General features: G+C 40.3%; 96 protein-coding genes, 2 other RNA genes and 1 pseudogene (1 of these 99 only partly in view). 54 read left to right on the forward strand and 45 right to left on the reverse strand.

Features of this window, described 5'->3' with window-relative positions; translation table 11 throughout:
* Positions 1-544, reverse strand: partial view of a DMT family transporter gene (locus tag N5852_RS10515; RefSeq protein ID WP_262097747.1) — the 5' portion only. 344 nt of this gene lie to the left of the window's left edge; the window shows 544 of its 888 coding nt (coding positions 1-544); the start codon lies at positions 542-544; its stop codon lies off the left edge, out of view.
* Positions 545-785: 241 nt separating this feature from the next.
* Between N5852_RS10515 and N5852_RS10520 the strand changes: the two genes are divergently transcribed.
* The 8 genes from N5852_RS10520 (at position 786) to N5852_RS10555 (ending at position 7231) form a co-directional block, all read left to right on the forward strand.
* Entirely contained in the window at positions 786-1658 is an 873-nt protein-coding gene (locus N5852_RS10520; RefSeq protein WP_262097748.1) for a LysR substrate-binding domain-containing protein, read from the forward strand.
* 60 nt (positions 1659-1718) lie between these two features.
* Entirely contained in the window at positions 1719-2531 is an 813-nt protein-coding gene (locus N5852_RS10525) for a riboflavin biosynthesis intermediates N-glycosidase (protein ID WP_262097749.1), read from the forward strand.
* 44 nt (positions 2532-2575) lie between these two features.
* Positions 2576-2964, forward strand: a transfer-messenger RNA (tmRNA) gene (gene ssrA, locus N5852_RS10530).
* A 314-nt stretch (positions 2965-3278) separates the two neighbouring features.
* Positions 3279-3848 carry an SspB family protein gene (locus N5852_RS10535; RefSeq protein ID WP_262097750.1) on the forward strand — a complete coding sequence of 190 codons (570 nt, stop codon included), beginning with the start codon at positions 3279-3281 and terminating at the stop codon, positions 3846-3848.
* A 64-nt stretch (positions 3849-3912) separates the two neighbouring features.
* Entirely contained in the window at positions 3913-4104 is a 192-nt protein-coding gene (locus N5852_RS10540; protein WP_262097751.1) for a DUF4169 family protein, read from the forward strand.
* A gap of 41 nt (positions 4105-4145) precedes the next feature.
* Complete coding sequence (locus N5852_RS10545) at positions 4146-4451, forward strand: ribbon-helix-helix domain-containing protein (protein ID WP_262097752.1); 306 nt, start codon at positions 4146-4148, stop codon at positions 4449-4451.
* Positions 4452-4617: 166 nt separating this feature from the next.
* Positions 4618-5724 carry a serine/threonine protein kinase gene (locus N5852_RS10550; protein ID WP_262097753.1) on the forward strand — a complete coding sequence of 369 codons (1107 nt, stop codon included), beginning with the start codon at positions 4618-4620 and terminating at the stop codon, positions 5722-5724.
* Between the two features lie 277 nt (positions 5725-6001).
* Positions 6002-7231, forward strand: a complete 1230-nt coding sequence (locus N5852_RS10555; RefSeq protein WP_262097754.1) for a cytochrome b/b6 domain-containing protein — start codon at positions 6002-6004, stop codon at positions 7229-7231.
* Between the two features lie 132 nt (positions 7232-7363).
* On the opposite strand, the gene N5852_RS10560 is transcribed toward N5852_RS10555, so the two are convergent.
* On the reverse strand, positions 7364-8356 hold the full coding sequence (locus N5852_RS10560; protein ID WP_262097755.1) for a hypothetical protein: 993 nt from the start codon (positions 8354-8356) through the stop codon (positions 7364-7366).
* Between the two features lie 330 nt (positions 8357-8686).
* The gene (locus tag N5852_RS10565; protein ID WP_262097756.1) at positions 8687-9871 is read right to left on the reverse strand and encodes a PA0069 family radical SAM protein; all 1185 of its coding nucleotides are present in this window, start codon (positions 9869-9871) and stop codon (positions 8687-8689) included.
* A 300-nt stretch (positions 9872-10171) separates the two neighbouring features.
* Here N5852_RS10565 and N5852_RS10570 point away from each other — a divergent pair, with 300 nt between their 5' ends.
* Both N5852_RS10570 and N5852_RS10575 read left to right on the forward strand, forming a co-directional pair.
* A complete protein-coding gene (locus N5852_RS10570) occupies positions 10172-11035 on the forward strand; it encodes a siderophore-interacting protein (protein ID WP_262097757.1) in 864 nt (287 codons plus the stop codon).
* Positions 11036-11109: 74 nt separating this feature from the next.
* Positions 11110-11868 (forward strand): siderophore-interacting protein, encoded by a 759-nt coding sequence (locus tag N5852_RS10575; protein WP_262097758.1) that lies wholly within the window; start codon positions 11110-11112, stop codon positions 11866-11868.
* Positions 11869-11976: 108 nt separating this feature from the next.
* Here the strand turns inward: N5852_RS10575 and N5852_RS10580 are convergent, their stop codons facing one another.
* Positions 11977-12690 carry a L,D-transpeptidase gene (locus N5852_RS10580; protein WP_262097759.1) on the reverse strand — a complete coding sequence of 238 codons (714 nt, stop codon included), beginning with the start codon at positions 12688-12690 and terminating at the stop codon, positions 11977-11979.
* A 689-nt stretch (positions 12691-13379) separates the two neighbouring features.
* On the opposite strand from N5852_RS10580, the gene N5852_RS10585 reads away from it, so the two are divergent.
* From N5852_RS10585 to ftsZ, 4 genes are all read left to right on the forward strand, one after another.
* Positions 13380-14300: a D-alanine--D-alanine ligase gene (locus N5852_RS10585; protein WP_262097760.1), complete on the forward strand. Its 921-nt coding sequence runs from the start codon at positions 13380-13382 to the stop codon at positions 14298-14300.
* Entirely contained in the window at positions 14267-15196 is a 930-nt protein-coding gene (locus tag N5852_RS10590; protein ID WP_262097761.1) for a cell division protein FtsQ/DivIB, read from the forward strand. The genes N5852_RS10585 and N5852_RS10590 overlap by 34 nt, the downstream gene beginning before the upstream one ends.
* A complete protein-coding gene (ftsA, locus tag N5852_RS10595) occupies positions 15193-16521 on the forward strand; it encodes a cell division protein FtsA (RefSeq protein WP_262097762.1) in 1329 nt (442 codons plus the stop codon). Before N5852_RS10590 ends, ftsA begins: the two co-directional genes overlap by 4 nt.
* Before the next feature lie 150 nt (positions 16522-16671).
* Positions 16672-18528 (forward strand): cell division protein FtsZ, encoded by a 1857-nt coding sequence (ftsZ, locus tag N5852_RS10600; RefSeq protein ID WP_262097763.1) that lies wholly within the window; start codon positions 16672-16674, stop codon positions 18526-18528.
* Positions 18529-18873: 345 nt separating this feature from the next.
* On the opposite strand, the gene N5852_RS10605 is transcribed toward ftsZ, so the two are convergent.
* Positions 18874-20517 carry an autotransporter outer membrane beta-barrel domain-containing protein gene (locus N5852_RS10605; RefSeq protein ID WP_262097764.1) on the reverse strand — a complete coding sequence of 548 codons (1644 nt, stop codon included), beginning with the start codon at positions 20515-20517 and terminating at the stop codon, positions 18874-18876.
* Between the two features lie 438 nt (positions 20518-20955).
* Here N5852_RS10605 and N5852_RS10610 point away from each other — a divergent pair, with 438 nt between their 5' ends.
* The 5 genes from N5852_RS10610 (at position 20956) to N5852_RS10630 (ending at position 25327) form a co-directional block, all read left to right on the forward strand.
* Positions 20956-22020 (forward strand): siroheme synthase domain-containing protein, encoded by a 1065-nt coding sequence (locus N5852_RS10610; RefSeq protein ID WP_262097765.1) that lies wholly within the window; start codon positions 20956-20958, stop codon positions 22018-22020.
* Positions 22021-22062: 42 nt separating this feature from the next.
* Entirely contained in the window at positions 22063-22356 is a 294-nt protein-coding gene (locus N5852_RS10615; protein ID WP_262078322.1) for a DUF2849 domain-containing protein, read from the forward strand.
* A 78-nt stretch (positions 22357-22434) separates the two neighbouring features.
* Positions 22435-24105 (forward strand): nitrite/sulfite reductase, encoded by a 1671-nt coding sequence (locus N5852_RS10620; protein ID WP_262097766.1) that lies wholly within the window; start codon positions 22435-22437, stop codon positions 24103-24105.
* Position 24106: 1 nt separating this feature from the next.
* Positions 24107-24640: a DUF934 domain-containing protein gene (locus N5852_RS10625; RefSeq protein WP_262097767.1), complete on the forward strand. Its 534-nt coding sequence runs from the start codon at positions 24107-24109 to the stop codon at positions 24638-24640.
* A 171-nt stretch (positions 24641-24811) separates the two neighbouring features.
* Positions 24812-25327: a GNAT family N-acetyltransferase gene (locus N5852_RS10630; RefSeq protein WP_262097768.1), complete on the forward strand. Its 516-nt coding sequence runs from the start codon at positions 24812-24814 to the stop codon at positions 25325-25327.
* A 71-nt stretch (positions 25328-25398) separates the two neighbouring features.
* Here the strand turns inward: N5852_RS10630 and N5852_RS10635 are convergent, their stop codons facing one another.
* From N5852_RS10635 to N5852_RS10645, 3 genes are all read right to left on the reverse strand, one after another.
* A complete protein-coding gene (locus N5852_RS10635; protein ID WP_262097769.1) occupies positions 25399-26397 on the reverse strand; it encodes a cation diffusion facilitator family transporter in 999 nt (332 codons plus the stop codon).
* 101 nt (positions 26398-26498) lie between these two features.
* Complete coding sequence (locus N5852_RS10640) at positions 26499-26720, reverse strand: hypothetical protein (protein WP_262097770.1); 222 nt, start codon at positions 26718-26720, stop codon at positions 26499-26501.
* A gap of 538 nt (positions 26721-27258) precedes the next feature.
* The gene (locus N5852_RS10645; RefSeq protein ID WP_262097771.1) at positions 27259-27987 is read right to left on the reverse strand and encodes an NAD-dependent deacylase; all 729 of its coding nucleotides are present in this window, start codon (positions 27985-27987) and stop codon (positions 27259-27261) included.
* A gap of 87 nt (positions 27988-28074) precedes the next feature.
* Between N5852_RS10645 and N5852_RS10650 the strand changes: the two genes are divergently transcribed.
* Together N5852_RS10650 and N5852_RS10655 are read left to right on the forward strand one after the other, a co-directional pair.
* Positions 28075-30531 (forward strand): hypothetical protein, encoded by a 2457-nt coding sequence (locus N5852_RS10650; RefSeq protein ID WP_262097772.1) that lies wholly within the window; start codon positions 28075-28077, stop codon positions 30529-30531.
* 385 nt (positions 30532-30916) lie between these two features.
* Positions 30917-31366 (forward strand): DUF805 domain-containing protein, encoded by a 450-nt coding sequence (locus tag N5852_RS10655; protein WP_262097773.1) that lies wholly within the window; start codon positions 30917-30919, stop codon positions 31364-31366.
* A 208-nt stretch (positions 31367-31574) separates the two neighbouring features.
* Here the strand turns inward: N5852_RS10655 and N5852_RS10660 are convergent, their stop codons facing one another.
* Positions 31575-33989 carry a membrane-bound PQQ-dependent dehydrogenase, glucose/quinate/shikimate family gene (locus tag N5852_RS10660; protein WP_262097774.1) on the reverse strand — a complete coding sequence of 805 codons (2415 nt, stop codon included), beginning with the start codon at positions 33987-33989 and terminating at the stop codon, positions 31575-31577.
* Positions 33990-34836: 847 nt separating this feature from the next.
* On the opposite strand from N5852_RS10660, the gene N5852_RS14745 reads away from it, so the two are divergent.
* Complete coding sequence (locus tag N5852_RS14745; RefSeq protein ID WP_410004211.1) at positions 34837-35286, forward strand: DUF805 domain-containing protein; 450 nt, start codon at positions 34837-34839, stop codon at positions 35284-35286.
* 234 nt (positions 35287-35520) lie between these two features.
* Here N5852_RS14745 and dapD read toward each other — a convergent pair whose 3' ends face one another.
* Entirely contained in the window at positions 35521-36375 is an 855-nt protein-coding gene (gene dapD / locus N5852_RS10665; RefSeq protein WP_262097775.1) for a 2,3,4,5-tetrahydropyridine-2,6-dicarboxylate N-succinyltransferase, read from the reverse strand.
* Between the two features lie 143 nt (positions 36376-36518).
* Here dapD and N5852_RS10670 point away from each other — a divergent pair, with 143 nt between their 5' ends.
* Positions 36519-37370 (forward strand): LOG family protein, encoded by an 852-nt coding sequence (locus tag N5852_RS10670; protein ID WP_262097776.1) that lies wholly within the window; start codon positions 36519-36521, stop codon positions 37368-37370.
* 101 nt (positions 37371-37471) lie between these two features.
* On the opposite strand, the gene N5852_RS10675 is transcribed toward N5852_RS10670, so the two are convergent.
* The 3 genes from N5852_RS10675 to ptsP all read right to left on the reverse strand — a co-directional run bounded on the left by N5852_RS10675 (position 37472) and on the right by ptsP (position 42849).
* The gene (locus N5852_RS10675) at positions 37472-39244 is read right to left on the reverse strand and encodes a PTS fructose transporter subunit IIC (RefSeq protein ID WP_262097777.1); all 1773 of its coding nucleotides are present in this window, start codon (positions 39242-39244) and stop codon (positions 37472-37474) included.
* Between the two features lie 126 nt (positions 39245-39370).
* Positions 39371-40303, reverse strand: a complete 933-nt coding sequence (locus tag N5852_RS10680) for a 1-phosphofructokinase family hexose kinase (RefSeq protein ID WP_262097778.1) — start codon at positions 40301-40303, stop codon at positions 39371-39373.
* Positions 40303-42849: a phosphoenolpyruvate--protein phosphotransferase gene (gene ptsP / locus N5852_RS10685; protein WP_262097779.1), complete on the reverse strand. Its 2547-nt coding sequence runs from the start codon at positions 42847-42849 to the stop codon at positions 40303-40305. The genes N5852_RS10680 and ptsP overlap by 1 nt, the downstream gene beginning before the upstream one ends.
* Before the next feature lie 214 nt (positions 42850-43063).
* Between ptsP and N5852_RS10690 the strand changes: the two genes are divergently transcribed.
* Together N5852_RS10690 and N5852_RS10695 are read left to right on the forward strand one after the other, a co-directional pair.
* A complete protein-coding gene (locus N5852_RS10690; protein ID WP_262097780.1) occupies positions 43064-44059 on the forward strand; it encodes a LacI family DNA-binding transcriptional regulator in 996 nt (331 codons plus the stop codon).
* A 43-nt stretch (positions 44060-44102) separates the two neighbouring features.
* Complete coding sequence (locus tag N5852_RS10695; RefSeq protein WP_262097781.1) at positions 44103-45416, forward strand: alpha/beta hydrolase family protein; 1314 nt, start codon at positions 44103-44105, stop codon at positions 45414-45416.
* Positions 45417-45511: 95 nt separating this feature from the next.
* Here N5852_RS10695 and N5852_RS10700 read toward each other — a convergent pair whose 3' ends face one another.
* Complete coding sequence (locus N5852_RS10700; RefSeq protein WP_262097782.1) at positions 45512-46855, reverse strand: methylmalonyl-CoA mutase family protein; 1344 nt, start codon at positions 46853-46855, stop codon at positions 45512-45514.
* Positions 46856-47399: 544 nt separating this feature from the next.
* Between N5852_RS10700 and N5852_RS10705 the strand changes: the two genes are divergently transcribed.
* Complete coding sequence (locus tag N5852_RS10705) at positions 47400-48608, forward strand: CynX/NimT family MFS transporter (protein WP_262097783.1); 1209 nt, start codon at positions 47400-47402, stop codon at positions 48606-48608.
* A 131-nt stretch (positions 48609-48739) separates the two neighbouring features.
* Here N5852_RS10705 and N5852_RS10710 read toward each other — a convergent pair whose 3' ends face one another.
* From N5852_RS10710 to N5852_RS10720, 3 genes are all read right to left on the reverse strand, one after another.
* Positions 48740-49735 (reverse strand): SPFH domain-containing protein, encoded by a 996-nt coding sequence (locus tag N5852_RS10710; protein WP_262097784.1) that lies wholly within the window; start codon positions 49733-49735, stop codon positions 48740-48742.
* A gap of 104 nt (positions 49736-49839) precedes the next feature.
* A complete protein-coding gene (locus N5852_RS10715) occupies positions 49840-51084 on the reverse strand; it encodes a hypothetical protein (protein ID WP_262097785.1) in 1245 nt (414 codons plus the stop codon).
* Between the two features lie 351 nt (positions 51085-51435).
* Entirely contained in the window at positions 51436-52332 is an 897-nt protein-coding gene (locus tag N5852_RS10720; protein ID WP_315973220.1) for an alpha/beta hydrolase, read from the reverse strand.
* A 393-nt stretch (positions 52333-52725) separates the two neighbouring features.
* Between N5852_RS10720 and N5852_RS10725 the strand changes: the two genes are divergently transcribed.
* The 7 genes from N5852_RS10725 (at position 52726) to N5852_RS10755 (ending at position 58507) form a co-directional block, all read left to right on the forward strand.
* Positions 52726-53661 (forward strand): Lnb N-terminal periplasmic domain-containing protein, encoded by a 936-nt coding sequence (locus N5852_RS10725; RefSeq protein WP_262097786.1) that lies wholly within the window; start codon positions 52726-52728, stop codon positions 53659-53661.
* A gap of 188 nt (positions 53662-53849) precedes the next feature.
* Positions 53850-54821, forward strand: a complete 972-nt coding sequence (locus N5852_RS10730) for an Lnb N-terminal periplasmic domain-containing protein (protein WP_262097787.1) — start codon at positions 53850-53852, stop codon at positions 54819-54821.
* Between the two features lie 252 nt (positions 54822-55073).
* The gene (rpmH, locus tag N5852_RS10735; protein WP_005864709.1) at positions 55074-55208 is read left to right on the forward strand and encodes a 50S ribosomal protein L34; all 135 of its coding nucleotides are present in this window, start codon (positions 55074-55076) and stop codon (positions 55206-55208) included.
* 21 nt (positions 55209-55229) lie between these two features.
* The gene (gene rnpA, locus N5852_RS10740) at positions 55230-55631 is read left to right on the forward strand and encodes a ribonuclease P protein component (protein WP_262097788.1); all 402 of its coding nucleotides are present in this window, start codon (positions 55230-55232) and stop codon (positions 55629-55631) included.
* Positions 55621-57534, forward strand: coding sequence for a membrane protein insertase YidC (yidC, locus tag N5852_RS10745; protein WP_262097789.1), 1914 nt, complete (start codon positions 55621-55623; stop codon positions 57532-57534). Before rnpA ends, yidC begins: the two co-directional genes overlap by 11 nt.
* A gap of 5 nt (positions 57535-57539) precedes the next feature.
* The gene (yihA, locus tag N5852_RS10750) at positions 57540-58190 is read left to right on the forward strand and encodes a ribosome biogenesis GTP-binding protein YihA/YsxC (RefSeq protein ID WP_410004262.1); all 651 of its coding nucleotides are present in this window, start codon (positions 57540-57542) and stop codon (positions 58188-58190) included.
* An 11-nt stretch (positions 58191-58201) separates the two neighbouring features.
* Positions 58202-58507, forward strand: coding sequence for an Rdx family protein (locus N5852_RS10755; protein ID WP_262097790.1), 306 nt, complete (start codon positions 58202-58204; stop codon positions 58505-58507).
* A 516-nt stretch (positions 58508-59023) separates the two neighbouring features.
* On the opposite strand, the gene irrA is transcribed toward N5852_RS10755, so the two are convergent.
* Positions 59024-59455, reverse strand: a complete 432-nt coding sequence (gene irrA, locus N5852_RS10760) for an iron response transcriptional regulator IrrA (RefSeq protein WP_262097791.1) — start codon at positions 59453-59455, stop codon at positions 59024-59026.
* A 437-nt stretch (positions 59456-59892) separates the two neighbouring features.
* On the opposite strand from irrA, the gene fabA reads away from it, so the two are divergent.
* From fabA to N5852_RS10795, 7 genes are all read left to right on the forward strand, one after another.
* Positions 59893-60405, forward strand: a complete 513-nt coding sequence (gene fabA / locus N5852_RS10765) for a 3-hydroxyacyl-[acyl-carrier-protein] dehydratase FabA (RefSeq protein WP_262097792.1) — start codon at positions 59893-59895, stop codon at positions 60403-60405.
* Positions 60406-60712: 307 nt separating this feature from the next.
* Complete coding sequence (fabB, locus tag N5852_RS10770; RefSeq protein ID WP_262097793.1) at positions 60713-61933, forward strand: beta-ketoacyl-ACP synthase I; 1221 nt, start codon at positions 60713-60715, stop codon at positions 61931-61933.
* Positions 61934-62045: 112 nt separating this feature from the next.
* Positions 62046-62864, forward strand: coding sequence for an enoyl-ACP reductase FabI (gene fabI / locus N5852_RS10775; protein WP_262097794.1), 819 nt, complete (start codon positions 62046-62048; stop codon positions 62862-62864).
* A gap of 330 nt (positions 62865-63194) precedes the next feature.
* Positions 63195-63743, forward strand: a complete 549-nt coding sequence (gene petA, locus N5852_RS10780) for a ubiquinol-cytochrome c reductase iron-sulfur subunit (protein ID WP_262097795.1) — start codon at positions 63195-63197, stop codon at positions 63741-63743.
* A gap of 3 nt (positions 63744-63746) precedes the next feature.
* Positions 63747-65009 carry a cytochrome b gene (locus tag N5852_RS10785; protein ID WP_262097796.1) on the forward strand — a complete coding sequence of 421 codons (1263 nt, stop codon included), beginning with the start codon at positions 63747-63749 and terminating at the stop codon, positions 65007-65009.
* Complete coding sequence (locus N5852_RS10790) at positions 65003-65860, forward strand: cytochrome c1 (RefSeq protein WP_262097797.1); 858 nt, start codon at positions 65003-65005, stop codon at positions 65858-65860. The genes N5852_RS10785 and N5852_RS10790 overlap by 7 nt, the downstream gene beginning before the upstream one ends.
* Positions 65861-65986: 126 nt before the next feature.
* A complete protein-coding gene (locus tag N5852_RS10795) occupies positions 65987-66556 on the forward strand; it encodes an adenine phosphoribosyltransferase (RefSeq protein ID WP_262097798.1) in 570 nt (189 codons plus the stop codon).
* 205 nt (positions 66557-66761) lie between these two features.
* On the opposite strand, the gene N5852_RS10800 is transcribed toward N5852_RS10795, so the two are convergent.
* From N5852_RS10800 to N5852_RS10815, 4 genes are all read right to left on the reverse strand, one after another.
* Positions 66762-68063 (reverse strand): aminotransferase class V-fold PLP-dependent enzyme, encoded by a 1302-nt coding sequence (locus tag N5852_RS10800; RefSeq protein WP_262097799.1) that lies wholly within the window; start codon positions 68061-68063, stop codon positions 66762-66764.
* A gap of 157 nt (positions 68064-68220) precedes the next feature.
* Positions 68221-69324, reverse strand: a complete 1104-nt coding sequence (ychF, locus tag N5852_RS10805; RefSeq protein WP_262097800.1) for a redox-regulated ATPase YchF — start codon at positions 69322-69324, stop codon at positions 68221-68223.
* A 104-nt stretch (positions 69325-69428) separates the two neighbouring features.
* The gene (gene fghA / locus N5852_RS10810; RefSeq protein WP_262097801.1) at positions 69429-70271 is read right to left on the reverse strand and encodes an S-formylglutathione hydrolase; all 843 of its coding nucleotides are present in this window, start codon (positions 70269-70271) and stop codon (positions 69429-69431) included.
* A gap of 36 nt (positions 70272-70307) precedes the next feature.
* Positions 70308-71420 (reverse strand): S-(hydroxymethyl)glutathione dehydrogenase/class III alcohol dehydrogenase, encoded by a 1113-nt coding sequence (locus tag N5852_RS10815; RefSeq protein ID WP_262097802.1) that lies wholly within the window; start codon positions 71418-71420, stop codon positions 70308-70310.
* Between the two features lie 572 nt (positions 71421-71992).
* On the opposite strand from N5852_RS10815, the gene N5852_RS10820 reads away from it, so the two are divergent.
* Both N5852_RS10820 and N5852_RS10825 read left to right on the forward strand, forming a co-directional pair.
* A complete protein-coding gene (locus N5852_RS10820; protein ID WP_262097803.1) occupies positions 71993-73279 on the forward strand; it encodes an ActS/PrrB/RegB family redox-sensitive histidine kinase in 1287 nt (428 codons plus the stop codon).
* Between the two features lie 253 nt (positions 73280-73532).
* Positions 73533-74093, forward strand: a complete 561-nt coding sequence (locus tag N5852_RS10825) for an ActR/PrrA/RegA family redox response regulator transcription factor (RefSeq protein ID WP_262099747.1) — start codon at positions 73533-73535, stop codon at positions 74091-74093.
* Between the two features lie 364 nt (positions 74094-74457).
* Here N5852_RS10825 and N5852_RS14750 read toward each other — a convergent pair whose 3' ends face one another.
* The 8 genes and pseudogenes from N5852_RS14750 to N5852_RS10860 form a co-directional block, all read right to left on the reverse strand.
* A complete protein-coding gene (locus tag N5852_RS14750) occupies positions 74458-74556 on the reverse strand; it encodes a porin (RefSeq protein ID WP_410004263.1) in 99 nt (32 codons plus the stop codon).
* A gap of 122 nt (positions 74557-74678) precedes the next feature.
* Positions 74679-75659 (reverse strand): biotin synthase BioB, encoded by a 981-nt coding sequence (bioB, locus tag N5852_RS10830; protein ID WP_262097804.1) that lies wholly within the window; start codon positions 75657-75659, stop codon positions 74679-74681.
* A complete protein-coding gene (locus N5852_RS10835; RefSeq protein ID WP_262097805.1) occupies positions 75656-76210 on the reverse strand; it encodes a biotin transporter BioY in 555 nt (184 codons plus the stop codon). Before N5852_RS10835 ends, bioB begins: the two co-directional genes overlap by 4 nt.
* A 182-nt stretch (positions 76211-76392) precedes the next feature.
* The gene (locus tag N5852_RS10840; RefSeq protein ID WP_262097806.1) at positions 76393-77142 is read right to left on the reverse strand and encodes a carbonic anhydrase; all 750 of its coding nucleotides are present in this window, start codon (positions 77140-77142) and stop codon (positions 76393-76395) included.
* Between the two features lie 843 nt (positions 77143-77985).
* Positions 77986-79638, reverse strand: a complete 1653-nt coding sequence (locus N5852_RS10845) for an electron transfer flavoprotein-ubiquinone oxidoreductase (protein WP_262097807.1) — start codon at positions 79636-79638, stop codon at positions 77986-77988.
* A 207-nt stretch (positions 79639-79845) separates the two neighbouring features.
* Entirely contained in the window at positions 79846-80832 is a 987-nt protein-coding gene (locus N5852_RS10850) for a TraB/GumN family protein (protein WP_262097808.1), read from the reverse strand.
* A gap of 15 nt (positions 80833-80847) precedes the next feature.
* Positions 80848-81621 (reverse strand): annotated as a pseudogene (gene tam / locus N5852_RS10855) (trans-aconitate 2-methyltransferase).
* A 44-nt stretch (positions 81622-81665) separates the two neighbouring features.
* Positions 81666-83210 carry an ArnT family glycosyltransferase gene (locus N5852_RS10860; RefSeq protein WP_262097809.1) on the reverse strand — a complete coding sequence of 515 codons (1545 nt, stop codon included), beginning with the start codon at positions 83208-83210 and terminating at the stop codon, positions 81666-81668.
* Between the two features lie 409 nt (positions 83211-83619).
* On the opposite strand from N5852_RS10860, the gene N5852_RS10865 reads away from it, so the two are divergent.
* Positions 83620-84399, forward strand: coding sequence for an acetoin reductase (locus tag N5852_RS10865; RefSeq protein ID WP_262097810.1), 780 nt, complete (start codon positions 83620-83622; stop codon positions 84397-84399).
* Between the two features lie 383 nt (positions 84400-84782).
* The gene (locus tag N5852_RS10870; protein ID WP_182417530.1) at positions 84783-84992 is read left to right on the forward strand and encodes a cold-shock protein; all 210 of its coding nucleotides are present in this window, start codon (positions 84783-84785) and stop codon (positions 84990-84992) included.
* A gap of 112 nt (positions 84993-85104) precedes the next feature.
* Here N5852_RS10870 and N5852_RS10875 read toward each other — a convergent pair whose 3' ends face one another.
* Entirely contained in the window at positions 85105-85242 is a 138-nt protein-coding gene (locus tag N5852_RS10875) for a hypothetical protein (protein ID WP_262097811.1), read from the reverse strand.
* Between the two features lie 175 nt (positions 85243-85417).
* Between N5852_RS10875 and N5852_RS10880 the strand changes: the two genes are divergently transcribed.
* The 3 genes from N5852_RS10880 (at position 85418) to N5852_RS10890 (ending at position 87653) form a co-directional block, all read left to right on the forward strand.
* Entirely contained in the window at positions 85418-85999 is a 582-nt protein-coding gene (locus N5852_RS10880; RefSeq protein ID WP_262097812.1) for a DUF2975 domain-containing protein, read from the forward strand.
* Between the two features lie 2 nt (positions 86000-86001).
* Entirely contained in the window at positions 86002-86214 is a 213-nt protein-coding gene (locus tag N5852_RS10885) for a helix-turn-helix domain-containing protein (RefSeq protein ID WP_262097813.1), read from the forward strand.
* A gap of 119 nt (positions 86215-86333) precedes the next feature.
* Positions 86334-87653, forward strand: a complete 1320-nt coding sequence (locus tag N5852_RS10890) for an NAD(P)/FAD-dependent oxidoreductase (protein ID WP_262097814.1) — start codon at positions 86334-86336, stop codon at positions 87651-87653.
* 69 nt (positions 87654-87722) lie between these two features.
* Here the strand turns inward: N5852_RS10890 and N5852_RS10895 are convergent, their stop codons facing one another.
* Genes N5852_RS10895 through N5852_RS10905 form a run of 3 tightly spaced genes read right to left on the reverse strand, consistent with a single transcriptional unit; the run spans position 87723 to position 90640 of the window.
* Positions 87723-88499 carry an ABC transporter ATP-binding protein gene (locus tag N5852_RS10895; RefSeq protein WP_262097815.1) on the reverse strand — a complete coding sequence of 259 codons (777 nt, stop codon included), beginning with the start codon at positions 88497-88499 and terminating at the stop codon, positions 87723-87725.
* The gene (locus tag N5852_RS10900) at positions 88500-89507 is read right to left on the reverse strand and encodes a FecCD family ABC transporter permease (RefSeq protein WP_262097816.1); all 1008 of its coding nucleotides are present in this window, start codon (positions 89505-89507) and stop codon (positions 88500-88502) included. It lies immediately after the preceding gene.
* Between the two features lie 53 nt (positions 89508-89560).
* Positions 89561-90640, reverse strand: a complete 1080-nt coding sequence (locus N5852_RS10905; RefSeq protein ID WP_262097817.1) for an ABC transporter substrate-binding protein — start codon at positions 90638-90640, stop codon at positions 89561-89563.
* A gap of 68 nt (positions 90641-90708) precedes the next feature.
* Here N5852_RS10905 and modA point away from each other — a divergent pair, with 68 nt between their 5' ends.
* Both modA and N5852_RS10915 read left to right on the forward strand, forming a co-directional pair.
* A complete protein-coding gene (gene modA, locus N5852_RS10910; RefSeq protein ID WP_262097818.1) occupies positions 90709-91452 on the forward strand; it encodes a molybdate ABC transporter substrate-binding protein in 744 nt (247 codons plus the stop codon).
* 97 nt (positions 91453-91549) lie between these two features.
* Positions 91550-92101, forward strand: a complete 552-nt coding sequence (locus N5852_RS10915) for a hypothetical protein (protein ID WP_262097819.1) — start codon at positions 91550-91552, stop codon at positions 92099-92101.
* Between the two features lie 672 nt (positions 92102-92773).
* On the opposite strand, the gene rpoD is transcribed toward N5852_RS10915, so the two are convergent.
* The 3 genes from rpoD to N5852_RS10930 form a co-directional block, all read right to left on the reverse strand.
* Positions 92774-94786 (reverse strand): RNA polymerase sigma factor RpoD, encoded by a 2013-nt coding sequence (rpoD, locus tag N5852_RS10920; RefSeq protein WP_262099748.1) that lies wholly within the window; start codon positions 94784-94786, stop codon positions 92774-92776.
* 456 nt (positions 94787-95242) lie between these two features.
* Positions 95243-97165 carry a DNA primase gene (gene dnaG / locus N5852_RS10925; protein WP_262097820.1) on the reverse strand — a complete coding sequence of 641 codons (1923 nt, stop codon included), beginning with the start codon at positions 97163-97165 and terminating at the stop codon, positions 95243-95245.
* 282 nt (positions 97166-97447) lie between these two features.
* Entirely contained in the window at positions 97448-98146 is a 699-nt protein-coding gene (locus N5852_RS10930; protein ID WP_262097821.1) for a fumarylacetoacetate hydrolase family protein, read from the reverse strand.
* A 359-nt stretch (positions 98147-98505) separates the two neighbouring features.
* Between N5852_RS10930 and N5852_RS10935 the strand changes: the two genes are divergently transcribed.
* Both N5852_RS10935 and N5852_RS10940 read left to right on the forward strand, forming a co-directional pair.
* Positions 98506-99774, forward strand: coding sequence for a mechanosensitive ion channel family protein (locus N5852_RS10935; protein WP_262099749.1), 1269 nt, complete (start codon positions 98506-98508; stop codon positions 99772-99774).
* A 222-nt stretch (positions 99775-99996) separates the two neighbouring features.
* Positions 99997-101454 (forward strand): SEL1-like repeat protein, encoded by a 1458-nt coding sequence (locus N5852_RS10940; protein WP_262097822.1) that lies wholly within the window; start codon positions 99997-99999, stop codon positions 101452-101454.
* Between the two features lie 298 nt (positions 101455-101752).
* On the opposite strand, the gene rnpB is transcribed toward N5852_RS10940, so the two are convergent.
* The 3 genes from rnpB to ligA form a co-directional block, all read right to left on the reverse strand.
* An RNA gene (rnpB, locus tag N5852_RS10945) (RNase P RNA component class A) lies at positions 101753-102143 on the reverse strand.
* A gap of 101 nt (positions 102144-102244) precedes the next feature.
* Complete coding sequence (locus N5852_RS10950) at positions 102245-103156, reverse strand: DMT family transporter (protein WP_262097823.1); 912 nt, start codon at positions 103154-103156, stop codon at positions 102245-102247.
* A gap of 372 nt (positions 103157-103528) precedes the next feature.
* A complete protein-coding gene (gene ligA / locus N5852_RS10955; RefSeq protein ID WP_262097824.1) occupies positions 103529-105691 on the reverse strand; it encodes an NAD-dependent DNA ligase LigA in 2163 nt (720 codons plus the stop codon).
* Positions 105692-105958: 267 nt separating this feature from the next.
* Between ligA and ivy the strand changes: the two genes are divergently transcribed.
* Positions 105959-106411, forward strand: a complete 453-nt coding sequence (gene ivy / locus N5852_RS10960; RefSeq protein ID WP_262097825.1) for an Ivy family C-type lysozyme inhibitor — start codon at positions 105959-105961, stop codon at positions 106409-106411.
* Between the two features lie 210 nt (positions 106412-106621).
* Here the strand turns inward: ivy and recN are convergent, their stop codons facing one another.
* The 3 genes from recN to lpxC form a co-directional block, all read right to left on the reverse strand.
* Positions 106622-108292, reverse strand: coding sequence for a DNA repair protein RecN (gene recN / locus N5852_RS10965; protein ID WP_262097826.1), 1671 nt, complete (start codon positions 108290-108292; stop codon positions 106622-106624).
* A gap of 3 nt (positions 108293-108295) precedes the next feature.
* Positions 108296-109180 carry an outer membrane protein assembly factor BamD gene (locus tag N5852_RS10970; protein WP_410004264.1) on the reverse strand — a complete coding sequence of 295 codons (885 nt, stop codon included), beginning with the start codon at positions 109178-109180 and terminating at the stop codon, positions 108296-108298.
* 423 nt (positions 109181-109603) lie between these two features.
* Entirely contained in the window at positions 109604-110470 is an 867-nt protein-coding gene (gene lpxC, locus N5852_RS10975) for a UDP-3-O-acyl-N-acetylglucosamine deacetylase (RefSeq protein ID WP_262097828.1), read from the reverse strand.
* Between the two features lie 742 nt (positions 110471-111212).
* Here lpxC and N5852_RS10980 point away from each other — a divergent pair.
* The gene (locus N5852_RS10980) at positions 111213-111551 is read left to right on the forward strand and encodes a zinc ribbon domain-containing protein YjdM (RefSeq protein WP_262097829.1); all 339 of its coding nucleotides are present in this window, start codon (positions 111213-111215) and stop codon (positions 111549-111551) included.
* Between the two features lie 891 nt (positions 111552-112442).
* Entirely contained in the window at positions 112443-112823 is a 381-nt protein-coding gene (locus N5852_RS10985) for a DUF1090 domain-containing protein (protein ID WP_262097830.1), read from the forward strand.
* A 103-nt stretch (positions 112824-112926) separates the two neighbouring features.
* On the opposite strand, the gene N5852_RS10990 is transcribed toward N5852_RS10985, so the two are convergent.
* Positions 112927-113379, reverse strand: coding sequence for a hypothetical protein (locus tag N5852_RS10990; protein ID WP_262097831.1), 453 nt, complete (start codon positions 113377-113379; stop codon positions 112927-112929).
* Positions 113380-113636: 257 nt separating this feature from the next.
* Positions 113637-115094 carry an alkaline phosphatase gene (locus N5852_RS10995; RefSeq protein ID WP_262097832.1) on the reverse strand — a complete coding sequence of 486 codons (1458 nt, stop codon included), beginning with the start codon at positions 115092-115094 and terminating at the stop codon, positions 113637-113639.
* Positions 115095-115343 lie beyond the last annotated feature (249 nt).

Raw genomic sequence — 115343 nt, forward strand, 5'->3', positions numbered from 1 at the left:
TCGCAGGCAAATTAAGCGGAGTTAAATATTTTTTAGCATAGACAAATGATATGCCGACACTAAGCGACCCTAAAATCATCCAAAAGACGCCTTTCAAATCAACCTCTCCTTTTAACGACCAAGGCTGGGCAATAAGAACAACGCCAATAAAGCCGAAAAATACACCTAGGCATTTTAACGCCGTGATTTTTTCTGCTTTTAAAAATAAAAAAGCACAAATAAAGGTAAAAATGGGAATAGCGCCACTTAAAAGCCCTGCCATACTTGAGGGTAAAAGTGCAGTTCCAGCCGCATAAGCATAATAATAAAGGCTGGTTGCCAAAAAAGACATAACAATAAAATGGTGAAGATAAAAAATATGATGCAATTTTATTGAACGGGTTATAAGCGCAAATATAAAAACGGGAATAAATCCAAAAACGCAGCGCATAAAAACAATTTGCTGCGGATTAATATATTGAGCCGACCATTTGACAAAAATAAAATTTGTTCCCCAAATAATCGCTATAAACACAAAGCCTAAAAGAGCTTGCTTGTTCATCATCTTACTGCCTTTGACCACCCAGCACCATCGAAAATAACAAACCAGCCCAATTTACAATTAAAGGCAATGGCAATAAATTGCACTTCACATCATCCTGACCAAACAAACAAGGAGATATATTTTCTATTGTCATATTATTACCCTTTTGATAAAAATCATTTTATCTCAAGTATTAATTAGATAATCAAAGCCTAACAAATCATATTAACTCCTATCGACTGTAGATTTTCTATTGGATAGCATGAAAATTCCATCTCTTAACGGTCTTCGTGCCTTTGAAGTATCGGCGCGTCATCTCAATTTTCGGCTCGCAGCTGAAGAATTATCGGTAACTCAAGGTGCTGTTGCCCAAAAAGTGCGTGCACTTGAACAGGAAATCGGTATTAATCTATTTGATCGCTTGCCGCGTGGGCTTGCACTAACAAGTGCCGGCATCGTTTATGCCGAAAAAATGCATGCTATTTTTTCGCAAATTAGCCAAGCAACCCAAGATATTAAGCCCCAGCCTATGCAGCTAACAATAAGCGTCACACCGACATTTGCATCTAAATGGCTATTGCCGCGCCTGCCAGATTTTACAAAAGCCTATTGTGATATTGATCTTAATATTCTTGCAACTGATAGACTATCCAACCTTGCAACGGATAGCGTAGATATCGCCTTTCGTTATGGTGCGCCACCCTTTGGCAAAGAGCTAAATGCAGTAAAGTTTCTCGATCAAACCTTGGTGGCAGTTGTAAGCCCTCTTTTATTGAACAATATAGGCAATCCCCAAGTGAAGGATAATTTTATGCAATATCAATTATTGCATGATATTCATGACGGATGGCCACAATTTATTGAAAAATTTTTTGACAGTCCGCGCCCAGATATAAGGCGTCATCTGCATTTTAGCCAAACATCGCTTGCAATAGACGCAGCCCTTGCGGGACAAGGCATCGCTTTAATTAGCTTTGGTTTTGTAAAAAAAGATTTGGAAGCGGGTCGCCTTGTTTTTGCTTTTCCATATCAAATGCAAATGGACAAGGCCTTTTATATCTTATACCTCAAACATAGTGCAAAAAGATCTTTAATCGAAAAAGTAAAGCATTGGCTGCTTGTTCAATCAGACTAATAATTTTCTAGTTTTTTCAGACGTTGTATTAACAAACATTAACATGGAGGAGAATAATCTATGTCGCATTTTACGAAGATGCCGCCATGGTTGGCAAATAAAAATTTGCCTTTTGAGCAAACGACCAGCATATCAATAGTAAATGCATTTCGTGGCTGGTTAAACTCCTTACCCATTGATCAAAAAGATAGCTACCAAAAGCATTTTTGCCCACCAATACCCTTGCGCAATATTTACCAGCAAGACAACTGGCATAATGATGAGGATTATCTCACTCACAATGACTATAAAATATTTGATTGGCAAAAATTTCGTAAATCGAATTTAACACTCAAAAGCCTAGGTGAGAGCCCTAAAAAGCAAAAATTCTTGTTCTTTTGGGGACATCGACCAGCGGCTCATTCAATCATAACCAAATCTTGTTTTAGCCAATGGTGGGTCGAAGATTTCAAGATTGGTAATGAGGTTTTTTGCTGTATGGAACAGTATATGATGGCGTCAAAGGCAAGGCTTTTTGGCGATGAAGCTATGCGACAATTAATTATGGCAAATAAGGATCCCAAATCAATTAAAGCATTGGGTCGCGGCGTGCGCGGTTTTGATGAAACTATTTGGGATAAGTTCAAATATTCAATTGTAAGCAATGGCAATTATTATAAATTTTTGCAAAATAGCTCTTTAATGGATTTCATCCTTTCGACCAGTAATCGCATCTTAGTAGAAGCAAGCCCTTATGACAAAGTTTGGGGTATTGGACTTCAAGAAAGTGATGAAAATATTGAAAATCCTAAATTTTGGCAAGGTGAAAACCTGCTCGGATTTGCTTTAACGCAAATACGCGATGATTTGGCAGTCGTCGCCCAGAACTCTTAATAATCGCAGCATAGATTTAATGCTAAAAAAATTATTTCGTCTTTGGTCTTTTCTTTGCCTAAATTTTCTCTTATATAGAGTTTGCCTCTTTATGGGGATATGGTGATAAATGGACTTTGTAATAAACCTATTGGACCCGGGGGCGGTACCCGGCGCCTCCACCATAAATCGGACAATTGAACTTTTTAGTATTTGATACGTGTTCATCTTTGTCCGCTTTATGATGGGGGCGAAATAGGATCGACAAGGGCGTAAAGATTGATCTTTCACTCGGCATTGTACCACCGTTATCGGGCTAATATAGTAGTTGCAAATGACAATTACGCGGAGGCACGTCTCGCTGCTTAATGCAGTGCGATAGCTTCAAATTAAGTCTTACGCCGTCGCAGGTGTAAGCGGGGTTCGGAGGCACCTGGCAACAGAAGCCTTCACTTTAAAATCCTCCATTATAATAATTTTGTGCTTTACAATCCAACATGTATATTTGCTGAAATTACCATGCACTTGACTTAAGGTTTAATTCTTATTGTTGATATTGGCCTTTTGTGGTGTTTTATTAAAAAAATCCATAAGTGCGTTATGGTTCTTGGCAGCTCGTTTTACAAGTAAGCTTTTCTTGTTGAAAGATCAGTTTTCTTTGGCTAATAAAAACGTGCGCTAAGATAATTTGTCGCTTTAAAAAGATTTTTAATTATGCAATGTTCTGTCTATATAATTGGCAGAAAAGTTTTGAAAGAAGAGTCGCAAATGGCAACAGATCGTATCCATTATGAAGTGCTTGTACAGGATGCATTGCGCAATGTTATCCGCAACGTACTGACCGAAGTGGCAAAATCTGGCTTGCCAGGTGAGCACCATTTTTTCATTACATTCTTAACCAATTTGCCTGGAGTTGAAATTTCAAAACGCTTAAAAGAACGCTACCCAGAGCAGATGACAATTGTTTTGCAAAATCAATTTTGGGATTTAAAGGTTGATGATAAGGAATTTAGCGTCACCTTATCATTTGGCGATGTGCCAGAATATTTAAAAATACCATTTGTTGCCGTACAAGGTTTTTATGATCCTGCAGCAGCATTTGAAGCTTCATTTGACCTTCCTGAAATGGTGATTTCTAGCCTTGATGATGATGAAGAAGAAATATTAATCGAAAAAGACGATGGGGAAGCTGTTCCAGTTATCACCATTATGGCACAAGAAAAGCCAACAGATGAAGGCACTAAAAAAGTACAAAAAAGCGAAAGCCGTGACGCAGGTGATGGTAAAGAAAAAGCATCTGCGGATGTTGTATCGCTTGATGCTTTTCGCAAGAAGTAAAAAATTTGGTCGTTAGATAAATTTAATTTTTCTGCTATTTAACATATAATTTGGAAATATCTTTATGGGTGATATTGTTAATTTGCGCCTTTTTAAAAAACAAAAAGAGCGTAAAAACAAAGAACAAATAGCAGATCAAAATCGCCAAATTCATGGGCGAACCAAAGTTGAAAAAATATTTGATAAACGCAATCAAGATCAGTCGGAAAAGTTTTTAGATAGAAATCACTTGCAACCCGATGATAAAAAAGTCTGAAATATTTTAAATAGGCGTTTATTTTATCGGGATTGGTTATAATGCCCAATATTAGCAAAACGGATAACCAAGAAAACAATGATCTGATTGCAACCTTTACGGGTCTTATCAATTGGCAAAATGCCAGTTTACGCAAAATATCAGTTAATTTGGCTGGCCATTCAACCAGCTTTTCATTGGAAAAGCCATTTTTAGACATTTTGCAAAATGAAGCACAATCATGCCAATTGCCTTTTGCGCAATTGGTGCGCTTGATTGATGATCAAAGGCCAACCAATATAAACCTATCATCGGCTTTACGCTTAGCTGCTTTGGCAATTGCGGCTCGAAATATGAAGCAAATTTAATTTTTTTGATTTTGTTTGAATGAATTTCTACTTATAAAAGCTATATTGACCTATATTATTTTCATTGTTTGCATTATAAGGCATCATCTTGTCCTGTTTTATTAAATAGTGCCAGTGATAAAAATGCCGCAATTTGATGAGTCATTTGGTTGTTTGTTGAGTAGTTATGGAAGATTTTGAAGATAGTACCACCCCAATTAATCCGCTTAAAGATGCAAGTGCACTTAATGATTTCAATGTGACAGCTGTTTTAAAGCGTGACGTTTTCTCCGAAACGCGGGTTGGCTATTTTACCGGTGATCCTGAAACGCGTATAGTGCGCCGTATTGTTACAGCCTCGCCGTGGTGGTCACGCCCCTTGGCATGGATTTTAGCTAAACGCGAAATTAGGGCATTGCATAATATACGCGGTCTTACTGGTGTACCACAGCTTATTGCTATCGATAAGCATGGGCTTTTCCGCTCTTGGAGTGAAGGTACACCCTTGCATCTCGCACGTCCCGACACAAAGCATTTTTATAAAACTGGTCATAAAATATTACGCGATTTACGCCGTATCGGTGTTACTCATAATGACCTTGCCAAACCGCAAAACTGGCTGATGACACCTGAAGGCGATGCATCCTTAATTGATTTTCAATTGGCAAGCTTTCATAAGCGGCGCGGTGCGTTTTATCGTTATTTGGCCTATGAAGATTTTCGCCACCTTATTAAGCAAAAGCGCAGCTTTGCACCAGATTTAATGACACCTACCGAATGGCGCATTTTGCGTAAACGGTCATGGCCTTCAGCCCTTTGGTTGGCAACGGGTAAAAAAGTCTATAATTTTGTGACAAAGGGCCTATTTAACTGGTCTGATGGTGAGGGTACGGGCGATCGCTTGCAATCGCAAGGGCCAGAAATTCGCGCCGTTTTAGCAGATAATCCTGATATTAAAGATGTGGCAATTTCGGTCTATTCATTGCCTGCAAAGGGCGTTGGTCTTTATGTCTTCGCCGAAACCGATAATCTTGATGAAAAGCAAATCCGCAATCTTTTAAGAGGACAAAAGGTTGAGGCGGTGCAGCCAGTTGCAACGCTACCGCGCAGTGAAACCGGTGAAATTCGTGATGATATATTGCGGTTAATTGCGATGAATGAATTGGGAGAATTGGATGACATGCTTATTCGTGAGCCGCAATTACGTGATATTATTCAACCGATTTTAGATGAGCGTAAAAACTTTACGGATCGCCGCGTCTATGAGTTTGAAAAAGAACGCAGTGAAAGCTAGATTTTTATAGTCTATCCCGAATATTTTACAAAAAAGCGTTATAAAAGGCTGCCGTTTGTGAATAACAGCGGCACGGCGCCAATTATTAAGACAAGCCTCTTTATTGTACATTTAATTGCTGACTATTGTCGTTTTTTTTAGAAATAATATAAGCTATGTTGACATATTGTTCACAAAAAACGCACTTATTATTCGTTTGAAATAGGGTATATCCTAATTTTAATAACCACAATCAATCTGTGGCTTCTTAAAATTGCATCTATAGGATATTTTGACCATGTCAAATCACTCGCAAACTAAGCTTTTAGGTTATAGCACTGGCGCTATGATATTGCATTGGCTTATCGCTGCGCTTATTTTGTTGAATATTGCGGGTGGTTTCTTAATGGTACGTCTTGGTGGTATTTCAGATAGTACTCGCTTTTATGTTTTCCAATGGCATAAAACCCTAGGTCTTCTAGTATTATTTTTAACCCTTGCTCGTATTGCATGGCGTTTGATGAATAAGCCGCCCAAAAAAGGCCCAATGTTAAAAGTTGAAGCATTAGCAGCAAGTGCAGTTAGTATTTTTTTCTATGGGCTAATGCTTGCAGTGCCGCTTTTGGGCTGGGTCGTTGTTTCTACAACCACCGTACGCATTCCTACCTTTCTATTTTTAAGCCCATCTTTGCCTTGGCCAAACCTGCCATTTCTACGGGATGAAGCTTTTTCCCACCTTGCATTAAATGCACATATGGTGCTTGCCTATGCCTTTGTTCTTTTGTTGTTTTTGCATGTTGCTGGCGCGGTAAAGCATTCCCTTATTGACCGTCAAGCGGAGTTTTCACGTATGTTGCCCACCAAGCGTCTTGCACATTTAAAGGCTAAAGCATTGAGCTGGCCTGTTATGCTATTAGTAGTTATTGTGCCTGCATTAATTGGCGTTATCATTGCACAACGTCAAACCATTAGCCAGTTAGAAAGTCGAAACGCCACTTCAAACACGACGCCTATCGCCTCACCATCAAATGCTGGCAACTGGGTTATCAATATGGATAAGTCAACACTTGGCTATAGTCTTGATTTTTCTGGCGCAGCAAAACAAGGTAAGGTTGGCAACTGGCATGCTGATGTAACATTTGCACCCGACCAGCTGGAAAATGCCAAGGCCGAAATCGTTCTTGTTGCAAGCTCAATTAGTTATGAAGATTCTTTTGTATCGGGTAGCATTGCTGATCCAGATGGGCTTGATCCATCACAATATCCCGAAATTCGCGTTTCTCTTGATAAATTTAGTGCCAATGGTGAAAATTTTATTGGCAAAGGTAATATTACTATTCGTGGCGTAAGCCAGCCAATAGAAGTACCATTTAGCTTTACCAATGATAATGGCATTGCTAAAGTTTCAGGAAGTGCCAAGATTGAACGCTTATTATTTGGTATTGGTGCGCAAAATGATGGAGATGGCTCTTGGCTAGGTAAAGTGATTAATGTTAATTTTTCGCTGGAAGCCGAAGAAAAGAAATAATGTAAAATTTTAGAATTGAAAAATACTTGCCCTTCATTTTATGAGGGGCATTTTTTTTAAACATAAATAAATACAATTATTTATAAATAAAATCACTTATAAATAATTGTGAATAAAACTTATAAAAAGCCATCACTCTTTAGGGTCCCAACGCGGATTATATGGCTTATTAAGCAATGCGCAAACAATTTGGCCAAGTGTCATTTTAAAATGACGTTTAGCTGCACTTGCTCCGCTATCATAGCGGTTGCTATCTTCGACAAATGATTTAAACTCGTTTTTTTGCTTGGCAAGATGATAAACCATCATCCTCCCTAAATCATAAGCAAGTTTTGCTTTAGTAGAATGGTTATAGGCCATTCCATTCCAAAATTTGTGAATAGTTCGATAATCCCAATAGGCAAGATGCTCCTCATAAAGCTCAACTAGATATTCAGCAGGCGGCGCATTTTTTGCAATAACCCGCTCAACATTAACTGCAAGACCTTCATCTAGCCAGAGCGGCAATTCAAGATGGGCCAAATAATAATGGGTTAGCTCATGAATAATAGTTGGTTCTACTAAAGTTAGCTGGGTTTCATTGGTGACAAAATGCGGCAAAACTGAATTGATAAAAACGCCCGAACTTAAAATTATTTGGCTTTTAACTGTATTGTATTTGCCAGTGTAATCATAATATTGCTCGCCCTCATCTATCATGATTGCCAGCATATCACCAGATGATGCAGCTAGGCCTGGCAAGGCTTTTAAAACGCGCTCACGCCCACTTTTCAAAAAATCCATAGTTAGCTTGATGATACGCTCATCTTGATTGGAAATTAAAAAAATATTATCACCTTGATAAAGCTTATAACCTGCTCCCAAGCTATCACGCAAATGCAGCAACCAAAACTTTGCTAAAACTTGATTAAAAATAGCAGTCTCATCTTCCTTAAAAAATTTGCGCAAAGCATCAACGCCCCACTCAATAAGGATAGGATATTGGCCACGAAAATTTAATAGTCTCGTTTTATCGAATTTGACATTTTCATTTACTTGAAGAAAATCTGGAGCAATATCATCTACTACGCATAACTCTGAAGTTTCCATTTGCTTTATTGAAAACAGTTTTTTTAAAAAGTTCATTGCCTACCCCAATATAACATGCACTTTAAACTAGTCTTTTGCTAAAAATATATTTATCTGAAATACAAATATATTTATCATCCTAGTTTTAATATTGCACTTTTAAAAAAGATACAACAAGGTTGACCAAACACCGATTTAGAGCGCTTTTCCGAAAAGTGTGAAGCGGTTTTCGGACAAAAAACGCGGTGTAAACAATGGATTGGAGCGCCGATCTGATCCAATCAGATCGAAATGCGCTCTAATGTCAGCCTCACGAATAGAATATTTTACTATTTACTATAAAATTTGATCAATGTTCTATCGCATGACACAAAGAACACTTAATTTCTAAAATAGCGATAATTGAATGGGTGATTTTATCGGCGGTTCAAAATTTTCAAATGAAAGAGCCATACGACGCTTGCCAATTTCTAACCTTTGACATGCCATAGCAAAACGGCGAGCAACCAGTTCGGCAAAGGGGCCTGTGCCGCGCATGCGGCTTTGCCAATCGGCATCATAATCCTTGCCTCCACGCATAGAGCGTAAAATTGAAATAATTTTACGATAATGGTTGGGATATTCTCGCAATAACCAATCTTTAAACAAAGGGGCAACCTCATAAGGCAGACGCAGCATGACAAAATCAGCATCATGAACCCCCGCTTCCTTTGCAACCTCTAATATATTTTCAATCTCATGATCATTTAAACCGGGAATAACTGGCGCAACTAATGTGGAAACCGGTATATTGGCTTGATGTAATTGCCTTATTGTTTCAAGCCGGCGTTTTGGCGTTGCAGCTCTTGGTTCCATTGCTCGTGAAAGCCTACTATCCAATGTGGTAAGTGAAATGCAAACTCGCACTAACCGTTTTTGTGCCATTTCACTTAAAATATCAACATCACGCAAAATCAAAGCTGATTTAGTCACAATACTTACCGGATGATTTGCCCTATTTAAAACGGTCAAAATTTCTCGCATAATCGCCCATTTTTTTTCAATCGGCTGATAGGGGTCGGTATTGGTACCAATAGCAATAATTTTCGGTTTATAGCCAGCTTTTGATAATTCCTTTTCTAGCAATTTTGCTGCATCAGGTTTTGCAAAAAGCTGTGTTTCAAAATCCACCCCTGCTGATAAGCCCATATAAGAATGGCTGGGACGGGCAAAACAATAAATGCAACCATGCTCACAGCCACGATAAGGATTAATAGAACGGTCAAATCCAAGATCGGGCGAATTATTGCTTGTAATAATATTGCGTGCTTTTTCAACTTGAACTGTTGTTTTAAGCGGTGCTATTTCTTCATCATTTTGCCAGCCATCATCAAAGCAACAAACTGATTTATCCTCAAAGCGTCCTGCAGGGTTGAGCCCTGCCCCACGCCCTTTAATACGCTTTGCTTGAAGCCGCATATGGCTATCTTCAATAATATCATTGGCGTGGGCTTGGCGACCATCGCCAAAGGCAGCCTTATCAGCCTTTGCAAGATTATCAACAAGATTGTGATTAATCCGAATTTTTAACATTGTACCACTGCCAAAAACTTGCTGAAATGCCCTAACGCAAATAAGCAACCATTTTTCATTGAAAAAGCTTAATTAACAAATGGCTGTGCTTAGCCATGATAAAAAATCAAACGGTAAGTTAAGCCATACATCCATTCACTGACGTTATTACATTATCAAAATTCATAGAACATATCAAGAACATTATCGTAAAAATTTATTACCAATATTTAATTTGAGTATTTTTATCATGTTTTATTTGTCATAGTGAAACATTGCCATTATACCAATGCTGAAAACAATATTTTGGGTAGGTGCAAAATGGCAAATATGGACACAAAAGACAGCTCACAAAATGCAAGTCAAACTGCAAAAATGTCAGGACACAGGATCATTCGCAATAGCATGACAATTACAACAATTACCAAACCGTTTACTTCGGTGATACGTGTAAGCGGCATCGTTAAAGATCCAGACCAAGATCAATGGTTACAAGCCAATAATGCTGTACGAATTGAAATGGATGCCATTGGTAGTGCAAAGCCGATCACCCGCGTTTATACCATTCGCAACTATTGTGCTGTAACCAATATTGCAGAAATCGATTTTGTGGTTCATCACGGCCAAAGCTTAGCTATGGACTGGTTGAGTCATCAAAAAATGGGGGACACGATTTATCTTATGGGACCAAAGCAGCATTATATGCCTGATTATCAAAATGGCCAAGACAATGTATTTTTTGCCGATGATACGGCAATTCCTGCTTTATTTTCTATTTTTAAAAATTGGCCACAAGGTATAAAAGCCACAGCTTATATTGATTGCGCCCATAAATCCGCGATAGACGAATTACCAAAGATTGCAGGGGTAGGTTATAAAACCTTCATTCGCCCAGATGATTGTGCCGCTGGCACATCTGGTTTTTTAGTCAATGAAGCACTTTCGATTAACCCAACAACCAAGGCCAATCTTTGGATTGCCTGCGAGCGTGAAGAAGCGCGACAAATACGCGACCACTTTTTAAGTGGTGGGCAAGTGGCGAAAGCCGACATAAAGGCAATTGGCTATTGGAAGCGCGGCATTACATCAAGCATTGTTGATGAAAAGCGCATGGCTCATTATATGAACCTTACCGCCCAAGGCAAAGGCGTTGAACAATTTGATGAGTTTGATGTAAAAATTTAAGAGACAATTGCATTATTGTGCAGCTATAATGGCTTTAAAATCAAGCAAATATAACGACATTTTTAGGATAAGTCATGACCCAAGAAAATGATACAGCACCGCATATTGAGCGTGTACGCCACGAAACCAAACGCCGCATATTAAAAGTAGAAAAGATTGAAGATGTAACCCCCTTGATGCGACGCGTGTTCGTCGGCGGTGATGATCTTGCCGGTTTTGTTTCTGCCGCTCCCGATGATCATATCAAACTATTTTTTGGTGAAAGTGAACTAACTCTGCAAAGCCGCGAATATACACCGCGTTTTTATGACGAACAAGCCAACCTATTGGCAATTGATTTTGTGTTGCACGATGCTGGCCCCGCAAGTACTTTTGCATTAAATGCAAAACAGGGTGATGAGCTTGTCATTGGTGGCCCACGTGGATCAGCCTTAATTAGCGGCAATATTAATGCTTGGCTATTAATTGGCGATGAAACTGCTTTACCAGCCATTGGCAGACGGGTAGAAGAAGCGCCTGAAGGCACTGACATGACCGTTGTTGCAACAGTTGCAAATGAACAGGAAGTGCAAAAATTTAATACAAAAGCCAATGTGACTTATCATTGGGTTTACCGCTCTGTTGAGCTTGCTGATGAACCTAAATTCCTTCTTGAAAAGGTTAAGGAACTAAGTTTACAAGAGCGGACATTTATCTGGATTGCAGCTGAAGGAAAGGTAACACGCCACTTGCGCATGTTCTTTAATACCGAACGACATGTACCACTAAACTGGATTAAAGCTGCGGGTTATTGGGTAAAAGGCTTTGCCAATTCTAAAGAAAAATTTGATTAAGCTACTTTAACACAACAATATAAAAGCAGTTTATTAAACACACTAAAACAAAAAGGGCAGGAAAAAGAAAATCTCTTTCCTGCCCTTTAATTATGCAGTTTTTATATCTTAACGTACGATAACTTTTGCCCCGGTACGCACACGGGCAAAAAGATCAATTACATCTGGATTTGCCATACGGATGCAACCAGCTGACACTGATTTACCAATGCTTGATGGTTGAGTTGTACCGTGAATGCGATAATAGGTATCAACGTTATTTTGGTAAAGATAAAGCGCGCGCGCTCCAAGTGGATTGCTTGGTCCGCCATCAACACCATTTTCAAACTTCTTATAGCGTTCTGGTGCACGGGCAATCATATCCTTGGTTGGAATCCAACGTGGCCATTTACGTTTTACTTTAAGGTCTGCTTCACCTTGGAAGCCCAGCCCTGCGGCACCTACACTCACACCATAGCGAATAGCTTTGCCATTACCTGCAATAAAATATAGATAGTGGTTGGCTGGCTCAACAATAATTGTGCCCGGCGCTTCGCGTGATGGATAAGCAACAACCGTACGTTGGAACTTTTCAGGGATAACACCATTAGGGATTGGCTTTACCTTAAACGGCTCATCTCTATCAGGGCCATAACGCTCATCAAGTGGCTTATTCCCTTCAATAAAACTTTGTGGTTTGATAGTTGCTTTAGTTGTTTGCTGCCCATCAATTGGCGTTGTACCAGTTGTTGTACACGCGCCCAAACCAACTGCTAACACACCTAAAAAAAACGTGCGAGAAATCGCCGACCTGATTGGTCGTAAACCAATGCTATTATGCATTTTTTTATTCCTTGATAAAAAGTCAATCCATACGCAAAACATTTATTCGTAAATGTGCATAAAGCAGCTTTGACAAAAGATAAAGACCAAAAAACCATATTTATCACTATTTGTAACAAATATTAATAAAACTCCAATTTTTAGATAAATTCTAATTTTACGATTATGCTTTTTAGTAAATTAATGCTTTTCAGTTGTTACGCAAATAACCCAAATGGCATATAATCTTAAAAAATTTAGAGTTACTTATCTCTCTTTTATTACCTACATATTAGAATTTACTCATTAAATTTTAACAAAAGCAGATGGGTTATAGATATTATAAAAAATTATATAAAACCTAATTTAGTAAAATTAAAAGCTATCGCTTTAAGTCAACTGATTTGCGACGTTTTCGTTCATACTTAGCGAGGATTTTTTAATTCGCTTATAAAAGATACTGCTAGATAACAATTTCCTAAAAAATTACAAAAAAAATTTATAAAAAAATTTTGAGTCTTTTCAGAAGCATGAGTCACAAAAGCCGGTCTTTGCCATGATTTACAACATTAGGGGGACTTGTTTTTACTGCGCCAGTCTGATTCTTATATTAACCATAATTACATATTTGATTCGTATCATGAATCTCTTGGTAATTGATGATTCAAAATTGTAATTTTTGCTGTGCATAATCTGTAGGGGATTTCAAGGTGAACAACAAACATGTTGCTGTGCTTATGGGTGGTTTTTCATCTGAGAGACCAGTTAGCCTGTCATCAGGCAATGCTTGTGCCGATGCACTTGAAGCCCTTGGTTTTCAAGTGACACGCCTTGATGTTGATACCAATGTTGCTGATCGCCTTGCCCAGCTACGCCCTGATATTGCTTTTAATGCGCTGCATGGTCCTTTTGGTGAAGATGGCACAATTCAAGGCATTTTAGAGTTTTTGCGTATTCCTTACACCCATTCTGGCGTACTCGCCTCGGCTCTTGCTATGGATAAAGCGCGCGCTAAAATAATTGCTAGCGCGGCTGGCGTTAAGGTTGCCCCGTCTCGGGTTATGGATCGCCATGATATCGGCAATGTTCACCCTATTAATCCACCCTATGTGGTTAAGCCGGTTAAAGAAGGTTCAAGCTTTGGCGTCGTTATCGTCTTGGAAGGCCAAAATACACCGCCAGCATCATTAGGTGCCGCAGATTGGCCTTATGGAGATGAGGTCATCGTTGAGCAATATATTCCCGGCCGCGAATTTACATGCGGTGTTTTAGGCGAACGCGTACTTGATGTGTGCGAAATTGTGCCTAACGCTAGCTATAAATTCTATGATTATGATGCAAAATATGCACAAGGTGGATCAATTCACGTCTGCCCTGCGGAAATTTCATCAAATATTTACCAAAATATACAAAGAATGTCCTTACTAGCCCATCAAGCAATTGGTTGTCGTGGGGTAAGTCGTTCCGATTTTCGTTTTGATGAAAAAACAGGTGATCTCATCTGGCTTGAAGTCAATACCCAACCTGGTATGACTCCAACCTCCCTAGTTCCTGATATGGCTAAAGTTTCCGGTCTCACTTTTGGAGACTTGGTGCAATGGATAGTGGAGGATGCGTCGTGCATGCGCTAAATAGCAATTTCAAGCAGAACTTGAAAACAACACTTAAAAACCGCGCAATTAAGGTGTCGCGGCGTTTAAAAGGTGTTGTCTTGCGTTTTACTTCTGGACATATTGCTATAGCACGCCATAGCGGCTCTTTTGCCGTTTTAGCCTTATTAAGTACCACCATTATTTATGGCACCTATGCTGGCAACCACACCGATGATGCAGTAAAGCTTGCTACATCATCGCTTGGCTTTGCCGTTGAAAAAGTTGACGTTAAAGGAAACTATTTCACCTCTGAAATTGATGTTCTTGGCGCAATTGGACTAGATGGCGATACTTCAATCATCGGTTATGATGTTGATAAAGTGCGCGATGAGTTAAAGGCATTACCTTGGGTAAAGTCCGTGACTGTGCAAAAAATCTATCCAGATCGTCTTAACGTCATGGTAAGCGAACATCAACCGCTGGCTCTTTGGCAGCATAATGGTGAAGTTGATATTGTTGATAAGGATGGTAATGTCATTATTCCTTATCGCCCTGGATTTAGCCGTCGCTTACCGTTGATTGTTGGTAATGGCGCCCAAAATAATGCACAAGATTTTCTTAATGCGATGGATGAATTTCCAAGCATTAAAGAAAGAGTTCGCGCTTATATTCGCATCGGCGATCGCCGCTGGGATATTGTGCTCGATAATGGTGTGCGGGTTAAATTGCCCGAAAATAATTTTGATAAGCGGCTTACGCAAATGCTTGAAATGGATAAAAAGGACGGACTTTTGTCACGTGATATATTAAGTGTTGATTTACGCCTTGATGACCGCGTAACAGTTGCCTTGACCGATGATGCATTAAAGCGGCGCGCTGAAACAGTTAAAGAGTTAGAAAAGCGTGAAAAAGCACGCAAAGCGGGGCGAGCATGAGTTTTATAGCCCATTTAAACGGTACACCATCACGTAAAACCCGTCTTTTAACGGTGCTAGATGTTGGCTCAAGTAAAATTGTTTGCATTATTGCTCGTTTGCGCCCATTGGGACAAACAGAATATCTCCATGGCCGCACCCACAGCATGGAAGTGCTTGGCTTTGGTATTCAGCGCTCACAGGGTATAAAGGCGGGCATTATTGTTGATATGTCCAAGGCAGAGACAGCCATTCGTTTAGCTGTTGACAGTGCGGAGCGCATGGCTGGCCTTATTGTAGATTCAGTCATTGTCAATTTTTCTGCCGGTAAGCTAAAAAGCACACAAGTTCATTCGAAAATCAAGATTAACGGTGATAAGGTTGATATGCGCGATGTGCGCCGCGTTCTTTCTGAATGTTCAAGATCCGCTTTTGATCTTGACCGCTATATTGTCCATTCACTCCCTGGTAATTTCAATCTCGATGGTGAAACGGGTATTTCTGATCCGCGCGATATGATGGGACATGAACTTGGCGCAGAAATGCACGTTGTAACGGCTGAAAGTGCGCCATTGCGCAATTTAGAGCATTGCATCAATCGTGCTCATTTAAGCGTTGAGACAGTTGTAGCAACTCCTTATGCAAGCGGTCTTTCTGTTCTTGTTGGCGACGAACCCCGTCTTGGTACAGCATGTGTTGATATTGGTGCGGGCACAACAACCATTTCGATTTTTTCCGAAGGGCGCTTTGTTTATACCGATATGATGCCAATTGGCGCCAACCATATAACACTTGATATTGCTCGCGGCTTCACCATTCCGCTTGATGAAGCTGAACGTATCAAGGTAATGCACGGTTCGGCCTTGTCAGTCAGCGCCGATGATCGCCATATGATTTCAATGCCTTCAATGGGGGATGATAATGGCCAAGATAGTGGTCTTGCGGGCCAATATCCTCGTGCGTTGCTCTCGCGTATTATTCGCGCCCGTGTTGAAGAAATCCTTGAAATGACAAGGGATAAGCTTACGAGATCTGGCTTTGGCAGCCTTATTGGTAAGCGTATTATTTTGACGGGTGGTGGCTCGCAGCTTCCAGGTATTGCAGAAGTTGGCCGCCATATTTTGAAAAGTCATTTACGCATCGGTAGGCCACTTGGTATTTCTGGGCTTCCGGATATGGCAAGAGGTGCAGCATTTTCTTCAGCGGTTGGGTTGCTTATTTATCCGCAAATTAGCGGTTTAGAAGAATATAAAGTGCACGGATCATCGGCCAATGTGAATAGCAATAGCGGACATTTTTCCCGCGTTGGCCATTGGTTGCGCGGGGGACTGCGCAAAGGTTCTTAATTAATTAACTCGTAAGTTTGTATCTTTAATTCAAGCTTATTAGTTTTAGATCATGGGATATGAAATTTGGTTTTGGAATGCCTTTTTCATATCTAGAAATAGTCAGTTTACCGCATTGGGCTTGCGGTTTAAGGTGAGAAGGAATAAATTATGTCAATTACTTTACAAAGACCAGAAATTGTCGAGTTAAAGCCAAAAATTACGGTTTTTGGTGTAGGTGGTGGTGGCGGTAACGCCGTTAACAATATGATCAATGCTGGCCTTGAAGGCGTTGAATTTGTTGTGGCCAATACCGATGCACAGGCACTTGCTATGTCACGGGCCGAAAAAGTTGTTCAACTTGGTGCTTCAGTCACTGAAGGTCTTGGTGCTGGTGCACGTCCAGAAGTTGGGCAGTCAGCTGCAGAAGAATCTCTTGACGAAATTCTTGATCACCTTAATTCTTCCCACATGGTATTTGTGACCGCTGGTATGGGCGGCGGTACGGGTACAGGCGCGGCTCCAATTATTGCTCGCGCTGCTCGTGAAAAGGGTCTTTTGACTGTTGGTGTGGTAACCAAGCCTTTTTCTTTTGAAGGTCAACGCCGCATGAAGACAGCCGAAGCTGGCATTGAAGAATTGCAAAAAAGCGTTGATACGCTTATCGTTATTCCAAATCAAAATCTTTTCCGCATTGCTAATGAAAAAACAACCTTTGCTGATGCTTTTGCAATGGCAGATCAGGTTCTTTATTCAGGTGTTGCCTCGATTACCGATTTGATGATCCGCAAGGGTCTTATCAATCTAGACTTTGCTGATGTGCGCTCTGTCATGCATGATATGGGCAAGGCAATGATGGGCACAGGTGAAGCATCAGGTGAAGGCCGCGCATTAAAAGCTGCTGAAGCTGCTATTGCTAATCCATTGCTTGATGAAACATCAATGCGCGGTGCACGTGGTCTACTTGTTTCTGTTTCAGGTGGTAGCGATCTCACCTTGTTTGAAGTTGATGAAGCTGTTAACCGCATTAAGGAAGAAGTGGACGCTGACGCAAACATCATCTTCGGTGCCATTAATGACGAAGCGCTTGAAGGTATCATCCGCGTTTCTGTTGTAGCAACCGGTATTGACCGCGCTGCACTTGAAGCTGGCTTGACAATTGAAAACTCCACTTCGGTACATGCTGTAAAAAAGCTTGAAGCGGCAGCTCCGGTCGTGACCCGACCTGTTCAGCCGCAAACAGAATCTTTTCGTGAGGTCATCGAAGCTTTAGAAGAAGAAATGGCAGCACCTATGGAAGAGCCATTTCGCCCACAAAGCCAAATTTTTGCAAGCGCACAACCAGCTGCCCCAAACCGTGTGGTAGGTCAGCCTAATATTGCTAAGCAACCTGTACGCTCTGCCGCTCCGCTGCAGCCAATGGGACAAACAGCAGCAACGCCACCAAGCGTTGATACTGTTGCACCAACACGCAGTGCTGCGCCTGCAAGCCAAAACTTTAGCCAATCATTGGCTCCACAGCAAGGCAATATGCAGGGTCAACAACGTAGCGCGGCACCACAGCAGCAGCGTATGCAAGGCCAACAGACTCAACAACAGCCAATGCAGCAGGCTTCATCGCGCATTCCTGAAATTGAGGCATTTCCACCATCTTTGCGGATTAATGCAGACCAAAAAAGCAAAGGCAACAGCGAAGGTAATACACCTCGCAGCTTATGGCAGCGTTTAAAGCAGGGTTTTATTCATCGCGATGAGGAAGAGCCAAGTGCACGCTTAGAACCTGCGGTAAATATAGCCGCAAAGCAAAATGTACCACAGCGTTCTAGTGGCCAAAATGCTCAGCAAAATCAAATGGGCCAACGACCAAACATGGGTGACAATCGTCAAGTTCCTAATCAGGATCAGGCAATTTATACACCACGCCGCCCAAATGAAGCGCAGATGCGTCCACAACAACAACGTGCTGAAGCGCCAAGCGAAGATGAACAGTTGGAAATTCCTGCATTCCTGCGTCGTCAGGCTAACTAATGGCATATGTCGGCTTTTATAACTCTTTTGAAAGCCGACATATATCATAAAACGCATGCAACTGATCTTTTGATCCTTACGAGAAAATGCGGATTGATAACTCACATGCTTTTGTCTTTCGCAACAATGAGCGAATAAGAAAAGCAGCCAGCCCAAATTCCTTCTCATTAACCCACTGATTTTTTCAGTGGGTTTTTTTATGCCTTTTAAAAAGGTAATATTTTATCTACTTAATGATATATTTTAAATATAAACGATCCACTAGATTTCAAGCTAAATAAAAGCCCGTAAAGGATAGAACTATACGGGCTTCAATATAAATATATTCGATTTTAAAATATTCAATTATACATATGACAACTGAACATTCTCTTGCACATAGACGGTTTCATTATACGAATTATGAAATTCATTATAAACTAAACCTGTTTGGGCATCGGTGTACTTATCTGTGGCTTTAGTCCAAAGATTATCAAAAGCAACAGTGTCATTGGCATCACCATTGATAAATAATTTATCATTATCATAGCCATTAAAATCCAATGATGAATGGATATTTAACTGGTTAGCGGTACCGCCAGTAAGATTGATTTTATTAATAGCAGTTTCGTCAGCTGAAGTGAAAATGCTATTTAATTCAAAAACACTACCCCATTTATCGAGATTAAGACTCATATCGATGTGAGAATCTGGATTTTGATCATTGTGATTATTAATTAGATTTGTAAGCCATGAAATCTGATTCAAACTATATTTATGATTAATATTTACATCAATATTTTCAAGACTTGCCCAGCCAAAACTTGGACTAGATACAAAATTACTTACCCAATTTTGATATCGACCTGCAAAATCCCAACTATAATCAGCTTTTAACGAAAGTGTATCGTAACCTTCACCACCATCAAGCACGAGGCTATCTGGGAAAATGTAACCATAAATTTCGATAAAATCATTTCCGGCGCCACCATAAATGTAGTTATTCGCGTTGGGGCCTGAGGTTAAGTTACCATTGATTGATAAGCGATCATCACCATCACCAAGATCAATAATGTTATCCGCATATTGTGCATTCATAAAACCAACACGAACAGTATCATTGCCAGCGCCAGTATTAATCATATTGGTGCCTTTATCGGCATTAATTCCCCAGTTAATATTTATAACGTCGTTGCCATCACCAGTTTGAATAAGGTTTTTTGAGAAGCTAACAAGGTCACGATCAATATTAATTGTCGTTGTACCTTCAGTTACGATGGAATTATAACCACTATAATGTGACCACATATTACCAATATGGATGTTATGGACACCTTCACCAAGTTCAATACTATTTTCAGAATCACTCCACATGGCATTTTTGATCCAAATGTTCGTGTCGCCTGATACTGTACTTAGTCTATTGGTGGTGCTATAATAAGCAATATAGTTACTGCCAATGACAATGTCATGCTTACCAATGCCCAAATCGATTGTATTAACGCCATACCAATCACGGGCAAAAATGTCGTTTTGGAAATTTAAGTATTTGTCACCATTGCCTAAAGAAATGCTATTTGTACCATATTTGAATGCATGCATTGCCCAAATATTTAAATAATCTGTACCCGCACCTGTTGTTATGGTGTTCAAGCCGGAATCAGCGGATCGAACATATCCCAGATTTAAAGTGCGTTTATCACTGCTTACGCCGTCAAACACGATTTCATTTTTACTATACGACCCAGCACAGGAATCAACCCCACCCATAATGCTGAGTACCTTATTGCCATTACCACCCTTAATGGTGTTTTGGCCGTATCCCCACATGCTTTGACCGATCCATACGGTATCATTACCGTGACCAAGTTCAATCGTGTTCTGTGAGCGCCAACCGGCTTTAACCTCACCTTTAATATTTACATAATCATCGTTATTAGTGCCAAATATATAATTTGAACCTGAATTAACCACCATTGATGGTTTTGTTATACTTACGCCTCTTGCCATTATAACACCCCTAAAGATTAAAACTTAAATCAAATATAACTAGACAAATGACACTTATATTAAATAAATTTACAAATTCAATAAATTTTTTTTAAAAATTAACAATTATTACTTTATTTACATTACATTAAATTTTAATAATGTTATATATTAAGTATTATTTTATAATAATAAATGCAAATATATTTATTTAAAACTACTAACACTATCATTTTTATAATAAACTCTCATTAAATTAACACAAAAAATTATTTCTCAAAAAAGTGCTTTTAATGCAAAATTAATGCGAATAATTCTAAAAAATCGCACCGCTTGTCTCTTACCCAAAAGCAGAAATTACCCGATACTAAGGAAAATATCGAAATACTGATTTTTTACCAGATAAGTTCACCAAACTTATCCAACCCAAAGAAATAGGCTACATGTGTGGGGTTTATGATGAGCATTGACGCGCAAAAACTTGCAACCTTCCCAGCTTTTTTTAAAGTTGCAGGGCAAAAAATTGTCATTATCGGTAATGGCGCTGAAGCTTATGCTAAACTGCGCCTCATGCGTGAAACTTCAGCTGCATTGCTATTGATTGCTGATGCACCCGAAGATGATCTTTTAGATTTTATCAAGCAATATAGCCTTGAAGATAATAATTTCGTTTGGCTTGCTGAAAAATTTGCTCCTGAGCATCTGCATGGCGCAGTGCTAATTTTTGCCGCCAATGGTGATGTGGGTCAAGATAGAATTATTGCAGATCATGCGCGCCAGTTAAAAATTGCCGTCAATGTGGTAGATCGCCCAGATATGTGCGATTTTTTCACCCCTGCCCTTGTCAATCGTGCACCAATATCGGTGGCTATTGGTTCAGAAGGCGCAAGCCCAGTGCTTGCACAAATGATCCGAGCCCAGATAGACGCTTTATTAAATCCGCAAATTGGTAAGGTAGCGGCCCTTGCAGCAAAACTTAGGACACTTGTTGATAATTCCATTGCCAAAGGTTTGACACGGCGTAATTTTTGGTTTCGTTTTTTTAATGGAAAAATTGTTGAGGAATTGGAACGCAATAATCCAGCAGCTGCCGAACGCGAGGCATTTGATCTTATCCACGCCTTCAAAGCAAATAAAGGGCGTTTATATTTATTAAATGCACAAGATCTTGACGCTGACCAAATCACGTTGCACAGCCAACGTGTATTATTAATGGCCGATGGTATCGTTTATGATCATAGCATTGATAAGGATCTATTGACCATTGGCCGGCGCGATGCACAGCGGTTTGTCGCGCCCAAAAATACCCTTGACCAATTAGAGAGCACAAAGCTTCTTATCAGCTTAATTGAAAGCGGCAAGCAAATTGTGCGCCTTTATGGTGATAGAGCACAAATGCTCAGGGATATAGCTTTGATGGAAAATAACCAGCAAGATTTTGCTGTTTTACCATCGCTTTCGGATGCGGCATTTCAACATAATTACGCAAATATTAGCAACCAATATGCACCAAAAGCTGCATAACAAGCGCGATATAGGCATTATTGTTTTAAAGGGTGGAGTAAAATGGCAGCAAAAATTTTAACAGCCAATAAATTAGGTGATGGGCGTGTTGTCTGGTACAGCAAAAATGGGCAATGGAGCGAGGACGCAAATAATGCTTTGCTAGCTGTTACACCCGAAGAGACAAGCATTTTAGAAGATGCGCAAAAATTGGGGCTTGCCACTAACATCGTTATTGATGCCAATTTGATCGATGTCGATGAAAAGGATGCCCACCTGCGCCCAATCCGCCTGCGTGAGCGTATTAGGCAAAATGGTCCAACTATTGCTTATGGCGCAGCGCCGCTTAATCCATAAGCTTTTTAATTCTGCCTTAAAATTCAAGTTTTACCGCAATTTAAATATCAAATCCTAAATTGCAAAGAGGATAAACCCATGTATCGTTATGATGAATTTGACCGCGCTTTTGTCAAAACTCGTGTTAGCGAATTTTCAGATCAGGTGCAGCGCCGCTTAAGCGGCGAAATCACCGAAGAGCAATTTAGGCCTTTGCGGTTGATGAATGGTGTTTACTTGCAATTGCATGCCTATATGCTGCGTGTTGCTATTCCCTATGGAACATTGTCACCCCGCCAATTGCGCAAATTAGCATCGATTGCGCGCCGCTTTGATAAAGGCTATGGTCATTTTACCACAAGACAAAACATCCAATTCAATTGGCCCAAACTATCAGATATTCCGCTTATTCTTGCGGAATTAGCCGAAGTCGAAATGCATGCTATTCAAACATCAGGCAATTGCATTAGAAATGTGACATCAGATCACTTTGCTGGTGCAGCTGGTGATGAAGTTGCCGATCCCCGCCCTTATGCAGAAATTTTGCGGCAATGGTCGTCCTTGCACCCAGAATTTAGCTATTTGCCGCGTAAATTTAAGTTTGCTGTCGTTGGCGCACAAATTGACCGCGCAGCTATTCAGGTCCATGATATCGGCCTTTGGCTTAAACGCAATGACAAGGGGCAACTTGGTTTTGCCTTTTATGTGGGTGGCGGCCAAGGCCGCACGCCAATGGTTGCCAAACTTATTAAGGATTTTGTACCTGAAGAAGATTTGCTAACCTATGCGACAGCGGCAATTCGTGTTTATAATTTACATGGGCGACGCGATAATAAATATAAAGCCCGCATAAAAATCCTTGTTCATGAAATGGGCGTTGAACAATATGCCACCGAAGTGGAAGCAGAATTTGAGCAAATTAAAAATAGTGAATTGAAGTTGCCGCAAAGCGATATTGACGCGATTAACAGCTATTTTGCTGCACCAGATCTTGCGCCGCGTCCAGAGGGACGTAATTTACTTAAAAAAATGCGCCAATTGGATAATGCTTTTGATATTTGGGTAAAAAACAACGTCACCGCCCATAAAAATGAAGATTATGGTATTGTTAGCATTTCCTTAAAGCCCGTTGGCGGTATACCCGGCGATGCCACTGCCGAAGATATGGAATTGGTTGCCGATCTTGCTGAGCTTTATTCTGACAAGGAATTGCGCGTTACCTATCGGCAAAACTTGGTGTTACCCCATGTCGCATTAGCAGATTTGCGTGCCGTATATGATGCACTTCACCGCCGCAATCTTGCCAATGCCAATATTGGCCTTGTAACCGATATGATTGCTTGCCCGGGCCTTGATTATTGCGCACTTGCCAATGCTCGTTCCATACCTGTTGCCCAAGCTATTTCCACGCGCCTTGGTGATAATGCGCGCCAACAAAATATTGGCGAATTAAACCTAAATATTTCGGGTTGCATCAATGCATGCGGCCATCACCATATTGGGCATATTGGCATTTTAGGTGTTGAGAAAAAGGGCGAGGAACTCTACCAGCTCACTCTTGGCGGTTGCGATGGCAACCATACATCGCTTGGCGATATAACTGGCCGTGGCTTTGAGCCTGACCGAATTGTCGATGCTGTTGAGACGGTGGTTAATACCTATCTTGATTTGCGCGAAAACAAGGATGAACGTTTTATCGACACCTATCGCCGTCTTGGCATGGAGCCGTTTAAACAAGCGCTTTATCCACCAGTTGAAAAGGCGGCTTAACATGGCGCAAGATAATGTTAAATTATGGGATCGTGCCGGCTTTCGTGAAGATCCCTTTATACGTGCTGAAACGCTAGACGAAGCTGGTAACCACCGCGCAATTTTGCCCTTTGCCTATTGGCTGCAATTTAGAGAAGAAAATGGTGATGCAAGTGCATTGAAAGGAACGGGTGTTTTTGTTGCAGCTAGCGATGATATTGATGCACTAACACCATTTTTTGAAGAAATTGCAGTAATTGCTCTTGATTTGCCAGCCTACACAGATGGGCGCGCTTATTCTAAGGCAGCACGCTTAAAAAATCGCGGTTTTAAAGGCGAGATAAGAGCCGTCGGCGATGTACTTATTGACCAAGTATCCAATCTCTTACGCTCCGGCTTTGATAGCCTTGAAGTTACCCATGCTTTAACAAAAGAGCGGTTGGAAAAAGATGAGCTGATCAAATATCCTGGTTTTTACCAACCCTCAAGCGGCGTTGAGCGATTAGAAACGCAAACCTTAAGGGCAGGAACACGCCGTCTTTGGCGCAACATTTAAAACAGTTTTTTTTAAAAATTTAACATCTCAACGACATTATTTAACAGCTTGTGCATTTGAAAACTTCAATGAACAAGCTGTTTTTTGCTGTATGGAAATAATAAATTTTGCTTGGCTTAACTTTGGCAATATGATCTCCCTTTAGCTGACGAATTATAGAGAGTTTAGAAAATGGTAAACCCAACGACTATAGAAATAAGAGCCGAAAGCCTAGGCGATAGCGATCATATTCGCCAAGTAACACAAGCCGCCTTTAAAAATAATGAGCATAGCAACGGCACCGAAGGCGCAATTATTGATGCGTTACGCGACGCAAACCAACTTATACTTTCCCTTGTTGCATTAAGTGGTGATCAAATAGTCGGGCATATTGCATTTTCACCCATAAGAATTAATGGTCATGATTTAGGCTGGTATGGACTTGGTCCAGTAGCAGTAGAACCATCAAGACATCGGCAAGGCATAGGCACAGCCCTAATAAATGAAGGGCTGGCCCAGCTTAAAGCATTGGGCGGCAAGGGATGCGTAGTTGCAGGTGATCCACAATACTATCAACGTTTTGGCTTTCAACCATGTAAGACTTTAAGCTATGAAGGATTGCCTGCAGAATATTTTATGCAATTAACGCTTAGTGGTGATACACCTACAGGTCGCGTTGACTATCACGATAGCTTTAACGCTTCTTAAAATACTGCAATTAATATAACCCTTAAACTATGCAGAAAACCGATATGGATTTTCTGCATAATAGACAAAAATTATACCGCCCAATCTTCAAGACCTGTGAAACTTACAGTTAACCAGCGGTCAGGACCAGCCTCGCCAATCGCCTCGCTAATTTCTTCACGGATTGTATCAAGTTTGGCAATTGTATCAATTTGCCAATCTTGTGGCACAATAATATGGATTTCAATCATCATTGAACGACCAACCTTGGCAACATAGGTTTGGGCACTAACAAAATTATGGCGTAAAACAATTTCATCAACACTATTTGTAATATGAGCATCAAGGCTGCGCGGTGTAATTAAGAAAACTTCCTTTAAAGCTTTGAGAACCACGCGCAACGGCATTGGCGCCATTGCCAAACAAATAAGCGCAAGGATCACAGGATCAATATAAGGAATAAGCCAAATATAGCTTGTTTCTTTAATGGCAAAGGCAAACAAAAAAGCAATTAAGATTGCAAGGCTTAAGCAGCCAGAAATAATCCAACCTTTAATATCCATTGCGATAAATTCTGACTGTATTTCTTTGTTGCGTTGCGCTTCATAAAAAGCAAGGCCAAAACAAACAATCACCGCAATTAAAGCATAAAGAATTGCATAATCAAAAGATGGCACCTGCCCACCATTCCAAATGGAATTAATAGCTTCAAACAAGCCATACAATACCGCAATTGACAAAGATATACCGTTAATCGCCAACACCATAGGCTCTAAATGCCAAAAACCAAATTGAAAACGCTCCGCTAATTGGCGACTGCGCTTACTAAGGCGTAAACTATCTAAATGGATTAAGCGTACCACAAGCAAAGCAGCTAGGCTAAAAAAACAATCAACACTTGAATAGACGCCATCAAAAATAATAGATGAGGAATTGGTAATAATTCCCATAATAACGCCAAAAAGTGCCACCCCTAATGTGACAAAAACTGAAAGTTTAAGAAGTTTTTGCTCAGCTAGTTGATTTAAGGAGGATTGCTCTAAAGGGTCTATACTATCGTTTTGCGGCACGAATGGCTCGTTAGTTGACATTTTAACTTTTCACCTAGGATTGAGAATAGATAAGTTAACAATTCTAACGAATTTTTGCAAAACTGTGAAGTCATAGCCAAAACGACGACGAAAGCAGATGATTAAACTTCCAGATTTTGTACCGACTGCACAAAAAAATAATCAACAAAATAGCTTTCAATATCACGATAATAAAGCGAGTTTTTCTTGGATTTTTTATGAAAATAATCTTGCCATGGAAAAGCGGCAATTCGAGCCGCCAAATCGGCTTTTGCAATACCACCTATTGTAAAATAATCTTCCATAAAAGAGACGAGTTGATCTTGGTCAAAATATTCTTCCAATGGTACAACACGCAGCTCATCCTTGATAATAAAATCCCAGTAGCTTTCTAAAAAAAGGCTTCAAAAGACTTACGCGAAATTGTAACATTGACATCAGGTGGATAGTGTTTTGTAACCATTAGGTGAAGTGCGATGATAATGGCAAATACCCAAGCTATTTCGCAAAATGCCAAGTTATAACTGCCGATTAAGCCATGAAAATAAAAAATAATGGCTAGTGAAATCGACAAAAGCAACGGGATCATAATCAAAATCATTGTTAGTTTATCAATGACAATTTGAGGTAAATATTTAATAAGAATATCATCAAGAAAGCTATTAAGTAACACCATATAAAAATAGCAAGTAATTATCAAAAATATCATAAATTCAAAACTGAAAACAGGAAACCCATTGCTATAAATATAGCCTTTAAAGAGCCAGTAGGACATGGTGACTATGAGCATCCATATAATACGATGAACCATAAATTATCCTTTTATTGCCCTTTATTTTTAACGAAAGCAAAATGGAAAAAACGCGATAGAATACCATTTGGTTAAAGACGCGATAGCATTTTTGCAACAAAATCGGGCACGGTCACACTTGCCTTACCTGCAAGGCGATGATCAAAAAAACTCGATATATCATTACCACAATCTAGGTTTATCTCATAGGTTTTTGCCCCATTTTCCAATGCCATGCAAACAAAGCCAGCAGCAGGATAAACCTGCCCCGATGTTCCAATCGCTGCAAATATATCGCAATGACTTAAGGCCAGCTCAATTTTTTCCATGTGGTAAGGCATTTCGCCAAACCAAACAATATCAGGACGCAAACTTCCAATAGTGCCGCAGCTAGGGCATTGGCTTTGTTCGTCCATATCACCTTGCCACGGATTTTGACTGTGGCATGCGGCACAAAGAGCAGAATTTAACTGCCCATGCATATGCAATATTTTTATGGATCCTGCTGCCTCATGTAGTGAATCTACATTTTGCGTAACCAATAAAAATTCGCTAGGCCACTTTTCTTCCAATTCAGCAAGCGCAAAATGTGCTGCATTTGGCTTTGCAAGTTTTGCATCCTGTCGTCTTTTATTGTAAAAATCATAAACAAGTTGTGGATCATGGGCAAAACCTTGCGGCGTTGCCACCTTTTCAACGGAATAGTTATTCCATGTACCGCCACTATCGCGGAAAGTAGGTATTCCCGACTCGGCCGAGATTCCAGCACCAGTTAAAATTAAAATAGCAGGTGCACTTTGTATTTTGGACGAGCGATACATATCTATAAGTCACTTTTTTAAGCAATTGAAATGATGATTTAATGCAGATAAACATATAACGCATTAAATTTGACAGGAGTATGATTATTGGCAATGGATGCAGAAGCGCAAAGCAAATTGCAAGAACGAGTTGAAGAAGCTGATAATCTTTTGGCATTGCATAATCGTGCACGAAAAACAAAACAATGGGCAGCAGCCAATTTTGAACTCGGCTCGGCTTTAGCAGCGCTTGCGGCCAGTGAAGATGATCGTTTGGCATTTAGCAATTACAAAAAAGCCATAGAGACCTTTGAGCCTTCGCTTAAATTTTATGCGGAAAATGCTGAATTTAAAAGTGAATATCAAGAAGCCGTTTTGGTTCTTGCCCGTACCATTGGTGCTTATGCTCAGCGCGAAGGTGGTGATAATAGCCGCCTCATGCTGGAAAGAGCCAAAAAGCTTTTACTGCAACTCATTGATGAGCGTTCCCTCGATACTGATCAATTTGATAAAGCACAAATATTAGTAGAGCTTGGTAAATTATACCGCATTTCTGCCGATCTTGCGCTTGGGGACAATAAGCATGAGTTTTTAAAGTTAGCAATTGCTGTCTTTAAACAAGCGGCCCAAATTTTTCAAGCCAAAGAAAAATTTGAAAATTGGGCAGATGCAGTATTGGGCGAAGCAATTGCATGGCGTGAAATTTCAACCTTGAATATTGAAGACCCACTAAAAGCCTTGTTACATTCAGTTGAGATGCTAAAAACCGTTTTGAATTATTATACACCTGCAAGCCATCCATTAGAGTGGTTTTTTGGGCATTTTGAATTTGGTCGAGCTTTTTTCCGCATTGCACTCCTCAATGAAAATGAACAACGTCACAACGCTGCAAGCGCCGCAGTTGATGCCATGCGCATTGCTTTGCAAACTGCTTCTAGTGAGATTGCACCTCAACTTATCTTACGGTTACGCATAGAGCTTGCTTTAGCCCTTTCTACCTATGCCCAAACTTTAGACGGGCAACAAGCAATTTCAAGCACATTGGAAGCCATATTGCTTTATAAAGAGCTGATTAGCCAGTTTCAGCAAAGCGATGATATTTATGGTCTTGCTGTGATGCAAAGCAACCTTGGCAAAGAGCATATGAACCTTGCCCAAATTTTTTACAAAATTGGCAATGAAGAAGAATGCCAAAATCATTATCAACTTGCCGCAGATATATTACGACAAAGCAATACACCAACTTTAGCACAGTACCACAATAGTCAATGGCTTTCTAATCAGATTGAGCTTGCTAAAATACTTTACAATTTTGGTAATCACTTAGGTGGCAAAAGGCAAAGTGACACGCATCTTGAAGCGGTTGAAATTTATCGCAATGTTCTAAAAAGTTTGGATAATGACCGCTCTCCAACAACATGGCGGTTAAAAATAGAGCTCTCTCTTGCGCTTTCTCACTATATTCATAGTTTTGAGCCTGACAATGCCCTTATTATATTGGAAGAAACTACTGCGCTTTATAAGCAGGCAATTGACGAACAAAGAGAAATTTGTGAAAGTTTCGGTGCTTTTGTTATTGAGGCGACACTTGGCAAGGATTTACTGGCATTGGCCACTTGCAATGGTGGAAAAAGCGGTCAAAACTACCGTTTTCAGGCCATTGACGTTTTACGCCAATGCATTTCACCGGCACTAGAAGCCAATAATCATGAACAATGGTTGTCTGTTCTCGTCGATCTTGGCATGGCATTTTATGCAGCCGCCAATAATGACGATACGGTAAAGCGCTTTGCTTTATATGAAGAAGCAATTGAAATTTTTAGGCAAATACTGCAAAAAATTGATAGTGATGATGCACCTGAATTTAAAGCAAAACTTCAAAACTGCATAGCATTATCGCTTGCCAATATTGGTGAAAATGACCAAAGCGAAGTTGGCTTGCAAAGGTTAAAAGAGGCTGAACTTTCCTTTAGGCTTGCCTTGCAATCAGCAGAAAAGCGCGAAAGCGAAATTGAGCTTATGCGTCTTGAAAGCAATATTGCCAATTTATTTTACACTTTAGCTCGTCGCAGTGAAGGTGAAGAAGCCAAGTCCTATATTCATTATGCTGCTCAGACGATAAAAAAGGCCATCTCTCGTATCCGTAAAGACATATTACCTAATGAATGGCTTACCAGCCAATCTAATTATGGCCTAATCCTTAAGCATATGGTTGAAAATAATTATAGCGACGATCTTAATGCCGATTATGCCCGTTCAGTAGCCGCTTTTGAAGAAGCTCTCACTGCCAGCACAATAACCGATTCAGAAGTTGAATATATAGTCCACTTACAAAATCTTGTAGCAACCTTGCTTAGCTGGAGCCAGCATTGCGAAGGAAATGAACGTCTCATTGCATTAGAGCGCGCTTTTGCACTTTTGGCTGAAGTTGAAGAGTGGGCAGAAAATCATGATCAAGCAGAAATTTTTGAAGAGGCACAACAAAGCCGCGCGCAATTAGCACTGGTTATAAAAGACAGCAAACCTAAAAAATTTTTAAAACGCCTCTTTCCATTTATTGGCTGAGATATACTGCAAAAGGCAATCATATCGCTAATAATATAGCCACATAATTTTGGCTGCTTTTTTCGACAGCCAAAATTATGATGGATGAGCATTCGTTTATTTTTATTTACAACCTCTAATGCACCCAATTCAATTACATTCAATAGACAATATTTCGCGCCATTAGACAATTAACTTATTCGTTAATAAAGATTTATTTGGCTTATAAAATACTAATACCTGCAAGCCTATAGATATCAAACCTGCCCCTCTCCAACCTTTATCCGTTAATATTTTTAGAATATTTAAAAGTTTTAATTTATTATTTATAATATCAATTTCATATTGAAATAATATAATTTATCGGTAATAAAGCTAAATATATATTTGCAATTAGGAGGGCTCAATGGATTTTAAAACTGCTATTTATACTTGCTTACGACCAAAATACGCAAATTTCAGCGATCGTGCATCAATATCAGAATTTTGGTGGTTTGTATTGTTTTATATAACAAGTATTATTGGCATTGGGAGTATTGGTCTTTTAATTGCAGTAAGTTTAGATTCAATGGGCTTATATGGATCAGCTTATCATGTGTTCGTGATTGCACCGATAATACTATGGGTCCTTTTTCTTATAATTCCCATAATTGCCGTCAATGTACGACGGTTTCACGACATTGATATGACTGGCTGGTGGTTTTTGCTTTTTTATTTATTACAATGCATTCCACTTATAAACTTAATAGCCTTTGTTGTTAATATTGTACTATTTTGTAAGCCTGGAAGTGAAGGTCCAAACCGTTTTGGCAATAGTCCATTTGCCATAGATGATTATCAAGAGACATTTAAATAAGCACAATTTGAAACGATCAACATCTACTTCAACTTGCTAGCTAATTGCAAAAGTTTAATCACAATAACAGTCTCAATGTAAATTTATTATTATTTTATATAATAGCAATATAAAAAACGTCTGTTTAGTTTTGCGCAACAGAATTTTAAAAGGGCGCATTTAAAAATGCGCCCTTTTGCTTTTTGACCGTTTATAGTCGAATTATAAACTAATTTTTCTCTTTCAAACGATAGGCAATAATGTAATCGCCGCGGTCTGGCTGACCGCGTGCACCACTCGCGGTTAAAACAATATATTGTTTACCTGTTTTAGGTGAAATATATGTCATTGGCGTTGATTGCCCACCTACTGGCAGCCGAGACTTCCATATTTCTGCGCCCGTGGCACTATTAAATGCCCTTAAATAATAATCTTGGGTGCCGCTATAGAAGATAAGGTTACCTGCCGTTGCAAGCGGCCCACCAAGGCTTGGCAAACCAGCCTTAATTGGCAAACCAATTTTTAATCCCATAGGACCAGAGTCTTCCGTTGTACCAAGTGGCACTTGCCAAACAATTTTACGACTTGCAAGATCAACCGCAGTTAAAGTGCCAAAAGGTGGTGTATTACAAGGAACCCCCAAAGCCGAGAGAAAATAGTTGGTTGTTACGCCAAAGGGCGTACCTTTTTGCGGACTATAACCAATATGGCCATCACCAGCTTTCATGCCATCACTCGTTTCATCATGGGGAATTAATTGTGGTGCCATGGCAAGACGAATATCATTAATAATTAAATAGCCTTTACTTTCGTCAATTGAGACACTTCCCCAATTCATACCACCAAGATTAGAGGGATATTGAATTGTTGTTTGTACTGATGGCGGGGTAAAATCGCCTTGATAATTCATCTTTTTAAAGTCAATACGGCACAAAAGCTGATCAAACATCGTCATGCCCCACATATCGCTTTCCTTAAATTCGGGATAACGAATTTGTGGCATACCAACTGAGTAAGGCTGAGTGGGCGACACATAATCACCAGCAGCAACACCTGTTTGGGGTACGTTTTTTTCTTGCACCTCTGCAATGGGTGTACCATCGCGCCGATCAAGCATAAAAATTTCACCGCGTTTGGTGACTTGAATAATAGCAGGGATGCGGTTGCCTTTTTCATCTGGCACATCATAAAGTGCAGGCTGGGCTGGAATATCATAATCCCATAAATCATGATGGGTGGTTTGGAATTTCCACTTTTCTTTGCCTGTATGATAATCAACCGCAACGATTGAAGAATTATATTCATCAGCTGCCTTGGTACGTTTTCCACCCCAATAGTCAGGCGTCTCGTTACCAGTTGGCAAATAAACAAGGCCTAATTTTTCATCATAGGCTGGCGTTGTCCAAACATTTGGTGTACCCCTTGTATAAGTTTCACCTTGTGGTGGCTCTTTGGTAATTGCAGGATTACCCAAATCCCACGCCCAGATTAACGAACCATCTTCGGCGCTAAAAGCGCGCACAACACCCGATGGCTCACCAAGCGACATATTATCCCAAACCCAACCGGCAATAATGATCATACCATTTTCAATTACAGTGGGGCCTGAAGTTTGCATGTAATAACCTGGATCAACCTCGCCCATACCTTGGCGCAAATCAACTTCGCCATTCTTGCCAAAAGAAGAGCATTTAGCGCCGGTTTTAGCGTCAATGGCGATAAGGCGCGTGTTGATGGTACCAAGGATAATGCGTTGGCGACAATCTGTATTGCGCGCAATTATAGTATTTTCATCTGCTCCAATACTATTGGTTTGCGGCGCTAATGTAATAGTATTCTTATCAAGATCAGCATAGGCCAGTGAGCGACAACGCTGCCAAAGTGGCGAGGTCGCCTTGGGATCAAATGACCAACGTTTTTCGCCACTATCTACGTCAAGTGCCGAAACAATATCATGTGGTGAACAAGCATAAACAGTATCACCAATTTGCAATGGTGTATTTTGATCTTCCGCTTGTCCCTTTGCTATATCACCGGTTTGAAATGTCCATGCAACTTCCAAGTCTTTTACATTATCTTGGTTAATTTGGTTGAAAGGCGCAAAACGCCGCCCTTCTCCATTACGTGCATAATGGGTCCAATCACCTGTACCACTCATCGCAAGTGCAGCCTTCCCACTTGCTGCCTGTGGATCATTGACCAAGTAATGGACTTTAAACAAATTGAGAAAAATAAAAGCTGAAAAAACGCCAATAACCGCGCCAATAGGCCAAAAAATTCTGCGTAAACGACAGGCGCTCGACCACTGCCTTGCTAAAGGAAAGAAGATAAAGACAAGACAGGTCATCACCAATAAAGTGAAACTTCTTGGGAAGAACCCCCAAAAATTTGTACCCTTTTCCCATAAAGCCCAAATAATAGTGCCTGCCATAAGAATAAGATAAAGCCAAGCACCAAATATGTTAACGCGCCACAATAAAAATGCAGCGATGAGGCTCACTAATCCAGCGATAATATAATAGGGACTGCCAGCATTTATTGCCAAATAACCGCCCATTATTGCAAGATAAAGGCCCATGATAGCCATAACAAATGCAATTATTCTTAATAAAAATGTTCCAAATCGAGAATTTTTATGATTCATCGCAACCTCCAGCAAAGACAAGGTAACGATATAGATTAATAAGAAAGCATCAAATCACTTTTATTTTAGAACAAATAATATATATTTAAATTATACATATTTATGAGAAAATAGAATAACTCTACTTTTTTAAATTTACCTTATTAATTTTTTGACAATATCTTTGCGCTGTTGATGGCCCATAATTCTTTAATAATATGGCGCAGCACGAATGCAAAAGCAATTATCTTCAACTGTGATAAAAACCCAAATACTTATCTGTGTAAGTTCAGGCAAGTTTTGCATAAAAAACGCGTAAATCTCACCTTTTATCTTTTGTGAGAATATTACATGACAATAATATATCACGTTTATCCTGAACTATTAAATCAAGAAGTTGACCAATATAAGTTCCCCCAAATTTTGATCTCAACTATTATATTCAAAATTTTTACGAATTTTAAATTAATCGGCAAATATTTAAAACCACATGGAAATATGATTAATATCGCTCCTATATATATCACGAAGACCTCATCATAGATGGCAAAGCTTTTAAATGAGAAGATATAAATCCTATCGACCCAATATTTTATAATAATTCGGTTTACTTGCAATATGCCAATATTCTTAATGGCTGCATGCCGAGAGGGAGCGCTGTTGGCTTTACGTTTTTTCAGACGGTAATGATAGCGAACTTTTCTTTAACGCAAACAAACAATATGTTGTTTCATTTAACCACTATACGTAAATTCTAATTTGCGCTAACGAGTACAAGACTTAATATAACAAATAAATTTTTTACATTGATATTCTTCACATCATGAACAATAAATCAAAAATATAATGAAGAAAATAGGCAAGTATAATGGAATTTAAAACGGCAATTTACACGTGTTTGCGATTAAAATATGCAGATTTCAACAGTCGGGCATCGCGATCTGAATATTGGTGGTTTACACTGTTTAACCTTATTAGTCTGGCCGTGATGGTTATAATTAGCGCTATTCTAGCATCATTGATTAGCTCATCAGAACCAGACTCAACACGTTATATAACATTTCTACCGTCTGTATGGTTTATATGGTTTTTGGCAATTATTATACCAAGCCTTGCAGTCAGTGTTAGGCGACTTCATGATGTTAATAGATCTGGCTGGTGGATTTTATTCTATTTCACCTTCCAAATGCTGCCACTTATCGGGGTTGTTTTTACGATTATCTACTTAATTTTGCTTTGCAAGCCAGGCCATGCAGCCCCAAACCGATTTGGCAATAATCCCTATGCAATTACATATTATCAAAACACATTTCAATAGATTAGGGTCAGGACCTAGTAATTTAAAGACAACAATTAGATTGCTATGCTGTTAAACGCAATCATAACTCAACTCACTTTTTAACCTTGTTAAAAATTTTAAATCCATCCATGCATGAGCATAGATGGATTTAAATATATGGTAAAACTAGCTAATACCGCAAAAACAAAATTATAATTTTGCGCATCAAACTGTTTTACTACTTGTCGGCCTTAATGTTTTTTGCCCTATAACTTAATCGCGCAACAAATCGTTGATTGATGTTTTAGAACGGGTTTTTTCATCAACACGTTTAACAATGACCGCACAATAAAGGCTTGGCACTGGTTTACCATCGCCAAGATCTTTACCAGGTAGGCTACCCGAAACAACAACCGAATAAGGTGGCACTTCACCATAGAAAATTTCACCTGTTGCGCGATCAACAATTTTGGTAGACTTGCCGATATAAACGCCCATACCAAGAACCGCACCCTCACGGATAATACAGCCTTCAACCACTTCAGAGCGCGCACCAATAAAGCAATTATCTTCAATAATTGTTGGACCTGCCTGCAATGGCTCCAATACACCGCCGATACCGACACCGCCAGAAAGATGCACATTTTTACCAATTTGCGCGCATGAACCAACAGTTGCCCAAGTATCAACCATTGTCCCTTCGCCAACATGAGCGCCAAGATTGACAAAAGATGGCATTAAAATAACATTAGGTGCGATATAAGCAGAATGACGTACGATCGCATTAGGAACAGCGCGGAAGGCTGCTTGTTTAAATTGTTCTTCGCCCCAACCATGAAATTTTGATGGCACCTTATCCCACCATGATGAACCATCAGGGCCACCTGAAATAAGTTCCATAGGGTTTAACCGGAAAGAAAGTAAAACAGCCTTTTTTGCCCATTGATTAACATGCCATTCGCCATTATCACGGCGTTCTGCCACACGTAACTCGCCTTTATCCAAAAGGTTAAGCACATGCTCGACGCTATCGCGCACTTCACCTTTTGTATCGGTTGAAATAGAATCGCGTGCATCAAAGGCTTGCTCAATAAGTGCTTCCAACGCATGATAATTTGCTTGCGTCATAAAAATCTCCATTACTGATGTTAAAAAACTTTAAACCCATTAAGCATATTATTTGCAAAACGTACAGGCAGCAACCACCGGCAATACCTATTGATACGATAAAATATTAATTAAACCTAAAAATAATAATGAAAGGACACGCAATGCTTCCTGAAGAAAAAGAGGGTTGGACCCCGTTTCCCCATTCAGACGACGATGCCGCAGTTATCCATAAGGTTCCCATTACACCGCAAACACAATCACCCGCTTATCGTCTTGCCTATACGGATGAAGACTTTTTAATGCGCCGCGAAATGCGATCCGTGCGCTTAGGCCTTGAAATGATGAAGCCTGAAATAACTTTAAGTGAGCGCGGCATTCGCTCAACGGTTGTGCTTTTTGGGGGGGCGCGTATTCCAGCACCCGGTCAAGATGCTTGGGCGGCTAAAAACGACATACAGCGGAAAAATCTTGAACTTGCCTCTCGCTATTATGATGAAGCCCGGCATTTTGCTCGGCTTTGCTCGCAATATTCAGCCACTACTTACCACCGCGAATTTGTCATTGTGACCGGTGGCGGACCGGGTGTGATGGAAGCGGGCAATCGCGGTGCCGATGATGTAGGCGCACCTAGCATTGGCCTAAACATTGTTTTACCGCATGAGCAGGCACCAAATCCCTATGTAACGCCTGATCTTTGTTTTAATTTCCATTATTTTGCCATTCGCAAAATGCATTTTTTGATTCGTGCCAAGGCTTTGACAATTTTTCCAGGCGGCTTTGGAACTCTAGACGAATTATTTGAAACCTTAACTCTTATACAAACGGGGCGCATGGAACGCGTACCTGTCATCTTATTTGGCAAAGAGTTTTGGCAAAAATCCATCAATGTTGAATTTTTAGCCGATCAAGGAACGATTTCGCCGGATGATTTGGATCTCTTAACCTATGTGGACACCGCGCAAGAAGGCTGGGAAAAAATCCGCAATTTTTATGATTTAAAAAGCCCAGTTTAAACAATGATAATAATTTACATTCAAATCACAATATTGAAAAAGGCTTTGCTATAAAACGAGCAAAGCCTTTATTTTCAAATCTTTGTTTGCAAGGCAAAATTTTAAGCATTGGCTGCGGTTTTTATGCTACTCTTAATGGGTCTCATAAACAAACCGAGACACATAATGGATACAGCACTCCCACCTATTAAAGCAGCAAAATAACCAAAATAATTTGTAACCACATTGGGAATAAGCACAAGTAGAATACCGCCATGAGGAGCGCTCAAACTTGTGCCTAAACCATAAGCAAGTGCACCAGCGAATGCAGAACCTACCATAAGGGATGGTATAACCCGAAACGGATCGCGAGCAGCAGTCGGTATTGCGGCCTCACTGATAAAGACCAACCCTAAAATAAAAGTTGCAACTCGTGAATTTTGCTCTTCATCGGTAAAACGATTTGGAAAGATAAATGATGCACAAGCTAATGCTATTGGTGGCGTCATACCTGCAATCATTGCCGCAGCTATAGGCCCACCAATCCCTTGAGCTATTAAAGCAACCGACGACGCATAAGCCGCTTTATTAACTGGACCACCAAAATCAAACGCCATCATAGCACCAATAATAAGTCCTACCAGTGCAGCATTGGCTCCACCTAAACTTTTCAGCCAAGCTTCAAGGCCATGATTAATTTGTGCAACTGGATCACCCGCTACATAGATCATGAATAGGGCGACAAAGGCGGTTGCTATCGGCGGGATAATTAAAACTGGCATTAATCCAGATAGACTACGCGGCAATTTAATAAATTTGATCATTGCCAATACGAAATAGCCTGCTAAAAATCCTGCAATAATTCCTCCTAAAAAGCCCGCGCCAATTTCTTGAGCGAAAAGACCGCCAATTAGTCCAGGTGCAAGACCTGGTCTATCAGCAATAGAAAAGGCTATATAGCCGGCAAGAATAGGAACCATGAGAGCAAAGGCTTTTTTCGCACCAATATTAAAAATTGTATGAGCAAAACTAGTACTTTCTTTATCAACACCAATACCGCCAATAGCAAAGGCAAATGCTATAAGTAACCCACCTGCCACCACAAAAGGCAACATGAAAGAAACACCTGTCATCAAATGCTTATAAACACCTGCACCTTTAGCATTTTGTTGCGCAGTTTCTTCTTTTGCAGCCTGATTGGATTGAAGCTTAGCATTGTTAGCAGCTTCCTTAATATAATCTGTTCCCTTATTAATGGCTACTTTTGTACCACTTGCATAGACACGTTTGCCAGCAAAGCGCGAACGATCAACCTCTCGATCAGCTGCAATAATAACAAGATCAGCATCTTTAATTTCATCTGCCGTCAAGGGAGTACCAGCACCAACAGAGCCTTGTGTTTCAACTCGGATATTAATACCAAGCTCTTTACCACTATCAAGCAAAGCATCGGCTGCCATAAAAGTATGGGCAATACCAGTTGGACACGAGGTGATGGCTACAATATTTTTTATTCCACCAAGATTGTCTTTGCCTGCACTATCAGTCTCTTTGTTATTTGATTTTTCAGTTTTTGGAGCGCCTTTGCCATTAGAAAACCGCGCTAATATTGCCGATGCATCATTTAGGACATCATCAAGTTCAATATTATAAACATCCCCGCCATTAAAACGTGCGGCATAGCCACTATTATCAAGCGATCCAACGGTATCGCTTACAACCAGCAAAATGTCATCTTTGTCACGTGCAACGGGAATACGCAAAGCCTGTCCATTAGGACTGATCGATATCTCGACCTCCAATTTTGCTGCAAGCGCGGCAGCTGATAAAGCTTCCCGCGCCAAGACATCAAGGACCTGATTGCCCTGTTCTTCAATTACTATAAAGAGTTTCATCTTATTCCTCCCGCCATTTTAACGGCAGTTAATATTCTTGATGACGGAGCGTGGTCAGATTAGATGCGAAAAATATTGCAATACAGTACCAATATTCTTGCTTCTCCATATTTAATCCCACACCTTTTACAAAATTCGACAAATAACCTCGCGCGAAAACTGCGAAATCACCGAGCGTTCAGGTAAATCAGCGCCTGTAAGCATTAATTTTCCTGCGGCGAAAGCTGTAGCAAGACGCGCAGTTGCTTCTAAATCAGCATGCTCGACTAAACTTGCAACAATACCCGCCACCATAGCGTCACCTGCACCTACGGTACTTGCTATATTTTCTATTTTGATTGATGCGTGAATTGCTCCATGGCGTGAAATAAATAAGGCACCTTCGCTGCCCATAGATATTACAACCAAACTAACACCACTTTGCTGTAATTTAAATCCTTCAGCCAAAATTTCGTCAATGCTAGTTAACTTATGTCCAGCCCATTCACTCAATTCAGCAATATTTGGCTTTACAACCATTGGTAAATATGGAGCTGACAAAACAGCATTGAGAGCCGCGCCTGAACAATCAACAATACTAAAATGATGACGAGCATGCTGTGCCGCGACAAGGTCTGCATAAATATCTTGCGGACAGCTTGGCGGCAAACTACCCGCTAGCACAAGATAACCAGTATTTTCTTCATGAAGTTTTGTATTAAGCTGATTTAACTCGAGCTTACCGGGAGCAAGTCCAGGCAAATTAATATCGGTTGTTTCATTTGGCGTTAAAATTTTGACATTGGTGCGTGTTGCACCTTTAAGCCTAATAAACCGGTCATCTACATGACGTGCCGCGAAAAATTTTTCAAAAATCGTGAGATTTTCATCGCCTAAAAATCCTGTAGCAGCAACTGGAATGCTATAAGCACCAAGACATGCAGCAACATTAATGCCTTTGCCACCTGCATCAAAGCGCACTGAAGTTGCGCGATGAACATTGCCAATTGTTAGATCATCGAGATAAACGGTTTCATCGATTGCTGGATTTAAGGTAAGGGTCGTTATGGAACTGGTCATTATTTATTATCCTGCACAGTTTTTTTATCTAATGCGCGCACTTCTTTTGCGGTTTTAAGTTGAAGAGCATTTTGAGCGCGTTGGCGCATTTGCGTTAGGCTTTCTGTTCGAAAACGTGCTTTAACCGCAGGAATATCGCGCGGTGTCATCGAAAGTTCGGTAACGCCAAGTCCTGCTAGCAAGGTTGCCCCATAAGCATCGCCTGCAATACCGCCACATACTCCCACCCAACGATCATATTTTTTTGCGCCCTTAACCGTAAGATCAATCATGCGTAAAACCGATGGATGCAAACTATCTGCCGAGGCTGCAAGATCAGGATTTTGCCGATCCACTGCCAATGTATATTGGGTAAGATCATTTGTCCCAATGGAAAAGAAATCTACATGCTCGGCAAGAACATCTGCCATAATAGCTGCAGCTGGAACTTCAATCATAATACCAAGAGGCACACTTGGCGCACCAATAGATTGACGAATTTCTTCCGCTCGTTCTTTTAAAGCCAAAACTTCATCAAGCGACATAATCATTGGAAACATTATGGATAAATTGCCACCATCCTTAGCTGCACGATATAAAGCGCGCAGTTGCGGATAAAGAAGATCTGGCCGCCGCAATAATAAGCGTGCGCCGCGCACACCTAAAAACGGATTTTCTTCATGGGGTAAATCAAGATGCGCCACCTGCTTATCGCCGCCAATATCCAGCGCACGGACAATAAGTGGCTTATCGCCTAATGCATTAAGCATTGCGCGATAGGTTGCATATTGCTCATCCTCATCAGGAGTATCGCCGCGCTCTAAAAATAGAAATTCTGTTCGCATAAGTCCAACGCCTTCGGCGCCTTGCGAAAGAGCAAGTGGTACTTGCTCAGGTTGATTAATATTTGCAGCAATATCAATTGTATAATCATCAAGCGTTGTCGCTGGAAGTCCCCGCTCGGCCTTTTGCTTTTCTTGCTCTTTTGCAATTTTTTCAATTTCAGCTTTTGCGGCATTTTGATCAACATTATCAGGATCAAACCAAACACCGCCCCCATTGCCATCGATAATTGCAAATTGCCCATCTCGTACATCAAGCAGCGAGGGACCAGCTGCTACAACAGCAGGCAAGCCAAGCGTACGTGCAAGAATGGCGGTGTGAGACGTTGGGCCACCTAAGGCTGTTGCTATTGCAATGACACGGCCGGGGACAAGCCCTGCAGTATCTGACGGCGACAAATCATCAGCAATGATAATCACGCCACCCTCTGGAAGATCACTTAATGAGCCAGAGGCAAGAGCTGGATCGATTTGCCCAAGCACACGGCGACCAACGTCCAACAAATCAGCTGAACGCGCGGCAAGCAATGGATTGCTAGAGGACTTCAGGCGTTCGGCCGTTTCATGGATAGCCTTTGACCAAGACCAAGCAACGCCATGCCCCTCAACCATATGGCGGCACGTTGCAGCAATAAGGCTTTCATCATCAAGCAATTCACTTTGTGCTGAAAATATTGCGGCATCACTGGCACCCAAACGCCTTGTTACATCATCAACCAGCGCTTTCATTTGAGCGCGCGTAGTTTCAATAGCATGTTGAAGGATTGGACCGCCTTGCGCCAAGCTTACTGGAATATCTGCAACTTCGACATTTTGGCTACTTACTTTATAAACCGCACCTATTGCTAAGCCAGGACTAGCGCTAACACCAATTATCGGAGTTTTTCCTGATGGCGGCAACCAATTGGTCATCGCCTGTTCAGCTTTTTTAAGTGCTGCTTTTTCTGCAGCTTGCTTTTCTGAGGCGGTTAAACCTTTTACCGCCTTGATAAAAGTTTGCAAATCTTGGCGTGCATTATCTGCTCCATCATCATCAGCTGCTGAAAAAACAACTATATCACCAGCCTTGGCATTAAGTTCAAGCAAGGATACCAAGCTTTTAACATCTGAAATGACATTGCCATTACGTACCTGCAATTTTGTTTTAGTTGCTTTTGCCGCATCAATCCAAACAGATGCTGGCCGCGCATGAAGGCCGTTTGGGTAATCAACCAACCATTCTTCACAAATGGCAAAATCTTTAGCTGGAGCAAGATTTGCGCCAGCATCATCTTGCGCGCTATCATTACCGTCAAAAACGACCTCAACAACATCATGCTTATCATTGGTTTTGATAAGCTTTTCTAAAACAAACGGCTTTCGCAACAATCTTGTCAATTGACGCAATGTGTTGAGGTGACCTTCCCCTTTAGCCGCGATGCCAAAAATAAGATAGGCCACCTCACCATTTCCCCAGTCAACCCCCTTGGGTACTTGCAAAACTGCAACTGCATCCTCTTTAACTAGCTCTTTATCCTCAACCATGCCATGAGGAATGGCAACACCTGAACCTAACCAAGTATTAGCAACGCCTTCACGTCCCAACATAGAGTTTACATAGCCCACATCTACGGCACCAGCATCAATTAATAATTTGCCAACAGCTTCAATCGCCGACTTTTTGTCAATGACATCGCTACCAAGCTGGATGAGTTTTTCTTTTGAGGAAGTGCTATTTAAAGCCATTGCATAATCCTAAATTAAAACTTAAGGTGCATTGAGTGAAAACGTTTTCTTACTTAATGTCAAGTCGATTATATTTCATGAAATAAAAAATGGATAAATTGCAAATTAATAAACATATTATTCAAAAATCCTTAGAATAGCCTTATATAGAAGATCCTATTTAAGGCCTTGCTACTTTCACTAGAAATTTTAATATAAACATGACGGAATACCAGTGGTAAAATTTTCCTGTAAAACAATTAGTATCAAAGATGTTGCTAAAGCTGCTGGCGTTTCAACGGCAACCGTTTCACGTACCCTTGCCAATGGTAAAGTTAGTGATGATATGCGCGAAAAGGTTGAAAGTGCCATTTTAAAAACTGGCTATCGGCCTAATTTGGCAGCACGGCGCTTACGTTCGCAACAAAACAAAACTATTGGATTAATTGTTGCTGATATTCGCAATCCCTTTTTTACCAATATTGCCCGCCTCATTGAAACGGCAGTAGAAAAGGAAGGTTTTCGTATTATTTTATGCAATACCGATGAAAATACCGAACGTGAACAACAACATTTATCGCAAATGATCGAAGAAAGGGTCGCAGGTGTTATTCTTGCTTCAACACCTGAAGGCCTTAATAATCTTGATAATTGGCCTGCTTCTATTCCCTTAGTCTTGATTGATCGCACCCTTCCCCATGCGAAATTTGACCAAGTGAAAATTGATAATGAAAATGCCAGCCATGAGATGATTCGACATATGGTTAAAAATGGCAGAAAAAAAATTCTTTGTCTTTATAGCCAAAATAGCATTACTGGTCTTGCCCGCAAAAACGGCTATGAAATGGCAATTCAAGAGATGGGGCTAGATGCCAATAGCCAAGCTATCGCCCATGGTTCATCACTTTCCCAGATTGCTGCTATTTTTGAAAATATAAACGATATTGACGGTGTTTTTATCAGCAATGGAGTTTTAGCCCTGCGTGTTTGCACAGCCTTGTTGCAGGCAAAAATATCTATTCCACAACAATTATCAGTTGCAACATTTGATGATGAGCCTTGGGCGGCTCTCATCGCTGGTGGATTAAGCGTTATCGACCAACCCAAAGAAGATATTGCCCAACAAGCGGTGCGGCTATTATTTCAGCGTATGGAAAAGCCCTCCATCGATCCTGAACTAGTTGTATTATCTGGCCAGCCGATTTTTAGGAATTCTACTCGCAATTATTAAAGATTGATGGGGTTCCAATAAATGCACCAATTGGAGATTTGATATGCCTTCACGCCGTCAGTTTATTTCACTTGCACCAGCAATTCTTGGTGCAATGACTATATTACCAAAAATTGCAAAGGCTCAATCAAGCGCTGAATTAGGCGGCGCGCAAGCGATCAATGCATCCGTATTTTATGGCGAGCATATTAAAGCTGTCACAGCTGTCACGGAAGTATTTGGGCGTAGCCAACGCACAACTGCCGCAATTATTGAATATGATCAAGTCATCCAACATGACAATATTTCTAAAACTCAATGGAGCGTTGCAGGCCGCACTATATTAAAGGCCTATGCAAGCAATGATGCTAAAAAGGCAACAAATTCAAGTAATGGGGTTTTTATCATCCTTGAGCTTGATCCCAATGACGAGGGGGCAGAGACTTATGCGCCCAAGGTTGAAACACCAGCAACCGTCATGGTTTCACAGGTTAAACCATTACAAACACTATCGGGAACCATCTATCCGCCAACAGATAAAGCCATTATCAATACAAGACAAGTCAACCTTATTGTTGATGATTTTTTACAATTTAGATATATAGATCCCTTAACTGGCCTTCTGCTTAACTATAACTTATATATTCCTAAGAATTACGACAAAGCAAAGTCTTATCCATTAGTCTTATTCATGCATGATGCTGGTGTTACTGGAACCAATCCACTTCGCACCCTACAGCAAGGATTAGGGGCGATTTCTTTTGCCAGTCCATCAGACCAAGAAGCCAATCCAGCTTTTGTCCTTGCCCCCCAATATCCAACAGCCATTGCCAATGACGCTTCACAAACTAGCGATTATGCTGATGTTACCATTCGTCTCATCAACAGCCTATTGGATAATTATAGCATTGATAGCACACGCCTTTATACCACGGGACAATCGGGAGGCTGCATGACATCCATTGCTTTGAATATTAAATATCCCGATTTATTTGCTGCATCATTTTTAGTTGCTGGTCAATGGGATCCTGCACAGGTTGCGCCCTTAGCCAAGCATAAAATTTGGATTATTGTCTCACAAGATGATGATAAGGCATATCCTGGCATGAATGCGATAACCGATAAACTGGAACAAAATGGCGCTAAAATAACCCGTGCCATATGGGATGGCCAGTCCAGTCCATCTGAGTTTCAAGCAGCACAGGAAAAAATGATTAATGAAGGGCCAGATAGCAACATATATTATGTTGCCTTTCGTGCTGGCACGGTTATTCCAGTTGGTGAAAGTGGGCTCGGCGGCGGTCATGTCTGGACGTGGCCAATAGCTTATGCAATCCCTAGTGTACGCCGCTGGCTGCTAAGTCAGCAGAAAACATAAATTAAATAACGGATAAAGCGGTTTTAATATTTAAAACCGCTTTATTGTATCGCATAAAACTGTTTATTCAACATATCGCTGAGACCAGATGATTGTTACACAATCAGAGCTGCACCAGCAGGTGCAATTGCTGCAGCTTCCTCATAACATGTTTCAAGGCGTTTAAAGGTTAATGGCTTGCAATGAACAATGCCATCAGCAACAAAATCGCTAGGTTTTTGGTCATAAATACCGCAAACTGGCAATTCATTTTTCAACCGAGCTTTGGTCACTCCTAAAATCGTGCGTTCGCCCTTTAAAAATGCGGTGGTGCGTAAATCACGGGCTTCTTCAAAGCGCAATTCAAGGCTACCATCAATCAAGGTTTCTAAAATGCCGCCTGCACGTTCAAAACGCTGAAATTCTTCCCATGCAGCTTCAACAAGCACATCTGCCTGCTCACTTTTTTCGTTAGCGTCAAATGTAAAGGTAGCTGCATTTTCTTCAGCCAATATAAGTTGGCTTAACAAAGCTTGTCGGCGTGCAAATGAATCGGCAAGACCAAGTGGCATAGAAAATGGCAAAACATTAAGCGAAACAACACCCGATGAAATTGCTGCATAGCTAGCAAGATTGCACCGTGAAATATTCAATAATGGATCATGAGCACTCATCATGCGCATTGATGTTTCAACATGAATTATTGCAGGAAAAGGATTTTCGACTCCAAGATCCTTTTGAATTTTATGCCATAAAAGTCGTAATGCGCGCAATTTTGCCTTACCAAGGGCTGGATCTTGATCAAGGGCTGTTGCAAAACCAATATGAGGCAGCGTGTATAATATGTGATGTCTGCCATCTTCAATCATTTTTAGATGACTAACAGCAACCGACAACATAGCGCCAATTTCTTGTGCCTCAGTCGCGCCGGCATTATGGTAAGGACGACCATCAGCTTCAAGCACAATACCTGGAAGCCCTGAAGAGAAAAAAGCCGACATAGACTGGGGTAAGGATGCTTTTAATGCTGCAATAGACATTTTAAGCCGGCCAGTTGTTGCAAGACTTGCTGTCGGGTCTGTGCCAAAAGTAATTTGCGTGCGATTTAAATCGATACGACTTTTTTGCAAATAAGTAATAAACGTATCTGTAATAGGACGACCGTGAGAATGATTTTCCAAGCGCAGATGCAAACCAGCAAGGTCAATTCCATCAAATAATTTCTCAATTGTATCAGGCTCAGGCGGCAACCCAAATCCGTAAGCATTGTGGGCGCCAGCAAAAACAATAGCAACACCATTGGCACCATTGGCAATATCTTGCTTCAACTGCTGATTTGCGCGACGAACATCAGGATCATCAGCTCGCTGCATTGCCGACCAACCAAATTGGCGTTGATTAATCTTACCACCGGAGGATTGTTGAATTTTTACGCTTTCAACAGATAATTTGTTATCCATAGCTTACAGCGTCTCCATTATACTTACACATTTTAAAGCATCACGTCCCTTAAGCATAAAGCATTTTTCCGCACGGACGAAAACACCTAAAAGCTCATGATCGCAATTTTTTTACCAATATAACCCAATCTGTCAAAAAAATCGATTATTCAAACTAAAAGCGACCTCATTTTTGACCAAAAAAGATATTTCAGCATTGCCTAATGCCAAACCTCTTGTAACACAGATAATACTATTTGCTCCTATGTTTTTATCGAAGTTAAAGACAATTTTTCAAACGCGCCATTTTGCTGCTAATTGGAACGGTTAACGTAGTTAAATTTGACTTATTATAATTTTAGTTATGCTGGTATTCTCAGCAGATCAGTAACATTTTCGTGATCTACTCATAAAAATTTGAACAGCTTAACAGGCCAAGTTTCGCACAACGCCTTGATTTTCTTGTCAACTTACTCAACCAAGGCACTTTAAAAATAAACTAAAATTTCAAAACGGCATTTGATTCGATCAAATTTGCCCTTTTGATGCTTTTGAAAGGAATGAAATGTCTGGTTATTCAAATGCCCAACGCGGCAAAGCGTGGAGCATATATTTGGGGGTATCGTTAATTCTTGTTGCCTTAAATCTAAGGCCGGTTTTTTCTAGCCTTTCAATTTTACTTTCTCCCGACATTTTTGAGGCAACCGGTATAAGTGGCTTTCAAGCAGGATTATTAACAACATTACCAGTGATATGTCTTGGCATTTTTGCCCCACTTGCACCTTGGGGAGCGTCTAAAATTGGTGCAGAACGCACCATGTTTTTAGCCCTAATTGTGCTGGCTATAGGAACAGCTTTGCGCGGATTTGGACCATTATCAACGCTTTATATTGGTTCGATTATGGCAGGTGCTGCTATTGCTCTTGGTAATGTGTTGATGCCATCCTTGGTAAAACGCGATTTTCCCCATCATATTCCGTTAATGACTGGCTTATTTTCCATGGCACTTTGTGGTGGTGCAGCCATTGCTGTTGGCTTAACCGTCCCATTAAAACACATATTAAATGAATCTTGGCAGCTTACCCTTGCAGCTTGGGCGATCCCAGTACTGCTCGTCATTGTGTTATGGTTACCACAATTAAAAAGCCATTCAGGTGAAGGTGCACCAGCTCGCTACCAAGTTAAGGGCCTATTGAAACAGCCAATTGCTTGGCAAGTAACTCTATTTATGGGGTTACAATCAGCCCTTGCCTATTCTGTATTTGGCTGGCTTGCACAAATCATTGGCGAACGTGGTATTGAACCCGAACAGGCAGGAATAATAACCTCTATTTCAATTCTTATTCAAGTTATTGCAAGCCTTATCATACCCGTTATCGCTGGTCGCAGGGCCAGCCAAAGCGGAATATGTGTCTTTTTGACTTTTATTGCTGGCATTGGACTGATTGGTTTTATTTTAGCTCCCTTATCAACCATTTGGATTTGGGTTGTTTTGCAAGGCCTTGGGCAAGGTGGTCTTATTGCAGTTGCTATGGTGATTATTGCTTTGCGCTCCCATGATGCACCAGTTGCGTCGCATCTCTCGGGTATGGCACAAGGCTTTGGTTACTGCATTGCTGCCATAGGCCCATTTCTTGTTGGTACCATTCATGAGGCAACGGGCGGCTTTACCGCAACAGCTGGTTTATTTGTTGCTCTTTGCCTTGGCGCCGCAGTTACAGGCTACCTTGCTGGTCGTCCCAGAACAATTCCAATAAAAGCAGACCCCATTTAACATTTTAAGAGCAGTTTATCAAAAAAGCGCTTAAATGCTAAACAACAAATTTAATTGCAAAAATTAAAAGGTCAAAATAAAAGGTTCAAGCAAAAAACTTGGACCTTTCATGGCGAAAAAGAATTTATAAATCAAAGCAAATCAAGATATTTTTGACGTTTTTGGTGATATTCTTCAGCACTTAATAATTCATTGTCGAACATTTTTTTTAGCTGTTCCAAAGCCTCCATTGGCTTCATGGGCTCTTCATTGGAAGTATTAACAGACGAAGTATTAAAATCTCGCCCCATTTGCATACCAATGCCAAATTGCAAGCCTACCCCAGCAAGTCCACCTTCATTTTTAGCGGCATCGCGCATAGCCTTAATTTTTTCAAGCTGTACATAATCAAGACCAGCCTGTGATGCAGCATATTGATCTGCTGCCAATTGGCCGATGCGTTGCGCATTTGCCAAGCTTTCCTCATCAAAGGCAGTACCATTAATTTTGAATTTAACTAAGGATATCCCCCAGCTTTCAAATTCATCCTGCAATAAGGCTTTTAAATCATTGGAGAGGGTTACTAGCTCGGCATCAATTTCTACAAATGCAATTTTTTTTGCCGCAATATGGCTAGCAACTACCGTTTGCAACTGCGCAACAAAAATCTGACGCATCATATCGGTTGTAAACATTTCATCATTAGAGATCAAATTAGTCATCAATGAGGATGCATTGGTAATGCGATAATTGAAAATTCCAAACAAGCCAAGCTGTACGGGAAATTTATAAACAGGATCGATATATTTAATTTTTTCAGCTGTTCCCCAGCTTTGATTAGCGATTTCAACAAGCTGATAAAAATAGAGTTGTAACTTGTGTTCACTTTCAAAAAACTGGCGAATTTTTAATAGGCTGGTGATAAAAGGATGGTTGGAAGTTTTGAGATTATAAAGCCCCGGCTCCTCAATTTTATCAATTACCTTGCCTTCATAAACAAGGATACATCCCTGCCCTGGTGCAACAATAAGTTTTGAGGCATTTTTTATTTCGTCATTATCATGCGGAAATTTCCACCACAAAACATCATTATGTGGCTCGCCCCATTGGATAACAGTTGCTAACTGATTTTTTAAAAACCGCTTCATCACTCTTTATCCTCGTTATATTGGTCAACAATACTATCTTGTAAATTTCTGAGGTTTATTCTACGAATGACATTACCATTACTATCGATAAAAGCCTTTATATCTTAATGGGTTATGGAAATACCGCCATCATAAACGTCACTTTTAAAATTATAACTACCGCTACCCTCTGGCCAATCTTTTACAACGGTAAAAATTTCTTCTGGCCTCTTAGTCCATAATATCTCGCCAGTATTTATATCAAGTGCTTGATACATGACCATTTCGCTATCAAGCGGTTTAGACCTAAAGCTGATATAAAGCCGCTCACTATCCCGCCCTAAAATAGCAAGACCGAACAGATTACGATCACTCACAAAACGATCAATACGTTTGATATATTTTTGAACTGCAAAAACGCTATAATTAAGCCTCGTCACCGTTTCTTTATTTGCTAAAACCTGTTCTAATTCAAGGCCAAACGCAAAATTGTCATAAGGGGTTCCAGGCTTATAGGCCAAATCAAGACAGGCAATATCCCTCTTCTTTCCATTTGGAAAGCTCTCAAACTCAATGAAATCAGAAGATTTATCAATAAATACACCCCTATCTATAGCATTCATTCTTTGGTCAAAGGTTAAAGCAAGATCATAGCTAAGATAGACATAATATTCTTCACCATCATTCGCCGTTACCCGCATTTCCTCGTCATAATAATTCGAATGACCAATTTCGATTTTAGCGACACCAACTTGAAGTTGGGGCAATTTTTCAAATGTTTGCATTGACACAGGATTAAACTTTAATTGCTCTTTATCCCATGTGTAAAGGCCCGTATTTCCGACAAGAACCCTAGCCCCCCCATTAAAATATTTTTCAAAATAAATTCTTTCAGCTCTATAAGACAAAATGATATCTTGGCGTGACAGTCGCTCGCCTGTTATTACATCATCAACAAGAACAACCAAAACATCTGGAATTTGTTCGATGTTTTTTATGCCACTATACCTTGAATAGGACATAATCATTGTTGTTACATAAACATTCTTATGCTCAGCATTTCCAGTGAGCACGCGGTTTTCTGCATCTTTTAAAGCATATTTTTCGGTTTTAATCTTGAAGGCTGGTGCTTGTGGGCGTGGCGGTGTAGGAGATATATTTTCCCCAACTGAAAAAATAATAAAAAACAAAATTGGCAGCACGACCAGCGCAGCTAAAGTAAGAAGTATAAATCTTTTTGCCTGCCTAAAACCATGTTTGATATTTTCATCTAAACTATGAACATGTTGATGATGAACCGTTTTATTGGCATTTGGGTCTTGAATAAAAAAAATCAGCTCCACAGCTTTCGCATTTATAATAGCGCTCACGTAGGGTTTCAACCCTCGGGCTGCCGCATTGTGGGCATTTTATTGCTTTAATAGATGCAGACATAAACTGGCCTTTTTAAATTTTACTATTTTAAGAATATTTCGCCATAGGTGCACCAATAAAACAAGTTTTTATTTTTGCCTCAACAATACTCAAAAATCTTTTACACAAGAAAATCACAAAAAAAACAAAAGAATTATTTTCGTAAGATGAAAAAATAGCATTTTTTACAGGAAAACTGTCTTCCTCCATAAAAATGTTTTAATCTATACAACAAAGACAAAAGTCAAAGCACGCGATTTGATCATGTGCTTTGACAAAATATATGGATATCAACCTAATGCTTAAGATTATTTTTGAGGCGAAGGAGTGGTTCGTGTTGACATTGCCGACACACTATCGCTATTGCCATTACCAAGCCAAGCGATAATTTGCTTTTTATCAAGTTCCCCGATCATATGGTCAGCAGCGACCATATGGCTTTCAACCTTTGCACCATTATTTTTCAGCAAGGACGATAATACGGGTGCAAAAGGAGAGTAAAGCCGATCCTTTTGCCCTGATAGGGTTAAGATGCTTGTCTTATGAAGATTAGCACGTGGCATGGTGTCTAGCACTGGCATAGAGCGCATTAAGACTGCGCGGCGCACCAAATCAGGTTGCTGCAAAAGCACAACGGCAAGCAAATTTGCACCATTTGAATAGCCAATGAAGGTCGTTCGGCCAACATCCAACTCATTTTCATCAGCAAGTTTGGTTAAGAAACTTACAAAGGCTTCAGCCTCGCGGCTTACATCTTTTTGGTCAAAACGCGTCGCTGTAATTTTGGTGTACCAACGTCTTTGGCCCTTTTGAACAACACGTCCGCGAATACCCACTAAGGTTGCTCGTGGCCAGATAGAACGGGCAAAAGGCATAAGGCTTTTTTCATTACCACCAGAACCATGCATCAAAACAACCACATCGCCAGATGCATTCGTTGGCCGGTCAATCTGATAAATAAATTCACTATTACGGCTTATAGCTTGCACGTCATTGTTATGTGGCTTAGCTTTAATAGCATTGGCTTCAACGGCTCCCGTGCGACTATCCGTGGCAACGGTGTTTAACCTATCGGTTTTATCTGTTGTTTGCACATTATCCAAACAAGATGCAGAAGCTTTTGAAAGACAATCATTGTCATTAGCCCAAACGGGGCTGCAAATCGTGGATAGAATGAAGAGTGTCAGGTAAAAACGTTTCATCATATCTTTGCTATACCATATATTGGTTTAGGAAATATGAATTTGAACTGGTAAAAATAATTTTTCATATTTACAATAACATGCACCTTATTCGCTCATATCTTTCCTAAGTGAATTTCTTAAACCAAATTTTTTAAAATATAAACAACGGCTTTTACACATGTTTCACGAAATATTTTGACTATCGATCCAATCATATAATTACATATTCATATTTCAAATTGATTACTAAAATAACACAATTTACTGACGATTTATAATCTACATACAAAAACCTGTTAAATTATGACAATTCCATAATCTTCCATCAACTTATAGCAAATTGACCATAAAAGCGCTTAATATTACCTATAATTCTAAATTACCGACAACCCAATGAAGAGCGAAAAGCCTAGCATGCGAAAATTTTTAAAGATTTTGCTTCATCTCATCTGGACCTTAGTTTTACTGCTTGGCTTTTTGTGGTGTGGCCTTGGTTTTTTCTATCAGCTTGATAGCATTGTTTTTTCAATCATTGGCTTGATTTGGCTAATCCTTACAGGTTTTGTACTTTATAGCGAATGGCAGTGGAAACCACGTGCTGCACGAGCAATAGCAATTATCGCCTTTATCGGTTTTGGAATTTGGTGGTCAACGATTAAGCCAACCTTGGATGGAGATTGGGATCCAGCCTTACAATATGGTGTCACAGCAAATTTAACCGGCAGCACTGTCCATGTTTCTCATATTCGCAACTTTGATTGGCAAACACCTGAGCAAGGCATCCCCCGTTGGTTTGATGCAAGTTTTGATCTTACTCATTTAAAAAGCATGAATATTTATCTGTCTTACTGGATGGGGCCTTACATTGCCCATACATTGGTTGGATTTGAATTTGACAATGGACAGGAGTTAATTTTTTCTTCGGAAATTCGCCGAAAAAAGGGACAAGAATTTTCGGCAATTGGCGGTTTTTTTAAGGAATTTGAACTGATCACCATTGCCGCAACTAAAGAAGATATTATTCGTTTACGCACCGATATCCGCAAAGAGCAAGTTTATCGCTACCCGCTTAAAACATCTTCTGCTCAAACACAGGCGCTGTTTTTAACCTATATTGAAAAAGCCAATGCATTATCTAAAACGCCGCGTTTTTATAATACCGCAACAGCCAATTGCACGACAGTCGTCTTTGATATGGCTCGTATATTAGAGCCCTCAATTCCTAAAGATTGGCGGATCCTATTTTCAGGGCAATTGCCATCCTATCTTTATGATCACGGCTTTATTGATACGTCTAAGAGTTTGGAGCAAGTGGTAAAAGAAGCGCATTTGGCGCCAGAAAACCCATAAGCAACGCAAAACTCGCGATGAAATTTGGTGTTGTAATTTTCAAAACTACTAAAGCCAAAACTATAGTCTTGCCATAAAACAGCAGCAGATCACAAAATATATATTTATGACATTTTTTGAGAATAATTTTGCCATTATTATTGTGTTACCTAACTGAACAAAGTTCAGGTCTATAGGGGAAATAGATAGTGAAACAAGCAACAAAGATTATATTTAAAATTATTTTATCTTTGCTATTCATACTTTTCTTTATATGGGTAGCACTTGCCTTTTATTATCAAGCGCCTTTTGGTAAAGACGTCGGCTATATTTTTCTCGTATTATGGCTGCTCTTTTCCCTTTGGATTTTAAAAACGCAATGGGGCAAAAGGCCCTGGCGAGGACGCCTTGCTTTTTTACTAAGTTTTTTATGTGTTCTTGGTTGGTGGCATACCATAAAGCCTTCCAATGACCGGCTTTGGTATCCAACCCTTACCCACGGTGTGACCGCCGATTTTGATAGCCAAACTGTCCATATCCATAATATTCGTAATTTTGATTGGAGCGATCCTACCCATACCTATACCTCATGGATTGATGGCGAATATGATATGGATAGCGTTGTTGGGGTGGATCTCTACCTATCCTATTGGATGGGGCCATATCTTGCCCATTCCTTAGTTGGCTTTAATTTTGCTGATGGCAGACAAATTATATTCTCGTCAGAATTGCGCATTGAGCAAGATGAAGAATATTCCAATATCGCGGGATTTTTTAAAAAATATGAATTGATCATGTTGGCAGGCACAGCAGAGGATATTATTTATCAACGTGCCAATAGCCCATATGAAAGTGTTTTTCGCTATAGCCTTAAAGTCAGTAAGGAAGACGCAAAAAATCTTTTTATCATCTATTTAACCGCAGCCAATGATCTTGCCCATAATGCTCGCTTTTACAATACGTTTTCCAGCAATTGTACAACCGTCATATTTGAACTGGCTAAAAAACACTTTCCTGACCTTCCAAGTGATTATCGCGTGATACTTTCTGGTCTTCTACCTTATTATCTATATGAGCATGGCTTTATTGACACTACATTACCCCTCCATGACACTATGGCTAATGCATATATAAGTACTGCCCAACCGGTGCCACCCGATCTTGTCGCTGCCAAACAATGATTGCCTATGCTAAGCAATGGCGAAAAAAAGCTTTTTTCTTTTAGGAACAAAACCAATATTCTATTGTTGGTAACCAAGCTATAAGCCTTTTTGGGCGACTTGTTGATTGACTTTGCGCCCTCTAATCCGTATAAGCGCGACAACTGTCTGGTTAAAAGCCGGGCAGTTTAATAATTGTTCCAAGTCAAACTGTACCTTATAAAAAAGCAGTTTTAGAACCAAGAAGGACCGCACACCGCGGTATTAAAATAAATGAAACGTACATACCAACCATCTAAACTTGTTCGCAAGCGCCGCCACGGCTTCCGTGCGCGTATGGCTACTGCTGGTGGCCGTAAGGTTATTGCTGCACGCCGTGCACGCGGTCGTAAGCGTCTTTCAGCTTAATATTGGGTGTGATAGCCGGTCGTGCTTTCCCCTGATAAAAAAAAGCCACTCCGCCTTCGTAAGAGGGCAGAGTTTTTGGCTTTACGAAATGGTGAAAAGCGGCGTGGTCCGCTTTTTCTATTGGAAATGAAAGAGCAAAATGCGGACGCTCAAGATAAGAATCACGGCGCGGCTCGCATTGGTTTTACGGTTAGCAAAAAAAACGGCAATGCCGTAAAGCGAAACCGCATTAAAAGACGCCTAAGGGAAGCTGTACGCATCAGCATCGAGCAGGACTTGGCGCAAGCAACCGATTACGTTTTTGTTGCCCGACCTGATATTTTACACGTACCCTTTGAACAATTAGTCAATGAGCTTAAGCGCCGTATTAAGCGTAAGGCACAAAACATAAAGCCGCAACTGGATTCAGCTGATGGAATATAATCGCAATTTTTTTATCGCTATCGCCCTCTCAATGGCTGTCATTATGGGTTGGAGCTATTTTTATAATGAACCACAAAATCAAGTGGAGCAAAATGTTACAAACCAAGCCCAAAAAATTGAACAGGAAATGGCGCGAAATCCAGTGGGAACCGTGCCTATTGACAATGATACGAATAGCGTAGCAGGAACAGCCGGTACTAACCAGCCGACCGGCAGCGTTGAAATGACCCCGCAAGCACGCGAAGCCATTGTTAGCGACAAAGAACGTATCGCAATTGATACACCAAATCTTAAAGGTTCTATCAACCTTTACGGTGCAAAGCTTGATGACCTTTTGCTAAAAAAATACCAAATGACGGTTGATAAGAACTCGCCGCTTATTGCCTTGCTTAATCCCACTAGCTTTAAAGAAGGCTATATAGCTGAATTTGGGTTTTCATCAGATCCGGGTGTCACCTTAAAACTTGCCAACAACAACGCTTTGTGGAAAGTTGAAGGCGAAAACAATACACTCACACCACAAACGCCAGTAGCTCTAAGCTATGATAATGGCGAGGGACTTATATTCCATCGTACCATTTCAGTTGACGATGAATTCATGTTTACGTTTGATGACACGGTCACCAATAATAGCGACAAGCCTGTTTCGATCCATTCTTATGGGCGCGTTATGCGCGTTTCACCTCCAAGTGAATCAAACGCCAATTATCTTCTCCATGAAGGATTGATTGGAATATTAGGCAATCTTAATCTCCAGACCAAAAGCTATACAGACTTGTCAAAAGCTGAGCCTCTTAAGCAAACCATCCCGTTTGAACAGCAAACAGGCGGTTGGATTGGTATTACTGATAAATATTGGGCCGTAGCAGTTGTTCCAGATCAAAAGACACCGTACATATCAAAATTCTCCTATATTGATAACAACGGTACACGCTATCAATCTGAATTTGAGCGTAACTTAACAACTATCGCACCTGGCACAACGCAATCCTTCCAAAACCATGCCTTTGCTGGCGCCAAACAAGTTGCAATTCTTGATCGTTATGAATCACAATTGCATATTGACCGTTTTGGCTTGCTTATTGATTGGGGCTTACTTGGTCTTATTGTAAAGCCTATGTTTACCCTTATTGATTGGCTTTATAAATTGGTTGGCAATTTTGGTATTGCTATTTTACTTGCGACCGTTATCTTAAAAACCATTCTCTTCCCACTTGCCAATAAGTCTTATAAGTCTATGGCTCGTATGAAGGTTGTGCAACCAGCAATGGTTGAGATCCGCGAGAAATATGCTGAGGATAAAACCAAACAACAACAAGCGATTATGGAGCTTTACCGCAAGGAAAAGATTAATCCGCTTGCAGGTTGCTGGCCAATTCTTATCCAAATTCCTATTTTCTTCGCACTCTATAAGGTTCTTTATATCACCATTGAAATGCGTCACGCACCATTCTTTGGCTGGATCCAAGATTTGGCTGCAAGAGATCCAACATCGCTCTTTAATTTGTTTGGTCTATTGCCTTATCATGTGCCTGATTTCATGCTTATTGGTGTTTGGCCAATTATTATGGGTATCACCATGTTCATTCAAATGCGCATGAACCCAACCCCACCAGATCCAACACAAGCGATGATCTTCACTTGGATGCCTTTAGTATTTACCTATATGTTGGCAGCATTCCCAGCTGGCTTGGTTATTTACTGGGCATGGAACAACACGCTTTCAGTGATCCAACAGGGTATTATTATGAAGCGTCAAGGCGTGAAAATTGAGCTCTTTGATAATTTGAAAAGTGTGTTTAAAAAGAAGCCGGTAACGGCGAGCGCTACCAATCAAAATAAAAGTGGCAATCAAAACAAAAGTACCAATCAAAATAATAAAACCAACAAGACAAAGAAGTAGGGAAAATACCCGTGAACGATAAACCAAATAGAGCTCCACTTTTTGCTGGTAACTGGGTTTTCATTAGAAGTGTACCTTCCATGAAATTCCTACCACCAGAAGGACCACCAGAGGTTGCCTTTGCTGGTCGCTCCAATGTTGGCAAATCGTCACTCATCAATGCCCTTGTTGGCCGTAAAGGCTTGGCGCGTACATCTAACACGCCAGGCCGCACTCAAGAACTTAACTATTTTGTTCCAGATGGCTATAGTGGTGTGGACGGTGATTTACCGCCAATGGCTTTGGTTGATATGCCTGGCTATGGCTTTGCAGAAGCACCAAAAGCGCAAGTAGAACAATGGACACGTTTGGTATTTGATTACTTGCGCGGCCGCACTACCCTGAAGCGTGTTTATGTCTTAATCGATTCACGCCATGGCATTAAAAAGAATGACGCAGATGTTTTGGACTTGTTGGACAAAGCAGCGGTTTCTTACCAAATTGTTCTAACGAAAACAGACAAGATCAAAAAATCAGATTTTGATAAGCTCTTTACAGCGACACAGGCGGCAATTGCCAAGCGCCCAGCTGCCTTCCCCATCCTACTTGCTACATCTTCAGAAAAAGGTGAAGGCATTGACGACGTACAGGCAGCCATTATGGAGGCCATTTCGTAAGGTTCTTATCAATGATGAGTAATCAAGCTCCAATCATCATTATTACCTACTGCTCGCAATGTAATTGGATGTTGCGAGCCTCTTGGCTGGCTCAAGAAATTTTACAAACCTTCGGGACTGATATTGGCGAAATTATTCTGCGGCCACGCACCGGTGGTATCTTTACTATTCACGTCAATGATAATCTTATTTGGGATCGTAAACGTGATAATGGCTTTCCCGAAGCTAAAATATTGAAGCAACTATTACGGGATGTTGTTTGGCCCGACCGCAAGCTCGGTCATATCGATGGCCACACCGCACCAAAAGCCGATTAACATTTTATCGGCTTTGCTGATGATTTTATGTGGTTCATAATTTTACGCAATATTCTATTGGTAAAATTTCCTAAAGCTTTAATTGCATAGTCAAAAATAAGCTTTTCAACTCGTAGTTTCAGCGCCTTACCAAAATTTTCTTCATATTTACAATAAGAACAATAAATTAAGATTACAATCGAGGCGAGATTAATAGTGTTTGTCATACAAACTGCAAGACAGTATCACAAAACTGTCCAAATAGCTTTTAAGCCACACATTCCAGCGCCAAAACTATCTTATTTAAAAACTCTCTTCCAAGCGCGCAGCTTTCCTTAAACTTCTCAATTTACCTATAGACCAAAAAAACATTAAGCTTTTTAAACCGCAATAAAAAACCTATAAACCAATTAGGTTCATAGGTTTTTTCAATCAAAGAATTTTGCAACACAATAAATATACTAAGAACTGCTACAACAAATTTTTACTGGAGTTCATCAGTTTATTTACTAAGCCTAAAATTTGTGAGAGCTGAATTTACTGGCGCTGAATAGGACGCACACGTACAATCAAATCAACATTGACGACTTCCATACCCTCAGGTGGAGTTGGCAAATTGGTAATAACTGGTTGCCCCTGTGGCCCCTCAGGAATATCAATAACCCGTGCTTCATTTTCAAGATAAAAATGATGGTGGTCTGAAATATTTGTATCAAACCACGTCTTTGAGCCTTCAACAGCAATAATGCGTAAAAGACCAGCTTCAGTAAATTGATGCAAAGTATTATAAACGGTGGCAAGTGAAATTGGCACGGCAGCAGTTACTGCTTCTTCATGCAATTCTTCAGCGGCTATATGACGATGACCTTTAGCAAAAATCATTTTTGCAAGTGCTAGGCGTTGTTTGGTTGGCCGTAAGCCACTTGCCCGCAATCTGTCTTCAAGTCCATAAATAGGTTCAATATACATCGGCTTATCTCAAAATCCCAAGTTTAACCCAAATTCTTAATTTTTGCAAAACTTATCAAATGTTTATAAAAACTACGCAGTTTCAAACAATTTTATAAGCCTACTCTAAAACTCAGATTAGACGCTTCCATCAGGTTTCCCTGTCCGTATTATCATTAATAAGCCTAAAAACATGCGCAATCAACCGCTTTCGTAAACTTTGCCAATAAAACTTGTCAAAAAAGGTATAGTTTTAATTCAGCTTGTGGATAAACTATTCCCAAAAATAGATATAGCCAGCAAAAAAAGCTAATAAACCATTGTGACTTGTCAAAAATACGCCCTTTTTAGCGCTATTTTGATTTTACTTGCAGTGGTTGTCTGTGTTAGGAGAGTGCAAACGTTAAAAGGCAGCAACCTTAATATCATATATATCTGCCTTGATAAATGGAGATAACATGGCTGAGCAAAAGTCTAGCTATACATTTGAAGAATTGCTTTCCTGCGCCCGTGGGGAAATGTTTGGTGAAGGAAACGCACAGCTTCCTGCCCCGCCAATGTTGATGTTTGACAGAATCACCGCGATCTCGGATCAAGGCGGCGATTTTGGTAAAGGCATGATTCGCGCAAAATTAGACATTAAGCCAGATTTATGGTTTTTCCCTTGCCATTTTATTGGCGATCCCGTTATGCCGGGCTGTCTTGGTCTTGATGCTTTGTGGCAGCTTACCGGATTTTTCCTCGGCTGGCTTGGCGAACCCGGCAAGGGCCGCGCCATTTCAACTGGTGAAGTTAAATTTACCGGCATGGTAACACCACAAACCAAGCTCGTTGAATATGGCATAGATTTCAAACGCGTATTACGTGGTCGCCTTGTGCTTGGCATTGCTGATGGCTGGGTCAAGGCTGATGGTGAAATTATCTATCGCGCCAGTGATTTACGCGTTGGGCTATTTAAATCAAAAGAATAGCATTATCAACAATCTGCTTTGGTTCGTTGCACTTTAGATTATATTAATAATCACGGCTTTATGGTCGTGATTGTTAGGATTATTGCAATTTAACCAAAATTTGATTTATTTACGAATATGTCTTAATTTTCATGTTGGCTTAAATACAGATTGAAAGTTTGCATAATCAGCAAAGACTTTGTGTGCTTTTGATGTATAAACACTAACATGTCTTTAATAGGACATATTGCACCCTATTTAATGGGTGCAAATAGAATTACAGGGATGACCACGTGAGTATTGTCCCGTTCTACCCAAGGAGAAATTGATGCGTCGAGTTGTTGTAACCGGCATGGGAATTGTTTCGTCAATCGGAAATAACCCTGACGAAGTGCTTGCTTCCTTAAAAGAAGCAAAATCGGGCATCTCATTTTCGCAAGAATATGCGGATCTAGGATTTAGGGCGCAAGCCTTCGGTATGCCCACAGTTGACATTGAAGCATTGGTCGATAGACGTGCCATGCGTTTTCATGGTCGTGGCACTGCATGGAACCACATCGCTATGGATCAAGCCATTGCTGATGCAGGCTTGAACCCGAACGAAGTATCAAACGAGCGCACTGGCATTATTATGGGCTCTGGTGGTCCTTCCACTCGTGCAATTGTGGATTCAGCTGATATTGCGCGCGAAAAAGGCCCCAAACGCGTAGGCCCCTTTGCTGTTCCAAAAGCCATGAGCTCAACCGCTTCAGCAACACTTGCTACTTTTTTTAAAATAAAAGGCGTTAATTATAGTATTTCATCAGCTTGTGCGACATCAAACCATTGTATCGGCAATGCTTTTGAAACCATTCAATATGGTAAGCAAGACCGTGTTTTTGCTGGTGGCTGTGAAGATTTAGATTGGACGCTGTCGGTATTATTTGACGCCATGGGTGCGATGTCATCAAAATATAATGATACACCATCACGTGCGTCGCGCTCTTATGATGCTAATCGTGACGGTTTTGTCATTGCTGGCGGTGCTGGCGTGTTGGTTCTTGAAGAACTTGAAATTGCTAAGGCTCGCGGCGCAAAAATTTATGGCGAAATCATCGGCTATGGCGCAACTTCTGACGGTCATGACATGGTAGCTCCATCGGGTGAAGGCGCTGAGCGTTGCATGCGTATGGCTCTTGCCAATGTCAACAATCCAATTGACTATATCAACCCACATGCAACCTCAACACCGGTTGGTGATCCACCAGAAATTGAAGCTATTCGCCGCGTTTTTGGCGGCGCTGATAAAAGCCCGCCAATTTCAGCAACCAAATCCTTAACCGGCCACTCACTTGGTGCAGCTGGTGTACAAGAAGCTATTTACACATTGCTGATGATGCAAAATAACTTTATCTGCGAAAGCGCCCATATTGATGAGCTTGACCCACAATTTGCTGATATGCCAATTGTGCGCCAACGTCGCGATAATGTTGAACTTAATACAGTGCTATCCAACACCTTTGGCTTTGGCGGCACCAATGCATCACTGGTTTTTCAAAAATACCGCTAAGTGCTCTTAGCGCATAATAAAGAATTTAAATTGAACAAAACGGTAAACACTAACGAGATCACTATTCAGGTACATGCGACCGGGATAAGATCCATGGTCGATGGAGAATAAAATGCAGGGATTGATGAAGGGTAAGCGCGGCCTGATTATGGGTGTTGCTAATGACCATTCCATCGCCTGGGGGATTGCTTGCGCACTTGCTGATGCGGGTGCTGAATTGGCCTTTACCTATCAAGGTGATGCTTTTGGTAAACGGGTAAAACCGCTTGCTAAAAAGCTAGAATCAAAATTATTACTGCCCTGTGATGTTGAAGATATTGCATCGGTTGATGCAGTATTTGAAACTTTAGAAAAGGAATGGGGAACCATTGACTTTATCGTTCATGCCATTGGCTTTTCCGATAAATCACAGCTAAAGGGGCGCTATGTCGATGTGACAACGCGTGAAAACTTTAGCCGCACTATGGTTATCTCGGCGTTTTCCTTTACAGAAGTTGTACAGCGCGCGCAAAAATTAATGCCTAATGGTGGCTCTATAATAACGCTTACCTATGGTGCATCACAACGCGTCGTGCCAAATTACAATGTTATGGGTGTTGCTAAAGCAGCACTTGAAACAATGGTGCGCTATTGTGCGGCTGATTGCGGCCCACAAAATATCCGCGTTAACGCAATTTCCGCTGGTCCTGTACGCACATTGGCAGGTAATGGAATTGGTGCAGCACGCGCCATTTTCTCCTATCAACGCCGCAATGCGCCACTGCGCAGAACCGTATCAATTGATGAAATTGGCCAATCCGCCCTTTATTTATTGTCGGATATGTCAAGTGGTGTAACCGGTGAAATCCATTATGTCGATTCTGGTTATAATATTTTATCTACACCATCCTTGGAAGAATTGACCCAAAGTGAAGAAGCTCTGGGCGAATAGTATCACATAAATTCGCATAAATTTTTATGAAGAGGAAAGGCTATAAAACCTTTCCTTTTTTTATGCCTAAATAGCTGATGCAAGATGCTATTCTATTATATTTGTTTAATACCCTACTGCGACTTTTCGCGCGATAAATTATAATGATTCAAACTTGGCGCAAAGGAACCAGCGTGCTAAGAAAAATATTATAAAAATAGGTCGGTAATTTTGGGTTTTTGACATAGAACTTTACCCATATTAAAAGACCTTAAATGTAATTGAAATTATGACGATCATAACTTTAATAAAGACAATTATAATTGGATTAGCATTCGCTATAGACCCTATATGAGCAAGCAGACGAGACGCGATTTTTTGTTTTTAGCAACTGGTGTTGCAGGTAGTATTGGTGTTGCCGCCATTGGTTGGCCATTTATTGACCAAATGCGACCTGATGAAGCAACCCTTGCAGCTGGCTCGATAGAAGTGGATATATCGGGCATTGAAGAAGGCATGTCAATTATTGTTAAATGGCGCGGTCAGCCAGTGGTTATCCGCAATCGCACCCCAAAAGAAATCAAAGAATCGCAAGAAACACCGCTTGATGCCTTGAAAGATCAAAATGCCCGCAATAATAATATTGAAGCAAGCGCAACCGCAACAGATATAAACCGTAGTGCTGGTGAAGGGCGACAAAACTGGATAATTATGGTGGATTTATGTACCCATCTTGGCTGTGTGCCGCTTGGTCAATCTGGGCGTTATGGCGGATGGTTCTGCCCTTGCCATGGTTCAAGCTATGACACAGCAGGACGGGTGCGCAATGGTCCAGCCAATAAAAATCTTGCTATCCCAACTTATGAGTTTATTTCTGATACCATTGTGCGGATTGGTTAGGCTATGAAAAAATCAAGCTATACCCCCAAAACCAAATTAGGCTGTTTTTTAGATGAACGCTTGCCAATAATGCGCATGATGCATGATCTGGCCGTCTCTTTTCCTGTACCACGCAATTTAAATTATTTTTATACCTTTGGCGGCATTTTAAGCCTAATGCTCGTTTCGCAAATATTAACCGGCATTGTGATGGCCATGCATTATGTGCCAGATGTGGCTATTGCCTTTGAATCGCGTGAGCGTTTCATGCGTGATGGGCAATTTGGTTGGCTATTTGGCCCTTGGCATGGGGTTGGCGCATCATTTTTCTTTATCGCCGCCTATATTCATCTTGCTCGCGGTCTTTATTACGGTTCGCATAAGCGGCCGCGTGAAATTGTTTGGATTTTGGGCGTGCTCATCTATTTTGTGATGATGGCAACTGCCTTTCTTGGCTATGTGCTGGTTTGGGGCCAAATGTCGGTTTCAGCTGCAAGCGTTATCACCAATTTTTTCAAAGCAATACCTTTTATTGGTGATTGGCTTTATGAAACCATTTTGGGCGGCTATAGTCTTGGGCAACCAACATTAAACCGTTTTTATGCTTTGCATTATCTTTTTCCGTTTATTTTGCTTTTATTAGTCGGTCTCCATGTTTGGGCTATCCATGTTGTTGGGCAAAATAACCCGACGGGTGTTGAGGTTCAAAAACCTGATGAAACCGTGCCTTTTACCCCCTTTGCAATGATAAAAGATATTTTTGCGATTAGCGTATTTTTAATATTTTTTGCATGGTTTCTTTTTTATATGCCAGATTATCTTGGCCACCCTGATAATTTTATTGAAGCCGATCCGCTTAAAAGCTCGCCACACATTCAGCCTGAATGGTATTTTTTGCCCTTTTATGCTATGCTACGTGCCATAACCTTTGACTTTGGCCCAATAAACTCAACTCTTGGCGGCGTTTTAGTGTTATTTGGTTCAGTCGGTGTGTTAATTTTTGTGCCATGGCTTGATCGCTCTAAAATACGCTCTTGTCGCTATCGCCCTCTTTTCAAATTATTTTTTTGGCTGTTTATAGCTGATGTCATTATGCTGGGCTGGCTTGGCACACGGTCTGTTGAAGATGTTTATATTTTATGGGCGCAAATTGGTACTGCCTATTATTTTGTTTTCTTTTTAGTCATCATGCCATTTTTGCCGCGTTTTGAAAAAACTTTGCCGCTTCCAGCCTCTATCACGGCTGATCTTGCTGCGCGTAAAGAACGGGGTAAAAGCCTATGGTAAAGCTATCAATCAAGAAAATTATTGGCCTTGCCGTTGCTATTATTGGCGTATCTCTCAATGCAGCCATAAGTTACAGTGCAGATAATGAGGCTGTCCCCCACTATCCGATAGAGCAACCAGCAAAACAAGAATGGAGCTTTTCCGGTCCTTTTGGTGTTTATGACAAAAATCAATTACAACGCGGCTTTAAGGTCTATCAAGAAGTTTGCTCGGTTTGCCATTCTTTAAAATTTGTGTCTTTCCGACATTTAAAAGGCATTGGTCTTAGTGACGAACAAATTAAAGCCTTAGCAGCAGGCTATGAAGTACCTAGCGAACCCAATGAGGAAGGCGAGATTAAAATGCGCCCTGCCCAACCGGTTGATTATTTTCCCAAACCATTTGCCAATGACAAGCTAGCTGCTTTTGCCAATAATGGAGCAGTACCGGCTGATTTATCGTTAATCGCACGGGCAAGAGCTGTGCCGGCCCCCTTCCCCGGCTTTATTGGCGATGTGTTCACCAATTACACCTCCGCCGGCCCTGATTATATTTATGCGCTTCTTACTGGCTATAGCGATGCACCTAGCGGCCATGAGATTACTGAGGGCACCTATTACAACCCTTATTTTAATGCAAGTGATGCAATCGCCATGTCGCAACCACTTTATGATGATAGTGTTGTTTATGAAGATGGCACCCCACAAACTCTTGATCAATATGCCAAGGATGTTTCAGCCTTTTTAATGTGGACATCTGACCCACATATGGAACAACGAAAGAAAACAGGCTTTCGCGTTATTGTTTTTTTAATCATGTTTGCTGGACTTGCCTATTATAGCAAAAGACGTATTTGGGCTGAGAAAAAATAGCAGTTTGTTTCCATTGAATTGCACATTTACTGTTGGTCTTGCTAAAATTGAGAACTATGCTTTAATTGATAAATTGAGTTCATAAATAAACATATATAGAATTTTAGTTTTAAAGGTCGGATAAACGTGAGCGATCATCCTTTTGATTTAAATAATGCCAATTTGACTGAAGTTTTGCGCCCTTCTATTCGCGCAATTAGAGACTATCCAAAGCCCGGGGTTGTCTTTCGTGATATTACTACCCTTTTAGGCGATGCTCGTGCTTATCGTCTTGCTATGGATGCAATGGTTTATCCTTTCGTTGGCACTAAAATTGACAAGGTTGTCGGCATTGAAGCACGCGGCTTTATTCTTGGCGGCGCCATGGCTTACCAATTATCAGCTGGTTTTGTACCTATCCGCAAAAAAGGCAAACTACCCTATAATAAAGTTCACATCGCCTATAGTCTTGAATATGGTGTTGATGAAATGGAAATGCACCGCGATGCGATACGCGCTGGTGAAAAAGTCGTTTTGGTTGATGATTTAATCGCCACTGGCGGCACAGCCGTTGCGGCAGTGCATTTACTGCACCAATTAGAGGCGGAAGTGGTAGCAGCCTGTTTTGTTATTGATTTACCAGAACTTGGCGGCGCAGAAAAACTGCGCAATCTTGGTGTTGATGTCTGCACCTTGATGAGCTTTGATGACGCATAAGGCTTAAGGAAAATTTTTATATGTTTATCAAAGGCGTGATTGTAGCTTTTAACCGCATCATTGATAATTCACATATAATTAGGGCAACAAAGGTAATAGCTCCTTTATTGCCACTTTTTATTACTAATCAGACGTTATTCACCCTAATTTCATAAAATGTAAAATGATAGGTTTTAGACAACATTTCTATTTCGATTTTACACTTTTATTGATTAGTTATTTTGTTTAAGGCTAATACAAATTGGTCTATCTCACTATTTGTAGTATAAAGTGCAGGTGCAACGCGGATACAATCCCCCTTAGCAACACCGCCGCGCCGCACGGTTAAAACTGAAAATTCATCCCGCAATTGCTTAACAATTGCATTATTGTCTTCTTTGGATGTTTTTCCTTTGATGCGAAACGCAGTAATACCACCATAGAGGCGCGGATCATTGGGGGTTAAGATTTCTATCAATGTATTTCCCTGTAAGGCATTGACCCAGCGATTTCGCATCTTTTGCAAATGCGCTTGCTTTTTTGCGACACCAATTTTTTTATGAAGATCAATAGCTGTCGGTACAGTTAATATAGTCGCAAAATTCAGCGTGCCAGTGTGAATACGTGATCTGATATTTTCACTTGGCCAATCACCATCGGCAAGGTGAGTATCAATTGCATCTAATCGTGAGCGACGTATATAGAAAAATCCAACCCCAACTGGGCTACCAATCCATTTATGTAAATTACAGCCAACAAAATCAGCACCAAGATCATCAATATTAAAATCTAGTTGTCCCCATGAGTGAGCAGCATCAACAATGACATCAACATTTTTTGCCCTAGCCATCTCAACAATTTCTCGAACTGGCATAACAAGACCAGTACGATGAGATAAATGGGTTAATAGTAATAGCTTTGCCTTAGGGCTATTTTCCAAAATATTTCTATAGGTATCAAGAATTAAATCATAACTTGCAGGTTCTGGAATAGCGAAACGCTTAACGCTAACACCGCGCCTTTGTTGAAGCCAGTTAAAAGCGTATTGCATAGAGTCATAATCAAGATCGCTATAAAGTACTTCGTCGCCTGGCTCTAACTTATTATAGCCTGAAATTAAAATTTGCAGCGCCTCGGTTGCGCCGCGAGTAAAAGCAATTTCATCATCGCCAACCCCAGCCAATTCCGCTACCGATTGTAATGATGCTTTCATATCCGCGCCAAAACTTGAGCGAGCATAAATTGTATTTTGAAAATTAACGCGTTTTGTTTCTTCAATATAGCGTTCAAGCACTGGCTTTGCCATAATGCCCCAATAGGCATTTTCCAAATTGGCAAGTGAACGATCTACATCATAAAGATCAACCCAATTTTGTGCTGAAGAAGAACTACTAACTTCGGGAATATTTGGCTTATTTTGTGCAAAACTTACCTTTGAAACAAGGCTACTTGCTAAAGTTGAACCAAGAACTGATCCAATTAAAAATTGCCGTCTTTTTAATGTCATTGCTGCCTCTTTATCTTGCATATTTAAGCCAGCTGCAATGAAAAGATGCAAAAGGCTTAGTACTATTTGATAAAAGGCAGTGCCATTGTTTTATGTCATTGGCATTAAAGACATATGACCTTTATTTGACAATGCAACACGCCCTTGATTTCATCAAAGGCGTGTTGTCTAAATAGATTTAAGTATTATGGCGGAACAGCATGACATCGCCGTCCTGCACCACATATTCCTTACCTTCATCACGCGCTTTACCAGCTTCTTTTGCTGGTACTTCACCACCAAGGGTTACATAATCATTAAAGGCAATGGTTTGCGCACGAATGAAGCCGCGTTCAAAATCACTATGAATAACACCTGCTGCTTGCGGTGCTTTGGTACCGCGTTTAATTGTCCAAGCACGGGTTTCTTTTGGGCCACAAGTAAAATAGGTGATAAGATCCAATAGATGATAACCAGCACGGATAAGGCGATCAAGCCCTGGCTCGGTCAATCCCATCGCATCCAAATATTCACCAGCTTCTTCATCAGGCAATTGCGCAACTTCTGCTTCAATCGCCGCAGAAATAATCACCGATTCCGCCCCTTGCTCCTTAGCCATTTCATCAACGGCTTTCGAAAACTCATTACCCGTTCCTGCATCGCTTTCTGCAACATTGCAGACATAAAGCACTGGTTTTGAAGTTAAAAGATTAAGGCCATCAAGAATTGCGCGATCATCAGCAGCAATACCCTTCAACAGCAAGCGAACAGGTTTACCCTCTTGCAATAGCGTTAAGGCTTCCTCCATCAAAGGCAAAATAGTCAAAGATTCCTTATCCTTGCTTGCGGCCTTTTTACGGGTTGCAACCACGCGGCGCTCTAAGCTTTCAAGATCTGAAAGCATTAGTTCAGTTTCAACCGTTGCCGCATCAGATACAGGATCTATACGCCCTTCAACATGGGTAATATCATCATCTTCAAAGCAGCGTAGCACATGAACAATCGCATCAACTTCACGAATATTGGCAAGAAACTGGTTACCAAGACCTTCCCCCTTGGATGCACCGCGTACAAGGCCCGCAATATCTACGAAATTAATCCGAGTTGGAATGATTTCCTTTGAACCAGCAATAGCAGCAATTTGGCGCATCCGTGGATCTGGCACAGCAACTTCGCCAGTGTTTGGCTCAATGGTGCAAAAAGGATAATTGGCGGCCTGAGCCGCTGCTGTTTTGGTTAAAGCATTGAAAAGGGTTGATTTGCCAACATTTGGCAAGCCAACAATACCACATTTGAAACCCATGGTTTGCGCTAATCCTGTTTTTTTGAAAATTATTTCTTGCCTATAGCATATTTTTCGATTTTTACCACCAAGAAAAATTATAGCTTTTAGGTTTGAAAAAACGACTACGATTTTAAATAGTCAAAATGATAGCGTAAATGATTATCCATAAAAGTTGAAATGAAGAAATATGAATGGTCATAACCTTCACGCATATTTAAAGTAAGTGGCATATTCGCCTTTTCACATGCTTCAACCAATAATTTGGGCTTTAAACCTTTTTCAAGAAAGCTATCATTACTGCCTTGATCGATCAGTAAATTATCGAGCCGCGCGCCATCTTCAATCAAGCATACACTATCATAGCTACGCCATTTTGCACTATCCTCTCCAAGGTATTTTTTTAACGCGCCAATAGACCAATCAGAGGTTGACGGATTAACAATCGGCGCAAAGGCAGAAACCGACTTAAACCGCAAAGGATTTTTAAGTGCAATCATCATCGCACCATGGCCACCCATAGAGTGTCCCATAATTGATTGATGGTTCATATCAATGGCAAAATTATCTGCAATGAATGCGGGCAATTCCTCGACAATATAGGAATACATATTATAGTTTTTAGCAAAAGGAGCCTCTAGCGCATCAACATAAAAACCAGCGCCCTTACCAAATTGCCAATTATCAGGTTCATCGGGCACATCATCACCACGCGGACTGGTGTCAGGGCAAATTATTGCCACCCCAAGCTCGGCCGCCAAACGCCGATATTCGCCCTTATCCATAACATTTTGGTGGCTGCAGGTAAGCCCTGATAGAAACCATAACAAAGGCACTTTGACTTTAGAATTTTTTGTTTGTGGCGGCATAAATAAAGCAAAAGTCATATCGCAATGATTAACCAAAGACTTATGCCGATAGACGCCTTGAACACCACCAAAGCTAAGGGCTTGTGAAACTATTTCCATCTGGCTTACCTTTTTATATTTTGGCCAATAAGATTTTTAATAAAGAATAACCGAGCGGATTGATTTTCCTTCATGCATCAGGTCAAAAGCGGAATTAATCTCATCAAGCGGCATGGTATGCGTAATAAGACTGTCAATATCTATCTTGCCTTCCATATACCAATCGACAATTTTTGGCACATCGGTGCGCCCTCTTGCACCACCAAAGGCTGAACCTTTCCACACGCGTCCGGTCACCAATTGGAAAGGACGGGTTGAAATTTCAGCACCTGATGGCGCAACGCCAATAATAATAGCTTCACCCCAGCCGCGATGACAACATTCCAATGCCTGGCGCATAGTGTGAACATTGCCGATACATTCAAAAGAAAAATCTGCGCCGCCGCCGGTAATATCTTGAATAGCTTCAACCACCTTATCGCGGCCAACATCATCAGGATTGATAAAATGGGTCATACCAAATTTTTTAGCAAGCTCAACTTTTGATGGATTTAAATCAACACCAATAATTTTATCAGCGCCAACCATACGCGCACCTTGAATGACGTTAAGACCAATGCCGCCAAGCCCAAAGACAACAACATTGGCTCCTGGCCAAACCTTGCCTGTATAAACAACCGCGCCAATACCAGTGGTGACGCCGCAACCAATATAGCAAATCTTATCAAAAGGCGCATCTTCGCGCACTTTTGCAACTGCAATTTCTGGCAAAACGGTAAAGTTAGAAAAAGTTGAGCACCCCATATAGTGAAAAATTTCACCGCCATCACAAGAAAAGCGCGATGTTTCATCAGGCATTAGCCCCAAACCTTGGGTAGAGCGGATTGATGTGCAAAGGTTAGAGCGTTGTGAAAGGCAGGTTTTGCAGCCACGGCATTCCGGCGTATAAAGTGGAATAACATGATCGCCCACTTTTACCGATGTGACACCTGCACCGATTTCACGCACAATGCCAGCGCCTTCATGACCAAGAATGGCTGGGAACCGTCCTTCAGAATCGAGCCCCGAAAGCGTATAAGCATCGGTATGGCAAACGCCTGTTGCCATAATCTCAACAAGAACCTCACCGGCCTTTGGCCCACCAATCTCGATGGTTTCAATGGTAAGGGGTTTTTTAGCTTCCCAAGCAACTGCCGCACGTGTTTTCATAATTTACTCCATTAAATTGATATTTGCGCTTCAGCTTGCACTTTAGATTTGAAGCTAGTAGGGTTTTGAATACCTTAGGGTCAGGACCTATTAATTTAAATGAAATGGCACAATAAACAGCAAAAATTTACAAGAAGGAAAGCGATAAGTGGGTGGTATACCCATTTGAGCTTTACGACGTAGTAGATTACAGCTGTTTTTGTGTCCTTTCAGGATATAGGAAATTTTCGCGATAACTTTGTCGAATATCCTTGAAAATATTCATATTTCCTGTGGATCTTCTCACCTTTAATCTTTAGGTTTTCACAAAAATTTCCTCATACCATTTCGTTCAAATTAATAGGTCCTGACCCTAATCAAATACACCAACCCAATAATTTACAATAATTCAAGATTATGCGATTCCTTAGCCTTATTAAATGCTCTCTTTATAATTTATTTTCTGTGCCTTATTTATTCGGGGCTTTTTGGTAGAAAATTAAACCATATTTGATAGCGGATTTGCTGGTCTCTTGACAAAGGCAAATAGAATACCGTCTATAAACATATTCATGTTAAGGGTTAAGGCAGCCATGTATAGTCATTATTTTGAACGCGCATCCAATCATTCTCGCCTTTTACGCCTTGTTACTCTTATACGCATCAGATGGTTTGCTATCATATGCCAAACATCTTCAGTATTGTTTGTTGCCCTTTATTTTGGCTTCCCCCTGCCTTTAAGAGCAGCAATGGTGACAATCGCTTTTTCGGCATTGGTCAATATTTTTCTCAATTTTTATTATCCACCCAATCATCGTTTATCTCCAATAGGCACGACCTTATTATTAGGACTTGATATTGCATTATTATCCATTTTGTTATTTTTTACTGGCGGTTTGCAAAATCCATTTTCTGTGTTGATGATCGCCCCTGCAGCTCTAGCAGCAACTTCTCTTGAAGTGCGCTTCATCGTTTTACTCAACCTTTTTGTCATAGGTTGTGCAACCCTTTTGGCTGTCAAATACTTACCTTTGCCTTGGTACCAAGGCACGATAATAGAATTACCACCATTGTTTATTTTGGGCGTTTGGGCAGCTATCATATCATCATTAACTTTTACCACTTTTTATTCCTTCCGCGTTGCCGAAGAAGCACGCAAACTTGCCGATGCATTGACCGATACAGAGCTAATTTTATTACAAGAAAAGCACCTTTCAGCATTAGATGGCATTGCGGCGGCGGCGGCCCATGAGCTTGGCACACCGCTTGCAACCATTCAGCTCGTCGCCAAAGAATTAAGTATTCAATTAAAAAATGATGCAACGGTGCAAGAAGATGTTGCACTGCTTATTAGCCAAAGTCAAAGATGCCGCGAAATATTACAGCGCCTTACAAGCCTCTCAACCGAAACCCCCGATCATTTTGCTGTATTAAAACTTACCTCAGCGATTGAGGAAGCTGTAGCACCACTGCGTGACTTTGACATTGATATAATAGTCACCAATATTGGCTCTACCGATAAGGAGCCGGAAATTGCCCGCAACCCCGGTATTTTATATGGTATTGGCAACTTAGTCGAAAATGCGGTTGATTTTGCCCGCAGCAAAGTTATCATTAATTATAAATGGACCAATAAGGACGTAGAAATTATTATTACCGATGACGGCATGGGCTTTCCACCTCATATTATTGACCGTATTGGCGAGCCATATACCACCAGCCGCGAAACTGATAGCCATGGTGGTGGCCTTGGTCTTGGTTTATTTATTGCCAAAACCTTGCTTGAACGCTCGGGGGCTATGATTGAATTTCGAAATAATCCTGACTCTGCGCTAGGTGCCGAAATCAAAATTTTATGGCCACGATCGGCATTAAGTTGATAGGCTATATGATTGAACCATTTTAAATTACCAATTATCAATATTATTGGTCACAATAATGAAATACACAGACTAAAACCGTTAATCGTCACTTTATAACATTTAAAAGCTTTAACTAAAGCAGTTTTAATTTTAAGGTTTGACACAGAAACAAGTCTTGGCGATAAAGAGCCATAGGAAACAACTTTTTTAGCTTGTGCATTAAATTATTTTATTCGACACAAGTTTTATTGGGTAAAAGATGGATATAAATATGCAGGAAGACCAAGAAGAAGAAAACTTGGTTGCTGGAAAAACACTCCTCTTAGTAGATGATGATCGTCCTTTTTTACAAAGATTGGCACGAGCCATGGAAGCACGTGGTTTTATCGTTACTGCAGTTGAGACTGTTCGTGATGCTATTAGCATGCTTCATGCCAATGCGGCACCAGATTTTGCAGTTATCGATCTCAAGCTAACTGACGGTAACGGTATGGACGTTATCGAAGAAATGCGCAATCACAGCGCCCAAACACGGGTTATTGTTTTAACCGGCTTTGGTAATATTGCCTCTGCAGTTAATGCAGTTAAACTAGGGGCAATTGATTATTTGGCCAAGCCTGCTGATGCTGATGAAGTTTTTGAAGCCTTGACCCGATTACCAGGACAAAAGGCAACAATTCCTGAAAATCCAATGTCAGCAGATCGTGTGCGCTGGGAACATATTCAACGGGTTTATGAAATGTGCGACCGTAACGTGTCTGAAACTGCGCGTCGTCTTAATATGCACCGGCGTACATTGCAGCGTATTTTAGCCAAACATGCACCTAAATAGGCAAACATATAAACATTATAAAGCGGATATATTGCAATAAAAAAACATTATCCGCTTTATTTTAATCAAAGTAGCTTAAAAAGAGCGTTATATCCTTAGCATGCCCAGCAAAGGCACTTTCACCTTTCATAGATAATTTATAATTAGGCTTCATAGCCAATACGCAAACCGCCAAGCTCAACAAAACATCGCGCAAAATACCTGCCTCACGATCACGGCTATTAGACCATTAGAACGCAAATTCAACAAAACTGCATAGAGCGCCTAGTTCTGGTTCACAAGCGGTTTAAAATAAAGGCTTCCACATATTGCTAGCAAATAGGATTCGTGGTTAATGTCGCCTTCCTTTTTAGCATAAGCTTCATCACCGCCTGAAAGAACCAAATAACCATAGCCCTGTAAGTCGCATAAAAGTTTCTGTTTTCGGAAGATAAAAATATCCTTTACCAAGGATATCGCATATCCGCCGACTATCTTCGCTCTAAGGTTCTACTACACTATTTTTCCATATGAGGATCCTGTTAAAACAGGTATAATAAAGAGTAAAAGGCTTTAATATTTTAACTTCCCAAAAAAAATTACCTTTTAAACCAATGCTTGCGCTTCCGGTTTAATCGCCGCTAACGCTTTTAAGAACCCCCGATCCTCGTCTTCTTCATTATTAGGTGTTGTCAAAAGTTTCTCGCCATAAAAAAGCGAATTTGCACCAGCAAGAAAGCACAAGATTTGTGCCTCTTTATTAAGTAACGAGCGGCCTGCCGCAAGACGAATGACGGACTTTGGCATAATGATCCGCGCTGTTGCGATCATGCGAATATGCTCAAGCGGATCCACTGTTTTTTGATTTTGCAAAGGTGTGCCAATAACAGGCACTAAAGCATTTATCGGTACACTTTCAGGGTGCGGATAAAGTCGCGCCAAAACTTGTAACATCGAAGAGCGATCTTTTATAGTTTCCCCAAGACCGATAATCCCACCGCAGCAAAGTTCAATCTGTTCATCACGCAAATATTGCAAGGTTTGCAAACGATCGTCAAATGTTCGAGTGGTAATAATATTGCTATAAAATTGCGGACTTGTATCAATATTATGATTATAAGCAGTAAGGCCAGCCTGCTTCAACTTTTTTGCTTGATGGGGCTTTAACATACCAAGGGTGACGCAGGCCTCCATGCCCAAATGCCGAATACCTCGCACCATTTCAAGCACCGCGTCAAATTCTGGGCCATCTTTGACTTGCCGCCAAGCTGCTGCCAAGCAAAATCGCGATGCGCCTGCTTGTTTTGCTAAAAGTGCGAGCTCTATCACCTTTTGAGGCTGCATTAGCTTATCACGAGTAAGTTCCGTTTCCTTATGATGTGCAGATTGCGAACAATAGGCACAATTTTCAGGACAACCGCCGGTTTTAATCGACAAAAGGCTCGCCATCTGTATTTCGGCTTTTGGATGATATTGGCGGTGTACGTCATTTGCTTTACTCAAAAGCTCCAATAAAGGCAGGCAATAAAGTGCTTCAATTTCTGCTATTGTCCAATCATAGCGCAAATTTGCTGTATGATTGCTCATTTGCTTCGCACCTTAATATTTTTAACGCCGGACCAAAGCCCAATAGCTAAAGTAAGCTTTAAAAAATCACTCAAAACAAAAGGAAATACACCAACATACAGCAATTGGTTAGCTGGTACATAAAGGGAAAGCCATAAGGTGCCAATAAAATAGATAAGCAATAATAGTGTAATTGCACCTAATATGACTTTGTATAGAGAGAAGTTACGCATATAGCCGATAAGCGTGCCAGCTATAACAAAACCAATAAGATAACCACCACTTGGACCAAGAATATAGGTAAGACCTAGCCCTCGCTCTGGTGAATTGGCAAAGACTGGAAAACCAGCCGCACCAATGGTTAAAAATGCCATTAATGTCAAAAATGCATAACGCCCACCACCCAGTAAGCCCAATGAAAAGACCACCGCTACCTGCATAGACATTGGAATTGGCCAAAATGGAATTTGAATTTTCGATGAAATAATAAGTGCCGCTAAACCAGCAACAAAAGCCACAACATGTTTAAGGCTAATTTGGGTAAGCGATAGGGTAGAATGCGCTGTTTTCATATTAATCTCAATTTTATCTATAATTTTAAATGATTCCTAATAAATACTACACCAAATTTTATTAACAAATCAATATAGTATATTTATTTTAATTTTATCTATAATTTTTAAAGCGCAAAAAAAATGGCGGAATGAATTATCACTCCACCATCTCAAGTCATTATTTATAAAAATCAAACTAATTAGTTTTCGTCAACCTTACGTTCATTTAAAGGTTGAATAGGACGATTATTATGATGCTTTAGGATTTTAGCCAATTCTTCAACCTGATCTTTTCCGATTGTTTTAGTATCTTTAAGCACGATCCAAGTTACACCTTCACTGCAAGGAGGTGTCGTCAAAGAACCATCAAAATGATAATAATGTTCGGTATTTGGGATCATATCATCCAAATCAATTTCTTCACCAACATCAACCGTCTTGTCATGTTCTTCAGGAATGCTTGTTAAAATTTGTTTGAATGACTTGCTTTCTTTACCCTCTTCAAACATTACAGCAAGAACAAGCAATTTACCTTCTTTGGTAGCATGCACAAAATGTGCTTCCAATGGGAAGGAACGCTTCATAATTGTATTTTCACTTGGTACGTGGAAATGGAACTGCTTGAGGTAATATTTTTCACCCTTAAAAGTCAAATAATCATCGGCATTTTTAGGGGAGACTTGAATTGTATGACCATTATTTACCAACTCATCAGCGGTGATTTCATAATGCAACTCAATTGGACTTTTTTCGCTGCTTTCATGAATTTCTTGAATATCGATCGGCGACTGATTTTTACCAATCTTACATTGGGCGTATTCTGGCGCCAAATCACCCCAATATTCAGGCCCCTCGGCTCCTTCATAGCCCCAATGCACGCCAGCAGAAGCTACACAAACCAATGAGAGAGAGAAAACACTAGAAAGAATGAGAGTTTTAATTTTTTTCATAATAACGCCCTTATGCATATAAATATGAATTTAAATTTTTACATCACACTAAAATGCTAATCACTTCAGCGAAAATGCTTATTATTGTTACCTAGCGCAACACATATAAAAGGCAATCCGCCTTTAAATGCCCGCTATTAAAATGCACTTCACATTCATGTTAAACCAAACCTGTTAGACATTACTGCAAGCAATCAGCAAATTATATTTATTCATTTTGCCCAACAAACCATCGAACTCAAACATAAAACATAACTATATTTGACAAGTTTAATTTAAAATACCTATGACAAGTAAAACACTTTAATGAGCACTGGATAATCTCAAAAACAATAAATTGCAAATGACAATGTTTAACAAATTGAAAGTAAAAATCTGCAAAAAATGCTTCAATAATTTTTGCCATATTTTGAGCAAATTTTAGGAATCCAAGCTATGAAAATTAGCTAAACATCTTTTTAAATTACTATTAGTCTAATAAAATCAGCAATATGTCTATAATTAAAAAATAGCCAACCCCATTTAAATACGAACACAATTTAAGCATAATAAGCTAAAAACAAGTTTCAGCACTTCAACTTTGACATGAAACTGGTTCACATTTCGATATTCTAATATATAAGCAATCACAAATATATTACTGAATATGCCAAAAAAATCTCTGTTTTGTGCAATTATGGGTAAAGTCATATAGTTTTGCAAAAAAACATACGGAGAGTTTTAGGAATCTTAAACATAATACCACTAAGGCCAAGGTGGCATATTGGAGGAAGTAAAGGATCACTCCCAATAGCTCCTAGAATGCTATTGCCTCCATACGCTAGCCACGCAATGCATCAAAACTCACATATTGGGATATACTGGTCCTTCGCCCCCCTGCGGACAAGTCCAATTAATATTTTGATTAGGATCTTTAATATCGCATGTTTTACAATGAACGCAATTTTGGGCATTAATGACGTAAGTTTCCTTGCCATCTTTCTCCACCCATTCATAAACACCAGCAGGACAATAGCGCGTTGATGGGCCTGCATACTTACTAAATTCAGATGCTTCTTGCACGTCCAATGATGCCAATTTTAAATGGCAAGGCTGATCTTCCTCATGATTGGTATTGGACAAAAAGACTGAAGACAAGCGATCAAAAGTCAACACATTATCAGGCTTTGGATAGTCGATTTTTTGGTGCTTTTCGGCAGGCTCTAAACAGGCATAATCAGCCTTGCCGTGTGACAGGGTACCAAAAATTGAAAATTTTAATAATTGCTGGCACCACAAATCAAAACCACCCAGCGCAACCCCAAGCTTGCTACCAAATTTTGACCAAAGTGGCTTAAAATTGCGCACAGGATAGAGATCCTTACCTATTGCACTTTGCCGCCATTCATTTTCAATTTCTACAACTTCGTCCTGCGCCCTACCTTCAGCTATTGCTTTTGCAATATGATTTGCAGCATAAAGTCCAGATAAAACAGCATTGTGGGAACCTTTAATGCGCGGTACATTTACAAATCCGGCAGAACAACCAATAAGTGCGCCGCCCGCGAAAGTCAGTTTTGGCACGGATTGCCAGCCACCTTCGGTAATAACGCGTGCACCATAAGCAATACGCTTAGCACCTTCAAACAGTGGGGCAATGGCCGGATGGGTTTTAAAACGCTGAAATTCTTCAAAGGGTGACAAATAAGGGTTTTTATAATTAAGGTGGACGACAAAGCCAACTGCCACCTGATTATCTTCTAAATGATACAGAAAAGATCCGCCACCGGTTTGATTATCCAATGGCCACCCAGCACTATGCTGCACTAGGCCTGCCTTATGCTTTTCAGGGGCAACTTCCCAAAGCTCTTTAATGCCAATGCCAAATTTTTGCGGATCACGCCCCTGTTGAAGATCAAAATGGCTAATCAATTGCTTAGCTAAAGAGCCGCGCGCACCTTCAGCAATTAACACATATTTGCCGAGCAATGCCATGCCAGGTGTATAATTAGGTCCTTGAGTACCATCGCGCTCAATCCCCATATCACCGGTAATTACGCCTTTGACGGCGCCATTATCATCAAAAACAACGTCAACCGCGGCAAAGCCTGGATAAATATCAACGCCTAATGCTTCAGCCTGCTCAGCAAGCCAACGACAAACATTGCCCAGCGATACGATATAATTACCGTGATTGGATGTAAGTTTTGGCAACATAAATGCTGGTACGATTTTCGCCTTAGTTGCGGTTAAATCAAAAAACACATCTTCAGTTACCGCAGTTTTAAAAGGATGGCTCGCATCTTCACGCCAATTGGGCAACAAAGCATCGATACCAATAGGATCAACTACCGCGCCAGAAAGAATATGGGCACCAACTTCAGCCCCTTTTTCAAGAACAACAATATTAAGATCAGGATTGATTTGTTTTAAGCGTATTGCTGCCGCAAGACCAGCTGGCCCTGCCCCAACAATAACAACATCAAAATCCATACTTTCCCGCTCTTGCGCGTCCATATTACTGTCCAAACCATATCACTAAAATTGAATTTATATTTATTCTAATAACTTCCTCCCCCTCTAATATCAAGCAAGAATCGCTGCTCATCAGCTATACAATATGTCACACACTGCACAATTGCGTTTTTGGCTGCAATAAACTAAAGGCTCCTTCCTTTTTAAACCTATGATAGTTTATTAAGGAGGGAGTAAACCGGAGTTTAATTATTTCAAAGCAGTCACTCTATACCCCATTTTACGAAAGGCCTCCACCAACCCAGTATCTCCAACAAGATGCAAAGCACCAACAGCAATAAAACTATTACCCTTTTCAAGTAGCGGTTTGGAGCGTTCTGCCATCACAACATTGCGCTTATCAATTAATTCGGCATTAAATTCCTCCAACCGAGTAATTGTCGAACCATCGTCAGCAAAATGTTCTGTTAATGGCATTATCATTGATATTTTACCTTCAACATAAAGTTCTGCCGTTGTGCTGGATAAATCTTTCATTCGCTCTGGATTATTAATAGACTGCAAAATTGATGCTAAATATAAAGGATCTGGTATTCTCGCTAAAATCTTCAACTGCTCTTCAATAGTTTCAAGACCTATCAATTCTTTACCATTAGCAAGGGCATTTAGTTCAATTTGGCTATCAAAAACTTTAGCCTCTGTTTGTGGGCAATCCGACATAGAGAAAATCATAACGAAATACCATGGCTTCAAATGCTCTACATTCGCAAACGCAATACCACGTTGCTTTAAAAGAGCATCAAATTTTTGAAATTGCGCCTCCGTCATTTGCTTTTTAACACTATCATCATTATGGTACATCAACAAATTAGTATTTGCCCTAATTGTATTAAAGAGTTCCCCCCCTGCTTCATCGCCTATATCAATCAACTCCAAAGCTACCCGAGAAGATTTATCAAAGGCTATCTGTTCAGCAGAAGTCATTTTGACAATTTTGGCATCACTAGCATGCATTGTGCCCAATAAATAAGACGGCTCAACGCCGTCTTTTTCAATTTTCCAAAAGCGGCTATCGCCATTTTTAATTTTGTTGGCGGCCTCTTCTAGTTGCTGCAAGGTTTGCGCATCAAGTGCATCACGCAAATCTTTACCGCACATCATATTTTGAGCTAAAGCAAAATCGCTAAACCCAAATAGGGCAAATATAGTGACCAATGCTAATAATTTTCTAAACATTATAGCCAAAACCTTTTACTTTTTAAGCACAATAAAAAAGCGAGGAAAGCGCAGTAATACTTTGCCATCGCGCTGTAAGGGATAAGAATTTTTTATTTTATCAAGATAGAGATTTAAAAATATTTCTTTTTCAGCATCATTTAATGGCGAAAGAAAGGGCTGAAGTGCCGCTCCTTTGACCCAATCTACAATTGCTTCATGACTATCTAAAACATGATTATAAACACTATGCCAAAGATCAATTTGCAAGACAAAAGGCGCAAAAGCATCATAATAGACACCTGCGTCAGGCAGCTTTTCTCGCGCTATATTACCAATGCGACTTTTCTAGCGGCTATCTTGTGAAACTTCAATCATCGCCTGATGAATTGGCTCATGTAAATTATCGGGCATTTGAATGGCAAGGATTGCACCATTTTTCATTTCACCAAGTAGGCGCTGTAATTGCTTTATATGATCAGGCAACCATTGAAATACTGCATTGGAAAAAAGTAAATCAGTATCTTGCGGTACATTCCAGCTTGCAATATCACGTACTTCAAAATGGATTCCGGGCAACTGGTGCTTGGCTTTGGCAATCATATCAGCTGAATTATCAAATCCCGATATTTTTGCTTTTGGCCAAAAGTGCTGCAATAGCTCGGTAGAATTACCGGGCCCACAACCAATATCTATAATATTCTTAATTGCTATTTCATCATATCTAGAAATCGCATTGACAAGATCGCGAGCAGGCCGGCTTCGTTCATCATTAAACATCAAATATTGATTGGCTGACCAGTCTTTCATTTTTTACCCTTTAAAAACACACTGCCACCGCTAAATCAAAAAATTTATGGAATATAAAAGTACCTAAATATTTTGAACTGATCGGGATGACCTTTATAGGCAATCTTAATCGTCTTAGCCTTAGGGCCTGCTTTATAGGTTAAACGATAAATATATTCCCCTAGAGAACCTTTAAACGCCTGTCCATAGGCCTCTGGATCTTTCAGTTTATCGGCATCTATATCATCAAGTATTAATAGAGGAAATTGTAAGCGCTGTTCAGCATTTACCGTCTCATTATGAACGACTTTTATGTCCGGATTATAAAGTCGTAAATTGCCTGCATATTTCGTGTTGGGCGATACAATAGTTGCAATGGGGCCTTCTTTTTCAATAGTGCTATATAATAAATTATAGTCAAGTAAACCTAGTGGCAAGTGTCGACCGCTTCCCTGATGAAGTGAAAAAAACAAAACAATAGGCACCATAAGTGCAACAATAATACCACAAACCCCATATGATATTAAGGCACGAATTTTTCGGGTATAATAAAAAAGCATAATCGAGAAATAGGCTGGACAAAGAATGAGGACTGGCTGCATCCACCTATCTTTAACCTGTGTCGACCCGCTTAAAATTATTGATATGAAAACAATCAATAAGCCAAAACCCAAAACTCTACCAATAAACTTTGCCGCAAATTCTTCTGTTTCCGTATAATCAAGTCCGTTTTGTATGGGTCTATTAAATAGATAAACAACCAGCGCAACAATAAAAGCCAACCCGCCAAAGGCAAAAACCGCATGGACAAGTTCCTCTGCACCTAATAAGCGCTTAATAATAAAACTATGTTGGCTAGCTACACCAAATTTATTTGAGCGTTCTAAAGTTGCATGTAAATGAGCAATAATCCAGCATAAGGGCTTGTATAATAATATTGCTGCTGTCGTAAGAATTAACAACGTTTTTAACTGAAAAAGGCATTTCCTACCCTGTTTAAAGCTTAAAGAAGCCATCAAAATTGCAACAATAAAGATAATATCATTGAATTTACCAAGCACAGAAACAGCGATACAAAAACCAACTAAAATAGCATTAACAACGCTCTGACGGTGCATATATCGCGTCATAGCCCAAAAAAACCAACCGCAACTTGCCGTTCCAAGCACCGAGTGGGAAAGAGCGCGCTGAGACTCCCAAGCAATTTGTGGCAATAAAAATATGCCAAGCATGGCACTTGCTGCAACCAATAGCCGCACCTTTAAATTGCGCAACCCAAAATAGACTGATAAAAACAGACTGCCAAGAATAGAAAATTTAACCAATTGCAGCACAAAAAAATGCGTGCCAAAAACTGAAGTGGCGGCAATTAAAATCCATGTGTAAAGCGGCGGCTGCGAGCCGCCATAGCCCCAATCAAAAAAGCTAATATTAGCTAATTGCTCCGCATCATCAAGACCTGCACCATTTGAGATAAAGCTTACAAATAGCGCTTCACATAAAAAATACCCAACAATGAAAATCAGCGCCCAAAATGCAAACTTACTTCCACAATATTCAGCCTCTTGTGGCCTTTGGTTATTATCCACAATGATGCTATTCTTACTCATCAAATACGCCTTTTTTCATTTTTAAACCGATGCTACCCTTACCGATATAGATATTGTAATTTATAAAAATGACATTTTTAGCTGAATACTTAATCGATAATATTAAAACTATCAAATAGGATAATAAATTTAACAAAAGGCAGTTAGAAGAAAACATAATATTTTAATTATCCAACATACTAAAATACTGAAATTCCTAATTATTTTTTAACATCCCTTACAATTAAATAACCTTGAACCTATGTCTAACTTAAGGGCATTAATTTCGCATGTTAATTATGTCGCTTATTGCAAAGAATGTCCGATTAATATGGTGTTTTTATGGGTGAAGACATCCGCTTCCCCACTTTCATCATGTCTAATACCAAAGATCGCATTTATTCACTTCAACAACGCAAAAGGAAATAGCATGACAGATAAATCAAAAGTTGCATTTGTTACTGGTGCAGGTCAGGGAATTGGCCGCGCAATTGCTTTGCGCTTAGCAAAAGATGGCTTTCATCTTGCCCTTGTTGATTTAAAGGCGGACAAAATCGCTGAAGTCGCCAAGGAAGTGGAGGCATTGGGTAAAAAGGCCATTGCTATAACTGCTGATGTTTCTAAACGGGATGATATTTATGCGGCAATTGACAAAACGGAAAAAGAACTTGGCGGCTTTGATGTTATTGTCAATAATGCCGGTATTGCCCAAGTAACGCCTATTGCCGATATCACTGAACAAGAGGTTGAGCGCATCCTACGTATTAATGTCGAAGGTGTATTATGGGGCATTCAAGCCGCCGCCAAAAAATTCATCGCCCGCAAACAAAAGGGTAAAATCATTAATGCATCTTCCATTGCGGGCCATGATGGATTTGAACTACTTGGGGCATATTCTGCAACAAAATTTGCTGTTCGTGCGCTAACCCAATCTGCTGCCAAAGAATATGCTCGTGCTGGCATTACCGTTAACTCTTATTGCCCTGGTATTGTAGGCACCGATATGTGGGTAGAGATCGACCAACGCTTCGCCGACCTTACGGGCGCACCCGTTGGTGCAACCTACAAGAAATATGTAGAAGGCATCGCCTTGGGGCGCGCTCAAACTCCTGATGATGTGGCGAATCTTGTATCATTTTTAGCAAGTAGCGATTCAGATTATATCACTGGCCAGTCCATATTAACCGATGGCGGCATTGTTTATCGCTAAGATTTAGCCAATAGTATATAATCGTAACAAAAAATAATAAAGCATCTATATGTATATTTTTATCGGTGCTTTATTCCATAACTGATACCATAATTTTGTTTATTTTAATATTTTAAGATTTTACTAATTAATACAAAAAAATAATAACTACTGTATTATTTTTTTTAAAATATTTTCATCAATAATATAATATATTTTATTTTATTTTAAATAAATATCTTGTTTGACAATGATTTAAATTTCAATTATTGTGCAATACAACGAACTTTTTATATGAGCTATAATTTTTGCGCCTAAAACTATGCCTTTAATTCTCCCTCTCAAAAACTTCGCCAAAACATGCGGTTTCCGCAATATCTTCTATTGCTATGAAAGGGTTTATTATGACCACAGGCACAGTTAAATGGTTTAATTCAACCAAGGGTTTCGGCTTCATTCAACCAGATGATGGTGGCGCAGACGTATTTGTTCACATTTCAGCTGTTGAACAATCAGGTCTTCGCAAGCTTGATGAAGGCCAGAAAATTGGCTTCGAATTACAGCGCGACAAGCGCTCAGGCAAAATGTCAGCTTGTAACCTTACAGCTGCTTAATCTTTTAAAAGATTAATTGCTTTTTAGAAAGGTCGGATTTATCCGGCCTTTTTTATTGCCTGTCGCGCAATGCAATAATTCTTAGCTTGCTTAACAATATGCCACTCACACTTTAAACAACTGCTTGATACCAGCAAGCAGAAGCACCTTTCGCTTTTAAGGTAACAATATCAGTAGCTACAGCCTTCAGCACTGCTTTTAAACCGAAGATAGCTTGAACACCTCTTTTTACATTATTCCATTTATACATAGAGCTAACCCAAATTCATGTCAGTCATTTCGCGTCGCTTTATAAAAACTCCTAGCAATAAATCGTTTCGCCTACCCCAAAAGATATTATAATTTTCGTAAAATAAATAATAATTATTGTTTATCAATAAAAATATGATATTCTACTCGGTGAGGTTCATCCATAGGAGAATATCATGTCTTTTCAGACACAACCAAATAAGAATGCGATTAATACCAAACCAAGCCGAATAACGCTCGACATCATGTTAGCCTTATTCATTTTGTTTATGGTGTATTACTGGGTTTTTACTCCCCTTCCCCAAATTGCTCAAGATTGGCTTTCCAGCACCAACAGTATCAATACGGGATTACCCAATTCAGATGAAATTATTCTTATAGGCAGCCCCGAATTTACGGTGAGATTAATGGCGCTAGTCGTAAACCTTTTATTTTCCGCCCCAATTTTTTATGGTTTTTGGTTATTACGCAAACTCTTAAAGCTTTATGCGCAAGGTTTATTATTTACAAAAGCCCATGTAGAAATATTTAAACATGTTGCCTTTTCATTTATTGCCTATGGCATTTGCCTATTTTTGAGTGAACCTATCATGGCCTTAGCTTTGACTGCCTTCAACAATAATGGCGATAAATTAATTGTTGCTGGTTTTGGCTCAAGCAATCTCTTTCCCATTCTAACAGGCATTGTTATGTTGCCACTTGTTCATGTCATGCAGCAAGCTGAAAAAATGGCAGATGAACAGCAATATACAGTCTAACCATGGCGATTATTGTAAGATTAGATGTCATGCTTGCAAAACGCAAAATGCGCTCCAATGAACTCGCGCAAGCAATAGGCATTACAGAAGCAAACTTGTCCTTACTGAAATCTGGCAAGGTGAAAGCCATTCGTTTTTCCACCCTTGAAGCAATTTGCAAGGTCTTGCAATGTCAACCAGCAGACTTGCTTGAATATGCGAGTGAAGAACTCTAAATTTACAAAAGGCGTGTTTTAAGCTCGCCTTTTTTATAGGCTATTTTATGTAGATATTAGTTTTCATTTCACCTATTACTTAACTGACAATAGTGCAATTTACCAAAAATGAGCCAATCATGTTAAAGACAACACCAACGCCCAAAGATGATGATAGCTGCGGATGGTTTCATTTGAGCGAACCGCGCGCTGCAAAACCTAGCCATCAAGGTACATCGCTAACCCGCTTTGCTATTATTGGTGCAGGTGTTGCTGGACTTGCCATAGCTCGACAACTTGCCATGCATTTTCCCAATGATGAAATTTTACTCCTTGACGCGCAAAGCGTTAGTTTTGGCTCATCTGGTCGCAATTCAGGATTTATGATTGATCTACCCCATGACGTTACAGCGCCTGATTATATTGGTGATTTGACCGTTGCCAAGATCAATCAAAAAATCAATCTTCTCGCCATTGATGTGTTAGAAAAAATTATTAAAGACAATAACATTGCCTGCGACCTTCGCCATGCCGGTAAGTATCAAGCAGCGGTGGAGCCAAAAGGCATTAATATTCTTGATTCTTATAGCCGTGGCCTTGAAAAAATGGGCGAAGAATTTGAAATTATTGAAGGGTCGCAACTTCAAGATCATATTGGCACGGGTTTTTATAAAAAGGCAATTTACACCAAGGGCACGCGTTTGGTGCAGCCTGCAGCACTTGTAAAAGGATTGGCTAACTCCTTACCAAATAATATCCAGCTTTTTGAAAATACGCCAATTACTGCTTTTGAAAAAGGCACCAAATTAACCCTGCATCATAGCAATGGCAAAATCATTACCGATAATCTTATTTTGGCCAATAATTGTTTTGTTCCGCAATTTGGTTTTTTAAAAAACCGCATTTTGCCAATGTTTACCTATGCCGGACTAACGCGCCCATTAACCACACATGAGCAAGAATTGCTTGGCGGCAAGGATTATTGGGGAATTATTCCAGCTGACCCAAGCGGTACAACGCTAAGGCGCACTGTTGATCATCGTCTATTGCTGCGCAATACGGTTACATTCAACCCAAAAGCCCTGCCACGTAAAAACATGCTTGAAAAAGCAAAGAAAAATATTCAACAATCCTTTAAAAATCGCTTTACAATGCTTGAGAATGTGGAATTTGAATATTTTTGGGGTGGCGGCATTGCCATAACGCGCAATCAAAAAAGCTTTTTTGGCAATTTGGATAATAATATTTTTGCAATTTCTGGCTGTAATGGTTTAGGGCTTACCAAATCAACAGGGCTTGGTACTTTGCTTGCTGACCATATTAAAGGTGAAAAAAACGAGCTCATTGATTTCTTGTTAAATTCTGATGGCCCATCAAGCAATCCACCAGAGCCATTTTTAAGCTTTGGCGCTGATCTTACTTTATGGTGGGGACGAAAATCAGCTGGGCTTGAATGTTAACTTTATCCTTTTCATATCAATTCCATTATCTGCGTCTAAATGTTCAACTGCAATCATGTCTATCAATATTTATCGCGCTTCATTGCCAACAATGAATAAATGTCGATTTTTATAATCAAAACTTTCAATATCAATTTGATAAGCATTTGAAAGATTTTCGTTGGTCATAACCTCTTGTGCAGTACCATAAAAATGGTGGTCATTTGGTTGCAATAAAAGCACTTTATCAGCAACACTATAGGCATGGTCAGGTATATGGGTTGAAAAAATAAGCGCAATACCATTTTTTGACAAATGCGATACAAGGGTTAGAAATCGCGCTTGATTGGCAAAATCAAGATGGGCGGTAGGCTCATCCATGATGATAAATTGCGTTTTTTGTAACAAAGCACGCGCTATATAGACAAGCTGCTGCTCACCGCCACTAATCTCATTAATCGGCTTATCAAGCAGGTGGCTAATTTTTACCAGCCGTGCTGCATTTTCAACCGCCTCAGCGGTACTTGCATCAGGTATTTCAAAGGTTGATAAATGCGGCGAAATCCCCATTTCAATGATCGTACGCACCAAAAACGCAAAAGAAACACTGCTTTGTTGTGGTATGTAGGCAATTTTTTGCGCTATATCCTTATAGCTTAAACGCGCTAAGGCATTGCCGCCAAGATAAGAGCCACCAGCGGCGGCCTTTTCATAGCCAATGAGCGTGCGTAGAAAGGTTGACTTTCCAACACCGTTAGGGCCAAGAACAGCCAAAACTTCTGCTGGCTTAACGGCAATCGAAATATCCGAAAAAGTATTATCTTTTTGCCCTTGATAGCAAAATGAAAGATGACGCGCTTCCAACATTTAAGAATTCCACCCCAAGCTATTGCGTCGCAATAAAATAAGAAAAATCGGTGCACCAACCAGTGCGGTTAAAATGCCTAACGGAATTTCAATCGAAGTGAGCGAGCGTGATAGGCTATCAATAATTAACAAAAAACATGCGCCAATCGCAATTGATGCGGGGATAAGTTTTCTAAAATCTGGGCCAATAATAATACGGGTAATATGAGGAATAACCAAACCGACCCAGCCAATAATACCGCTTACAGAAACAGCCGCAGCGGCAATAAGAGTCGCAGCAGCGATATAGATAAAACGATAAAGTACCGGATTAATGCCCAATTGGCGTGCTGTTTCATCACCCATAGCTAAAATATTTAATCGCCAACGCAACAATATCAAAATAAATGCTGCTGGTATCATCATTGTTGCAATAATGATCACATCACTATTAGCTATAGAAGCAAGCGAACCAAGCAACCAATATTCAATGACCGGTAATTTTGAAAATGGGTCGGCGGTATATTTTACCAAAGCGAGTAAAGCCGTAAACACTGAACCAACGATGATGCCACTTAAAATCAAAATCAAAATATTATATGAACGGTAAAGGCGACTAATACCAAAGCAACAAAGAACCGCAAGCGAGGCAAAGGCAAAGGCACTAAGCGGCACCATCCAATTATTGGCAAAAAGTAAAATGGCAAGAGCTGCTCCAAAGCCAGCACCAGCCGATACGCCCAATGTGAAGGAAGATACCAAGGGATTGCGAAACACCCCTTGATAGCAACTTCCTGAAAGAGCAAGGGCTGCACCAACCAGCATTGCGCCAAATATCCGCGGCAAGCGCGTATCAATAATAATCGATTGCACGCGAGCGGGAACATCAACCTCAAACCCAAAAATATGGGCAGCCAAGGTCTTTACAATAGCTTCAGGGGCGATAAAAAATCGCCCCATCAACATTGCTATGATAAATAATGATAGAGGTAGAATGGCGTAAATAAGCCAATTTATAAAAATTTTCACGACAAATTAAGCCTCATCATTTTAATATTTTTGCAGTTGTTGAAATCTAAATTCTAGTTTTCACCATCATAGGAATGACGATAGAATTTTTGATAATATTTCTGCACAACCTCATTCATATCAATATCTGCGAATTTTTCAGGATAGAGCTTTTTTGCCATCCAAAGTTCGCCAAGCGCCAAAGCTTCTGGTAAAGGATAACCCCAAGGCTTTACATATTCTGGTGTGATAAATATTTTATTATTTTTAACCGCTGAAATTTCTTTCCATTGCGGATTATTGCGAATGTCATCAGCGACACTTGCATAACGATCTTGAACAAAGATCACTTGCGGATCCCACAAAACCACTTGCTCAATTGATACTTGTGCCGCACCTTTGACGCCTTCAGCAACATTAGTGCCGCCTGAACGCTTCATGATAACGCCGGTATATTTTCCGCTGCCATAGGTATGGAGATCAGGATTAGCCATATAAAGGCGCACACGGTCTTTATCTGCAATATTTGCAACGCGATCTTCAACAATTTTACGCTTATCAAATGCATATTGAATAAGCTCATCAGCCTGTTTATCGCGATCGACAATAGCACCAATTAACTTAATACCTTCACGTAGCCCTTCTGAATAAGCCGCATCATCATCAGCAAAGGTCGGGTTTAATTTGGGCGCTTCAATCCCCTCGCCTTTTGATAAAGAAATAGCAACAACTGGAATACCCACCTTGGTGATTTGATCAATCATCGCTTGTGGCGCATAATTGGTAACAAAAACCACATCTGGGTTAAGGCCAACAACTTCCTCAATATTAACACTGGTTAAATCACCCACTTTTGGCAGTTTATCCAATTCGGGAGCATATCTATCAAGACCCGGAATAAGCTTTGGCCAACGATCTAAAACACCAACAATTTTCTTATCGGCATCAAGCTCAACTAAAATATCTAAGGTTTGGTGCTGCAAAACCACCACACGCTCAACTTTGTCAGGTAGCGTTACACTACGATTAAGCTGATCCGTAAATTGTCGATCTGCAAGAGCTGGGTTTAAAGAAAATGCGATAAGTGCAAAAGCACCCAAAGCAAGTGACTTTAAGCGCGCGCTAAAATGGGAGGTTTTGTAAATTTTATTCATAAATAGACATTCCTATCGTTATATAGTACAACTATATAACAATTTTATTTATATACAAGGGTGCAATCATGCAAAAGCAACACATTGAAATCTATGCAGCTGGCAGCCTCAATAGCTGCTTTAATGCAATTAAAGATAAATGGCAGCAACAGCTTGATAATGCCCAGCTTGCATTTCGCTTTGGTCCTGCCGGTCTTCTTTACCAAGAAATTGTAAATGGAGAGCGACCCGATATTTTTTGTTCTGCCAACAAGGCTTGGCCGCAAAGCCTATTTGAAGCAGGCTTAACCAGCGAGCCAACGCACTTTATAAATAATCGCCTATGCTGCACAGTGCTTAAGGACAGCAATATTGATGAAAATAATCTTATTGAAAGCTTTATGCAGCTAGATTTGAAAATTGGCATATCAACACCAAAGGCTGATCCCGGTGGTGATTATGCCTTAGAAGTTTTTAAAAATTTTGAAAAGCTATATAAAGGCTCATTTGAGCGACTTTTGAAGCAAGCCCAAATGTTGGTTGGCGGCGCACTTATCAATGAAGCCAATATTGGTTTAAAAAAGACTTTATTTGATAGTCTCATTCATCGTCAAAGCGATATTATTATTGGCTATTATAGCAATGCAAAACAACAATGTGAACTTAACACTGCATTTAGATTGATTGAACTTCCCACTGCGCTTGCCGTTAATGCCCGCTATTATATGGCAATGATGAACCCAACTACAAAAGCTGCTCAACAATTTAGCAATTATTTATTAGCACCAGAAACACATAAGATTTTTAAAGATTTTGGATTTTCTATTGTATAAAGTCGTTTTTTCCGCAACAAAATAATTTTGGACATTATTTTAGTTAATTTTAGTCTTACTATTCTAGCAAAAGGGTAGGTCATTTGACGGGGATATTATGGCGCGTAATTTAAGCTTTATACTAGCATTAATATTCATATTTTTAACTGGAAATACTGCTTTTAGTGGCTCACTCTTTTATCGTTATTGGGATCTTTATAAATTTTGTACAAGTTTAAACACAGAAAGCCAACTTATTGGTCTTTTAGGGAAACCCTCAAAAACAGAAACTATAAAAGACAGCTTTTATCAAGTTGACCCAACAACGAATAAGGCCAATAAAATAAAACCTACTGCCCAAAAAATTACATGGTATCAACCGCAAATATTGGTTTTGCAACCACCAAAAACTAAAAACAGTGTTTCTGATCACTTATGGAATGGCCCAAAAGAAAAACAATATTATTGCCTTTTGTCACTGACCGTTCGAGAAGACAGTTTTTCAATACATTCTCAACAAATCCGCGGCCTAACTGGGCGACTTAAAAAAAATGCAGACGAACATTTGAACGATTATTGTCCCCAGTTTAAAGCGCTTAATGAATTCATGCTTAATAGTAAAAATGGGCAACAACAAATGATAGGTTATGATTGCAAAAATAGCCATTAATGAAAACTTTGGACCATAAGCTGACTTGGAGTTAATTTTGACTAAATTCCATGGGAGCAATGGTTATGACGCTTAAGATAAGTTATTGATATAAAAAATTTTTGTCCATAATAGCGCAATAAACCTATTTACCCGTCTATATTTCCCTAACTGGAGTAACGGTGGATTTTGCATTAAGAGCATGGCGAAAACAGCTTATCCATCTATTGGGTCAACCTTCAATGTGTGAAACCATAACCAAAACGCAAATGATCCAAACGCACAACACAATCATTTATGATGTCATAAAAAACATTAAAAAATTTACCTAGCTTTTAAACCAAATATTGAAGCGCCCCTTGCAAAAGTAAAACATCAATAACCGGTGATTTGTGCAAAGAGACAATGGATAATCCATATCAATGTAGATTATCAATCAAAATACGAGATAAAAGCTTTTCCATTTAATCTACTTCGCTGACCAGTTTACCAAGCCATTTATATAAAAATAGATGGTAGTATTGATAATTATTGTCCAAGAGCAGCGTTTATTCAGCAATATGTAAATGGTTTTATAACCTTGAAACAATTTAGCTGCATGGAACCTTAATATAACAACGACACAATAAAAAAGGTGGGAAAACCCACCTTTATTTAATCAAAATTTTTCTTAAGCTAAAAAGCTAAAATAATTTATGAATCCAAGAAAGAACGCAATTTGCGCGAACGGCTAGGATGCTTCAATTTTCGCAATGCCTTAGCTTCAATCTGGCGGATACGCTCACGCGTAACCGAGAATTGTTGTCCAACCTCCTCCAACGTATGATCGGTATTCATACCAATACCAAAACGCATGCGCAATACACGCTCTTCACGTGGGGTTAAGGATGCCAATACGCGCGTGGTTGTATCTCTCAAATTGGCTTGGATAGCCGCATCAATTGGCAAGAGCGCATTTTTATCTTCAATGAAATCGCCAAGATGTGAATCATCTTCATCACCCACCGGTGTTTCAAGTGAAATTGGTTCCTTGGCAATTTTGAGCACTTTACGTACTTTTTCAAGCGGCATTGCCAATTTTTCTGACAATTCTTCCGGTGTTGGCTCGCGGCCAATTTCATGCAGCATTTGCCGTGATGTGCGTACAATTTTATTAATTGTTTCAATCATATGCACTGGAATACGGATGGTACGAGCTTGGTCGGCGATAGAGCGAGTAATTGCCTGTCTAATCCACCAAGTCGCATAGGTCGAGAATTTGTAACCACGGCGATATTCAAACTTATCAACCGCCTTCATCAAGCCGATATTACCTTCTTGAATAAGGTCTAGGAACTGCAAACCACGATTGGTGTATTTTTTAGCAATTGAAATCACAAGGCGCAAATTGGCTTCTACCATTTCCTTTTTAGCAATGGTTGCTTCGCGCTCACCTTTTTGTACCTGATTGACAATGCGGCGGAATTCGCCAATTGAAATACCGGTTTCTTGAGCGAGCTCTTGAATTTCACCACGAATTTCTAGAATATGACGCTCTTCACGGCTGGCAAATTCTACCCAACCACGCGCTTTCAAGGTAAGCACGTAATTTAGCCAATCTGGATCAAGCTCACGCCCCTGATAGGCTTTCAAAAATTCTTCATGCCGAACACCATGAGAGTCAGCAAGACGCTTTAAGCGGCCTTCATTTTGTACAAGACGCTTATTAATATCATAAAGTTGTTCAACCAATGCTTCAATACGGTTTTGGTTAAGCGACAAGGACTTAACCGCTTTGATAAGCTGGTCTTTAAGCTCTTTGTAACGGCGTTTTTGAGTTGGAGACAGAGCCTCATTTTCAGATGTTAAGCTATTTTCAACCTGTTGATCTTGCAATTTGCGCAATTTCAAATAGGTGTCATAAATAAGATCAAGGGTTTCCATCACTTGCGGACGCAATTCTGCTTCCATTGCAGCAAGTGACAAGTTCACCTCATCCTCGTCTTCGTCTTCGTCATCAATACCCAATTCACCGCCAACATTGGTGATATCATCTTCATCATCACGCGATGGGCGGCGCGGTGCAGGTTCTGCTTTTTCTTCCAAATCAAAGCGCTGCACAATTGGTGCTTGGCGCGCTTCTGGGCCAGCATAGGTTGTTTCAAGATCAATAATTTCACGCAAAAGAATACGTGAGTCATTTAATTCATCGCGCCAAATAATCAAAGCTTGGAAAGTAAGTGGGCTTTCACAAAGGCCAGCAATCATCGTTTCGCGGCCAGCTTCAATACGCTTGGCGATGGCAATCTCACCTTCACGCGATAAAAGCTCAACTGCGCCCATTTCGCGCAAATACATGCGAACTGGATCATCAGTGCGGTCGGTCGGCTCCTTTTTAGTTGCAACAGCGAGCGCGGTCGATCCTGCTTCTACAAGTTCTCCGCCACCTTCTACTTCCGCAACCTCTGGATCACCTTCTTGCTCGTCATCTTCAACGACGTTAATGCCCATATCCGAAAGCATCGCCATGGTATCTTCAATTTGCTCAGATGTTACTTCTTCAGAAGGCAACACTGCATTGAGTTCATCCATAGTGACATAACCGCGTTTCTTAGCGATTTTAATCATCTTTTTGACAGCGTCATCGGAAAGGTCGAGAAGTGGGCCATCCGCATTAACTTCGCGTTCAGCTTCATTTTCCTCGTTGTGCTTAACCTTGCTTGCCATACCGTCGTCACTCCAGACATTCACTTGCCTAAGGCCATTATCAATCGACCCATAGACTACAAACCTTATAAATACCTTTGCTGGCGCAAAGGTTCCAATAAAAGCTAAATTCTCTATAAAGCGTGTCTACACTATATAATTTACCAATATATAAATGTTACTTCCTTTTAATATCTTGCCTTATAAATACTTATTGTGGCTTTTATAGTATTTCCTATAAAATAACCAAACATTAACATCCAAGCAAGACATTGTAAAAATTACAAAATTTTAGCTTTTTTAAAAATAATCTCATTTTAGATTGGTATAGCTCCCTCATAAAGCCATACTAATAGACAACCAAAAGCAACGCCAGCAATCAAGAGATCTGCGGTGGCGCTCATGACAATCCTAATCTAACGAGATTAATTGTCTGATTCGCAAGAAAAAAGCGAATCATTTTACAAAAAAGTGATTCTAACTTGTTTCTTTTTCCCATGCACCAAAGCCTTCAATCAGCGCTTCAGTGGCATTACTACGCTCCAACTCTGCCCTCACATCCATTAGCAAAGCCAGTTTTTCTTCAGTAGGATTTGCTAAAAGATCAACTTCTATTTCTCGTAATCGTTTATGTAGGTTGCGTGCACTAGAATACAAGTACAGCGCTTGCTTTAATGCCTCACGAGCATCTTCAATCGGCGCTTCTAACGTACAAGAGCGGGTATTTAAATTGCGCATCATCATACTTATGCGATCTAATATTGCTTTTTGACCGCGCTTTATTAATAATTCATGCATAGCAGACCCATCATCGGGGCACCATTCAGCCAAAATATTAAGCATAGCGCGATGAAACTCTTGTAAACCGTCATGAGCAAATTCTAAAGCGGCCAGCGCTTCAAAATTTTCATGCCAAAGGGCTGGATGGTTGGCAAGAGTTAGCAAAATAGCCGCATCACGCGATGCCATTGGCGTGCGTGACGACCAAGCAAGATCGGAATTATTAAGATTTTGCGATGGCCCTGCTGCAACCGTCTCAAGTGTTTTTTTACCAAAATTACCTTGCTGGCCCTTTTGCCCTTTTTGAAAAGGTTGAAATTTCGGGCGGAAAAAATCGCGAAGACGATTACGAATATCCTGCAAATAATAATGGCGCAGGCTCTCATCCTTAATCAAAAAGGCAGCTGTCGTTAATCGCTTTTCAAGGGCGGCGCGCTGTTCAGGCGTTTCAGTTAAGCCATCATTTACTTCACGCTGCCAAAGCATTTCAATCAACGGCTGCGCTTCACTCACCAAAGCCAAAAATGCTTGACCACCATTATCGCGAATAATATCATCGGGGTCTTTACCATTAGGTAAAGTCACAAAACGCAAAGACACACCGGCTTTTAACAAAGGTAAAGCTCGATCAATGGCACGGTAAGCTGCACTAATGCCAGCACCATCACCATCAAAACACAAAACCGGCTCATTAGACATGCGCCATAAAAGTTGCAATTGCTCATCGGTTAGTGCAGTGCCAAGCGGTGCTACAGCATTATCAATGCCGGCTTTAGCAAGGGCAATAACATCCATATAACCTTCAACAACTAATATGGGCTTAGCTGCTTCACCGCCTTTTGCTTGTGCTGCACGGCGTGCTTCGCCACCATTATAAAGCATATTACCTTTATGGAATAATTCCGTTTCTGGCGAATTTAAATATTTCGCCCGCACTTCAGTTGATAAAGCGCGGCCACCAAAAGCAACAATTCGCCCCTTTAAATCAGCAATTGGAAATATAACACGATGGCGAAAACGGTCATAAGGGCTTGGAATATCTGATCCTGTTACGATTAGACCTGCGGCGTCCATTTGTTTGACGCTAACACCTTTGGATAAGAGGTGGTCTTTAAGTGCAGTTTTACTATTTGGCGCAAAACCAAGGCGGAAGCGCTTTTGTAGTGCTTGCGGCAATTGACGATTTTGTAAATATTGGCGCGCTTCATTGCCTTGGTTATTTTGTAATTGCGCTTCAAAGAATTGGGTTGCCATTTCCATAACATCATAAAGCGTTGCTTTACGCGCCTCACGCTGTTCCATTTGCGGATCAACCTTTGGCATTGGCACTCCAGCCATATCAGCTACACGTTCCACCGCTTCAGTGAAACCTAAACCATCAAGCGTCATTAAAAAACGGAAATGATCACCGCTTTCACCGCAGCCAAAACAATGATAGCGCCCTCGGCCATCATCACAATGAAAACTTGGTGTTTTTTCACCATGAAATGGACAACAGCCCCAATAATCTCCACGTGATGCATTGCTTTTTTTACTGTCAAATGTAACGCGCGTTGCAACCACCGTTGAAATAGGAACACGGCCTCGAATATCGTCCAGAAAATCCGGTGAAAAACGCATTAAAAAAAAACCTGATATTGATGATAAAACCAGCATCGGAACTTGAAATTAAAAAAGCCCAATAGCATAACCATATTGCCATAACCCAAGCTACACTTTTCAGCAAGCCTTTAAGAAATAGATAATTATATGGACGTTAAATCGCATAGACATTTAATGGCTAAGAGATCCAATTCCTATATAATTATTATTTTTATGGAGTAAAAGCCCAAGCACAGACTTTTATTCCGCTAAGTGCTTTTGAAACAAAGTGTCACTTGGTAAAAATTTAAAATGGTTTCACTATTCAGCATTACCAATTTCAATCACCAATGGTGAAAGCCCATCAATACCACCTGTTATGACATCGCCAGACTTTACCGCGCCAACACCTGCAGGTGTGCCGGTATAGATGAGATCGCCAGCAGTTAAGTGATAATAATGCGATAAATGGCTAATAACTTCCTCAACGCTCCATATTTGGGCATTTAAATGAGAGTTTTGCTTAGTTTCATTATTAAGCTTAAGCCATATATGCTGATCATTAACTGCACCAAATTCTTTAATTGGCGTTATTGGCGTTATAATCGCTGAATTTTCAAATGCCTTAGCAATATCCCACGGATATCGTCTATCCTTAGCATATTGTTGTAAATCACGTCGTGTCATATCAAGACCACAAGCATAGCCAAACACGCTATCAAGCGCTTTATCAACACCAACTCTAAAAGTAGGCTTATCAATGGCAACAACTAACTCCATTTCATAGTGAAAATTTGTTGTACCAGGTGGATAAGGAATAGCGCCGCCCGACAAAACAATAGCTGAGGCTGGCTTGGTAAAATAAACGGGTGCTTCACGATCAACCGCCGCACCCATTTCCTTGGCGTGATCTTCATAGTTACGGCCAACACAAAAAATACGATTTACCGGAAAAAGATCCCCACTACCTGTAACTGGAACCAAAGGCGTTGCTGGAAGGTCAAATAAAATTTTTCCCATAACTATCTCCTAACTATCAATTAGCATTACTATAATGAATGAAGTCACAAAGTGTAAGCACAAACTTTAAAAACTTCTTCGCAGCGCTTTCACCAACCAATGAATCTATTTGGGAATTATAACGACTTGGCAGTGTTCGATAAGATTGATAAGCATTTTATAAAATTTTGCTCGACTTAATGTGAAATAGCACCTTATAAAATAATCGTGATCTTATTGCCCTATTATTTTGATAATTTACCGCTAAGCGTAACGAAATACAAAGCTGTTTTTTAAGCAGTAAAAGCAATAGGTACTATTTAAAGGAGAGTATGGTGGGCTCTAACCTAGAACAAGGAGTGCAACAAGTGGATGAAACAATGCAGCAATTATTGGGCCAGCACGCTTGGCTTCAAACACTAATTTGGCTAGCTATCCTAATTGTCGCTTCTTTTGTTGTTAATTTTTTGGTTCGCGTTTTACTCTTGCGCGGCTCTTATCGGCTGCTTAATATGGTAAAAGGTGGCGACAATAATTTTATTCGCTCTGCCATTTCTCGCCTAGCCAATATTGCACCGGCATTGGTGTTTTCTGTAGGCGTTGGCTTTGTACCTGGACTTCCTGCGGCGGCAACAAAAATTATTGAGAATGTGGCCAATGCTTTTATTATTCTTACCATCGCTTTGGCTATTTCATCTATGCTAAGCGCGTTTGAAGATATTTATCACCGCCGCCAACATTCAAAAATGCGCTCAATCAAAGGGCTAGTACAGATTGTAAAGGTTGCACTTTTTGCTGTCGCTACCATTCTCATCCTAGCCACCTTAATTGATCGCTCACCGCTTATTCTTCTATCAGGTCTCGGCGCCATGGCAGCGGTTTTAATGTTAGTCTTTCAAGATACATTGCTGTCACTGGTTGCTAGCGTGCAAATAGCCTCTACCGATATGGTGCGGGTTGGCGACTGGATTACCGTATCTAATCTTGGCGCTGATGGTACTGTTATCGAGCTTGCCCTTTATACGGTTAAGGTGCAAAATTTTGATAATACTATTACCACCGTTCCTATCCGAAAATTGGTGAGCGATCCATTTATCAATTGGCGCGGCATGCAAGAATCTGGTGGCCGCCGTATTAAACGCGCACTTTTTATAGATCAAAGCAGTATTCGTTTTTTAACCGATGAAGATCAGCAGCATTTATCACAATATGTATTGCTCCGCGATTACCTCGAAAGTAAAAACAAAGAAATATCGGAGTGGAATGGTAAGCTTGGCGACAAAGCTGCCATTGCAGCCAACACACGACGCATGACAAATATTGGCACATTTAGAGCTTATATTACCGCCTATTTGAAAAGCCATCCCGGTATTCACCAAAAAATGACCTTGATGGTGCGCCAATTAGCACCCGATGCCAATGGGTTACCGCTAGAGATTTATTGCTTCACCAATACTGTCATCTGGGCAGAATATGAAAATACTATGTCAAATATTTTTGACCATTTATATTCAATCATACCCGAATTTGGCTTGCAAATTTTCCAATCACCAAGCGGCAAGGATTGGATGCATATTGTCATGGAACGCAATAATAGAAACATCAAACATGAAGATACTTCTAAGGATGATAGTCATACTGCTCAATAATCAACGACTAAGCATTAACTAACCGCATTTAATAGCCCAAACCTTTTCAAGGTGTGGGCTATTTTTATAAGCTTTACAAGTTTTATATTTTTCATTTATCAACCCGTATACTTTTATAACCGCTGCGTTTATTATTTACACAAATAATAAAATCCCTAAAATAAAATAGCATCACCTAGCAAAGCCTTAAATTATTATATAAATATGTAATAGGTAAGTAAGATGAAATATTTACTATCCATGTTTTTCGCGGTCATATTTACATTTTCTAACATTATAATAAGCAATAGTGCAGAGACTGAAACACTTCAATCCATACAAAGGGCGGCTAAACAGGGCGACGCACAAGCACAAAATAAACTTGGTGTCATTTATGAAAAGGGTAATGGCGTTAAACAAGACAGAAAATTGGCGTTAAAATGGTACCGCCTTTCTGCCAATCAAGGCTATGCGCCAGCACAAAACAATATTGGCGAAATGTATTCTGAAGGTGTAGGGGTTAAACAAGATTACGATGAGGCAATCAAATGGTTTAAACTTTCTGCAAAGCAAGGATATGCAATTGCTCAATTAAATGTTGCATTTGCCTATTATAATGGCGAAGGTGTAGAAGAAGATTACCTCGAAGCATTTGAATGGATGCACCTTGCAGCCGAGCAAGGTTATGCGCCTGCCCAAAGCAATCTTGCATCTATGTATGAACATGGTGATATAGGCATAGAACATCAAGCTTTAGCCTTAAAATGGTATCGTCTTGCGGCAAAACAAAATTATCCCACAGCTCAAAATAAATTAGGTGTATTTTATTATAACGGCGATGGTGTAGAAGAGGACGAAAAAGAAGCCGCGAAATGGTTTAAACGCGCCGCCATCCAAGGCTATGATGCTGCCCAAAATAATCTTGGTGAAATGTTCCGCGATGGCGAAGGTATTGAGCAAGATTACCTAGCTGCTGCTGACTGGTTTTTACGGTCAGCAGAGCAAGGATATGCGCCTGCACAAGTTAATTTAGGCATGATGTATGATGAAGGTCGTGGTTTTGAGCAAGATTATGATGAAGCACGAAAATGGATAAAGATTGCCGCAGACCAAGGCTATGACGAAGCCCAAAACATCATGGGCTATTATTACCAACATGGAGAAGGCGTTAAAAAAGATATCAATGAATCCATTCGTTGGTATACTCTTGCCGCATACCAAGGCTATGCTAAAGCACAAAATAACCTTGGCTTACTCTATAGCGAAGATGAAGATATACAAAAAGATTACCAACAAGCATTTAAATGGTTTAAAATGGCAGCAGATCAAGATTATGCGGCAGCGCAAAACAATGTTGGCGTCTGTTATGACAAAGGCGAAGGCGTCCTCCCAAATGCCAAAGAAGCGCTTAAATGGTACCATCTCGCTGCCGGGCAGGATTATGCCATTGCCCAATTTAATTTAGGTATCACCTATATGGAAGGCAATTTAACGACACGTAATTATAGACAAGCATTAAAATGGTTTTTGAAAGCGGCTGAACATGAATATGCGCCAGCACAAAACAAGTTAGGCATTATTTATGAAAATGGTCATGGGCTATCAGTCAACTTAACGAAAGCTATTGAATATTACCGCCTTGCTGCGTCTCAGGGAAACAAAGACGCGCAAAATGCTTTGAAGCGATTAAAACAAGAATGAAATTATCGCTACAAAAACTTGTGCCTTAGCAAAAGGTAGAGCCAGCTTTTTTCACTTATATACGTCTCGGCAATCGTCATTTTTTATTTATTAAGATGACATGGCGTGCAGTCGCCGCCTCAAAAAAGTGCCCACTATTGGTTGCCGCGATTAAAAAACTCCTCGTTTAAATTGGCATTTCGATAGAGCTTAATCTTACAACATAACAACTTGCAAGCTTCGTTAATTGAGCACGCGCAGTGTCAGCCGTTCACATGTTACTGATATTATTTACGAAAATACTGGTGATAATTATAAAAAAGTCAGTCGGCCTGTAAGCCGGGTTTTGTATGGCAAAGCTTAACGCTTCACGTGGCAGCCATTCATCTTGGACGCAATGTTGCCATGCGCCTCATGCAACCCACCCGGATGATTGGCTGGAGACAGGCCTGTGGTTAAACCACGCATCATCCCTATTCGGTCTTGCTCCCGGTGGGGTTTACCTTGCCATTATCATTACTGACAATGCGGTGAGCTCTTACCTCACCCTTTCACCCTTACCTATATAATATAGGCGGTTTGCTTTCTGTGGCACTTTCCCTAAGGTCACCCTCGCCGGGCGTTACCCGGCACCGTGTCTCGCTGGAGCCCGGACTTTCCTCACTAGCCACCTTTCGGTATTGAACTAGCGCGGCTGCCCGGCCGACTGACTTTGCAGTGCAATAACATGCAATAGGCAAAAACGCTATAGCATTTTAAGCAAAAGTTCATTTGGCTAAGGCTTGTCGAATAATGCATCCAATTGAAAAATTTATTGTGCGTCTTCCAATTTAAGTTTTGGCTGGCGCACTTGTTCGCGATAAAACACAAATAATCCGCTACCAACAACAATCGCCGCACCAATCAGCGTCCACTTGTCTGGAAAATCATTAAAAACAATCAGCCCAACAAAAATTGACCAAACGAGCTGCAAATAGTTGAAAGGCTGAATAATACTGACCGGCGCCATGGTGAGCGCTTTAATCATGGCAAAGTGGCCGCTTACCGACATAAGACATAAGAGAACCAAGAGCCAAACATGATGAGGATCCATATCTACCCAGAAATAATAAATGCATCCTGTGGTGATAATAGCACCGACAAGACCAATATAGAAAAATGACGTAATTGCACTATCACGATCGCCCACAAGGCGAGTTATGGTTGCATAAAGTGCAAAACAAAACGATCCGCTTAGGGCAAAAATCGCGCCAAAGGAAAATACGCCAGAGCCGGGCCTAATCATAATTAATATGCCTAAAAATCCAATAATTAAAGCAGTTATGCGCCGCCAGCCAACAGCCTCTTTCAATATTAAAATGGCAAGAAGTGTGCCAAAAAGTGGGTAGGCTTGAAAAAGCGCCGTGGTTTCAGCAAGTCCCATGTGCCGAAAGGCTAAGCCAATGAGTATAAGCTCAGCCAAAAGCAACACACCGCGTAAAATTTGCAAGTAAATATGGCCTGTTTTGCTGTTTTTACGAAAGCCGCCTTTTGATTGCTTTGCTATTAGCATACCAACCGCCAAAAATACCCAATATCGCACCATAACAATAAAGGTAATTGGATAACTGCTTACTAGAGTTTTAGTTATCGCATCTTGAAAAGCAAAAATAAGGGTGGCTAAAATGGCAACCAAAATACCCGGCCAATAATTTGGTTTTTGGCTTTCGCTTTCATTGGACATTTATTGCTTCCCTCTTTTAATTATTTATAGCATCACATTTAAAGCGCATTTTGATCTGATTGGGTCTGATCGGCGCTCTAATCCAGTGTTTACACCGCGTTTTTTGTCCGAAAACCACTTCACATTTTTCAAAAAACGCTTTAGTGGCAAATTCTATTATTTAAATTCTATTAATACTGTTCATTTGAAATCTTGCAACAGCAATACTATGCGTCATGAAAAAATAAATCGTGATGTTTCGCCAATTAGATGAAAATATCCCATAAAGCCGCATATAAAATGTTAAAAGCACATATCTACCCAATAAGATATGCGCCTTAACATGTTATTTTTAAACATTTTTAGAGAAATTATGATGTGGCTATCTGCCGGTTAGGCACCAACGAGGTCGAACCATGCATCTTCATCAATAACCTCAATATCAAGTTCACGTGCTTTATCAAGTTTAGAGCCAGCTTTAGGGCCAGCTACGACAAGATCTGTTTTTTTAGAGACCGAACCAGCCGTTTTTGCACCAAATCGCTCTGCCATGGCTTTTGCTTCATCACGCGACATGCGCTCAAGCGAGCCAGTAAACACAATGGTTTTACCGGCAACGGGCGAATGACTTGCAACCACCACTTCTTCATCTAAAGGCGTAACTTCAGCCAAAAGCGCATTAACAGCTTCTAGATTGTGGGGTTCACCATAAAAATCAACGACAGCCTCGGCAACAATTTGGCCTATGCCTTCAATATTGATGAGTTCCTGCCATGTATCATTGCCTTTATCGGCTTTGCTTGTGGGCATTTTGGCATCCTTAGCAGCTTTTTCAAAGGCCGCATAGGAAATATAGGCGCGAGCCAAACGCTTGGCATTAACTTCACCAATATGGCGCATACCAAGGCCAAATAAAAAGCGGCTCAAAGCAATTTCACGCCTTGCATCAATGGCATCATAAAGCTTTACCACTGACCTACTTCCAAATCCCTCTATATTTTCAAGTTTGGTAAGCGAATTTTCCTGCCGCTTTTTTAAGGTGAAAATATCAGCAGGTGTTTTAATGCTCAATGATGGATCTTCAGCATGGAAGAAAAATTCAACCTGCTTTTCGCCCAATCCCTCAATATCAAAGGCATTGCGTGACACAAAATGACGAATGCGTTCAACCACCTGTGCAGGGCAGATAAGGCCACCGGTACAACGGCGCACAGCTTCGCCTTCCTCTCGCACCGCATGACTACCACAGACCGGACAAGTGGTAGGAAACTGATAGAGCACCGCATCACTGGGGCGTTTTTCTAATACCACATCAACAATTTGCGGTATAACATCGCCAGCGCGTTGGATAATGACCATATCGCCAATACGAATATCACGGCCATCGCGCAATTTACCGCCATTGGAATCAATTCCAGCGATATAATCTTCATTATGAAGCGTGGCATTGGTCACCACCACACCGCCAACGGTAATCGGCTCAAGACGCGCAACAGGTGTTAAAGCACCAGTTCTGCCCACTTGAATATCAATACCTTTTAACAGTGTGAAGGCACGCTCAGCTGGAAATTTATGGGCAATAGCCCAACGCGGTGAGCGAGATACAAAACCAAGGCGGCTTTGCAAGCTCAATTCATTGACCTTATAGACCACGCCGTCAATATCATAATCAAGGCTTGCTCTTAGTTCCTCAATCTTATGATAATGATTGATAACATCCTTGGCACTGGTAAACAGCTTGGTAAGGGGGTTGACAACAAAACCATATTCAGCAAAGCAATCCATCATCCCCATTTGGGTAGTTGCCGGCATTTCGCTAACCTCACCCCACGCATAGGCGAAAAATCGCAATGGCCGCTGCGCCGTAATTGAAGAATCTAGCTGGCGAAGGGAACCAGCCGCAGCATTGCGCGGATTAGCAAAACGCTGTTTGCCCGCTTCTTCCTGTCGTTGATTTAGTTTTTCAAAATCATCACGCGCCATATAGCATTCACCGCGCACTTCAATAATATCAGGATAGTTACCCTTCAGCTGGCGAGGAATATCTTTTAGTGTAAGAGCGTTTGCGGTAACATTTTCACCAATTGTACCATCACCGCGCGTTGCGGCACTTACTAATTTGCCCTGTTCATAACGCAATGACAAAGATAGACCATCTATTTTAGGTTCAGCACTAATGCCAAGCGGCGTTGTGGTATCAAGGCGTAAAAAACGGTGTATGCGGTCAATAAAATCATTAACATCTTCGTCATTAAAAGCATTATCAAGTGACAGCATTGCAACATTATGGCGCAGCTTTTCAAATTTTTCCGAGACCTTAGCGCCCACTTTTAAGGACGGAGAATCTTCGCGAATTAAGGTTGGGAAACGTTGTTCAATCGCATGATTGCGTTGACGTAATGCATCATAATCAGCATCAGATAGGTCAGGATTATCTTCCAAATAATAGAGTTGATCATTATGGGCCATTTCGCTAGCAAGAGCTGCCAATTCTTTTACTGCTTGCTCTTCGCTTAAATCTTCAACAGCAATCTGTCTTAATTCATTCTCGCTCATATGTTCCATTTCCTATCGTTTTTTCGCCTGATTTTGATAACCAAACTTAATGATGCATTGCATATAATTATTTGAAAAATATTTAACACTAGGTGAGTAGATGATATTATTACGATAAAAATAAAGATCCAAAACCTAAATTATAAGCTTGGCTGCATTGTGCAAGCTTTTAAATGAATCAACAAGGCGTGATTTGTCTCTTACAATGTCGATAGGTTAAATTGATATCTTATGTATTTAATAGCTCTCAATAAAGGAATTTAATATATGAAAAAAATACTTGTTACATTATTGTTGTCTTTATCGAGTCTATCGACTTACGCCTATGCGCAAGATGGCATTACGATCAGTGGCTTAGAAAAAAACGCCGACACAAAAGTAGAATTTCAAAAATTAATAAAAGGTCAGAATTTACCTAAATGGGTAAGCGAGGGAGGTACGGAATCGCAGTCCAAAGAAGTTATTATTGAAGGAAAAAAATATCTCGTATTAAATGCATGCAAACCCCATGATTGTGATGCGGAGCAAATAGCCTTGCTTTATTCAATCGATGCTAAAAAATTGGCGGGTGTTTTTTCCACCAATGATGAAAAGGATGGCAGTCAAAAATTACAATGGCTCAATATTCCCGATGAACTGTCGATTGACGGCAAAACAATTCTATTTGCAGCATTGACGGGCAGTCTTGATAACCACCCCAATAGCTTCAATTTTAAATAGGAATTGCAACGAGTGGGGACGCATCTCCCCACCTTATTGCTGCGCAAACTGCTAATAATTGCAAGCATAATAAACTTCAATCAGTGATAACATTAAAACGAAGTGAAATGAAACAAGCTTAAAAACCAAAAAATAACGCTTAAACAATGCAAATTGCCCTATATGCACCCAAAGTAATTAATAATTTTTGATGTTTATAATAAAGAAAAATTAATCTTTGCTGGCCAATAATTTTTTAGCCGCAGCACGAGCTTCACTGGTTACTTCAGCCCCAGCCAGCATACGGGCGATTTCTTCCTGACGTTCTTTTTTATCCATCAAATGGATGCGTGAACTAACGCGATCGCTATCGCCCGTTTCGGCCTTGGCAATAAGGAAATGTCCATCAGCGCGCGCGGCGACTTGCGGTGCATGGGTAACCGATAACACCTGTACATTTTGCGCAAGGCGTTTTAGCCGCTGGCCAATTGCATCAGCAACTGCGCCACCAACACCAGTATCAATCTCATCAAAAACAAGAGTTGGCGCAGAGCCGCGATCAGCAAGCGCTACTTTTAACGCCAATAGAAAACGCGATAATTCGCCGCCAGAAGCTACCTTCATCATCGGGCCTGGCTTAGTACCGGGATTGGTCTGCACATAAAATTCTACTGTATCAATGCCCTCAAGCTGACGCTCATCTTGATTGGTGGTAAATTCAATAATGAATTTGGCTCGCTCTAATTTCAAGGCAGGTAACTCTGCCATGACGGCTGCCTCAAGTTGATGGGCAGCATCTTTGCGTTTTTGCGATAATTCTTGCGCTAAAACATCAAATGCATCACGCGCTGCCAAAGTTTCAGCTTCCATCTGTGTTAAGGTGGTTTCGCCTGCATCAAGATCCGCAAGGTTTGCGTCTAGCTTGTCGCGCAGTTCGGGTAAGTTTTCTACCGCAACCGAATATTTACGCGCTGCAGCGCGCAGCGCAAACAACCGCTCTTCTACGGTTTCTAATTCGCGCGGATCAAAATCGATGATGCGCATGGCATTTTCTACAGCATCTTGCGCAAGGCCAAGCGCATCAAGGGCTTGGTCTACTTGTTGGATGATCGGCTCTACAATGTCCTGTGCTTCACTCATCTTACGTTCAAGACGGCGGACAAGATTGGCTAATATTGGTACGGCTGATGTCGGACCAGATAATATTTCACCTGCTTCGTTAATATCGCTAGCAATTTTTTCAGATTTCATCATCGTGCCGCGCCGCTCGGCCAAGAATTCCTCCTCGCCAAATTGCGGATCAAGCAGCGATAATTCCTCTACCGATGAACGCAGATAATCAGCTTCTTTTGCGGCGGCCTCAACATGGGCGCGATGGCGAGCAAGACCTTTTTCAAGGCTGCGCCAAATTTGAAATTTTTGTTTTAATGCGCTAACTTCACTGCCAAGACCACCAAAGGCATCAAGCAAATCACGATGGGCATTAATATCAATTAAAGCGCGATCGGCATGTTGACCGTGAATTTCAACCAAATGGCGGCCAACATCTTTGATTAGACCAACGCTCGCAACTTGATCGTTAATAAATACACGTGAACGTCCATCGCTTGATTGCACGCGGCGCAAGATAATATCGCCATCATCATCAAGATCATTTTCACGGATTAATAAACGCGCTGGGTGGTTTATAGGCACATCAAATACTGCAGTTACTTGTCCCTGCTGTGCGCCATGGCGCACAAGGGAAGCATCACCCCTTGCGCCAAGAGCAAGAGAAAGAGAATCAAGCAAAATTGACTTACCGGCGCCTGTTTCGCCGGTAAGCACAGAAAGACCGACATCAAAATTGATGTCCAATTTTTCGATCAGAACAATGTCGCGGATCGAAAGTTGAATGAGCATGGTTTATTGTGTTCTGTTTGCTTGGTTGGCATTATTAGAAGAACCGCCCTTAAAGGCGCGAGAAATCCAAGAGCCAGTATTTTCTTGTGGTGAGTGGCCAGCCTTTTGCAAAAGCTTATAGGCATCAGCATACCATTTACTATCGGGGTAATTTTGTGCCAATACAGCCGCTGCGGTTTGTGCTTCAGGAATAATACCAAGAGCAAAATTAGCTTCAACCAAGCGATAAAGTGCTTCTTCAATTTGGTTTGTGTTAGAATATTCTTGTACAACCGTTTTAAAGCGATTAATCGCTGCTAGATATTGGTGGCGCTCTAGATAAAAGCGGCCAACCTGCATTTCTTTACCAGCAAGCTGCTCACGACCAAAACGAATCTTATCTTTGGCATCTGCCACATATTCAGAGTTTGGATAGCGATCGACGAGTTCCTGCATAGCAGCAACTGCACGTTTTGTATCTTTTTGATCGCGGGTAACATCTGGAATCTGGCGGAAATAAGCAAGGCCAATAATATAATAGGCGTAAGCTGCTTCTTGAGATGTTGGATAAAGCGAAATATAACGGCGCGCCATATTAACCGCTTCATCATAATTTGCTTGTCGATAATTGGTAAAAGCGCCCATTACAAGTGCTTTACGGGCCCATTCAGTGTAGGGATGCTGGCGGTCAATTGCCTCAAACTTTTTGGAAGCCTCTTTGAGGCGACCCGCTTCAAGATTGGCAAGAGCTTGGTTGTAAAGCACGTCTGGCGACTCGATTGTGTCAACATAGGCGTTAAGATCAAGGTCTTTATCTTTGTCGGCACAGCCTGCAATAAGTGCTGTTGTGGCAACCATGCTGGTAATCAGTAGACCTCGAGCTAAGCTAAGTGGTTTAAATCCCCGAATACTGAAATACGATTTTAACATTGTCATGCTATCTCTGGCCCTCTTGGCGCGCTGGTTTAATAAAGTAGGTATCACAGAAAAACTGCGCTACGTCCACACTTTTTTAACCTAAACTAGTCTTTTTACCAATAGTTTAGTGATGTTATAAATTAATAATATCACATTTTTAACGTTTTAGTTTTGTGTCTTAATTTAAATAACATTTTAGCTTTTAAATCAATTCATGAATTTGATCCGGCTCAATTGTTCAACAACAATCAAAGACATTTCAAATCTCGTTACCCTTAATAAAGCATTTTGTATAAATTACAAAATATTTAAATAGCCTATTAAGGCATAACTTTTTTTATTGCTTATCGTCAATCATTCTATCTAGGCTCAATTAAGGCAATTATTGAAAACTCGGTATTTAAATGTCTTTTTTCACAATAATGATGCTATTTCGTAAGCGCTCTGGTTTGACAACAGCGCTTTTACCGCCGCACCATTTAAAGCATGGCCACCGCGCATGGATTTAAAGCGACCGATAAAAGGCTGCCCTAACAAGGCGACATCGCCAATTGCATCAAGGGCTTTATGGCGTACAAATTCGTCTTCAAACAATTTGCCTTCGGCGTTTAATATTTCGTCATCATGGCCAATGACCAATGAATTTTCAAGCGATGAACCGAGAGCTAAACCCTTTTTTTGTAAAATTTCTGCATCTTTTAAAAAACCAAAAGTGCGGGCTGGAGCAATATTTTTGCGAAAAAACTCACATTCAAGGGTAAACTCAATATGCTGTTTACCTATCGCCGGCGTAGCAAAATCAATTGTAATATCAAAGACCGTTGCATCATCTGGTATAAATTCCGCATAACCATTGGGGCTCTCAACCCGCACCGGCTTGATGATTTTGATATATTGACGCGGCTTGTCTTGCGGTTTTATGCCTATATCTTTGATACCATTTGCAAAGAGTAAAGCACTACCATCCAGAATTGGCATTTCATCATTATCCGCTTCGATGATAAGATTATCAATTTCAAAAGCACTAATTGCCGCCATTAAATGTTCAATTGTTTCAACCTTGGCACCATCCTTATGTAAAGTGGTACAAAGTTGTGCCGGCCCGGCAAGTTGGTGGCTCGCTTTAAGGTCAATTGACTTATTATCATTGCTATTACGGTTAAAAACAATACCATGATCAACAAGTGCAGGCTTTAAGACAATATTGCTAGGTTTTCCGCTGTGGACTCCAATCCCATTAAATGAGATTTCTGCGGCAATTGTAGATTGAAAAACATTCACAAACTTCACCTATATTTGATCATCTATATTAAAGAAAATACTAACCGTTTCAAGACTGCTAAACAACCTGCGTAACTTGACAATCTTCGTTTTTGTACTCAGACGGCAATATTATTAATATTATTTTCAAATGATAACAACAATTTATTGCTTAAGGCTTTTCGATGCGCGCAATTATCTTTACGGCAAGCTTGCGGCCTTCTTTACCTTGCTATGCTACAAGTTTGCTGCAAAGGTAAAATCGTTTATATTTTTCCTCAAAATTACGGAAAGTCCCTTATTTTAACGACAAAACCGTTACACCTTTGCAACCAAAAAATAGTTAAAAACACCAATATTACACCACGCCAACGCGCTACTGCTCTTTAAACTGTGCGAATGGCTTTCAATAAAAAAGCAGTGGCTAGACAAGCCAATGCAAAGCGTTATGCCGAAAAGAGCGATAAAGCAAATTATAAACAGCCCAAAAAATAATTTACCGTACCCACGACGTTCAATGCACATAGGTCCAATGCATATAGCAATTAAAGCCCGATTACTTGATCATTGCTAGTGAATGTAAAATTTTACTGTTAAAATAGACAAAATTCTTGTATGGCTTTTCAAAATTAGAAAAATTCAAAAATTAAAATCATATTTATTGGATTAAAGAGTTTGGATAAAAACCAAACCAGATAAGCACATCAAAGTTTTCAATTAAAACATGATGTATCTCTTTAGGAATGAAAATAAGGACTATGTAATGAGCGAGCTTCCAGCATGCCCACAATGCAATTCAACCTATACCTATGAAGACGGCAGCAATTATATTTGCCCAGAATGTGGGAATGAGTGGAATGCATCAACCCAAAATAGCGATAAAATTGTTGTCCGCGACGCTAATGGTACCGAACTTAATGATGGCGACACGGTAAGCGTCATCAAAGATCTTAAGGTTAAAGGATCATCATCGGTGGTTAAAGTTGGTACCAAGGTTAAAAATATTCGCCTTGTTGACGGTGATCATGACATTGACTGCAAAATTCCCGGCATTGGCCAAATGGGCTTAAAGTCTGAATTTGTTAAAAAAGTACAAGAATAAAATATTCAATCGGAGCATTTTGTGCAATTGGTAAGATGCTCCGGTTCATTGCTAGGACAACACCAAGTCCAAGAGCCTTTTTCTAGCAGCTTAACAACCCAAAAGTTTAATAAAGAAGCAATCGATAATTCAGTGTTTGCCCTTATTAAAAATATTGCCTGCTGAATAGCAGCGCTTCATGCTTTATGTTTATAAATCAATAAAACACCACTTTATTTAAATGCCGAAATAGCTGAAACCAAAGCAATCTCGGATCAGGACCTGTTTGCAATATGCATGCGCCCTATGAGCTAACAAGGCAGCTTCCCCGATCACAACCATATGAATAGCCAAAGAAAACATGTCATGCTATTTTAACTTAATAAATATGCTTGGTATGTGTAAATATTTTACCTAGAAGCTTACCAAATGATAAAATTAAGTGCCTAAACTACTCTGTTCCTGTGCCTAGAGTTTGGTTTTATTTTAAAAAAACAAAACATAATAATACTTAAAATTAAATATTATTAATGTATATATAAAGTATTAAAATGTTTTATCATCGATTGCTTGATTTTTTATCGACATAAAATCAGACTCGCCCATTATATATACACGTAAAAAACCCCGTATAAGCCTAACTATCAAGCCAATACGAACAGAATCACCACCAAACCCTAGTTCGAAAAAAACTAACCAATAAAAATACTAGTAAGAATAAAACAAACTATACTTAATTAAAAGCTGATAAATTGTTTGAAAATGAATGCAAAATGAACAAATCCTCAAAATATCTTTCATTTTGTTTCTAAAGTTTAAATAATTTAGCTTTTTTATTAAAAATACTATTGGACTATTCTTCTGATATGGTTTATATATAAGCGATAAATAATTTAAAAAAATGGAGTTATCATGATTAAGAAACTTATCCTTGGCTGTTCATTACTTTTAATTGCCCCTGCTATTGCTAGCGCTCAAAGTGCTACAGGCGAATGCGCTGCTGAAAAAGCTGCGATCCAGAAGCAGATCGATTATGCTCGTCAGCATGGCCATATCCATAAAGTTGCTGGCCTTGAAAAGGCTTTGAGTGAAGTAAACCAGCATTGCACCGACGCAGGTCGCCGTGCAAGCAATCTACAAAAGGTTGCTGAAAAAGAACATAAGGTAGCACAGCGTAAGGCTGAACTTGAGGATGCTAAATTGGGTGGCGATGCTAAGAAAATTGCCAAGAAAACCAAAAAGGTTGAAGAAGCTGTTCGCGAACTTGAAGAAGCCCGCAGCAACGTAAAATAATTTAAAAAATTGAATACAGTTGAGGCCCCTGCATATTTTATGCAGGGGTTTTTTATTATGTTTCTATTCGGGGCTGTTGGTTAAAAAGGCAGCAACCAATTTGCTATTTAATTATAATTTTTTCAATAACCGGCAAACCGGTAATATGCAGGCTAATTTCATTAATATCCGCAGGTGGTGCGACAAACTTGCCTTTCCACTGCCCGACACGCGGTGTTTTGGTCATATCATAGCTAAAATTCAGTTTTAAGTCTTGCGGCGCGGCATCATCCTGCGCGGTAAGTTGCCATTTCTCATCGCCATTGCTGATAAAAACTGTATCGCGATCAAGCTTATCATAAATGATTGCACCGCTAAACGGCTCAACAACCGTATTAAAGCGCAGTTCTATCTCAACAATGTCACCTTTGCGTTTGGCGCGGATAACTTCAGCTACCGCGCTATCCTTTATAATGCTTACCATTGGCTTTTCAGCTGCAAATACATGCCCCATATTGACCAAGGATAGCCCAATCGACGCAATTAAAATCGATGCCAATTTACCAGAAAATTTCATAATCTCACTTCCCATCAATCACTATTAAAATAACGACTTCCTAACCATTTCAACCCACCCTCTTTAAACATTATTTTGCTAAAGAGCATTTAAAAGCTAGCCAAAGCCTAATTGCAAACACATTAGCCCGCCAAAGCCGAAAAAGCTTAAGCGGGCATTTTATGCTATTTGTAATTACAACCCCAGCAGGTATTATTTTCCCCAAGGGTATTATTTTCCCAAGGCCTATTTTTCCCAAGGCCTATCTTTCCAAGCGGTTATTTACCTTGAGCAGCTGGGGTTTCTTTAAGGCCAAATGCGGCAATTGATGCACGAAATACATCAGTATTATCAACATAAATCTGGTTTTCTTCTGATGCATGATAAGCGGCCAGACCTTGATCTTTTTTAGCTACTTCACGGAAGAACTCTGCACCCTTACCATGAGCGTAAAGTGGCACCAACTCACGGGTATGGGTATCTGTATGCCAGCGAACAAGTGGTAAAGCACCTGCACCTTGGTTGATAAGGTCAGAATAGGCAGTACTATTACTATCAGGACCTTGCAGCAAGCCGTTACCATGGTCAGTTGTAACGATAATAAGCGTTTCATCCCATGAAGAATTGGCTTCAACCCACTCTGCAACCGCTTCAACTGCGAGGTTAAAATCAATCTGCTCTTCAATCAAACGTGGTAGATTATTAGCATGTGCCGCCCAATCAACTGCACCACCTTCAACCATCAAGAAAAAGCCTTTTTCATTTTTTGACAATATATTAAGTGCGCCTTTGGTCATAGTTGCAAGGCTTGGCTGGTTTTCTAAAGGTTGCCCCATCGCAACACCAGGACGATTGAACTGAGTTGTCAAATGGTTTTGCACCGTACCGATAAGCTTGGTTTTGTTGCCCAAATCAAATTTGCCAGCAGCTAGCTTCTCAAAATCTTCTTTGCTTTCGATAAGCACATAATCCGTTTCGCCGTTTTTAAGCTTGTCCCAAGTTTCTTTACCACCTACATAGCGATAAGCCTTATCATCCTTGGCTTCAACTGGCTTGCCTTCCTTGTCAAAATTTGGGTGCCCTGCCCCCATCACGACACTTGCCATGCCAGAATTGACGATCTCTTGTGCCATTGCTGAATATTCGTTACGGCTTGCATTATGAGCTAGAAAGCCAGCCGGCGTTGCATGGGTCCATTGAACCGTAGAAATAGAACCTAAAGAGCGGCCACTTTCTACTGCATATTCACCAATATGTTTTAATTTCGTATCATTATTAGACCAATTAATGGCGTTGTTATAGGTTTTTTGCCCGGTTGCCAGAGCAGTCGCTGCCGCAGCGCTATCGGTATAATCGGCGCGGGTGTAATCATAACCTTTGAAATAGCCAGGATAATTACCAAGCGACCCCTTAAATACTTCACTGCTAGGTGCAGCATCCCAAAGCTCCGCCGCATTAAACGTGACTGAACCTTCATTGGTCTTGGTTGGCGTATTAGAGGTATTAAGTGGATAGGTTGACATAAATGCCTTAACATCAAAGTCATCATAGACCTCATGGCCTAACGCGCCATGACGATAATAGCTTGCAGCTCGCCATGTATTAATGCCAGCGCCATCGGTAATTAACAAAATAACGTTTTTTGCTGGTGCTTCTTGCGCCATTGAAGGCACGATAGCGCCACCGAACCCAGTTGTCAGCCCTAAAGCCAGAAGAACAAGTTTATGAAGTTTCATTGAGTATCCCTTTCTGCCAGAATATAAACAGCGGATACTGTAGCCATATTTCATTGGTATGACATGATAATGATTTTTTAAAAATCAAGTCAAAAACATGTGTTCAATCCAAAAAAATAAATTTCATTAAAGACCATGTTTGAACTTAACTATTTAGAATAATTTACCTAATTTTATATATTCGCCACCATTCACGTCACTATCCACAAAGCCTAAATGAAGTCATTATCATTTTACTAATAGATCCAT

The organism is Bartonella sp. HY328, from assembly GCF_025449335.1.
Classification (GTDB): Bacteria; Pseudomonadota; Alphaproteobacteria; order Rhizobiales; family Rhizobiaceae; genus HY038.

What these genes read in the sequence shown, in the direction of transcription:
- N5852_RS10520 (WP_262097748.1), top strand. Translation starts at nt 786, where the DNA reads ATGAAAATTCCATCTCTTAACGGTCTTCGTGCCTTTGAAGTATCGGCG.
- N5852_RS10525 (WP_262097749.1), top strand. Translation starts at nt 1,719, where the DNA reads ATGTCGCATTTTACGAAGATGCCGCCATGGTTGGCAAATAAAAATTTG.
- N5852_RS10535 (WP_262097750.1), top strand. Translation starts at nt 3,279, where the DNA reads ATGGCAACAGATCGTATCCATTATGAAGTGCTTGTACAGGATGCATTG.
- N5852_RS10540 (WP_262097751.1), top strand. Translation starts at nt 3,913, where the DNA reads ATGGGTGATATTGTTAATTTGCGCCTTTTTAAAAAACAAAAAGAGCGT.
- N5852_RS10545 (WP_262097752.1), top strand. Translation starts at nt 4,146, where the DNA reads ATGCCCAATATTAGCAAAACGGATAACCAAGAAAACAATGATCTGATT.
- N5852_RS10550 (WP_262097753.1), top strand. Translation starts at nt 4,618, where the DNA reads ATGGAAGATTTTGAAGATAGTACCACCCCAATTAATCCGCTTAAAGAT.
- N5852_RS10555 (WP_262097754.1), top strand. Translation starts at nt 6,002, where the DNA reads ATGTCAAATCACTCGCAAACTAAGCTTTTAGGTTATAGCACTGGCGCT.
- N5852_RS10560 (WP_262097755.1), bottom strand. Translation starts at nt 8,356, where the DNA reads ATGAACTTTTTAAAAAAACTGTTTTCAATAAAGCAAATGGAAACTTCA.
- N5852_RS10565 (WP_262097756.1), bottom strand. Translation starts at nt 9,871, where the DNA reads ATGTTAAAAATTCGGATTAATCACAATCTTGTTGATAATCTTGCAAAG.
- N5852_RS10570 (WP_262097757.1), top strand. Translation starts at nt 10,172, where the DNA reads ATGGCAAATATGGACACAAAAGACAGCTCACAAAATGCAAGTCAAACT.
- N5852_RS10575 (WP_262097758.1), top strand. Translation starts at nt 11,110, where the DNA reads ATGACCCAAGAAAATGATACAGCACCGCATATTGAGCGTGTACGCCAC.
- N5852_RS10580 (WP_262097759.1), bottom strand. Translation starts at nt 12,690, where the DNA reads ATGCATAATAGCATTGGTTTACGACCAATCAGGTCGGCGATTTCTCGC.
- N5852_RS10590 (WP_262097761.1), top strand. Translation starts at nt 14,267, where the DNA reads ATGGATAGTGGAGGATGCGTCGTGCATGCGCTAAATAGCAATTTCAAG.
- ftsA (WP_262097762.1), top strand. Translation starts at nt 15,193, where the DNA reads ATGAGTTTTATAGCCCATTTAAACGGTACACCATCACGTAAAACCCGT.
- ftsZ (WP_262097763.1), top strand. Translation starts at nt 16,672, where the DNA reads ATGTCAATTACTTTACAAAGACCAGAAATTGTCGAGTTAAAGCCAAAA.
- N5852_RS10605 (WP_262097764.1), bottom strand. Translation starts at nt 20,517, where the DNA reads ATGGCAAGAGGCGTAAGTATAACAAAACCATCAATGGTGGTTAATTCA.
- N5852_RS10610 (WP_262097765.1), top strand. Translation starts at nt 20,956, where the DNA reads ATGAGCATTGACGCGCAAAAACTTGCAACCTTCCCAGCTTTTTTTAAA.
- N5852_RS10615 (WP_262078322.1), top strand. Translation starts at nt 22,063, where the DNA reads ATGGCAGCAAAAATTTTAACAGCCAATAAATTAGGTGATGGGCGTGTT.
- N5852_RS10620 (WP_262097766.1), top strand. Translation starts at nt 22,435, where the DNA reads ATGTATCGTTATGATGAATTTGACCGCGCTTTTGTCAAAACTCGTGTT.
- N5852_RS10625 (WP_262097767.1), top strand. Translation starts at nt 24,107, where the DNA reads ATGGCGCAAGATAATGTTAAATTATGGGATCGTGCCGGCTTTCGTGAA.
- N5852_RS10630 (WP_262097768.1), top strand. Translation starts at nt 24,812, where the DNA reads ATGGTAAACCCAACGACTATAGAAATAAGAGCCGAAAGCCTAGGCGAT.
- N5852_RS10635 (WP_262097769.1), bottom strand. Translation starts at nt 26,397, where the DNA reads ATGTCAACTAACGAGCCATTCGTGCCGCAAAACGATAGTATAGACCCT.
- N5852_RS10645 (WP_262097771.1), bottom strand. Translation starts at nt 27,987, where the DNA reads ATGTATCGCTCGTCCAAAATACAAAGTGCACCTGCTATTTTAATTTTA.
- N5852_RS10655 (WP_262097773.1), top strand. Translation starts at nt 30,917, where the DNA reads ATGGATTTTAAAACTGCTATTTATACTTGCTTACGACCAAAATACGCA.
- N5852_RS10660 (WP_262097774.1), bottom strand. Translation starts at nt 33,989, where the DNA reads ATGAATCATAAAAATTCTCGATTTGGAACATTTTTATTAAGAATAATT.
- N5852_RS14745 (WP_410004211.1), top strand. Translation starts at nt 34,837, where the DNA reads ATGGAATTTAAAACGGCAATTTACACGTGTTTGCGATTAAAATATGCA.
- dapD (WP_262097775.1), bottom strand. Translation starts at nt 36,375, where the DNA reads ATGACGCAAGCAAATTATCATGCGTTGGAAGCACTTATTGAGCAAGCC.
- N5852_RS10670 (WP_262097776.1), top strand. Translation starts at nt 36,519, where the DNA reads ATGCTTCCTGAAGAAAAAGAGGGTTGGACCCCGTTTCCCCATTCAGAC.
- N5852_RS10675 (WP_262097777.1), bottom strand. Translation starts at nt 39,244, where the DNA reads ATGAAACTCTTTATAGTAATTGAAGAACAGGGCAATCAGGTCCTTGAT.
- N5852_RS10680 (WP_262097778.1), bottom strand. Translation starts at nt 40,303, where the DNA reads ATGACCAGTTCCATAACGACCCTTACCTTAAATCCAGCAATCGATGAA.
- ptsP (WP_262097779.1), bottom strand. Translation starts at nt 42,849, where the DNA reads ATGGCTTTAAATAGCACTTCCTCAAAAGAAAAACTCATCCAGCTTGGT.
- N5852_RS10695 (WP_262097781.1), top strand. Translation starts at nt 44,103, where the DNA reads ATGCCTTCACGCCGTCAGTTTATTTCACTTGCACCAGCAATTCTTGGT.
- N5852_RS10700 (WP_262097782.1), bottom strand. Translation starts at nt 46,855, where the DNA reads ATGGATAACAAATTATCTGTTGAAAGCGTAAAAATTCAACAATCCTCC.
- N5852_RS10705 (WP_262097783.1), top strand. Translation starts at nt 47,400, where the DNA reads ATGTCTGGTTATTCAAATGCCCAACGCGGCAAAGCGTGGAGCATATAT.
- N5852_RS10710 (WP_262097784.1), bottom strand. Translation starts at nt 49,735, where the DNA reads ATGAAGCGGTTTTTAAAAAATCAGTTAGCAACTGTTATCCAATGGGGC.
- N5852_RS10720 (WP_315973220.1), bottom strand. Translation starts at nt 52,332, where the DNA reads ATGATGAAACGTTTTTACCTGACACTCTTCATTCTATCCACGATTTGC.
- N5852_RS10725 (WP_262097786.1), top strand. Translation starts at nt 52,726, where the DNA reads ATGCGAAAATTTTTAAAGATTTTGCTTCATCTCATCTGGACCTTAGTT.
- rpmH (WP_005864709.1), top strand. Translation starts at nt 55,074, where the DNA reads ATGAAACGTACATACCAACCATCTAAACTTGTTCGCAAGCGCCGCCAC.
- yidC (WP_262097789.1), top strand. Translation starts at nt 55,621, where the DNA reads ATGGAATATAATCGCAATTTTTTTATCGCTATCGCCCTCTCAATGGCT.
- N5852_RS10755 (WP_262097790.1), top strand. Translation starts at nt 58,202, where the DNA reads ATGATGAGTAATCAAGCTCCAATCATCATTATTACCTACTGCTCGCAA.
- irrA (WP_262097791.1), bottom strand. Translation starts at nt 59,455, where the DNA reads ATGTATATTGAACCTATTTATGGACTTGAAGACAGATTGCGGGCAAGT.
- fabA (WP_262097792.1), top strand. Translation starts at nt 59,893, where the DNA reads ATGGCTGAGCAAAAGTCTAGCTATACATTTGAAGAATTGCTTTCCTGC.
- fabB (WP_262097793.1), top strand. Translation starts at nt 60,713, where the DNA reads ATGCGTCGAGTTGTTGTAACCGGCATGGGAATTGTTTCGTCAATCGGA.
- fabI (WP_262097794.1), top strand. Translation starts at nt 62,046, where the DNA reads ATGCAGGGATTGATGAAGGGTAAGCGCGGCCTGATTATGGGTGTTGCT.
- petA (WP_262097795.1), top strand. Translation starts at nt 63,195, where the DNA reads ATGAGCAAGCAGACGAGACGCGATTTTTTGTTTTTAGCAACTGGTGTT.
- N5852_RS10785 (WP_262097796.1), top strand. Translation starts at nt 63,747, where the DNA reads ATGAAAAAATCAAGCTATACCCCCAAAACCAAATTAGGCTGTTTTTTA.
- N5852_RS10790 (WP_262097797.1), top strand. Translation starts at nt 65,003, where the DNA reads ATGGTAAAGCTATCAATCAAGAAAATTATTGGCCTTGCCGTTGCTATT.
- N5852_RS10800 (WP_262097799.1), bottom strand. Translation starts at nt 68,063, where the DNA reads ATGCAAGATAAAGAGGCAGCAATGACATTAAAAAGACGGCAATTTTTA.
- ychF (WP_262097800.1), bottom strand. Translation starts at nt 69,324, where the DNA reads ATGGGTTTCAAATGTGGTATTGTTGGCTTGCCAAATGTTGGCAAATCA.
- fghA (WP_262097801.1), bottom strand. Translation starts at nt 70,271, where the DNA reads ATGGAAATAGTTTCACAAGCCCTTAGCTTTGGTGGTGTTCAAGGCGTC.
- N5852_RS10815 (WP_262097802.1), bottom strand. Translation starts at nt 71,420, where the DNA reads ATGAAAACACGTGCGGCAGTTGCTTGGGAAGCTAAAAAACCCCTTACC.
- N5852_RS10820 (WP_262097803.1), top strand. Translation starts at nt 71,993, where the DNA reads ATGTATAGTCATTATTTTGAACGCGCATCCAATCATTCTCGCCTTTTA.
- N5852_RS10825 (WP_262099747.1), top strand. Translation starts at nt 73,533, where the DNA reads ATGCAGGAAGACCAAGAAGAAGAAAACTTGGTTGCTGGAAAAACACTC.
- bioB (WP_262097804.1), bottom strand. Translation starts at nt 75,659, where the DNA reads ATGAGCAATCATACAGCAAATTTGCGCTATGATTGGACAATAGCAGAA.
- N5852_RS10835 (WP_262097805.1), bottom strand. Translation starts at nt 76,210, where the DNA reads ATGAAAACAGCGCATTCTACCCTATCGCTTACCCAAATTAGCCTTAAA.
- N5852_RS10840 (WP_262097806.1), bottom strand. Translation starts at nt 77,142, where the DNA reads ATGAAAAAAATTAAAACTCTCATTCTTTCTAGTGTTTTCTCTCTCTCA.
- N5852_RS10845 (WP_262097807.1), bottom strand. Translation starts at nt 79,638, where the DNA reads ATGGACGCGCAAGAGCGGGAAAGTATGGATTTTGATGTTGTTATTGTT.
- N5852_RS10850 (WP_262097808.1), bottom strand. Translation starts at nt 80,832, where the DNA reads ATGTTTAGAAAATTATTAGCATTGGTCACTATATTTGCCCTATTTGGG.
- N5852_RS10860 (WP_262097809.1), bottom strand. Translation starts at nt 83,210, where the DNA reads ATGAGTAAGAATAGCATCATTGTGGATAATAACCAAAGGCCACAAGAG.
- N5852_RS10865 (WP_262097810.1), top strand. Translation starts at nt 83,620, where the DNA reads ATGACAGATAAATCAAAAGTTGCATTTGTTACTGGTGCAGGTCAGGGA.
- N5852_RS10870 (WP_182417530.1), top strand. Translation starts at nt 84,783, where the DNA reads ATGACCACAGGCACAGTTAAATGGTTTAATTCAACCAAGGGTTTCGGC.
- N5852_RS10875 (WP_262097811.1), bottom strand. Translation starts at nt 85,242, where the DNA reads ATGTATAAATGGAATAATGTAAAAAGAGGTGTTCAAGCTATCTTCGGT.
- N5852_RS10880 (WP_262097812.1), top strand. Translation starts at nt 85,418, where the DNA reads ATGTCTTTTCAGACACAACCAAATAAGAATGCGATTAATACCAAACCA.
- N5852_RS10885 (WP_262097813.1), top strand. Translation starts at nt 86,002, where the DNA reads ATGGCGATTATTGTAAGATTAGATGTCATGCTTGCAAAACGCAAAATG.
- N5852_RS10890 (WP_262097814.1), top strand. Translation starts at nt 86,334, where the DNA reads ATGTTAAAGACAACACCAACGCCCAAAGATGATGATAGCTGCGGATGG.
- N5852_RS10895 (WP_262097815.1), bottom strand. Translation starts at nt 88,499, where the DNA reads ATGTTGGAAGCGCGTCATCTTTCATTTTGCTATCAAGGGCAAAAAGAT.
- N5852_RS10905 (WP_262097817.1), bottom strand. Translation starts at nt 90,640, where the DNA reads ATGAATAAAATTTACAAAACCTCCCATTTTAGCGCGCGCTTAAAGTCA.
- modA (WP_262097818.1), top strand. Translation starts at nt 90,709, where the DNA reads ATGCAAAAGCAACACATTGAAATCTATGCAGCTGGCAGCCTCAATAGC.
- N5852_RS10915 (WP_262097819.1), top strand. Translation starts at nt 91,550, where the DNA reads ATGGCGCGTAATTTAAGCTTTATACTAGCATTAATATTCATATTTTTA.
- rpoD (WP_262099748.1), bottom strand. Translation starts at nt 94,786, where the DNA reads ATGGCAAGCAAGGTTAAGCACAACGAGGAAAATGAAGCTGAACGCGAA.
- dnaG (WP_262097820.1), bottom strand. Translation starts at nt 97,165, where the DNA reads ATGCGTTTTTCACCGGATTTTCTGGACGATATTCGAGGCCGTGTTCCT.
- N5852_RS10930 (WP_262097821.1), bottom strand. Translation starts at nt 98,146, where the DNA reads ATGGGAAAAATTTTATTTGACCTTCCAGCAACGCCTTTGGTTCCAGTT.
- N5852_RS10935 (WP_262099749.1), top strand. Translation starts at nt 98,506, where the DNA reads ATGCAGCAATTATTGGGCCAGCACGCTTGGCTTCAAACACTAATTTGG.
- N5852_RS10940 (WP_262097822.1), top strand. Translation starts at nt 99,997, where the DNA reads ATGAAATATTTACTATCCATGTTTTTCGCGGTCATATTTACATTTTCT.
- N5852_RS10950 (WP_262097823.1), bottom strand. Translation starts at nt 103,156, where the DNA reads ATGTCCAATGAAAGCGAAAGCCAAAAACCAAATTATTGGCCGGGTATT.
- ligA (WP_262097824.1), bottom strand. Translation starts at nt 105,691, where the DNA reads ATGAGCGAGAATGAATTAAGACAGATTGCTGTTGAAGATTTAAGCGAA.
- ivy (WP_262097825.1), top strand. Translation starts at nt 105,959, where the DNA reads ATGAAAAAAATACTTGTTACATTATTGTTGTCTTTATCGAGTCTATCG.
- recN (WP_262097826.1), bottom strand. Translation starts at nt 108,292, where the DNA reads ATGCTCATTCAACTTTCGATCCGCGACATTGTTCTGATCGAAAAATTG.
- N5852_RS10980 (WP_262097829.1), top strand. Translation starts at nt 111,213, where the DNA reads ATGAGCGAGCTTCCAGCATGCCCACAATGCAATTCAACCTATACCTAT.
- N5852_RS10985 (WP_262097830.1), top strand. Translation starts at nt 112,443, where the DNA reads ATGATTAAGAAACTTATCCTTGGCTGTTCATTACTTTTAATTGCCCCT.
- N5852_RS10990 (WP_262097831.1), bottom strand. Translation starts at nt 113,379, where the DNA reads ATGAAATTTTCTGGTAAATTGGCATCGATTTTAATTGCGTCGATTGGG.
- N5852_RS10995 (WP_262097832.1), bottom strand. Translation starts at nt 115,094, where the DNA reads ATGAAACTTCATAAACTTGTTCTTCTGGCTTTAGGGCTGACAACTGGG.